Source organism: Streptomyces sp. NPDC048637 (assembly GCF_040650675.1).
Taxonomy (GTDB): Bacteria; Actinomycetota; Actinomycetes; order Streptomycetales; family Streptomycetaceae; genus Streptomyces.
Window position 1 is genome coordinate 1 of record NZ_JBEZHQ010000016.1, and the last position, 114,333, is coordinate 114,333.

97 protein-coding genes and 1 pseudogene are annotated in these 114,333 nt (G+C 70.9%); 47 read left to right on the plus strand and 51 right to left on the minus strand.

Features of this window, described 5'->3' with window-relative positions:
* From AB0C46_RS20560 to AB0C46_RS20585, 6 genes are all read right to left on the minus strand, one after another.
* Positions 1–429, minus strand: a 429-nt coding sequence (locus AB0C46_RS20560; protein WP_362829333.1) for a helix-turn-helix domain-containing protein, incomplete at its 3' end; no start/stop codon positions are given.
* A gap of 221 nt (positions 430–650) precedes the next feature.
* Positions 651–2,009, minus strand: coding sequence for a hypothetical protein (locus AB0C46_RS20565; protein WP_362829334.1), 1,359 nt, complete (start codon positions 2,007–2,009; stop codon positions 651–653).
* Positions 2,006–3,103, minus strand: coding sequence for a WXG100 family type VII secretion target (locus AB0C46_RS20570; RefSeq protein ID WP_362829335.1), 1,098 nt, complete (start codon positions 3,101–3,103; stop codon positions 2,006–2,008). Before AB0C46_RS20570 ends, AB0C46_RS20565 begins: the two co-directional genes overlap by 4 nt.
* On the minus strand, positions 3,100–3,408 hold the full coding sequence (locus AB0C46_RS20575; RefSeq protein WP_362829337.1) for a hypothetical protein: 309 nt from the start codon (positions 3,406–3,408) through the stop codon (positions 3,100–3,102). The genes AB0C46_RS20570 and AB0C46_RS20575 overlap by 4 nt, the downstream gene beginning before the upstream one ends.
* Positions 3,409–4,386: 978 nt before the next feature.
* Positions 4,387–5,625 carry a cytochrome P450 gene (locus AB0C46_RS20580; RefSeq protein WP_362829338.1) on the minus strand — a complete coding sequence of 413 codons (1,239 nt, stop codon included), beginning with the start codon at positions 5,623–5,625 and terminating at the stop codon, positions 4,387–4,389.
* A gap of 819 nt (positions 5,626–6,444) precedes the next feature.
* Complete coding sequence (locus AB0C46_RS20585) at positions 6,445–7,104, minus strand: GntR family transcriptional regulator (protein ID WP_362829339.1); 660 nt, start codon at positions 7,102–7,104, stop codon at positions 6,445–6,447.
* A gap of 241 nt (positions 7,105–7,345) precedes the next feature.
* Here AB0C46_RS20585 and AB0C46_RS20590 point away from each other — a divergent pair, with 241 nt between their 5' ends.
* From AB0C46_RS20590 to AB0C46_RS20605, 4 genes are all read left to right on the plus strand, one after another.
* The gene (locus tag AB0C46_RS20590) at positions 7,346–8,287 is read left to right on the plus strand and encodes an ornithine cyclodeaminase family protein (protein ID WP_362829341.1); all 942 of its coding nucleotides are present in this window, start codon (positions 7,346–7,348) and stop codon (positions 8,285–8,287) included.
* Between the two features lie 284 nt (positions 8,288–8,571).
* Entirely contained in the window at positions 8,572–9,963 is a 1,392-nt protein-coding gene (locus tag AB0C46_RS20595) for an MFS transporter (protein ID WP_362829342.1), read from the plus strand.
* A gap of 75 nt (positions 9,964–10,038) precedes the next feature.
* Complete coding sequence (locus tag AB0C46_RS20600) at positions 10,039–11,325, plus strand: FAD-dependent oxidoreductase (protein ID WP_362829344.1); 1,287 nt, start codon at positions 10,039–10,041, stop codon at positions 11,323–11,325.
* Between the two features lie 896 nt (positions 11,326–12,221).
* On the plus strand, positions 12,222–13,313 hold the full coding sequence (locus AB0C46_RS20605) for a class I SAM-dependent methyltransferase (RefSeq protein ID WP_362829345.1): 1,092 nt from the start codon (positions 12,222–12,224) through the stop codon (positions 13,311–13,313).
* A 271-nt stretch (positions 13,314–13,584) separates the two neighbouring features.
* Here the strand turns inward: AB0C46_RS20605 and AB0C46_RS20610 are convergent, their stop codons facing one another.
* The 3 genes from AB0C46_RS20610 to AB0C46_RS20620 all read right to left on the minus strand — a co-directional run bounded on the left by AB0C46_RS20610 (position 13,585) and on the right by AB0C46_RS20620 (position 17,744).
* The gene (locus AB0C46_RS20610; protein WP_362829346.1) at positions 13,585–14,658 is read right to left on the minus strand and encodes a peptidoglycan recognition family protein; all 1,074 of its coding nucleotides are present in this window, start codon (positions 14,656–14,658) and stop codon (positions 13,585–13,587) included.
* A gap of 260 nt (positions 14,659–14,918) precedes the next feature.
* Entirely contained in the window at positions 14,919–15,206 is a 288-nt protein-coding gene (locus tag AB0C46_RS20615) for a hypothetical protein (protein ID WP_362829348.1), read from the minus strand.
* A 315-nt stretch (positions 15,207–15,521) separates the two neighbouring features.
* Positions 15,522–17,744 (minus strand): LuxR C-terminal-related transcriptional regulator, encoded by a 2,223-nt coding sequence (locus AB0C46_RS20620; RefSeq protein WP_362829349.1) that lies wholly within the window; start codon positions 17,742–17,744, stop codon positions 15,522–15,524.
* 469 nt (positions 17,745–18,213) lie between these two features.
* Between AB0C46_RS20620 and AB0C46_RS20625 the strand changes: the two genes are divergently transcribed.
* The 9 genes from AB0C46_RS20625 (at position 18,214) to AB0C46_RS20665 (ending at position 28,041) form a co-directional block, all read left to right on the plus strand.
* The gene (locus AB0C46_RS20625) at positions 18,214–18,582 is read left to right on the plus strand and encodes an ATP-binding protein (protein ID WP_362829350.1); all 369 of its coding nucleotides are present in this window, start codon (positions 18,214–18,216) and stop codon (positions 18,580–18,582) included.
* Between the two features lie 411 nt (positions 18,583–18,993).
* On the plus strand, positions 18,994–21,846 hold the full coding sequence (locus tag AB0C46_RS20630; protein WP_362829352.1) for an AAA family ATPase: 2,853 nt from the start codon (positions 18,994–18,996) through the stop codon (positions 21,844–21,846).
* A 180-nt stretch (positions 21,847–22,026) separates the two neighbouring features.
* Positions 22,027–22,323, plus strand: coding sequence for a type VII secretion target (locus AB0C46_RS20635; RefSeq protein WP_362829354.1), 297 nt, complete (start codon positions 22,027–22,029; stop codon positions 22,321–22,323).
* A gap of 72 nt (positions 22,324–22,395) precedes the next feature.
* Positions 22,396–23,847: a putative T7SS-secreted protein gene (locus tag AB0C46_RS20640; RefSeq protein WP_362829355.1), complete on the plus strand. Its 1,452-nt coding sequence runs from the start codon at positions 22,396–22,398 to the stop codon at positions 23,845–23,847.
* Positions 23,847–24,494 carry a hypothetical protein gene (locus AB0C46_RS20645; protein WP_362829357.1) on the plus strand — a complete coding sequence of 216 codons (648 nt, stop codon included), beginning with the start codon at positions 23,847–23,849 and terminating at the stop codon, positions 24,492–24,494. Before AB0C46_RS20640 ends, AB0C46_RS20645 begins: the two co-directional genes overlap by 1 nt.
* Before the next feature lie 9 nt (positions 24,495–24,503).
* Positions 24,504–25,139 (plus strand): hypothetical protein, encoded by a 636-nt coding sequence (locus AB0C46_RS20650; RefSeq protein WP_362829358.1) that lies wholly within the window; start codon positions 24,504–24,506, stop codon positions 25,137–25,139.
* Positions 25,140–25,626: 487 nt separating this feature from the next.
* Positions 25,627–26,040: a hypothetical protein gene (locus AB0C46_RS20655; RefSeq protein WP_362829360.1), complete on the plus strand. Its 414-nt coding sequence runs from the start codon at positions 25,627–25,629 to the stop codon at positions 26,038–26,040.
* Positions 26,041–26,299: 259 nt separating this feature from the next.
* A complete protein-coding gene (locus AB0C46_RS20660; RefSeq protein WP_362829361.1) occupies positions 26,300–26,884 on the plus strand; it encodes an AAA family ATPase in 585 nt (194 codons plus the stop codon).
* Positions 26,885–27,087: 203 nt separating this feature from the next.
* Complete coding sequence (locus AB0C46_RS20665) at positions 27,088–28,041, plus strand: DUF5996 family protein (RefSeq protein WP_362829362.1); 954 nt, start codon at positions 27,088–27,090, stop codon at positions 28,039–28,041.
* Here AB0C46_RS20665 and AB0C46_RS20670 read toward each other — a convergent pair.
* Entirely contained in the window at positions 28,038–28,913 is an 876-nt protein-coding gene (locus AB0C46_RS20670; RefSeq protein ID WP_362829363.1) for a glycosyltransferase family 2 protein, read from the minus strand. The genes AB0C46_RS20665 and AB0C46_RS20670 overlap by 4 nt on opposite strands.
* Positions 28,914–29,237: 324 nt before the next feature.
* Here AB0C46_RS20670 and AB0C46_RS20675 point away from each other — a divergent pair, with 324 nt between their 5' ends.
* The 3 genes from AB0C46_RS20675 (at position 29,238) to AB0C46_RS20685 (ending at position 30,840) form a co-directional block, all read left to right on the plus strand.
* Positions 29,238–29,600, plus strand: coding sequence for a cupin domain-containing protein (locus AB0C46_RS20675; protein ID WP_362829364.1), 363 nt, complete (start codon positions 29,238–29,240; stop codon positions 29,598–29,600).
* 236 nt (positions 29,601–29,836) lie between these two features.
* Complete coding sequence (gene trxA / locus AB0C46_RS20680) at positions 29,837–30,247, plus strand: thioredoxin (protein WP_362829365.1); 411 nt, start codon at positions 29,837–29,839, stop codon at positions 30,245–30,247.
* Positions 30,244–30,840, plus strand: a complete 597-nt coding sequence (locus AB0C46_RS20685; RefSeq protein ID WP_362829367.1) for a histidine phosphatase family protein — start codon at positions 30,244–30,246, stop codon at positions 30,838–30,840. Before trxA ends, AB0C46_RS20685 begins: the two co-directional genes overlap by 4 nt.
* A 222-nt stretch (positions 30,841–31,062) precedes the next feature.
* On the opposite strand, the gene AB0C46_RS20690 is transcribed toward AB0C46_RS20685, so the two are convergent.
* From AB0C46_RS20690 to AB0C46_RS20740, 11 genes are all read right to left on the minus strand, one after another.
* Positions 31,063–32,094 (minus strand): rod shape-determining protein, encoded by a 1,032-nt coding sequence (locus tag AB0C46_RS20690; RefSeq protein ID WP_362829368.1) that lies wholly within the window; start codon positions 32,092–32,094, stop codon positions 31,063–31,065.
* Positions 32,095–32,282: 188 nt separating this feature from the next.
* A complete protein-coding gene (locus AB0C46_RS20695; RefSeq protein ID WP_362829369.1) occupies positions 32,283–32,894 on the minus strand; it encodes a hypothetical protein in 612 nt (203 codons plus the stop codon).
* Positions 32,872–33,687: an FkbM family methyltransferase gene (locus AB0C46_RS20700; RefSeq protein ID WP_362829371.1), complete on the minus strand. Its 816-nt coding sequence runs from the start codon at positions 33,685–33,687 to the stop codon at positions 32,872–32,874. Before AB0C46_RS20700 ends, AB0C46_RS20695 begins: the two co-directional genes overlap by 23 nt.
* The gene (locus AB0C46_RS20705) at positions 33,684–33,908 is read right to left on the minus strand and encodes a Trm112 family protein (RefSeq protein ID WP_362829372.1); all 225 of its coding nucleotides are present in this window, start codon (positions 33,906–33,908) and stop codon (positions 33,684–33,686) included. The genes AB0C46_RS20700 and AB0C46_RS20705 overlap by 4 nt, the downstream gene beginning before the upstream one ends.
* Positions 33,895–34,827: a DMT family transporter gene (locus AB0C46_RS20710; protein ID WP_362829373.1), complete on the minus strand. Its 933-nt coding sequence runs from the start codon at positions 34,825–34,827 to the stop codon at positions 33,895–33,897. Before AB0C46_RS20710 ends, AB0C46_RS20705 begins: the two co-directional genes overlap by 14 nt.
* Positions 34,828–34,831: 4 nt before the next feature.
* Positions 34,832–35,569, minus strand: a complete 738-nt coding sequence (locus AB0C46_RS20715) for a class I SAM-dependent methyltransferase (RefSeq protein WP_362829374.1) — start codon at positions 35,567–35,569, stop codon at positions 34,832–34,834.
* Positions 35,566–37,113: a condensation protein gene (locus AB0C46_RS20720; RefSeq protein ID WP_362829376.1), complete on the minus strand. Its 1,548-nt coding sequence runs from the start codon at positions 37,111–37,113 to the stop codon at positions 35,566–35,568. The genes AB0C46_RS20715 and AB0C46_RS20720 overlap by 4 nt, the downstream gene beginning before the upstream one ends.
* Entirely contained in the window at positions 37,110–41,786 is a 4,677-nt protein-coding gene (locus AB0C46_RS20725; protein WP_362829378.1) for an alpha-(1->3)-arabinofuranosyltransferase family protein, read from the minus strand. The genes AB0C46_RS20720 and AB0C46_RS20725 overlap by 4 nt, the downstream gene beginning before the upstream one ends.
* On the minus strand, positions 41,783–42,508 hold the full coding sequence (locus AB0C46_RS20730; protein ID WP_362829379.1) for a class I SAM-dependent methyltransferase: 726 nt from the start codon (positions 42,506–42,508) through the stop codon (positions 41,783–41,785). The genes AB0C46_RS20725 and AB0C46_RS20730 overlap by 4 nt, the downstream gene beginning before the upstream one ends.
* 7 nt (positions 42,509–42,515) lie before the next feature.
* On the minus strand, positions 42,516–43,754 hold the full coding sequence (locus AB0C46_RS20735) for a glycosyltransferase family 4 protein (protein WP_362829381.1): 1,239 nt from the start codon (positions 43,752–43,754) through the stop codon (positions 42,516–42,518).
* Positions 43,755–44,033: 279 nt separating this feature from the next.
* A complete protein-coding gene (locus AB0C46_RS20740; RefSeq protein ID WP_362829382.1) occupies positions 44,034–45,032 on the minus strand; it encodes a DUF3068 domain-containing protein in 999 nt (332 codons plus the stop codon).
* A 257-nt stretch (positions 45,033–45,289) separates the two neighbouring features.
* Between AB0C46_RS20740 and AB0C46_RS20745 the strand changes: the two genes are divergently transcribed.
* Together AB0C46_RS20745 and AB0C46_RS20750 are read left to right on the plus strand one after the other, a co-directional pair.
* Positions 45,290–45,436 carry a hypothetical protein gene (locus AB0C46_RS20745; protein WP_018088079.1) on the plus strand — a complete coding sequence of 49 codons (147 nt, stop codon included), beginning with the start codon at positions 45,290–45,292 and terminating at the stop codon, positions 45,434–45,436.
* A 44-nt stretch (positions 45,437–45,480) separates the two neighbouring features.
* The gene (locus AB0C46_RS20750; protein ID WP_362829383.1) at positions 45,481–46,713 is read left to right on the plus strand and encodes a helix-turn-helix domain-containing protein; all 1,233 of its coding nucleotides are present in this window, start codon (positions 45,481–45,483) and stop codon (positions 46,711–46,713) included.
* Here the strand turns inward: AB0C46_RS20750 and AB0C46_RS20755 are convergent.
* The gene (locus AB0C46_RS20755; RefSeq protein ID WP_362829384.1) at positions 46,706–47,665 is read right to left on the minus strand and encodes a GntR family transcriptional regulator; all 960 of its coding nucleotides are present in this window, start codon (positions 47,663–47,665) and stop codon (positions 46,706–46,708) included. The two genes, AB0C46_RS20750 and AB0C46_RS20755, sit on opposite strands and share 8 nt — an antisense overlap.
* 170 nt (positions 47,666–47,835) lie before the next feature.
* Between AB0C46_RS20755 and AB0C46_RS20760 the strand changes: the two genes are divergently transcribed.
* The gene (locus AB0C46_RS20760; RefSeq protein WP_362829385.1) at positions 47,836–49,473 is read left to right on the plus strand and encodes an MFS transporter; all 1,638 of its coding nucleotides are present in this window, start codon (positions 47,836–47,838) and stop codon (positions 49,471–49,473) included.
* A gap of 107 nt (positions 49,474–49,580) precedes the next feature.
* On the opposite strand, the gene AB0C46_RS20765 is transcribed toward AB0C46_RS20760, so the two are convergent.
* Positions 49,581–51,404, minus strand: a complete 1,824-nt coding sequence (locus AB0C46_RS20765; protein WP_362829386.1) for an ABC transporter ATP-binding protein — start codon at positions 51,402–51,404, stop codon at positions 49,581–49,583.
* A gap of 374 nt (positions 51,405–51,778) precedes the next feature.
* Positions 51,779–52,210, minus strand: coding sequence for a MarR family transcriptional regulator (locus AB0C46_RS20770; protein WP_362829388.1), 432 nt, complete (start codon positions 52,208–52,210; stop codon positions 51,779–51,781).
* An 88-nt stretch (positions 52,211–52,298) separates the two neighbouring features.
* Between AB0C46_RS20770 and AB0C46_RS20775 the strand changes: the two genes are divergently transcribed.
* The 7 genes and pseudogenes from AB0C46_RS20775 to AB0C46_RS20805 all read left to right on the plus strand — a co-directional run bounded on the left by AB0C46_RS20775 (position 52,299) and on the right by AB0C46_RS20805 (position 60,837).
* Positions 52,299–53,318 (plus strand): NADP-dependent oxidoreductase, encoded by a 1,020-nt coding sequence (locus AB0C46_RS20775; RefSeq protein ID WP_362829390.1) that lies wholly within the window; start codon positions 52,299–52,301, stop codon positions 53,316–53,318.
* Between the two features lie 198 nt (positions 53,319–53,516).
* Entirely contained in the window at positions 53,517–53,945 is a 429-nt protein-coding gene (locus tag AB0C46_RS20780; RefSeq protein ID WP_168478972.1) for an organic hydroperoxide resistance protein, read from the plus strand.
* A gap of 447 nt (positions 53,946–54,392) precedes the next feature.
* Complete coding sequence (locus AB0C46_RS20785; RefSeq protein WP_362829391.1) at positions 54,393–54,518, plus strand: hypothetical protein; 126 nt, start codon at positions 54,393–54,395, stop codon at positions 54,516–54,518.
* 580 nt (positions 54,519–55,098) lie between these two features.
* Positions 55,099–56,100 (plus strand): LacI family DNA-binding transcriptional regulator, encoded by a 1,002-nt coding sequence (locus tag AB0C46_RS20790; RefSeq protein ID WP_362829392.1) that lies wholly within the window; start codon positions 55,099–55,101, stop codon positions 56,098–56,100.
* 178 nt (positions 56,101–56,278) lie between these two features.
* Entirely contained in the window at positions 56,279–57,868 is a 1,590-nt protein-coding gene (locus AB0C46_RS20795; RefSeq protein WP_362829393.1) for a sugar ABC transporter ATP-binding protein, read from the plus strand.
* Between the two features lie 28 nt (positions 57,869–57,896).
* Positions 57,897–59,845: pseudogene (locus AB0C46_RS20800) on the plus strand (substrate-binding domain-containing protein).
* A gap of 68 nt (positions 59,846–59,913) precedes the next feature.
* Positions 59,914–60,837 (plus strand): ribokinase, encoded by a 924-nt coding sequence (locus tag AB0C46_RS20805; RefSeq protein WP_362829394.1) that lies wholly within the window; start codon positions 59,914–59,916, stop codon positions 60,835–60,837.
* Between the two features lie 93 nt (positions 60,838–60,930).
* On the opposite strand, the gene AB0C46_RS20810 is transcribed toward AB0C46_RS20805, so the two are convergent.
* A complete protein-coding gene (locus AB0C46_RS20810; RefSeq protein WP_362829395.1) occupies positions 60,931–62,325 on the minus strand; it encodes a nitrilase-related carbon-nitrogen hydrolase in 1,395 nt (464 codons plus the stop codon).
* Positions 62,326–62,474: 149 nt separating this feature from the next.
* A complete protein-coding gene (locus tag AB0C46_RS20815; RefSeq protein WP_362829397.1) occupies positions 62,475–63,794 on the minus strand; it encodes a pyroglutamyl peptidase in 1,320 nt (439 codons plus the stop codon).
* A gap of 205 nt (positions 63,795–63,999) precedes the next feature.
* Here AB0C46_RS20815 and AB0C46_RS20820 point away from each other — a divergent pair, with 205 nt between their 5' ends.
* Complete coding sequence (locus tag AB0C46_RS20820) at positions 64,000–64,863, plus strand: hypothetical protein (protein WP_362829398.1); 864 nt, start codon at positions 64,000–64,002, stop codon at positions 64,861–64,863.
* Positions 64,864–64,905: 42 nt separating this feature from the next.
* Here AB0C46_RS20820 and AB0C46_RS20825 read toward each other — a convergent pair whose 3' ends face one another.
* Positions 64,906–65,649: a TetR/AcrR family transcriptional regulator gene (locus tag AB0C46_RS20825; protein ID WP_362829400.1), complete on the minus strand. Its 744-nt coding sequence runs from the start codon at positions 65,647–65,649 to the stop codon at positions 64,906–64,908.
* A 141-nt stretch (positions 65,650–65,790) separates the two neighbouring features.
* Here AB0C46_RS20825 and AB0C46_RS20830 point away from each other — a divergent pair, with 141 nt between their 5' ends.
* Complete coding sequence (locus tag AB0C46_RS20830) at positions 65,791–68,316, plus strand: glycoside hydrolase family 3 C-terminal domain-containing protein (RefSeq protein ID WP_362829401.1); 2,526 nt, start codon at positions 65,791–65,793, stop codon at positions 68,314–68,316.
* A gap of 59 nt (positions 68,317–68,375) precedes the next feature.
* Here the strand turns inward: AB0C46_RS20830 and AB0C46_RS20835 are convergent, their stop codons facing one another.
* The 3 genes from AB0C46_RS20835 to AB0C46_RS20845 form a co-directional block, all read right to left on the minus strand.
* Positions 68,376–69,074, minus strand: a complete 699-nt coding sequence (locus AB0C46_RS20835) for a DUF4097 family beta strand repeat-containing protein (protein ID WP_362829402.1) — start codon at positions 69,072–69,074, stop codon at positions 68,376–68,378.
* 128 nt (positions 69,075–69,202) lie between these two features.
* The gene (locus tag AB0C46_RS20840) at positions 69,203–70,249 is read right to left on the minus strand and encodes an aldose epimerase family protein (protein WP_362829404.1); all 1,047 of its coding nucleotides are present in this window, start codon (positions 70,247–70,249) and stop codon (positions 69,203–69,205) included.
* 50 nt (positions 70,250–70,299) lie between these two features.
* Complete coding sequence (locus tag AB0C46_RS20845) at positions 70,300–71,214, minus strand: SGNH/GDSL hydrolase family protein (protein WP_362829406.1); 915 nt, start codon at positions 71,212–71,214, stop codon at positions 70,300–70,302.
* Between the two features lie 323 nt (positions 71,215–71,537).
* Here AB0C46_RS20845 and AB0C46_RS20850 point away from each other — a divergent pair, with 323 nt between their 5' ends.
* On the plus strand, positions 71,538–72,032 hold the full coding sequence (locus tag AB0C46_RS20850; protein ID WP_018088059.1) for a DUF3145 domain-containing protein: 495 nt from the start codon (positions 71,538–71,540) through the stop codon (positions 72,030–72,032).
* Between the two features lie 77 nt (positions 72,033–72,109).
* Positions 72,110–73,000, plus strand: coding sequence for an NAD(P)-dependent oxidoreductase (locus AB0C46_RS20855; RefSeq protein WP_362829407.1), 891 nt, complete (start codon positions 72,110–72,112; stop codon positions 72,998–73,000).
* Positions 73,001–73,061: 61 nt separating this feature from the next.
* On the opposite strand, the gene fabF is transcribed toward AB0C46_RS20855, so the two are convergent.
* From fabF to AB0C46_RS20880, 5 genes are all read right to left on the minus strand, one after another.
* Entirely contained in the window at positions 73,062–74,327 is a 1,266-nt protein-coding gene (fabF, locus tag AB0C46_RS20860; protein WP_362829408.1) for a beta-ketoacyl-ACP synthase II, read from the minus strand.
* A gap of 77 nt (positions 74,328–74,404) precedes the next feature.
* A complete protein-coding gene (locus AB0C46_RS20865) occupies positions 74,405–74,653 on the minus strand; it encodes an acyl carrier protein (RefSeq protein WP_030991425.1) in 249 nt (82 codons plus the stop codon).
* Between the two features lie 105 nt (positions 74,654–74,758).
* Positions 74,759–75,805: a ketoacyl-ACP synthase III gene (locus tag AB0C46_RS20870; RefSeq protein ID WP_018088055.1), complete on the minus strand. Its 1,047-nt coding sequence runs from the start codon at positions 75,803–75,805 to the stop codon at positions 74,759–74,761.
* A gap of 13 nt (positions 75,806–75,818) precedes the next feature.
* On the minus strand, positions 75,819–76,760 hold the full coding sequence (locus AB0C46_RS20875) for an ACP S-malonyltransferase (RefSeq protein ID WP_362829410.1): 942 nt from the start codon (positions 76,758–76,760) through the stop codon (positions 75,819–75,821).
* 89 nt (positions 76,761–76,849) lie between these two features.
* Complete coding sequence (locus AB0C46_RS20880) at positions 76,850–78,034, minus strand: helix-turn-helix domain-containing protein (RefSeq protein ID WP_362829412.1); 1,185 nt, start codon at positions 78,032–78,034, stop codon at positions 76,850–76,852.
* Positions 78,035–78,091: 57 nt separating this feature from the next.
* On the opposite strand from AB0C46_RS20880, the gene AB0C46_RS20885 reads away from it, so the two are divergent.
* Positions 78,092–78,763, plus strand: a complete 672-nt coding sequence (locus AB0C46_RS20885; RefSeq protein WP_362829413.1) for a pirin family protein — start codon at positions 78,092–78,094, stop codon at positions 78,761–78,763.
* 52 nt (positions 78,764–78,815) lie between these two features.
* Here the strand turns inward: AB0C46_RS20885 and AB0C46_RS20890 are convergent, their stop codons facing one another.
* Positions 78,816–79,634, minus strand: a complete 819-nt coding sequence (locus tag AB0C46_RS20890; protein WP_362829415.1) for a serine hydrolase domain-containing protein — start codon at positions 79,632–79,634, stop codon at positions 78,816–78,818.
* 162 nt (positions 79,635–79,796) lie between these two features.
* Here AB0C46_RS20890 and AB0C46_RS20895 point away from each other — a divergent pair, with 162 nt between their 5' ends.
* Together AB0C46_RS20895 and AB0C46_RS20900 are read left to right on the plus strand one after the other, a co-directional pair.
* Positions 79,797–80,285, plus strand: coding sequence for a MerR family transcriptional regulator (locus AB0C46_RS20895; protein WP_362829416.1), 489 nt, complete (start codon positions 79,797–79,799; stop codon positions 80,283–80,285).
* A 6-nt stretch (positions 80,286–80,291) separates the two neighbouring features.
* The gene (locus AB0C46_RS20900; protein ID WP_362829417.1) at positions 80,292–81,308 is read left to right on the plus strand and encodes an aldo/keto reductase; all 1,017 of its coding nucleotides are present in this window, start codon (positions 80,292–80,294) and stop codon (positions 81,306–81,308) included.
* Positions 81,309–81,416: 108 nt separating this feature from the next.
* On the opposite strand, the gene AB0C46_RS20905 is transcribed toward AB0C46_RS20900, so the two are convergent.
* The 6 genes from AB0C46_RS20905 to AB0C46_RS20930 form a co-directional block, all read right to left on the minus strand.
* The gene (locus tag AB0C46_RS20905) at positions 81,417–82,667 is read right to left on the minus strand and encodes an acyltransferase (RefSeq protein ID WP_362829418.1); all 1,251 of its coding nucleotides are present in this window, start codon (positions 82,665–82,667) and stop codon (positions 81,417–81,419) included.
* Between the two features lie 160 nt (positions 82,668–82,827).
* A complete protein-coding gene (locus tag AB0C46_RS20910; protein ID WP_362829420.1) occupies positions 82,828–83,508 on the minus strand; it encodes a response regulator transcription factor in 681 nt (226 codons plus the stop codon).
* Positions 83,505–84,896: a sensor histidine kinase gene (locus tag AB0C46_RS20915; RefSeq protein WP_362829421.1), complete on the minus strand. Its 1,392-nt coding sequence runs from the start codon at positions 84,894–84,896 to the stop codon at positions 83,505–83,507. The genes AB0C46_RS20910 and AB0C46_RS20915 overlap by 4 nt, the downstream gene beginning before the upstream one ends.
* 132 nt (positions 84,897–85,028) lie before the next feature.
* On the minus strand, positions 85,029–85,910 hold the full coding sequence (locus tag AB0C46_RS20920; RefSeq protein ID WP_362829422.1) for a DUF4429 domain-containing protein: 882 nt from the start codon (positions 85,908–85,910) through the stop codon (positions 85,029–85,031).
* A gap of 207 nt (positions 85,911–86,117) precedes the next feature.
* Positions 86,118–87,332 (minus strand): alpha/beta hydrolase, encoded by a 1,215-nt coding sequence (locus tag AB0C46_RS20925; protein WP_362829423.1) that lies wholly within the window; start codon positions 87,330–87,332, stop codon positions 86,118–86,120.
* A gap of 262 nt (positions 87,333–87,594) precedes the next feature.
* A complete protein-coding gene (locus AB0C46_RS20930) occupies positions 87,595–88,248 on the minus strand; it encodes a TetR family transcriptional regulator (protein WP_362829425.1) in 654 nt (217 codons plus the stop codon).
* A 115-nt stretch (positions 88,249–88,363) separates the two neighbouring features.
* Between AB0C46_RS20930 and AB0C46_RS20935 the strand changes: the two genes are divergently transcribed.
* Both AB0C46_RS20935 and AB0C46_RS20940 read left to right on the plus strand, forming a co-directional pair.
* Positions 88,364–89,965, plus strand: a complete 1,602-nt coding sequence (locus tag AB0C46_RS20935; protein ID WP_362829426.1) for an MFS transporter — start codon at positions 88,364–88,366, stop codon at positions 89,963–89,965.
* Between the two features lie 666 nt (positions 89,966–90,631).
* On the plus strand, positions 90,632–91,045 hold the full coding sequence (locus AB0C46_RS20940; RefSeq protein ID WP_362829427.1) for a peptidase inhibitor family I36 protein: 414 nt from the start codon (positions 90,632–90,634) through the stop codon (positions 91,043–91,045).
* A 128-nt stretch (positions 91,046–91,173) separates the two neighbouring features.
* Here the strand turns inward: AB0C46_RS20940 and aceE are convergent, their stop codons facing one another.
* The gene (gene aceE / locus AB0C46_RS20945; protein WP_362829428.1) at positions 91,174–93,906 is read right to left on the minus strand and encodes a pyruvate dehydrogenase (acetyl-transferring), homodimeric type; all 2,733 of its coding nucleotides are present in this window, start codon (positions 93,904–93,906) and stop codon (positions 91,174–91,176) included.
* 516 nt (positions 93,907–94,422) lie between these two features.
* Between aceE and AB0C46_RS20950 the strand changes: the two genes are divergently transcribed.
* The 6 genes from AB0C46_RS20950 to AB0C46_RS20975 all read left to right on the plus strand — a co-directional run bounded on the left by AB0C46_RS20950 (position 94,423) and on the right by AB0C46_RS20975 (position 99,018).
* Positions 94,423–94,854: a DUF3052 domain-containing protein gene (locus AB0C46_RS20950; RefSeq protein ID WP_006605843.1), complete on the plus strand. Its 432-nt coding sequence runs from the start codon at positions 94,423–94,425 to the stop codon at positions 94,852–94,854.
* 147 nt (positions 94,855–95,001) lie between these two features.
* The gene (locus AB0C46_RS20955; protein ID WP_159746249.1) at positions 95,002–95,460 is read left to right on the plus strand and encodes a peroxiredoxin; all 459 of its coding nucleotides are present in this window, start codon (positions 95,002–95,004) and stop codon (positions 95,458–95,460) included.
* 164 nt (positions 95,461–95,624) lie between these two features.
* Entirely contained in the window at positions 95,625–96,200 is a 576-nt protein-coding gene (locus AB0C46_RS20960) for a TerD family protein (RefSeq protein WP_362829429.1), read from the plus strand.
* A 192-nt stretch (positions 96,201–96,392) separates the two neighbouring features.
* Positions 96,393–96,968, plus strand: a complete 576-nt coding sequence (locus AB0C46_RS20965) for a TerD family protein (RefSeq protein WP_362829430.1) — start codon at positions 96,393–96,395, stop codon at positions 96,966–96,968.
* A gap of 51 nt (positions 96,969–97,019) precedes the next feature.
* Positions 97,020–98,177, plus strand: a complete 1,158-nt coding sequence (locus tag AB0C46_RS20970; protein WP_362829517.1) for a DUF475 domain-containing protein — start codon at positions 97,020–97,022, stop codon at positions 98,175–98,177.
* A 97-nt stretch (positions 98,178–98,274) separates the two neighbouring features.
* Positions 98,275–99,018: a Tellurium resistance gene (locus AB0C46_RS20975; RefSeq protein WP_362829431.1), complete on the plus strand. Its 744-nt coding sequence runs from the start codon at positions 98,275–98,277 to the stop codon at positions 99,016–99,018.
* An 80-nt stretch (positions 99,019–99,098) separates the two neighbouring features.
* Here AB0C46_RS20975 and AB0C46_RS20980 read toward each other — a convergent pair whose 3' ends face one another.
* The gene (locus AB0C46_RS20980) at positions 99,099–100,307 is read right to left on the minus strand and encodes a TerD family protein (protein ID WP_362829433.1); all 1,209 of its coding nucleotides are present in this window, start codon (positions 100,305–100,307) and stop codon (positions 99,099–99,101) included.
* 217 nt (positions 100,308–100,524) lie between these two features.
* Between AB0C46_RS20980 and AB0C46_RS20985 the strand changes: the two genes are divergently transcribed.
* From AB0C46_RS20985 to AB0C46_RS20995, 3 genes are read left to right on the plus strand one after another with little or no spacing between them, the layout of a single operon-like run.
* Positions 100,525–101,697: an HpcH/HpaI aldolase/citrate lyase family protein gene (locus AB0C46_RS20985; RefSeq protein WP_362829434.1), complete on the plus strand. Its 1,173-nt coding sequence runs from the start codon at positions 100,525–100,527 to the stop codon at positions 101,695–101,697.
* A gap of 15 nt (positions 101,698–101,712) precedes the next feature.
* Positions 101,713–104,325, plus strand: a complete 2,613-nt coding sequence (locus AB0C46_RS20990) for a phosphoribosyltransferase (RefSeq protein WP_362829436.1) — start codon at positions 101,713–101,715, stop codon at positions 104,323–104,325.
* On the plus strand, positions 104,325–105,146 hold the full coding sequence (locus AB0C46_RS20995; RefSeq protein WP_362829437.1) for an HAD family hydrolase: 822 nt from the start codon (positions 104,325–104,327) through the stop codon (positions 105,144–105,146). The genes AB0C46_RS20990 and AB0C46_RS20995 overlap by 1 nt, the downstream gene beginning before the upstream one ends.
* Here the strand turns inward: AB0C46_RS20995 and AB0C46_RS21000 are convergent.
* Positions 105,109–105,747: a DedA family protein gene (locus AB0C46_RS21000; protein ID WP_362829438.1), complete on the minus strand. Its 639-nt coding sequence runs from the start codon at positions 105,745–105,747 to the stop codon at positions 105,109–105,111. The genes AB0C46_RS20995 and AB0C46_RS21000 overlap by 38 nt on opposite strands.
* Positions 105,748–105,856: 109 nt before the next feature.
* On the opposite strand from AB0C46_RS21000, the gene AB0C46_RS21005 reads away from it, so the two are divergent.
* The 3 genes from AB0C46_RS21005 to AB0C46_RS21015 all read left to right on the plus strand — a co-directional run bounded on the left by AB0C46_RS21005 (position 105,857) and on the right by AB0C46_RS21015 (position 108,557).
* Positions 105,857–106,996: a histidine kinase gene (locus tag AB0C46_RS21005; protein ID WP_362829439.1), complete on the plus strand. Its 1,140-nt coding sequence runs from the start codon at positions 105,857–105,859 to the stop codon at positions 106,994–106,996.
* Complete coding sequence (locus AB0C46_RS21010; RefSeq protein ID WP_362829441.1) at positions 106,987–107,646, plus strand: response regulator transcription factor; 660 nt, start codon at positions 106,987–106,989, stop codon at positions 107,644–107,646. The genes AB0C46_RS21005 and AB0C46_RS21010 overlap by 10 nt, the downstream gene beginning before the upstream one ends.
* A gap of 287 nt (positions 107,647–107,933) precedes the next feature.
* On the plus strand, positions 107,934–108,557 hold the full coding sequence (locus AB0C46_RS21015) for a class I SAM-dependent methyltransferase (RefSeq protein WP_362829518.1): 624 nt from the start codon (positions 107,934–107,936) through the stop codon (positions 108,555–108,557).
* A gap of 54 nt (positions 108,558–108,611) precedes the next feature.
* Here the strand turns inward: AB0C46_RS21015 and AB0C46_RS21020 are convergent, their stop codons facing one another.
* The 6 genes from AB0C46_RS21020 to AB0C46_RS21045 all read right to left on the minus strand — a co-directional run bounded on the left by AB0C46_RS21020 (position 108,612) and on the right by AB0C46_RS21045 (position 114,144).
* Entirely contained in the window at positions 108,612–108,827 is a 216-nt protein-coding gene (locus AB0C46_RS21020; protein ID WP_362829442.1) for a zinc ribbon domain-containing protein, read from the minus strand.
* Between the two features lie 25 nt (positions 108,828–108,852).
* Complete coding sequence (locus AB0C46_RS21025) at positions 108,853–110,157, minus strand: sugar kinase (RefSeq protein ID WP_362829443.1); 1,305 nt, start codon at positions 110,155–110,157, stop codon at positions 108,853–108,855.
* Positions 110,154–110,774, minus strand: a complete 621-nt coding sequence (locus AB0C46_RS21030; protein ID WP_362829445.1) for a bifunctional 4-hydroxy-2-oxoglutarate aldolase/2-dehydro-3-deoxy-phosphogluconate aldolase — start codon at positions 110,772–110,774, stop codon at positions 110,154–110,156. Before AB0C46_RS21030 ends, AB0C46_RS21025 begins: the two co-directional genes overlap by 4 nt.
* A 261-nt stretch (positions 110,775–111,035) precedes the next feature.
* The gene (gene dgoD / locus AB0C46_RS21035) at positions 111,036–112,181 is read right to left on the minus strand and encodes a galactonate dehydratase (protein WP_362829446.1); all 1,146 of its coding nucleotides are present in this window, start codon (positions 112,179–112,181) and stop codon (positions 111,036–111,038) included.
* Positions 112,182–112,453: 272 nt separating this feature from the next.
* Positions 112,454–113,155, minus strand: a complete 702-nt coding sequence (locus tag AB0C46_RS21040; protein ID WP_362829447.1) for an FCD domain-containing protein — start codon at positions 113,153–113,155, stop codon at positions 112,454–112,456.
* A 260-nt stretch (positions 113,156–113,415) separates the two neighbouring features.
* On the minus strand, positions 113,416–114,144 hold the full coding sequence (locus tag AB0C46_RS21045; RefSeq protein WP_362829449.1) for a DUF4383 domain-containing protein: 729 nt from the start codon (positions 114,142–114,144) through the stop codon (positions 113,416–113,418).
* Positions 114,145–114,333 lie beyond the last annotated feature (189 nt).

Sequence of the window (114,333 nt, forward strand, 5' to 3'; positions counted from 1 at the left end):
GCGGTGGGGCTGCAGGCCGAAGGCCCGCCAGATCCGGGAGACGGTCGACTGCGACAGACCCATCTCCGTGGCCATCTCCCGCGTCGACCAGTGGGTGGCGTTCTTCGGCGTGCTTTCCAGCGTTCTCGTCACCACCGCGGCGACCTGCTCGTCGGACACCGAACGAGGGCCGCCTGGACGTGGCATGTCACCGAGGCCCGGCAAGCGGTCGCGGACGAAACGCGCACGCCACTTGCCGACCGTGTGTTCCTCGGCTCCGACCTGTCGGGCCACCTCCCGGTTGGTGGCACCCGATGCACAGGCAAGGATGATCCGGCAGCGCAGAGCCAACGCCTGCGGTGTCGACCGCCGGCGAACCAACTCCTCTAACCGGTCCCGTTCCTGAGCAATCAGCACCAACGCAGCCTTCGGCCGCCCCATCCGAGCCATGAACAGACTCTACTCATGAAACGAATTCCTGACTCAGAACACTAGGAGTTGTCCTCAAAAATCACGCCCACATCAGAAGCGATGCGAGGGTGACGGCTGCTTGGTAGGACTCGGCGGTCTTGTCGTAGCAGTGGCGATGCCGCGCCACTGCTTCAAGCGGTTGAAGCAGCCTAGGTTGATGTCCTCCCTCGCCACCCACGGGGGAGTGGCGGCTGTCTCCGTCACCTCTGCTGCGCCAACTGGCGCACATAGCGCGTACGCCGGCGCCCGATCATCAGCACTCCCGCGAGCGGCCCGGACGCGACGACCAGGAGGCATGCGGTGGGCAGCGCCTCGCCGCCGGATCCGACGCCCGACACCAGCAGGACCACAGCGATGAAGGCGGCAGCGAAGCAGAGCACGCCCGGCGTGTGCACGTGGGGCTGCCACAGTGCGTAGGGGCCCATCGGGCGGCCAGGTTCCAGGCCGGGGAGAAAGCCGGTAACCGGTTCGCCCGTCGGGGCTTGGGTGGGTGTGCCGATGGCTGTGGCTCCCCGTAGGTACCGGCCGTCGTCCAGGACGAGCAGAGCGGGGGTGGACCATTCGGGCCGGTCGTTCGCCCTGGGGGTCCAGTAGAGGCGGCCCTGACTGTCCTTGAGGGCGTCCGCGAGCGGGACGGGGTCGAGGCACCGTTCGAGCAGCAGATCACGGGTTCCGCTCGACGATGCGAGGCGCAGTGCGGGACTCAGGACCGGCCCTGCCTGCTTCGAAGTGCCGACGGGGCGCCTGAGACGGTCGCCCGCTCCGACGCCGGCGAGCCGGACCCGGAGCATCCGGGTTCCGCCGTCGCCGAACACACCCTCCGAGGCGAGTGAGGCGGCACGGGCACGGAGGGCTGCTACGGCGAAGACCAAAGGGAAGAGGCTGTACAGGGCCAGCAGCGCCAGGTCCCCCGGCCCGGCGTGCCCGCCGAGAAGCGCGTGCAGCTCCGCGCGGCTGTCCAGGATGATCCCGGCGGCGGGGGCGTCTGTGGCGTAGAGGCCCAGGAACCGGTTTCCCGGGTGCGGCGGGTGGGAGGTCTGCACGGTGCCCTTAGGCCATGGCGACCCCTTCCCGGACCGGCCGGTGGCCGCGACCGTGACCGCGGACTCGTAGTACCTGTAGTTCCTGCCGTCCTTCAGGTACGAGTGGTGGACCTGAGTGATGGTCACCTCCACAATACGCGGATGGTGCGCGAGGATCGCGGTCACCTGGGGTGTGCTCGCCGTCGTCGAAAGGAACAGCATCACGAGTGGCAGCGGCAACGCCGTCAGGGCGAGGATGACGAGCTCGATGCGCCTCTCGGGCCACCAGCGGGTGCGCCGCCGCCCCACCGTGACGGACCGGTCCGGCTCCGTCGCCGCCCGGCCGGCAGGTGCGAGCCGTCCGCTCGCCCGGAGCCACCACATGAGGACTGCTCCCGCCGACACCGCCAGACAAGCCAGCAGATCCCAGCGCGGATACGGCGCGATCTTCCGCACCAGCAGGCAGATCAGGAACGCCGCGGCACCGGCCCATGCCAGCGCCGACGCCGCAGCCGTTCCAAGGTCCCGCTCTCTCACCCGAAAACGTCCTTCACTGACCCCTTCTTCGGGCCTTTTGGCGGGTCGGTGGCTTCAGTCTTCGCCTCGTCCGGCTTCTCATCAGTCGGCCAGATGACGTCGTGCAGTGGCTTGGCGATGGCTCCGGCGCCGCCGTAGATGATGCCCTGCGCCGGGCCCTCGATCGAGAAGTGCGGGCCCTCCCGCCCAGGCGGCACATGCATGTTCGCACCGTGCACGGCGCCGCCCCCGACGCCGCCGCCGACCCCGTTGACCCCTGCGTCCCAGAGCATGTCGCGCCCGCTGACGTCGTTCGACGGGTCGTTGTCGAGGTTCTTCGTCCCATCGACGGCCAGACCGCCGGTCATGCTCCCGATGCCACCGCCCGCTATGTCACCGAGCAGCGGACGGCCCGCCTTGCCCAGTCCGCCGGCGACGGCGAGCCCGGGACCGGTGCCGACGAGAGCGGAGAGTCCGCCTTGCCAGACCGCGTCGCCGAGGTTGGTCTCCTGTCCGGTGAGGGCGTTGGTGATGACGGTGCCGCCGGTGTTGCTGGTCCAGTTGACCAGGACGTTCTTCAGGAAGCGGTGTTCCTTCGCCATCCGGGAGATCCACTGGAACGCTTTGCCGACCTTCTGCAGAATGGTGCCGAGGGTCTTTGCGAGTTTGGCGGCCTTGGTTGCGAGTTGGGCGGCTCGGGCGGCCCCCGCGGCCGCCGAGAAACCCATGGTCAGGAAAGACAGGCCCACCGAGACGCCGATGGAGATACCGATCTCCAGATAAATCTGGTGGATCTCGTCGTTTATCTCCTCGATCGCGTCCGCGGCCTCATCGAGGCTTTCTGCCGCCTTGGGCAATTGCGGAAGCGTTTTGCTCATCGCCGCGTTGAGGTTTTTCCAGTGCCCAGAAAAGGAGTCCGCCGCGGGACCCTTCCAGTCGAACTCCAGAGTCCGCTGCACCTCGCGGTCCATGTCCTTGAACATGGTCTGCAGGTTGTCGTGGAGATCCCGCCAGCCTTTGGCCGCCGAGCGCAGAACGTCCGGTTCACCCCCGGGGTTGATGATTTCCAGGCCGGCCTCGAAGACCTGCTCGGCCACGGATTCGTCACCGCTCATGCACTGCGCCCCTTGCCGAAGCCGGTGGCCAGGGACTCGTCCGTCTCCGTAGCGTTCCGCTGGACCGTGCGCAGCCCGTCACTGACGTGGTCCAGGTGCTGCCGCAGGGCGTTCAGCGACTCCACCATCTCGGTGGACATCTCGATGTACGCGGAGGTGACCTCTTCGGACTCAGTGAGGACACCGAAACCGTCGTGAATCACCTCGGAATCGGTCTTCGACTGGAATTCATTGACGTAGCTTTCCAGGTCAGACCCGTAAGCCTCGAAGCTCTTCGCCAGCCTGGAGAGAGCCGCTTCATTCACTAACGACTCGTTTTTGGACATGATTCACCCACCCCTTATTGTTTCCCTGGGGGCGCCGATTCACGACCATGCCGACGCGGTGCCGACGTGGTAGTGGGAGGCGGCCACGCTGCTGAATGTTAGGGCGGGGTGATCATCGAAAGTATGGCCGGGAGTTTTCTTGTCGCGTTCTTGTCGGATTCTTTGTGCGGGGGAGCTGAGGGGGGCGGTGGCTTTGCCGTCCTCTTGTCGCATTTTGTGCCCCTGGGGCGAGCTGCGGACGACGAGCTGCGCGGCGGCCTGTGTGCCTCGCCCTGCTCCGGCCTCTAAGGCAGCTTCCGTCCATGCCTCAGCACTACCCCTTGGCGGCCGTCCGGCCCATCACATTGAGCACCTGACACGGAAGCTGCACGCACCTGTCTCCCTCTGATTTCCATCAAGCCGGAAGCGCGTTCAGCGCTGGGTGGCCCAGAAGCGGGACGAGCCGAAGCGCAAACACCGCTGGGAGCGCCTGAAGGTGACCACGTGGGGCCTCGTCATGCTCGGTGTTGTCTTGTGCGCCTGGAAGCTGCTCGGGAGGATCGCTCAGGAGCCGGGCCGTGTGAACGAGCACGTCGGATCCCGGCATGGTGCTAACGGCCGTCTGGGCTTTCCTTCCCCTGCTGGCACAATCCGCCGAGCCGAAAGACCCTCCGAAGGAGTCCACTTCCGCCGTAATCCGACGAGTGGCGTCATGGCGCCCTCTTCCTCGGCAAGGACCGTCCCTTTCCGATCCGGGCGACCAGGTTTCCTGGACGCGTCCCTTCCGGCCGCGTTCAGGCCCCACACCATGGGCCGGCCGGACCGGGGGAGACGAGAAGGAGCTGAGGACCGGGGCGCGACGGGCGGGCAGGCGAGGTCGGTCTGCCTACCCGGGGCGGTTGTCGGTCTGCGCACCCGGGTGGGTCGTCGGTCTGCCCACCCGGCTGCGTCGGCTTGTAGGGAGCCGGCGACCGGCTGTCAGACGGCGGGCCGGAGACGTACGGGCAGGCGTTGGTGCCCGTAGGTGATCAGTGAGGGCACCGGCTGAAGTTCCTCGGCGGGCAGGGCCAGTTCGGCGTGGGGGAAGCGGTCGAACAGGGCCTGCAGCGCGGTTGCGGCTTCGAGGCGGGCAAGGGGCGCGCCCAGGCAGTAATGGACACCGTGGCCGAAGGCGAGGTGTTCGGGGCCCGGTGCGGTGCGGGTGGCGTCGAAGACGTCGGCGCTGTCGCCGTGCCAGCTGGGGTGGCGGTTGGCCGCGGCGTACGAGGCGAGGATCGCCTCGCCCGCGGAGATGACCTGTCCGTCGGGCAGAGGAATGTCGCGGAGGGCGAAGCGCAGGGGCAGGTGCTTGATGGCCGGCTTCAGACGCAGGGTCTCCTCCATGACATCCATCCAGCTCACGCGGCCGGCCCGGACGTGGGCGAGTTGGCCGGGGTGGGTCAGCAGTACGGTGACGGCCTGATCGATGAGGTTGACGGTGGTCTCGTACCCTGCCGCGATCATCAGGAGGAGCGTGTCGCGCAGCTCCGCGTCGGACAGCGCCGAGGCGTCGCCTTCCTCGTCCCGCGCGGCGATGAGCAGGGAGGCCATGTCCTCCCCGGGCTCAGCCCGTTTGGCGGCGATGAGCTGGTCGAGGACGGTGTAGAGGCGAGCCGTGTTCGCGGCGGTCTGTTCGGTACTGAGTGTGGTGGCGAAGACCCCGTCGACGACGGCGCGGAAACCCTCGCGCTGATGCTCGGGTACGCCCATGAGATGGCCGATGACCCGGATCGGGAGTGGGTACGCGAAGCGTGCACGCAGGTCGACCGTCTCGCCGGGCTCGGCGGTCTCCAGGTCGTCGAGCAGGTCGGCGGCGATAGCCTCAATGCGCTCGGCGAGTGCGTCCACGCGACGTGTGGTGAAGGCGGGGGCCACCATGCGGCGCAGGCGTCGGTGATCGCTGCCGTAGGCGGTGAACATGTTCTTCACCGCGATCCACAGGGCGAGTGGCCATGTCTCACAAACCTCCTCGAAGCGCGGCCAGTGCTGCCGGGCGTCCTTGGAAACGTCCGGGCTGATCAGCAACTCCCTCAGCAAGGTGGGTTCGCTGACGGCCCATGCGGTGACGCCGAGGATGTCGACGCGGGCCGCAGGGCCCAAGGAGTGCAGGGCGCGGATTTCGGCGTCCGGGTCGGCACCATTGGCGTCGAGGACGAGGAGTTCGGGCTGGTGGGACATGCGGGGCTCCTGTTCGGACGAGGCACGAATGCGGTGGGGAAGGGCCACAGACAGTCCGGTCGGCAGGTCGGCAGGTCGGCAGGTCGGCGCGGTCGAGACAGTTGAACCGGCCGACCCGGTATCGGGCGTGCTCGGGCCGACGGTGAACCCCGGGTCGTACAGCGGCATACGCCGCGACGCCCGCCGCGACGCCCGCCGCGACGCCCGCTGCGTCGCCGGCCGCGTCATTGCAGCGGTGACCGGCGTGGAGGCGTGCGGAACAGGGCACATCATGGGCGGCACTCCAGCTGACGGGACACCTGCTCAACGAGCCTCATCGGGGGAGGACACAGGAGCGGGGTCACGGGCGTCGCACCACGTCGGCGGGACACCCTCCGCGGGGCTTCTTCGCCGCCAGCGGCGCCGCCGACCGCAGCATCGCTGCCCGACCGGACTGCCCACCCCTCTGCGCACCACCGACCCGTCCACCGTCCTGAGCCGGGCCGTGAACGTACTGGGCGCAACGCCCCTGCCCCCGCTCCGGCCGCGAGGTCTCCGAAGCCATCGGCGGCTCCGGCACACGCAGAGAAGCGCCGTCGCTGAAACCGCGGGCAGCCGGCCGCGTGCGGCCGTCAGCCGGCCGTGGACGCCGGCCCGGCGCTGCGTGACTCGAACCCCTGCGCGCACACCACCCGCCCAAGGGCGACGACGCGCGGGCGACGAGGTGTTCCTCGCACCCGCGGAGTGCGCAGGCGGGGCCTGGCACTCCGGGGTGTTCTACGCGCATCACTGGAAGCCCGCCCTGGGCGCAGCCGCCAACCGGCCGTGCAGGAAGCGGTCTTAGTCCCGGTCCGCCCAGTCGGATCGGAGGTGGTGCATGTGTGCCCGGATGATGGTTTCCAGGCGGGGCATGTCGTCGTTTGCGATCGCGGTCAGCATGTCTCGGTGTTCGTGGACGCTGTCGGTGAGTGTGCCGTGCTTGGCCAGATACTCCAGCCCGTAGAGCCGGGTTTGGTCGCGCAGGGTCTCGACCGTGCTGACGAGGCGTTTGTTGCCGCAGTGTGCGAGGAGGCCGAGATGGAACTTCCGGTCGGCTTCGAGGACTTGTACCACGTCACCCTTGGCGGCCGCGGTTTCGATTTCGATCACGGTTGATTCAAGTCGGGCAAGATCATCTTTGTTCATGTTGGCCGCGGCTTGAAGTGTGCCGTGCACCTCGAGGATCAGGCGCATCTCGTAGACCTCGTCGAGGTCGTGCTCGCTCATCGGCACCACGCGGTATCCGCGGTTGCGGACGGGTTCCATCAGGCCCTGGTTGACCAGGGTGAGCATGGCCTCGCGTACGGGGCTCCCGGACACTCCGAGCCGCGTGGCCAGTGCCGCCGCGGAGTAGATCTCGCCGGGCTTGATCTCGCCGGATACGAGCGCCTGCCGGATCACCTCCAGTGCCTGGTCACGCAAATTCGTGTGCCGCAAGGGCTGGGATGCCGACTCGGACACGTCACCTCCTGATTTCAGACCCTTGACTTTGGATTCCGCCGTAGGCATGGTACTCGCCAACCGGTAACAGGTAACCGGTAACCGATTACCCCTGAGTAGTGCGTGAGGAAGAGGCCCGGGACACCTGCCGCGGCGATACCCCACGCCGAAGCCCCACCACGCGACGACTCACACGCGCCCGGCCACCCCGGGCCCTGTCGGTCCGGGACTGCACCTCGACGCCCCTCCCGGAGGGAAGCCAATGCTCACCATCTCAGCCGAAGAAACCGTCCGGGCACTGCCCTTCGATGCCCTCATCGACGCTCTGCGCACCGGATTCCGAAACGGCGCCCACACTCCCCAGCGGCACCACCATGTCGTCGATGCCGCGTCCGATGCGACCGTGCTGCTCATGCCGTCCTGGACCGACGGCGAGTACCTCGGTGTGAAGCTGGTCAATGTCTTCCCCGGCAACGGCTCGCTCGGACGTCCGGCACTGTCCTCCGCCTTCGTCCTGGCCAGTGCCACCACCGGCGAGCATCTCGCTGTGGTGGACGGAAATACGCTCACCCAGCGCAGGACCGTGGCGACCTCGGCGCTCGCGGCGTCCTTTCTGGCCCGCAAGGACAGTGCGGTCCATGTCGTGGTCGGCGCGGGGCATGTCGGCAGCCTGGCTGCCGACGCCTACCGCAGCGCCTTCGACATCCGCAAAGTGATCGTGCACGACCACGTGCCCGCACACGCACAACGCCTGGTGGACAGCCTGCGTGACCAGGGTGTCGACGCCAGTGTCGCCACCGGCCTGCGGGACGCGGTGGCCGCCGCCGACATCGTCACCTGCGCCACCCTCGCCACCGAGCCGCTCATTCGCGGGGACTGGCTGCGCAGGGGAACCCACCTCGACCTCATCGGAAGCTTCCGCCCCACCATGCGGGAAGCCGACGACGAGTGCCTGCGCCGCGGCACGCTCTATGTCGACACATGGGCCGCGCTGGAAGAGTCCGGCGACCTCATCCAGCCGATCGACGCCGGCGTCCTCGACCGGAACGCGATCGCCGGAACCCTGCCCGGACTGTGCCGCGGTGATGTCGCCGCCCGGCGCGACCGCGACCAGATCACCGTCTTCAAGTCCGTCGGCAGCGGTCTCGCCGACCTGGCCGCGGCTGCGCTGGTCTACCGCTCGGCCCTGAATCCCGTTCCGTGAATGCGCCCGCATCAACCAAGGAGAGGCCCGGACCGGCGTGGCTGCACCGCCGGCCGACGGGGCAGCGCAGGCTTTCCCTCCGAAAACCGGCGCGCATGAGTTCCGAGAATCAACAGGCTGCCGGGATTTCCTTGACGCAATCCTCAGCCCTCCCCGAAGTTTTTGGATGACGTCGCAGTGCCACTTCGAATCCGCAGAGGTGGAGGAAGCCCACTCAGCCAGGTCATCCACTGATCCGAGAAGTCAGGATCGTCGCCGCCGACGACCGACACCAAGGAGAACACGTGAGTACCTCGCTCATCGATGACGCTCGTTTCAGTCCATTCCACAAGAAGATGTTCGTGCTCACCGCCGGAGGACAGTTCCTCGACGGCTACCTGCTCAGTATCGTCGGCGTAGTCGTACTCGGAATAACCCACGACCTCGGGATGTCAGCGAGTGCGGCGGGCCTGATCGGTGCGTCGGCGCTCATCGGCCTGTTCCTCGGCGGCCTGATCTTCGGGCGCCTCACGGACCGCATCGGCCGTCAACTGCTCTTCACACTCCACTTCGTCGTGATCGCGGCGGCCTCCGTCGGGTCGATGTTCGTGACCGACCCGGTGCAGCTGATCGTCCTGAGGTTCGTCATCGGAGTCGCGCTGGGCGCGGACTACGCCATCGGCAGCGCCTTGCTGTCCGAGTGGCTGCCGACGGCTCAGCGCGGACGGGTCATGGGAATGCTCATCATGATGTGGTTCGTGGGGGCCACGGCTGCGTACCTGGTCGGCTACGGCCTGATCAACCTTGTGGGCTCAGGGGCGTGGCGCTGGGCGCTGGGCAGCGCCGCGATCCCGGCCGTCGTGTTCATCATCGCGCGCATCGGGACGCCTGAGTCGCCTCGCTGGCTCGTCAGCCGCGGACGCCTGGAGCAGGCCCGTGCAGTACTCACCCGCGTCTACGGTGCGGAGGCCACCCCGGAGGCGGTCGAATCGCTGAGAGCCGACGAGTCCGCGCACGGTCTGGGATTCGCCGAGGTCTTCCGGGGAATTTACTTCAAGCGCACCGCTTTCGTCGGTCTGTTCTGGCTTCTGCAGATCGTTCCGCTGTTCGCGATCTATACCTTCGGCCCGACGATCCTGGGCGCTTTCGGAATGGCCGACAGCAAAACTTCGGTGATCGGTTCGGCGCTCATCAGCGTACTGTTCCTCGTCGGTTGCCTTCCCGCGCTGCGTATCATCGAGACCCGGGGCCGACGTCCGCTGATCGTCTGGTCGTTCGCACTCATGGTCGTCCCGCTAGCGATTCTGGGACTGGCTCCAGGCGCGCCCGCCGCCGTGGTTCTCGCCTGTTTCTGCGCTTACGCATTCTTCTCCGGTGGCCCGAGCATCCTCGAATTCATCTACCCCACAGAGCTTTTCCCGACCGAGATACGCGCGACGGCGGTCGGCGTCGGCACCGCGGTCAGCCGTATCGGGGCGGCCATCGGAACCTACTTGCTGCCCATCGGCCTGCAGAGCATAGGAGTGGGTCCCATCATGCTGATCATGGCCGGGGTCACCGCTCTCGGATTCGTGGTCTGTTTCGCTCTGGCACCGGAGACCCGCGGCCGACGGCTGGCAGACGCCAGCGGCAGTACACCGGCCCCGGCGCCGGCTTCGCACCCGGCACCCTTCACCAGCCACCCCACCCAACCCTGAGACGACAGCGCCGGGCGCCCTGCTCGCCCGAGCGGTCACCACACCGATGAAGATGCCGACCGGAGGAAGTGCAGGATGACAGAGAAAGCAGTGATCGTCGGCGCGGGCATGGTCGGTCTCGCCACCGCCTACCGACTGGCCCGGGACGGACTGGAGGTCACCGTCGTGGACGCGGCTCACAGCGGGGCCGGCGCCTCCACCCGCAACGCCGGGTGGATCGTTCCGGTCATGTCGACCCCCGTCCCCGCACCCGGGATGCTGGGTAAGGCACTGCGATGGATGGCCCGGAAGGACAGTCCCCTCCACATCCGACCGTCCCTGCGCCCTGACCATGTGCGCTTCATGACCAGCATGCTGCGCCACTGCAACAGCAGGGACTACCGGCACGGCATCGAAGCTCTCGTCGCGCTCAATGAGCGAACCGTCTCGCTGTTTGACGGGTACCAGCAGGACGGGGTGCGCTTCGAATACCACCGCACGGGTCATCTCCTGGTCTTCCGCACCCGGGACGCCATGCATGCCCACCAGGCCGATTTCGCGCCGATGGAGCGGATCGGCCACACCGCCGCCCCGCTCTCCGGTGACGAGGTCCGGGACCTGGAGCCCGCGCTCGGCTCCTACGTACAGGCCGGCCTGCAGTGCGCACAGGAACGGCATGTGGACCCCGCAACGCTGGTCGAGGGTCTGGAGCAGCGCTGCCGGGAGCTCGGGGTGCGATTCCTCCACGACAGGCAGGTCACCAGCATCCGGTCCGAGGGCTCCCGGACGACCTCCGTGCTGGCGGGGGATGAGGAGATCAGCGGAGACCTGTTCGTCCTTGCAGCAGGGGTGCACTCCGGCGCACTGTCACGGCTGGCCGGGTTCCCCCTGCCCATCCAGCCGGGCAAGGGCTACGGGTTCGACGACACCAGCGGCTCGGTGAAGCTGCGGCACTCGGTGTACCTGGGCGAAGCGAAGGTGGCCATCACACCGCTGTCAGGCCGGCTCCGGTTCGCCGGAACGATGGAATTCGGCAGCTCCGACTCCACGGTCGCACCACATCGAGTGCGCGGAATCATCCGGTCCGCCAGTGAATACCTGCCGGACTTCCCGCCGGCACCGCAGCCGCACGCCTGGACGGGACTGCGTCCGATGACACCTGACGGACTGCCCGTCATCGGGCCGCTGCCAGGCAAGGACAACGTATTCGTCGCCAGTGGCCACGGGATGCTCGGGGTCACCCTGGCACCGATGACAGCGGAAATCATCGCCGCACAGGTAAAGGGAGAGGAGCGTGAGGCGGACGTTGCAAACACGGCACGGCCCTTCTCTCCCCAGCGCTTCGCGCGACGAGGCCACGGGGAACGGTCTGCTGACCGCTGACATGCCGGACAGTTCCGCCAGGCGCTTGAAGCGGCGGTCCGGCACAGGCACCGGATCACCGCGCCGCCCCGCTGCCGTGCCGCGCTGGCGGCGCCCAGCAGCGGGCTGACCTGCCCCCGGACAGAACAGCCAGGGCCGTCGGGGGCACGCGTGAATGCCGCAGTTCATGTGATCTCTAAGTCAACTGACGGATGTTGCAGCCCTGAATGAGTCCGTACGTTGGAATCCCGTGACGGGCTGCAGGCTCGGGGCGGCAGGTGATCGGCGGACACGTGTCACGACTCATCAGCTCGGCTTGTCCGACCGCCTCCCTGGCCGGCAGACCTTGTCGCGGATCACGCACGTCACCCAACGGGGCCGACCGTGGCGCACGGCCTCCGGAAGGAGCAGGAAAGGCTATTCACCCTGAGCGGGCTGAATGAAGACGGGCTCCTGCCCCCAGTGTGGGGCTGGTGGCGAGCGGAGCCTGCGTCGGCCTCCGGGACCAGGCTGCGTCTCGGAGGCCGACGTTCCCCTACATTCCGGCCGGCTGGTCTGGACCCGCCTGCACCACTGGATTCCGGCCGCTTCCATGGCGTCGGCGCCTGAGGCATGGCAGTTGCGCATGGCAGTTGCTGCCCCATGGCGTCTTCGACGGACGGCGGATGGTGGGCGTGGTTGCCGTGGAAGACCGTCCGCAGGCGAGTGGCCTCGGTGTCGATGCCCTGTGCGGCCGGCGTGCTGGAGCGCGGACCGCAGTCCGGCCGAGGCCGGTTCGGCTGCCCTGGCCGCCGGTAGGAACCCGCAGAAGTCTGCCCGGCGCCTGCCTCGCCGCTACGCACCCCACCCACGTCCACAGTCCAGCAACTCACTCACGAGCTGATCTGGAACCGATACTCACGAATGAGAAACCGACCGTGACCGCTGTGCACCCCCTCGTCGATACCTCCCTGCTGCCCTCGGGCACCCATACGGACAAAGTCGTCCGCACCGCCCACAAGTTCTACGAGCACCTCATCGGGCTGTGGGCCCCCGCCATCATGGAGGCGGCCTACGATGTTGGGGTGTTCGAGGCGCTGGCGGCCGGTCCTCTGACGGCTGACGACCTGGCGACCGCGCTGCGGACCGACCCGCGGACCACCCGTGTGCTGCTCGACGCCCTGTACGCGTACGACGTCATCGACCGTATCCGCGGCGTAGACGGCTTTTTCTACTTGCTGTCCGCCGAAGCCGAGGAATGTCTGCTGCCCGGGGGCATTTTCAGCATCACCGGAAAAATGATCCACGACCGCAGGGTCGCCTGGTCCGCATGGGCGAATCTGAGCGAGGCGGTGCGCCATGGCGCCCGCGACAGCTCTGGTGCGGAAAGCGGGAACGGGCTGACGGATGTGGATTACCAGTCACTGGTCGGCGGGATCAACTTCTGGGCCCCGCCCGTTGTCGACGCGCTCACGAACGAGCTGCGTCGACGCGGCGCTGACGGTCGAGCCCCGGCCGCGGTGCTCGACGTCGGCTGCGGGACCGGACTGTACAGCCAGTTGCTGCTGCAGGAATTCCCTGCTTGGCACGCGGTGGGTCTGGACACCGAGCGGATCGTACCGCTGGCCGTCGACCAGAGCCGGCGACTTGATGTGGCGGACCGGTTCACCACCAGGGCCGGTGACTTCCGGGACGGGAATTGGGGTACCGGGTACGGCACCCTTCTCTTTGCCAATATCTTCCATATGCTCACGCCGCATTCCGCGGAGCGCCTGATGGATCTCGCCGCGCAATCCGTGGCCGCCGACGGGACAGTCGTCGTCATCGACCAGATTCTCCATGCGGAGCGGGAGGTGAAGACACCGCAGGACCGGTTCGCGCTGCTCTTCGCAGCGTGCATAGCCAGTACCGGTGACGGAGACGTGCACACCTTTGAGGATTACGACCGCTGGTTCGCCCGCGTCGGGCTCCAGCGGGTCGCGACCTTGGAGGCGCCGATGCACCGGATCCTGCTGGCCAAGAGAGTCTGACCGGTTGCTGCGGCGGAGGCTGATCGTGCCGGCGGTGCATGCCTCCGCCGAGCCGGCGCCGCTTCCGGCCCCTGGTCCTGCACCGTCGGCATCCTGAACAATCCACCCCGCAGCCCTCGTCCGAGACCGCGCCGGCCAGTACCCGTCACCGGGCCAGGTCCTCCGTCTCCACCCCACACCAGCACCCGAACGACCGCAGAGCCTGTCCCCGTGGGGGCAGGCTCTGCGGTCCGTCGGTGGCCCCGGCTGCCCTCGTGCCGGGGCAGACCGATCAGCGCTTGACCAACGCGGCGACCTCGCGGCGGATGGTCGAGAGTTCGCCTTGCAACGCAGCGCCGGGGCACTCCGTTGCCTGCCAGTCCTTATGGCCACTGATCGCCGGGACGTTCTTCTTGACGCCATCCCTCGGGTTAATGAAGGTGATGTTCGCCTCGGGGTCGAGGCTGTGTGCCTTGGCGAGCCCTGCCAACAAGACGACAAGTTTCTCGCGAGCGGCGTCCGTCGGCTGCTGGTCGGTGAACGTTCCCAGCAGAGCGATCCCGATATTGCCCGAGTTGTAACCCTTGGTATGGAAAGCGGTGACCGCATTTCCCTCCTTGTCATGGGCCGGGATGCCGTCCTCTCCGGAATAACGTCCCTCATAGACCCGGCCTTCCGCGTCTATGAGGAAGTGGTACGCGATATCGCCGTAGTCGGCGCCGTCCTTGGAGGCGTGCTGCTCGTAGATGGCGCGCACCGTGGCCGCTGGATCAGGGTCGTTGTTCGGTGTGACGGTGTGGTGCACGGTCAGGGCTTGAACCGGGAAGTAGATCGGCTTTGAGGATTCAGTGCCGTCCTTGTAGAAGCGCTTGGCCTCGTCCGCTCCCCAGGCCGCGCGGGAGAAGTACCGCTGCCCCAACGCCCTGGTCGGTTCGGCAGGAAGGATGACCTGGCGCACCGGCCCCTTCGTCGCATCGATCGCGATCGAGCAGACGCTCTCCGCACCGTCGGGCAGGGACAGCTCATATCCGAAGGCCCCGGCCGCCGGGACGAGTACGGCGGCCGCTCTTGCGGAGTCGGTCAGCCCGGTGCCGTCCACTCCACCGGCGCAGCCGGCGCGCAGATCCTGCCAGGTGCCCATGGCCCCGTCCGCCTGGTGGAACCGGATGGCTGCCCCGCGCTTGGCCCCGACCCAGGTGAGTCCGAGGTAGTGGATGGGGAACTCCGCAGTCTGCAGGGCCTGCTGTACGCCTTCGCTTGTATCGGCGGCCTGCGCCCGCGTCTCGGGAATGTTCTCGATGCGCTTCGGGGAGTCGGCGGAATCCTCAGCGGACGCAGGCGAGGACGACGTGGTCGCCGAAACCACCGGTGCGAGAACTGCTGCTGCGGCCGTGGCCCCGAGTCCGCCCACCACCGTGCGGCGAGGGACACGGGACTGACGGCGATGGGACGGCGAAGAGGGCGTCGCGGACGGATCGGTCACGGTACTACTCCATGGTTGCGTAAAGGTGAGGGAATGAGCGTCACTTGAGCCGGCCGGGAGCGGATTCAGGTCCGCGGCTGCTCGTTCTGAGATCAACGCGCTGTCATCCAGGCCTTGATGTGGACCGCTGCGGAGGTGATTTCTCAGCGCACGCCGGGAAGGACGTCGGCGGTCTCAGGAGGCACCGGAAAGAACGTGGGACCGGTATCGGCTCCAGGGCTCTGGCGGACGGTGATCACACTCGGTGTGTCAATGAACGGGCCCTGAGGGGTAATCCAGACCCGGATGATGCCGACAGTTCGGTTCTCTGCGGTGGGACTTTCTGTGTGGCCCCGTCCAGCAGTGAGCGCCGCCAACCCGATGGTGAGCGAGAGCACGAGGAATGCCGCGAATGTACGTGTCAGGCGGTACGGGATCGCGTCAACGGTCATGACGTTCTCTTATTTCGGCAGTTTGTGTTCTTCGGAGTCAGCCCAGACGGGTGGCCATGTATCGGCTCACCCCCTTCCGTGGTCTGTCGTGGGCGTCATCAAGCTACGACCGTGCAGGGGCTGATGCATCCGTCAACTGACGGAGTTCTGTCCGCTTGGAGGAACATCTGTGAGCAGGGGGTGAGTCCCGGGAGGACGTGCATGACGGAGAGCACGGGGAAGGAAACGCTTTGTTATCGCCGTTCGTTCACCCGGAGTTCCATGGCGGTTACGGCTGCATGCGGCAGCGCGGTACCGGCCGGGCCCGCAAAGCGATCACTCACCGGCCGTGGGCGCGGAATTCTGCATGGCGAACCAGGTAGCCACCCGTGCCCGGGAGGTGAATCCGAGTTTGGTGAGGATGTGCTCCACATGCGCCTCGGCAGTGCGCGGGGCGATGACCAGCCTTGCCGCGATCGCCTTGTTCGACAGGCCCTCGGCGACCAGCGCGGCGATCTGCCGCTCCCGCGGGGTCAGTGGTGTTTCCCCGTCGGGGCGTCGCGTCGCCGCCGTCACGGGCGCGTGGTTCTCCAGCGCGTATGCGACTGCTTGCTGCCCGCGGAGTTGATATCCGTTTTGGAAGGCGGTTTCGTAGCGGTCGTCGCCGATGGCTGTCCGTGTCATGGTGATGTACTGACGGCGAACCTTCCCCATGGGGAGGTAGGAGTCCGGGGAAGCACCGATCTCGTCCCACAGGGCGGCGGCAGCACCGAAGAGGGTGGCGGCCCGTGTGTGTCGCCCTTGCCGTTCGTTCACCCAGGCGAGGGTGTCGATCCCGAAGGCCGCCCCGTTCTTGCTGTTCATGCGGTTGGCGATGCCCAGGGCCTCTTTTCCTGCCGCCTCCGCTCGATCCGGGTCGTGGTCGACCTCGATGAAGGCGAGGGCCCACAGCGCCCACGAACGCCAGAATGTCTCACCGCGCTGGGACGCCTTGGCGATGCATTCGTTGATATGGGCCACGCTCCGCTCGCGTTCGCCCCGCAGGCCCAGGGTGAGCCCGAACATGTTCAGCGCGAACAGCTCGCCGCGGGCCGAGTGTGCGGCCCGGAACCCGGACAGGGCGTCGCCGAGGAGCGATGCCGCACCCTCCAGTTCTCCGGTGAACAGGGCCACCATGCCCTGGACGAGCGTCACGAAGGCGGCTTGGCCCGCGCCGCCGAGCCGCTTGCCCAGCTCGGACGCCTCGGCAAGCATCGGCGCCACAGCGTCGAAGTCGCCCTGCAGCAGCGCATACCAGGCGTTCAGGCACAGGGCCGAGACACGTTCGTGGGTGGGTTCCGGTGCTGCCGCCAGCGCCTGATCGAGCCAGTGGCGTGCCTCCGAATTGATACCGCGGATGCTCCAGAGCTCGTCGATATTGACGGCCATGCGCAGTGCGACGATGGCCTCACCCGGCTGTGTGACGCAGAAGTCGAGCGCGACCCGCAGATTGGCGTGCTCATGCCGCAGGCGCCTGATCCAGGCCTCCTGATCCGGCCCGATCCCCTCCGCCTCGTAGCGGGCAACCAGGCCCGCGTACCAGTCGCGGTGGCGGCGTCGCACGGCAGCGCTCTCACCGGCCGCCACGAGCCGCTCCTGGCCGTACTCCCGCATCGTCTCCAGCATCCGGTAGCGCACGAACTCGTCCTGCTCTTCCCGGATCAGGATGGACTTGTCGACCAGGGAACGGACGACATGGGGTATCTCCTCGGGGTTCACCCCATCGCCGCCGGCGACATGCTCGACGGCGGTCAGATCGAAGCCGCCCGAGAAGACCGATGCGCGGTTCCAGGTCCGCTCCTCCGCCTCCGAGCACAGCTCGTAGCTCCAGTCGACCAACGCGCGCAGCGTCCGCTGCCGGGTGGGTGCACCCCGTGGGCCTCCGGTGAGCAGGCGGTATCGCTCGGACAGTCGTTCCTCGATCTGGCACAACGACAGGGCACGCAGCCACACCGCGGCCAGCTCGATCGCCAGTGGGATCCCGTCGAGGCCGTGGCACAGGCGGGCGAGCGCCGCGCAGTTCTGGTCGCGCAGGTCGAACTCGGGCAGGACGGCCCTGGCGCGCTCGACGAACAGCTGTACCGAGTCGTACTGCGTCAGTGCCTCGGGTGACAGTGTCTGCTCGGGATCGGGCACCGGCAGCGGAGGGACCAGCAAGGTCGTCTCGCCGTACACATCGAGTGACTGCCGGCTCGTCGCCAGGGTCCGCACCTGGGGGCAGTGCCGCAGAAGGGTGTCTACGAACAGCGCACAGTCTTCGATCAGATGCTCACAGTTATCGAGCACGAGGAGCATCTGGCGCGGCTGGAGGTGGTCGATGACCGTGTCGATCGCTGGGTGCGAGGACTGGTCCTGCAGGCCGAGCTTCTGCGCTGCCGTTTGAGCGAGCAGTGACGCGTCCCGCAGCTCCGCGAGCTCGATGAACCGCACTCCGTCGCGGAACCGCCCGCGCAGGCCGTCGGCCACCCGCAGGGCCAGGCGGGTCTTGCCGACCCCGCCGGGGCCGGTGAGCGTCAGCAAGCGAGATGTCGACAGGAGTCGTTTCGCATCAGCGATCTGGCGTCGCCGTCCGATGAAGCTGGTGATGCCGGTCGGCAGGTCGCGGAAACCCTCCCGAGTGTTTGGTGCAGTCCGAAGAGTCATATCGAAGCAACCAACGTCGTATACCGGACAAAATAATCGTACTGTGCCTTCAGTATGTCGCGTCGCCTCCATGGCGTGTGACTCGGGTGCGTGGCTGACGGCGGCGCGAGCCGGCGAGTGGCCGTGGCGCGTGGGTCCCGGCCGCCGGCCCCGGAGCCCCGGGTGCGCGTAGTCGGCGTTGCTCCGGGCCCGGAGCTCTGCGGCATTCGGCCGCCTCCGCCGTATGTGTACGTAACACGTATATAGGTAGCCGAATAGGTATTTCTCCCGACGTTCCTGGCCTCCTTCCTGGCGCAGGGTGAACCTGTCGCGTTGTCGCAGACCTGTCGAGTGGGAGGAACGGCTCATGGGCCCGCTCTGTCTGATAGTGATGCCGGCTCCTTTGTCGGTGCGGCGGGTGAGGGCCGCTGTCCGCGGTCATCTCGCCGCCCGCGGGCTGACCACCCACAGCACCACTGCCGAGCTCCTCGCAAGCGAACTGGTCACCAACGCGCTGCGCCATGCCCCGGGCTCGATCCGGTTGTCGCTGTCCATTCAGCGCGGCGCGATCCATTGCGAGGTGCAGGACACGAACCCCACGGCACCCACCGTGCGCAGGGCTCAATACGGGGATGAGGGCGGCCGGGGCATGCTGCTGGTCCAGCAGCTCGCCCGTGAATGGGGCAGCCGCGCCTCCGGGAGGGGCAAAGCAGTCTGGTTCGACCTTGAGCTCTGAACGGCTGTGACGACCTCACCGAGGAGAGGGACACCTACGTGAGCGTGCGATACCCGGCCGGCCGGACAGGCGGCTGCCGCACGTGTCCGCCGAAGGCGGGCCCGATCCGGCTCCCGCACCGCTGGAAACCCAGGAATTCGAGCATGCCGACGCCCGGCGCCGACCGCACCCGCGGGCGGTCGCGCGGGTGAACGTACCCCGAGACCGCGTGGAAGGTCTCTTGAGACGGCCTCCGGCGCCGGGCAGACACCCCGGCCGGCCGTACCCATCGCAAGATCCCCAGCTCGCCGCTGCCGACCACGACGTATGCACCGTCCGCGTTCCGCCCGGCGTGGGCCGGAAGGCCGGTGGGTGGCGCACAGGTCGCAGAGGGCCCTGGGTTCATAGAGGTCCGCGCGCAAAGGTGAGGGCATGGAGCATTTCTCGGGTCGCCTTGTCGGCCGTGAGGCCGAGACGGCGGTACTGGCCTGGCTGGCGGCATCGTCGATGGCAGGGGCGGGGCAGTCGGCGTTCGTCGTCGGTGAGGCCGGCCTGGGCAAAACGGCCCTGTTGGAGCTGGCCGCGGCGACCGCGGAGTCGCTGGGGATGCGGACGCTGCACACGGCGGCCCAGGAGCTGGAACGGCAGCTTCCGTTCGCTTTGATCTCGGCCTGTCTGGGAGTGGAAGCGGCGTCCACCGATGCCTCCCGGGACCGGGCGGCCGAGATTCTGCGTGGCGAGGCACGGTATGGGCTGCCGGGTGCGATGGGCGAGACGGCCGAGGTGGACTTCGCAGGCGTCGAGGCGATGCTGGGTCTGGTGGATGACTTGTGTGCGCAGCGGCCCTTGGCGTTGATTCTCGATGACCTTCAGTGGGCCGACTCGGCGAGTCTGCTGGTGGTGCAACGGCTGATGCGGTCGGCGCACCAACTGCCGCTTCTCGTTGTCGGGGCCTTCCGGCCGGTGCCTGAAGGGGAGGTCGAACGCCTCTACCAGAGCCTTGCCTTCGGCAACGGCACGGTGCTGAGGCTGGAGCCGCTGAGCCCGCCCGCCGTGTCGGTCCTGCTGGCTGACGTGTGTGGCGGTGCGCCCGGTCCGCGACTACGGAGCATGGCCGAGGGGGCGGCGGGAAACCCGTTGTACGTAGGGGAGTTGGCTGCTGCCCTGCTGCGTGAGCAGGCGGTCGAGATCCACGACGGGATCGCGGACGTCTCCGTCGGCTGTCCCCCGCCGTCGCTGACCGCACTGATCACGCACCGGCTGCGGTACCTGCGCGATGAGGTGCTGGAGGCGCTGCGCGTCGCCTCGGTGATGCAGGCCGACTGCACGGTCACCCATCTTGCGGCGGTGCTGGACCGGCCGACACACGAACTGCTCGGTATCGTCGCGGAGGCCCAGGCGGCCGGGGTGCTGCGGGACGCCGGCGACCGGCTGGTCTTCCGCCATGACCTCATACGGCACGTCCTGTACGACGCGGTGCCGGGCTCGGCCCGCGCCATGCTGCACCTGCGGACGGCGCAGGCTCTGGCGGACGGAGGAGCGGCACCGGAACGGGTCGCCGAGCATCTGCTCGATGCGGCCCCGGCGGCCGGAGGGTTCCTCATCCCCTGGCTGCTGGCATCCGCAGCGCGGCTCACCGCCCGCGCACCCGCCATGACTCTTCAGCTGATCGACAAGGCACTGGCGCTCGCCGACCCCGGCGATCCCCGTTACGACCGTCTCCAACTGCACCGCGCCCTCGCCCAGTTCTCCTGCGGCCGCCTGGCCGAGGCGGAGGAGACGGCCCGATGCGCGCTGGCCAGGACCCGTGACCCCGGAGCGGAACTCGCCCTGCGCTGGACCATCGTCCATGCCGCCTTCGTGGGCGGCCGGCCCGACCTGGCACTCACCGAGGCCCGCGATGCGGGTGGCAGCGCGGGCCTGCCGGTGGTCGAGGCGACCCGGTTCCGGGCGTTCGGTGCACTGTGCCTGTTCGCCCTGGGCAGGCTGCGCGAGGCAGGAGCGGTCGCGCAAGCGAGCCGCTTCGCGGCCGAGGAGGCCGGCGACGGCCCTGCCCTGGCCAATGCCCTGCACGTCCTGGCCGCCAAGCGTTTCCTTGAGGCGCCGGGCTCGGAGGCGCTGGAGCTGGCCCGGCAGGCAGCGCGGGTCATGCCGGGAACGGCTCATCCGGCGCAACGGATCTGGCTGGAACTCTCCCTGGTCAACCACTACACCAGCCTCGACCGCGGCGACGAGGCGCAGCGCACGCTCGCGGCCGTCCGCACGGCAATCGAACGCACCGGAGGCATCTTCCGGCCCTGGTACCACCTCTCCTGCGCCATCCTCGCGTTCCACACCGGCCGCTGGGACGACGCCCTGACCGACATCGAGGCCGGGCTCGACCCCGGCGAGCATGTCGCGATGAGCCGAGCCCTGCGGGCGCTGGCAACACTGATCGCGGTACACCGCGGCCAACAGAGCACCGCCGCAGCCGACCTGACCGCCGAGGCCGTGGCCTGCGGCAGTGGAACCCTCGCCTGGTACTCCGAGTTCCTGCCGCTGTGCGCCGACGCCCTCATGGACGAGGCCCAGGACAAAGCCGAGCGCGCTTACACCCGGCTCGCGACGGCATTCGACCGAGGCATCGGCGACCTGCCCGGCCAGCTGACCCTCTGCTTTCTCACACCCGACCTCGTCCGGCTCTCCCTGGCCCGCGGCGACTCCGCCGACGCACGACGCTACGCCCACGCCGCTCAGGAGCGAGCCGAGCACAGCGGTGCGCCGTACCACCTCGGTGACGCCTACCGGTGCCAGGGACTGCTGACCCGGGACCCCGACCTGCTCCTGGAAGCGGCTCGCTGCTACCACGAAGCACCCAGACCACTGAGCGAGGCACATGCCCTCGCCGACGCCGCGGAACTCCTCGCCCACCGCGGACTGCCGGCCGAGGCCCGCGCCCGCCTCGATCAGGCGCTGGAAATCTACGCCCGCCTGGACGCTCTCTGGGACGCTGCCCGCGCGACCTCCCGCCTGCGTGTCCTCGCCGTCCACCGAGGCACCCGAAGACCACGCAGCAAGGACCGCCGGGGCTGGGAGGCACTCACGAACACCGAACGCCTCGTCGCCGGCCATGTCGCCGACGGCCACTCCAACCCCGAGATCGCCACCCGCATGAACATCTCACGACGCACCGTCAGCACACATGTGTCCAATATCTTCAGCAAGCTGGAAATGACCTCACGCGTCGAACTCGCCACCGAAGTGATCCGCCGGCAGAAACCCGGCCATGCACACGCACAGGACTGACCGCATTCCGTCAGCCAACGCATGCAGGCGAAGTGATGACAGAGGGTGGCTGCGCTCGGAGTGGCCCGTCCAGGCATGGCCCGCGACGCCCGCCGGGCCAAGGGTCCTGGACCCTGTGACCTTCACCCCCCGTTCGCTGCTTACAATCTGACGAACTGTAACCGGGCTCCGGGGGGACATATGGGCGGGTACTTCAAGGTCGAAGCCGACGATCTCAACCGTCTGCTGAAAGACCTGCACGACAGCCAGGAGAACATGCGCAAGGCGCTCGCGGCGCTGAAGGACGTGGGGCCGAAGAGCACCGGGGCGGAGACCCTCGACAACGCCTGCGACGAGTTCCACGACAGCTGGGACAACGCGATCAAGAAGATCGCCGACGGCACCCAGGCCATCGAGGAGAAGCTGAAGCAGACGAAGAGCAACTACGAGGCGGTCGAACACGCCTTGCGTGACTCCTTCAACAAGGGCCGCAAGTAGCCCCGTCACGCACGCGCTTCTCGCCCTTCCTTCTGCACACAGCTCACCCGCGATCGCTTCGGCAGGTGTCCCATGAGTAATCAGAACTTCCCCGCACTCGGCTTCAACCCCGCTCCCGGCCACCTGGAGAGTGTCGACGACCTCACCGGCAAACTCGATGCCGCGATGCGCTCCCTGAGCTCCGCTCACTCCGTCCTGCACCGCCTCGGCAGGGGCGCCGGAGTGTGGGAGGGCGAGGCCGCCCGCGCCTTTGCGGGACAGGTCGGAGACCTGCCGAAGTACGTGAGCGACAGTCGCGACGCCATGCGCGACGCCGCCACCCAGCTCAAGTCCTGGCACACCGCGCTGGCGTCGTACCAGCACAAGGGCCGCCAGTACGAGGCGGACGCCGCCGCGGCCAAGAATGAGCAGAAGACCCGCACCGCCGAGCACGAACGCGCGGAGGCGGCCTACAACAAGGCCGCCTCCGACCCTGCCCTGAGTCTCGCCGGGCAGTACTACACCAGCAAGACGGAACTGGACTCCGCTCAGGCGAAGATCGACGCTGCGAGCGACCGCCTGGACAAGGCGAACAAGACGGTCGACCTCACCCAGAAGCGACTGGACTCCGCGACGTCCGAGCTGGAGTCCATCATCAAGAAGGCGGAGGATCTCCTCGACAACCACCAGGATGAGGCGCGCAGCATAGCCAGCCGCATCCGCAAGGCCACCGAAGGCGCTCCCACCCCCGGATTCTGGGAGGGCCTCGGCGATGCCTTCACCCGCCTCGGCCACTCCATCCAGAACTGGTGCACCAAGCACGCCGACCTTCTCAAGTCGATCGGCGACGCGCTCAGCATCGCCTCCAGCATCCTCGGCGTCGCCTCCCTCCTCACGCTGTGGTGCCCGCCGCTCGCCGGCGCCCTCGCGCTCGCCGGCGGCGCACTGTCCGTGGGAGCACTGGCCGCGCACGGCGCGGCAAAGCTCGGTGGGGCAGATGTGGGGGTCATGGACCTGGTCGGCGACGGTCTCGGGGTGCTCCCGGTCGGGAAGTTCGCCGGGGCGGCAGCGAGGGGGGTGAAGGTCGGTATGAAGGTGACCCGCATCGAGGGACAGGCGGTCAAGTCCATCGACAAGGTGAAGAAGATCGAAGCACTCAAGAACGCGGGCTTCGAAGGGAAGAAATTGGAGGGAACGACCAAACTGGGTCGCCCCATCGTGGAGGGGACCGAAAGGTTCTCCGCCAAGAACTTGAGCTTGGGCAATCGCGCCAAACTCGCATGGACCAGCCACGTACAGGACACTGTGGGCGCAAGCATTAAGGAAGCGGGCCTCAGCAAGGGCCTGACCAAGGTCATGGAGAGTCGTTTCACTCCGACAGGGGTGAAGGACTCCCTGGGCGCCGCCCTCCGCGCCGACGGCTCCATCGACCCCTTGTCGTGGTGGAGCAAGGGCCCGCAAGTTGCCCAGCAGGTGCCGGGCATCGCGATCGATGCCCACACGGCCCTCACTTCCCCGGGTACGCCCGCCGCCGGGAGGCTGTGATGAGTGCCCTGAACCGCGAGGTGTCGATCGAGTTCGAGACACCCGACATCTTTCACGAACTCCCGCTGCACCTCCCTGCCGAAGTCCTTGATGCCGCCCTGTGGGAACTGGCCGAGAAGATCTGGCCGGCGGGCACCGAGTTCCAGCGCGAGACCACCGCGCTGGTCTATGCCGACCTCACGGACACTCTGATGGCCGACGGGGTCATGTACGCCTCACTGGGCCTCTTCGAAACGGAGGACGGGGAGGTCAGCACCGCCAACCTCATCTCCCGTGTGGAGAGCGTCGACGAGGAGGAACCTGCCGTCGTCGCCGCCTCCGTCCAGGAAGAACTGGCGCTTCAGGAGCACCGGGATGTTCATCAAGTAGACCTTCCGTGCGGCCCCGCTGTGCTCTCCTTCCACTCCACCGAAATCGACGGCGACTCAGCACTCTCCTCACTCGCCTTCGCCCATGTCGAGCTGTATGTGCCGTCCTCCGTGCCCGGGTGGCTGGCTGTCCTCTCCCTCTCCACGCCCAGCTTCGCCGAACTCCCTCGATACGTCGGTTGGTTGCGGCATATCGGCGAAACCCTCACCTTCCGCCTCGCCGCGCAGCCCGAGGAGGAGTTCCCCACACCCACCGACGTCCGCTCGGTGTTCGGCTAGGAGGAAACAATGGACAGCTCCACGAAGGTTTGGTTCCACGCTCGGAACCCCTCGAACAGTGAGCCCGGCGAATGCGCCTTCCCCCTCAAATATGTCGTCGCGCCCTTTCGGGGCGAACCATTCGCCTACGCCACCGAGGGCACACCCCCGAACTGGGCATTGCCTCCCGGCACCGAACCTCGCTACACCTTGTACCGCACCAAGGACACCTCAGAGCCCATTGTCATTCTCGTCGCACAGGGACAGCAATTCACGGTCCTGACCCCCGACCATCACGTCCTGGCTGAACTCCGACTGCCACCACCCGAGCAAAAATGGCGCCCCGTCCGTGAGATCGCGCGGTCGAAGCAGCCCCTCCTGCGGGCCCGCGGAGCCTCCATCAGCTCGATCATCAAGTCGGTGCTCTGCATTCCCCTCATCCTTTTCGAGTTCATCTGCTATTTGCTCACCGAAGGCGACATCGTCATCGACCCCCCGATCCGCACCGTCTGGAAAACCACCCAAGGAATGTGGAAGCGCACGGCACTCAAGCAACGCATGGGAGAGCCCACCTACCGCGTCTACGGCAAGCATCTCGACCACCGCATCGCCTACGCCCAGTCAGTGGCGGGCCTCTGGCGAGCGGACCGTGACGACGACACGTAGGCCCGATGGGCCCGGCGCACCCGGCTCTGTTTCCCCTCCGGGTGATGGTGTACCTCCGGTACCGCTCCGTCCCGGATGCGGTCGTCCTCCGTATCCGGGGAGTCGGCCGTCCCGTTACTCCACACCCAGATCCGCCGAACTCCCTTGACGGGTCGACTTCTTGCGGTAGCTCAGTGAAATCCTCACCTCTCGTCTCTCCGCGCAGGCTGAGGAGGAGTCCCCCACACCCGCCGATGTCCGCTCGGTGTTCGGTTAGGAGAAGACCATGAAAAGCTCCACGAAGGTTTCGTTCCACACTACGTACCCCTCGAAAAGTGAGCCCGGCGAATGCTCCTTCCCCCTTAAATGGGTCGTCAGGCCCTTTCGGGGCGAGCCATTCGCTTACGTCGCCGCGGGTACGCCCCCGAACTGGGCGCTGCCTCCTGGCACCGAACCTCGCAACACCCTGTACCGCACCAAGGACACCTCAGAGCCCATCGTCGTGCTCGTGGCACAGGGACAACTGTTCACGGTCCTGACGCCCGACCACCAGGTCCTGGCTGAACTCCGACTGCCACCACCCGAGCAGAGGTGGCGCCCCGTCCATGAGATCGTGCGGCCGAAGCAGCCCCTTCTGCGGGCCCGTGGAGCCTCCATCAGCTCGATCATCAAGTCGGTGCTCTGCATTCCCCTCATCCTTTTCGAGTTCATCTGCTATTTGCTCACCGAAGGCGACATCGTCATCGATCCCCCGACCCGCGCGGTCTGGAAAACCACCCAAGGAGTGTGGAAACGCAAGGCACTCAAGCAGCACATCGGAAATCCCCGCTACCGCGTCTACGGCAAGCATCTCGACCATCGCATCGCCTATGCCCAGTCAGTGGCGGGCCTCTGGCGAGCGGACCGTGACGACGAGGGGTAGGACCGCGGGCCCGCCCGCCAGGGCACGGTGCCCCCTCCGTGCGACGACGCGCCCCGGCAGTCATCCCTCCGATACGCCTCAAGTTGCTCGGCGGCGTTTCCGTCGTGCAGAGCACACCAGCCGCCGCATCCTCGCCTTGCTGGGGCCCACCCCCTTGTTGGGGCTCACCCCCTTGCTGGGGCCCACCCCCTGACCTGCGAGCGGTGCCCTCTGCCGATCGCGCAGTGGGTGCGTACGGGAAAGAAGGGAAGCGCTCGCCATGAAGACGCCGGGGCGGGCGATTGTGCTGGTCGGAACGTCGGGAGCGGGTAAAAGCTCAACGGCCGAAGAGCTCCAGAAGATCCTTTCTGATCCCTTCCTCGTCCTGGGACTGGACACCTTCTTCGGCATGCTGCCCCACCGGTGGACCAGTGAGGGAACGGAGCACGCCGAAGGGTTCTCGTACCTCAGGGATACCGATCCGCAGGACAGCTGTCCGCGCCTGCGGATCGGCTACGGCGCGGTCGGCGCGCAGCTTCTGGCCGGTATGCGCCAAGCGGTCCAGGCGCTCCTCCGGGAGGGGAACAACGTCATCATCGACGAGATGCCGATCGACGCCGGCATCGTCCCGGCCTGGCGACGCGACCTCCAGAGCTTCGCGGTGATCTGGGCGTACCTCACAGCTCCCCTTCCGGTGCTGGAGGCAAGGGAAACCGAACGGTTCCCCGAGAGATTCCGTGGACTCAGCAGAGGTCACTTCGATGTATGCGCTCCGGAATCCTTCGACCTTCTCATCGACTCCGCCGAACTCAGCCCGGAGGAACGCGCCCGCCGTATCGCGGCGGCGCTTCCGTCGTCTCGTTGACCTGCGTCTCGTTGACCTCAGTCTGGTCCGGTCCTCCTCCGATCCTCCGGTCCTCCGGTGCAGTCGCAGGTGAAGTGCATGCGGGTGCGGCGGGGAGTCGTTCGGGTGCGGCGACGTGCCGTGCGCATCCCGGCGTGGTGATCTGGTCGTCCGGGCCCGTCCGGCCGTCAGGAGTGCCGGGCGGGAAGGGGAAGGTGAGGACGATGGAGCTGTTTCCGGCGATTCCGTACGACGAGTGGCGGGGCACCAAAGAGACGCTCCATCGCTTTGCGCAGGTGGTGGGGAAGGTCCGGCTTGCCGCCAGCGCTCGGCGTAATCACTGGTGGAACGTTCCCTTTCACCTCACCGGACGCGGCATCACCACCCGGCCGATGGGGCAGCTCGACGGCAATCCGATCTTCGCGATCGATTTCGACTTCGTGGGGCATCAGCTGGTCGTGGCGACGCTGGACGGCCGGGCGGTCTCCTTTCCGCTCGTCGGCCAGTCCGTAGCGGCCTTTCACGACGCCCTCATGGACGCGCTGGCCGCGCTGGATGTCCGGGTGCGGCTCACCATCCCCCGGCCGTTCGACCTGCCCGACGCCGGCCGGCCGTTCGCCGAGGACACCGAGCATGCGACGTACGATGCCGGGCATGCCACCCGCTACTGGCAGGTCCTCAGCCAGGTGGCGTCGGTGCTGGAGGAATTCGCCGCGGGCTATGAGGGGAAGGTCAGCCCGGTGCACCACTTCTGGCACACCTTCGACATCGCGCACACCCGGTTCTCCGACCGGCACATCGACCAGCCCGGGCAGGTGGACCCGGTGACCCGGGAGGCGTACTCCCGGGAGGTCATCAGCTTCGGCTTCTGGTTCGGCGACGACTCCTTCACCGCACCCGCGTTCTACTCCTATACCGCTCCGGAGCCCGCGGGGCTGGCCGAGGAGCCGCTGCAGCCCGCGGCGGCACAGTGGTCCAAACGCGGGGGCAGCCACTTGGCGGTGCTGCCGTACGACGAGGTCCGTGCCGCGGCCGATCCCCGTGCCGCCGTGCTCGGTTTCTATGAGAGCGCGTATCAGGCCGGCGCCCGGTGTGCCGGATGGGACCGTGAACGGCACGCCTGCCCTGGCGGGGTGACGGATCCGTGTCTGCGGACGGAGCCAGGAGGGACCCCTTAGACGACCGGCGGGCGGCCCAGTCGCGTCATCCGCCACACCGTGCGCCAGCGCAGCGGACGGCGCCGGCCGCACGGGGTCCGTACTCCTTCGGCGAAACCGGCGGCCCAGGCGCGCAGGCCCGCCACCGAGGGGCTGCGGACGGCCGTCAGTACGGTCCATACGCCGAGGTAGAGCGGTACCAGGACGGCGGGGAGGTGCCGCCTGGCCAGCCAGACGCGGTTTCTGGCGACCATGCGGTGGTAGACCGCGTGCCGGGTCGGTGAGGTGTACGGGTGCTGCAGTACGAGCTCCGGGGCGTAGCGGATGTGCCAGCCGTCGTCCAGGGCCCGCCAGGCCAGGTCGGTTTCCTCGTGGGCGTAGAAGAAGTCGTCGGGCCAGCCGCCGATCCGGTCCAGCATCGCTACGGACAGGGAGTGCCCGCCGCCGAGGAACGTGGTGACCAGACCTCCGCGCGCCGGGTCGCCGGCCCGCAGACGGGGGACATGGCGGCGCTGGGTGCGGCCCCGTTCGTCGGCGATGCGGAAGCTCACGATTCCCAACTTCGGGTCGCGGGTGTGCAGTTCCGCGAGCCGGCTGAAGACGTCCGGGCTGATCAGCAGGCCGTCGTCGTCCAGGTCGACCACCACGTCGACGTCCCCGAGCTTGCGCAGCTCGTCCAGGGCGACATTGCGGCCGCCGGAGACTCCCAGGTTGTCGCTCAGCTCGACACCGAGGGCACCGTGCGGCAGCGGGGGGAGCGGTGAGCCGTTGCCGATGACCACGATGTGAGCCGGCTGGAGGTCCTGCTTGGCGACCGAGTCCAGCAGCGCACGCAGTTCGGCGGGACGGTTGCCCATGGTCAAGATGGCGACGCCTACGCGCAGATGACGCACAGCAGTTTGCTCCATTCTTGGCGGTCTTGTCGGGATGCTAGCCGTCGGGTGCGGCGACTGCGTGCCGCAGCGCTTCCCCGGCGACATCCAGGCGCTGAACGCTGGGGAACGTTCTTGTCATGGATGGTTGTCATGGATGGCGGGTCGGCCCCGGGCGGGTGTGGTGGAGAGGTGGTTTCGCCGGGGCGGCCGGGAACCGGTGGGCGGGACGTCCCGGCGGGCCGGCCCGCCGGGACGCGGTGGCCGGGTGCCCGGTCGCGGCGCACCATGGAAGGACCGGGGGGTCTGCACGGATGACCAGGGGGGTGGATGGAGGAAACCCTCATGATGGAAGTCAAGACGGTCGACAAGCCGGATGAGCGGCGCGACTTTCCCCGGGGTCACCTCGAAGCCCTGCACCTCACCGGACTGGACTTTGCCGTGGCCACCTTCGAGCCCGGCTGGCGCTGGTCGGAGTCGGTGCGCCCGATAGCCATGACCGACAGCTGCGAGGTCCACCACAACTGCTTCGTGGTCCAGGGCCGGATGCGCATCAGGATGAACGACGGCGCGGAGTCCGAAGTGGGACCCGGCGATGTCTTCGTCTGCCCGCCTGGTCACGACGCCTGGGTCGTCGGGGACGAGCAGTGCATCGTGTACGACTTCGCGGGCGGTATGGCGAAGGAGTATGGGAAGGCGAAGAGCTAGGGAGACACCCCTGGGGGAATGACCGCTCAGAGCGTGGCCGGGGCGCGGCCGGCGGTTGCCGCGTCGGCCGGCCGGGTGGCGTGTGGTTTGCCACGTGAATCCGGATGTCTAGGAACGCGATCGGTGGGCAGGGGTGCGGGACGGTCCGGCGTGCGGAATACGTCACGGGTTGATCCCGTTACCGCAGCCGGAGACCGACTGACAATCGCCGACAGACCGGAAGCAGGGAAACACGCATGAGCACCATTGAGCTCACCAAGGAAAACTTCGACGAAATCGTCTCCGGCAACGACTTCGTCCTGATCGACTTCTGGGCCGAGTGGTGCGGGCCGTGCAAGCAGTTCGGTCCCGTCTTCGAGAAGTCTTCCGAGACGCACGACGACCTGGTCTTCGCCAAGGTCGACACGGAGGCGCAGCCCGAGCTGGCGCAGGCCCTCCAGATCCAGTCCATCCCGACCGTGATGATCGTCCGCGAGAACATCGCGGTCTTCGCCCAGCCGGGCGCGCTGCCCGCGGAGGCCCTGGAGGACGTCATCGGCCAGGCCCGTGCGCTGGACATGGACGAGGTCCGTGCGTCGGTCGCCGACGCCCAGCAGGGTGAGCAGGCCCAGGCCGCCGAGCAGGGACAGCAGGCGCAGGGCTCGTGAGCGACCTCCTTCTGGTCCGGCACGGCGAGACCGAGTGGAGCAGGGACGGCCGGCACACCAGCTGGACCGATCTGCCGCTGACCGCCACCGGTGAGGAGCAGGCCCGCGCACTGCGGCCGCTGCTGTCGGACCGGAAGATCGGGCAGGTCTACACCAGCCCGATGGAGCGGGCGCTGCGCACCGCCGAGCTGGCGGGCCTCGCCCGCCCGCAGATCGACGCCGACCTGCGGGAATGGGACTACGGCGGCTATGAGGGCATCGCCACCGCCGAGATCCACCGCAGCCGGCCCGGCTGGTATCTGTTCTCCGACGGTGTTGCCGCGGGGCCGGAGGAGCATCCGGGCGAGTCGCCCGAGCAGGTCGGGGCGCGCGCCGACCGGGTGCTGGCGCGGCTCGCGCCGCAGCTCGCCGACGGCGAGGGCGATGTGGCGCTGGTGGCGCATGCGCACTTCCTGCGGGTGCTGGCCGCCCGCAGGCTCGGGCTGCCGCCCGCCGCCGGGGGGCTCTTCACCTTCGAGACCGGGGCGGTCGGCGTCCTGGGGACCGAACACGACCGGCCCGCGGTGATCGCCTGGAACGCCCGGAGCCTGTGAATCCTGAATCCGGAGATGGTGAAGCTGGAGCCTGTGGATCCGGAGACTGTGCATCTGGAGACTGCGAAGCTGGAGCCCAGCCCGTGAAGCTGGCGCCTGCGAAACCGAGCTGGTGGGCCCGGAGCCGGTGAACCCGGCGCCCGCGAAGCCGAACCGGTGAGCCCGGAGCCTGCGAACCCAAGCCGGTGAGCGCGGAGTCCCGCAGGCGCGTCCGCCGGGGCGCTACGGGTCCATCGGATCGAGGTGCAGGGGCTGCACCTTGCCCTCGATCATGGCGCCGAGCCCCATCACGGCACAGGTGTCGGGGCGGTCCGCGGTGTGCACCGGCATGTTCGTGGCCTGATGGATCATCGGCTCCAGGCCGGGAATCAGTGCGCTGCCGCCCGCGAGCACGATGCCGCGCTCCCCGAGGTCGGCCACCAGATCCGGCGGGCAGCGGCGCAGGACGGTCCCGATGCCGTCGAGGATCGAGGTCAGCGGGGTGGTGATGGCGTCCCGTACCCGCTCGGTGTCGACATGCACGGAGCGCGCCATCCCGCTGACCACATCCCGGCCGTGCACCTCGGTGGAGCCGGGGGTGACCCCGTCGCCGCCGGAGAGAATCATCTGCAGCGGGCGTACCGCCTGCCCCGCCAGCATCAGCTCATGGTGCAGCCGCAGATGCTGGATGACCGCGTGGTCGATGGCGTTGCCGCCCACCGGCACGGTCTCCGCGGACACGATCGAACCGAGGGAGAGCACCGCGACCTGGGTGGTTCCGGCGCCGCACACCACGATCATGGTGGCCTCGGGCTGCTCCACCGGGAGACCGGAACCCACCGCCGCGGCGACCAGGGTGTCGACCAGCTCCACCCGCCGCGCCCCCAGCCCGGTGAGCGTCTCCACCGCCGCCCGCTGGGCCAGCGGCTCACTGCCGTACGGAAGGCAGACCGCGGCCCGCATCGAGGGCCGGCGCCGCCAGGTCCTGCGCAGCTTGTCGCCGACCAGGGTCCGCAGCAGCCGCTGGGCCATGTCGATGTCGACGATGGTGCCGTTGGAGACCGGGCGCACCACACGGATGTAGTCGGGGGTGCGGCCGTCCATCACCTCGGCCTGGGCGCCGACGGCCAGCAGCGCCCCGCTGCGGGTGTTGATGGCGGCGACGGTCGGTTCGTCGACGACCAGCCCCTGGTTCTTGACATACACCCTGGTCCGGGCCGCGCCGATGTCGATGGCGGCCGAACAGCGCCGCAATTGGGCGAGGCTGATGGTCATGGGTGATTCCTCCCCGATGGGCCGGTATGGACGAAGCGCTCGTGCGGCCGGTTCGCAGGGACCGCTCGTGCGCCATCCTCCGGTCGCGTGGGGGCCGCCGCCTGCTGGAAAGGTCCGCTCGGGGGACGGGGGCGGGGCGGTTGCGGCGAAGGGGTGACGCGGTGGGGAGAGGCCGGTGCGGCGGGCCCTCAGCCGGCCAGCCGCTGGTACAGCCCCCAGGTGAATTCGGGGACGATGTTCTGCGGGGTGCCGTCGGGGCCGGGCGCGGTGCAGGCCAGCCGCCAGCGGGTGGGGGCGCTGCCCTCCATGGGGCGGGCCGGGGCGAAGGCGCGGGCGACCTCGTCGACGGTGCAGGACCAGGGCGTCAGATCCGCGGTGGTGTGCAGGTCAGGGGCGGTGGCGCCGGGTGCCCGGACGAGCCAGGCATTCCAGACGGCGCCCCGGGTGCCGGTGAGGACCTCGAACCGCAGCGCGGGCCAGAGCGGAACGGGCCAGGTCAGGGCCTCGCAGTTCAGATCGCCGAGGCGGCGGGCGGTGACGGTCTCGGGGGTGCCGAGCAGCGCACGATACGGCTGGACACCGCCGGGCGCTCGCGGGGCGTGCATCCGTGCCTGCCAGCGGCGGTTGGCCTCGCGCATCTCGGCGCGGGAGACCCCCAGGGTGCGCAGCGCGTCCTCGACCAGACCGGGGTGGTGGTCGGCCATCCGGCGGAGCAGGACGAGCTGGAAGGCGACCGGGCCGGGCGGGCCGGAGGGGGCGCCGGAGCCGCCGCGCGGGTCATTGTCGGTGGTGTGGTCCATGAGGGACATGGTGGTGGACGGTGCGGTCCGCGGGGCGTCCGGGACGCTCACCGTCGGGCAGGAAGAGCACGGAGTTGACGTAGCGGCGGTGCGGGGCGAGGGAGCGGCGCAGCAGCCCGTGCTCGGCGACATGGCAGGTGCGGGACTGATGGGTGGGCAGATCGAAATCGGCCAGCGGCAGCCAGCGGTCGTCCGGCAGCACCCAGCCGCAGTAGCCGTACCCGGCCGTCCAGTCCAGGACGGGGGCCAGGGGCTGGATGCGCGTCTCCAACTCGACGAAAAGCGCCGGGAGTTGATGTTCGACGGTGTGTGCGGCGCCGCGCAGCACCGCCAGCTCCGCACCCTCCGCGTCGATCTTGATGAGGGTGACGGACGCCAGCCCCAGGGCGTCCAGCGGGAGGCAGGGCACCTCAAGGGCGGCGGTGTGCAGCTCACGGCGTACGAGCGAGGACACCCCGCGGTCGCCGCGGCCGCCCGGGGGCAGCCAGAGGGTGGCGCAGCCCGTGTGGTCGGCGGCCGCGGCGGACACCACCTCGACATGCGGGGGAGTGACCGAGGTGAGCAGACGGGCCAGGTGGGGGACCGGTTCGAGGGTGATGACCCGGTCGGCCCGCCGGGCCAGCCGCCGGGTCCACGGGCCGTACCACCCGCCGACGTCGACGGCCGTGCCGCCGGGCGGGCAGAAGTCGGCGAGCCGCCGCAGCTCCGGTTCGAACCGTGGATAGAGCCCGGCCGCCAGCGCCGACACCAGCCGGGCCGGCAGCCGCGGCCCCAGCCGCGCGGCGAGTGTCACGACCCCGGGTCCCGGTCCGCGAGCCGGCGCAGCGCGCGATGGTGCTCGGCGTCGGTGAGCTGTTCGCCGGAGGTGGGCAGGAGCTGGGGGATGCCGTCGAGGACCGGATAGCGGCGGCGCAGCCGGGGGTTGTAGAGGGCGTCACCGGGGACGAGCAGCGACAGCGGGCCCTTGTCGAGGGGACAGACGAGGATCTTCAGCAGCGGGTCATCGGGTTCCATGGATCGGCTCCGGGGCTTCGGCGGGGGACGCGGGGGCGGGCGGGTCATGGCGGGGCAGCGCGAGCAGGACCGCCACGGCGACGGCGGTGCCGCCCAGCCGCAGTGCGCGGCGCAGCGGATCGGCGGGCAGCGGCTCACCGAACGCCACGGTGCCGCAGACGACGGTGAACACACAGGAGACGGTGGTGCAGACGGGGACGATCACGGAGGCCCGGCAGCGCTGCAGCGCGGTCTGCGACAGCACCAGGCCGGTGGCTCCGGTGACCAGCAGGAGGTACGGGTAGGGCGAGCGGAGCAGCCGGCCGGCGGCGGCCGGGATGTCGTGGCCGGTCAGCAGGCCGGAGACGCCCTTGATGGCCAGTGAGCTGACGCCGTAGAGCAGACCGACGGCCACGCCGTAGGGGACACCCGCCGTCGGCAGCCGGTGGCGGCGCCGGGCGCGCCGTTCCGCCGAGCCGTACAGCAGCAGCCCGGCGGCCAGCGACGGCACCGCGATCATCAGCAGCGTGCCGGGTGGCGCGGTGCGGGCGACGGCCCGTGCGTCCTCGCCCTGGAGCGAGGCGATGACCAGCGCCAGCGCGACCAGGACCGCCACGATGGACTGCCGCTCCCGGCCGCTGGTCCGCTCGCCCAGCACCACCGAGGACAGCAGCAGCAAGAGGACCAGGCCCGAGACGAAGAGGCCCTGGGCGGCGGCGAGGGGCAGGGTGCGGTAGACGGCGAGCTGGGCGGCGAAACCGGCGGCCAGGGCGAGCGACCCGGCCAGCCACAGCGGACTGGACAGCAGATGGCCGACGACCCGCCCGGGCTGCCGGGTGCTCAGCGCGGGCAGCCCGGCCAGTGCGCGCTTCTCCAGCACGAAGCCGGTGCTGTACAGGACGTTGGCGAGCAGCGCGGACGCCACGCCCCACCACGGCATCCCGCTACTCCCTTCCCCGGCGGGCATGGGCGAGCAGGATCGAGGCCAGCGACGGGACATGGCACGCGGCGCGGTCCAAGGGGCGCAGCGGCCGCGGCACATCGTGATACGGCGCACCGGCGATCCGTACGACCTCGAAACCGGACGCCGCGAGGAAGCTGCGCAGGGCACGGGCCGTGTAGAGCCGCAGATGGCCGACGACCTGGGTGCCGGGCCGGCCGTGAATACGACGCATGCTCACCTCCGAGAAGACGGGCTGGACCCCGGCGAGCAGCAGCCCGCGGTTGTACCAGGCGGCGAGGTTGGGGGTGGACAGCATCAGATGGCCGCCGGGGCGCAGGACCCGGCGCAGCTCGTCCAGGGCGGCGTCGGGGTCGACGAGATGCTCGATGACCTCGCTGAAGAGGACGGCGTCGGCGGAGCCGGCCGCGAACGGCAGCCCCTCGTCGGTGAGTTCGCCGCGTACCGCCCAGGGGATCCGGGTCCGGGCGCGGCGCAGGGCGTCCTGTGACCAGTCGACGCCGACCAGGCGGTGACCGGCGAGCACCTGCGCCGCGGTGGCCGCCGCCGAGCCGTCGCCGCAGCCGATGTCCAGGATGGTGGCGGCCGGCACCCCCGTGCGGACGGGCCCCAGGGCACGCGCCAGCAGCCGGGCCTGCCGCCGGCTGCGGGCCGCACCGGAGGCGACCGGCACGGCGGGGTTCTCGTAGAAGTCCCGCAGCGCGGCGGGGGGCCGGGTCATCGGGCCGCTCCGCCGGCCGGGGGCGGGGTCCAGGCCGTGGCGGCCAGGGAGGAGCGGAACAGGGCGCCGAGCCGCGCGCCGGCCGTGTCGTCCAGGAGGGCCGGGGACCAGCGCAGCGCCAGCTGGATCCGGCCGGCCACGGAGACGGTGGTGACGGTGAGACCGCGCGGCATCCGGGCCGGGGCGGAGAACCACACCGCGGTCGGACGGCCGGCGTCCCCGAAGTCCAGCGGGTAGGGGATCCGGCCGAGGTTGGAGAGGAGAGTGGTGGAGGTCCAGGGCGCGGCGGCGGTACGCAGCGCGCGGGTGACCGCGCCGCGCAGCCCGACCGGAACGACGGGCGCCGTCAGCACCGTTGCCGGGAGCCCGAGTTGGCGTCCGGGAGGCGCGGCCTTGAGGGCGCGGGTGCGGGCGGCGGTGCGCCGCAGCAGCCGGGCCACCGCGTCCGGGTCGGGCGGATCGGCGGTGAGCGGCCCGGCGTCCCGGCGCTCCTCGGGGCCGAAGCCGACCGGCACCAGCCGGGTGCCGTTGCCGATGGGCATCTCGACACCGCGCGGCCGGTCGTCGACGGGCATGGTGACGACGACGGGGGCGGTGGCCGGGGCGCCGGCCGTGCCGGGCGGGCGGTCGGGGGTGTGCAGCCGGTTCCAGCGGGCGACCATCAGCCAGGTGGCGACCAGGAGTTGGTCATTGACGGTGTACGGCGCCGCCCGGCCGGGGGCGCGCGGCGGGCGGGCCGGGACCGGCAGTTCGGCCAGGAGCATGCCGTTGCCGGGCCGGGCGCCTTGTGGAGCGCGGCCGGGGTCGGCGGCGACACGGGCCGGCCGGGAGAAGCGCTGCCCGGCCCCCGGCTGGTCGTCGGCCTGCGGCCGCTCCGTACCGGGACCGGCGGCGCGTACGGGCGGCGGGACAGGGGGGTTGCTGGCGCCGCCGTACAGCTCGGCGGCGGTGGCCAGCACCCGCAGACACGCCGGCCCGTCCAGTGCGGTGTGGTGGAGGGTGAGGAGCAGTACGGTGCCGCCTTCCGTCCCCTCGATCACCTCCAGCCGTACGGGAGGCGAGGCGTCCAGCGGCGGGCAGCCGTCGAGCGCGCGTCGCCGGGCGCGGGCCAGCGCATCGGGGCCGGGCGGCGGGAAGTCGACCGGGTCCACATCCGGGGCGGCGGTGAGCTGCCAGGTGTAGCGGCGGTGCCACCAGCGGACCGGCGCCTGGCGCATCAGGATGCGCGGATGGCGGGCGAGCGCCCGGTGGAACGCGGTGCGCAGCCGCACCGGATCGACCCGGCCGGGGAGGTGCACCTCGATGTGGACGGTCTCCGGCTCGGCTTCGTCCAGACAGTGCCGGGAGATCTCGTCCACCACGGGGAAGGGGACGCGGGCGACGACGATGCCGCGGGTCTGCTCCCCCCCACCCCCGAACCCACCCCCCGCCCCCTCCCCCGAAGGGGGAGAGGGGGAGGGGGCGGGGGAGAGCTCGTCCGGGCCGCCGGGCGGTTCGCCCCGCCCGTCGGGCGGTTCGTGCCGGGCCGGTTGCAGTGCGGTCATCGGGTGGTGCCCTCCCCGCTGTTGTGGGTCGGCGGTACGGGCCTGTGGTGGGTCGGTTGTGTGGGGCGGGGGTTGGTTGGTGGTGTGGGCTCGTGGTGGGTCGGCCGTATGGGACCGCCGTTGGTCGGCCGTACGGGACCACTCGGCCGAGGACGGCGCCGCTCGGCCCAGTTCGGTCCTGCGCCCGGTGCCCGTCCCCGGGCCACGATCGGAGGCCCGGCAACGGCCGCACCTCCGTCTCCGTCCCGCATCCGGCGCGGAAGCGGCGGTGGCGCGGGTGGGCCTGATGGGCCGGAGGGGCCGGGCGGATCAACCCGGCCGGAGGGTCCGCCCCGGCCGGAGGGTCCGCCCACGCCGGACGGCCCGGACGGCCCGGACGAAGCCCTCCCCGGCCCGTCCGGATCCGCCCCCGGCCCGTCCGGATCCGTCCCCGGCCCGTCCGGCGCCCCCGGCCCCTCCACGGAGACCGGCCGCCGTGACGCTCGGCCCGGCACGGTGACCACCGCCGCCGTAAGCGCCAGCAGCGCCAGGGCCTGTGCGGTGCCGCTGAACGCGCCCTCGCCAGCGGCGTGCGGCTCGCCCGCCCCGAGGGCCGCGACGACTCCGGCACTCACCATCGCCACCAGGGCCAGCGGGACGAGGAGGTACGGCCGGAAGTGCGCCACCAGCGCCAGGGCCGGCACGACCAGGGCATAGGGCCCGGAGGCCAGGGCCAGCACCGCGGTCAGCGTCAGGACGCCCAGGACCCAGGAGGGGGCGGGTGGGGGCAGCGCCTCGGGCGGCGGGGTGCGAGGGGTGCGGCGGACGAGGGCGGAGCCGATCAGGAGCGCGACTCCGAGGGCACCGCCGGCCAGTCCCAGGTCGTAGGCGACGGCCGGGGCGTAGGAGAGCTCGACGGTCCCGCCGGCCCCGGCCGGGACGAGGAAGGCCTGCTGCCAGCCGTCGACCCGGAGCGGGGTCAGCCGGCGGCCGTTGAGTGTGGCCTGCCAGCCGTCGTTGGCGTTCTCGTACATCTGGAGATAGACGGCCCGGCCGGCGCCGACCGCGACGCTGCGACGGTCCCCCGACCAGTCCTCGGCAGTGACCTTCCGCACCGGCGCGGCGGACTCCCGCGCCGGTCCGGCGTCCGTGGCACCCGTGGCGTCCGTGGCACCCGTGGCACCCGTGGCGCCCGTCTGCGCGTCGGTGCCCCGCCGCAGGGTCACCTCCGTCAGTGCCAGCGGCCCCTGGTCGCCCGCCTCCACCCGGTGGCGTCCCGACGGCAGTTCCAGGCGCCCGTCACGGGCCGGTCCGGCGCACAACCGCACCTCGACCGGGCGGCGTTCGGTGAGGTCACGGACGTAACCGGCGGCCTCGGTGGCGTGCAGTACCCCGTCGACGGCGAGCATCGGGCCCTGGCCGCAGCCGACCGAGAAGCGGGCGCCGGCGGCGGGTCGCGGGGTGCGGTAGGAGTCGAGCGCGGGGATGTGGATCTCGCTGAGACCGACCGGGAGTTGGAGTGCCTGGCCGGCGACCGGGTTGTGGAGGGTCAGCGGTGTGACCTTGCTGATGGTGATGTCGAGGCGGTCGGTGGTGATCGGGTCGAAGCGGGCCTGCCCGTTCTCGTCGACGCCCGCGGTGGCCGCCCCGTCCGGCGAGTTGACCAGGATCTGCTCCGGCCGGGTGGAGACACCGCCGGCCGCGGCCAGCACGATCTGGTCGATCTTCTTCCGGCCGGGCCAGCGCAGATGCACGGTCGGCCGGTCACCGGCGATCCAGGCGGTGGTCAGATCGCCGTCGACGAGGTTGCGGGGGCTGAGCGACCGGCCGAGGCCGAAGCCGGTGGAGTCGGCGGTGGCGGTGATCCGGTCCCGCTGGTCCGGTGCGATGCGGTCCAGGAGGCGGTCGAGTTCGGGGCCGGGAACGGCCAGTGCTTTGCCGGAGATCCGGTACGGGGCGGCGGCGCCGGTGCGGAACTGGCGGTGCAGCCCGACCTCCGCGGAGACCGGGGAGAGGCCGCCCGGGTCGCTGCCGCGGTGCAGCGAGAGGATCTCGGCGGGCGCCTCGGAACGCTCGGCGTCGGTGGGGAGTTGCAGCAGCCGGGTGACCTGGACGCCGGGGACGGAGATCTCCCGGAAGCCGGCGCCGGAGAGCCCGGCGCGTGGGGTCTGCGAGCCGAGGATGGTCACCTTCAGCCAGGTCGCCCGGCCGGCCGGGGCCTTTACCCGCTGCGGTGTTCCGTCGGGGCGCAGGGTGTCCTGTGTGCTGCCGCGGTCGGTCTGCACCCGTACGGAGGTCGGGGCGGCACGCAGCCCGTCCCCGGGCAGCGGGGTGAGGGACAGCGAGGACGGAAGGGTGGTGGGCCGGGTGAAGGCGATCCGGACCCACTGGCCGGCCGGCTTCCCGGCGCTGCCTTCCGCCCAGGCGGTGTCCGGGTTGCCGTCGAAGGCGTTGACCGGGTCGTACTGCGGCAGGTGGAAGAGCCAGTTGCCGCTGCTGGAGGCGGTGACCGAGGAAGCGCCACGGAGCACGGCGGTGGTCTGATGGCCGGGCCCCGTGGTCGGCAGGATCTGCCGGGGCGGGCGGCCGGGGTCCTGGACGCTGTCGGGGTGGTTCCGCTCCCCGGCGGTGTAGGTGTACGAGGTGTTGCTGTTGACCAGGCCGAAGCGGGTGTCGGCACGGCGCAGGCCGTCGGCGGTCAGCTGGAGCGGCGGGGTGCCGAGGCCGGGGTGGCGGTCGCCGGTCAGCACGGTGGGGCGGTGGCGCAGGGCGGGGTCGGCGGACAGCTGGAGGAGGGCTTCGGGGCCGCCGCTGAGCTGCGCGGTGTCCGCGACGGCCCGGGTGGTGACCGGGCCGGGCTCGGGGGTGTCCTCCGGCCGGTAGATCTCGACGGCGCGCTGCCGCGGATACAGGCCCTGGACCTGCAGGGGCGCCCCGGCGGGGATCCGGCCCCCGGTGGTCAGCGGACCGAAGGCGGCCGCCTTGCGGTAGCCGGACGCCTGCAGGGTGCGTTTGACGGTCTGCGGCGGGACGTAGCCGATCTGGTCCGGGTCGAGATCGTTGCGGACGACCACGTCGTGCAGGCCGGCCCGGCCCAAGTAGTCGCGCAGCCCGGGGACCTGGGCGCCGGTCAGCAGCGCCTGTTCGACGGCGTCCAGGGCGCGGCGGGCGCCCGGGGTACCGAACGGGACGAAGTCGCGCTGCGCCCAGGGGGAGGTGGCGAGCACATCGAGCGGCTCGTCGATGGGGGAGCCCCAGGTGTAGATGCCGTGCGCGGTCGCGGGGACGACCAGCGCGCGGCTGTGCGGGGAGTGCTGCTGGAGCCAGGCAGCGGCCCGTTCCCAGGAGGCGGGCAGCCGGGTGAAGGCGCCGGGCTGGAGGACGGTGCCGGTGAGGAAGGGCAGGGCGAGGGCGGGCAGTACGAGGAGCGCCGTCACCAGCGGGAGGCGGCGGCGGGCGGGGAGCCGGCGGGTGCCGCGGCGTTCGGTGGCGACCGCGAGCAGATGCGCCAGGCCCAGGGTGAGCGCCAGGGCCAGGCCGGGGGTGAATTTGTAGATGTTGCGGAACGGGCGCAGCCAGCCGTTGAGCCAGTCCTGCCACAGGCCGTGCAGCGGCCCGCCCAGCGCGCCGCCGTACCCCGCCAGCGCGATCAGCGCCACGGCCAGCGCGGTCAGCAGCAGCCAGCGGCGCTCGGGCAGATCACGGCGGGCCAGCCCGGCCAGGCCGAGCCCGGCGGCCAGTGCCGAACCGAGCACCGCGAAGGGCCGGGCCGTCATGGTCCAGCCGGCCGGCAGCCAGGGTTCGCCGAAGTTGAGGTAGCCGACCCAGTTGCCGGCGCCGCGCAGCAGTTCGGTGGCGGACATGGTGCCGGTGGTGGTGTCGGCCTGCTCGATGAACGGCAGGAAGTTCTCGCCGTGCAGGCCGAGCAGCAGCAGCGGCACCACCCACCAGGCGGTGGCCAGCACGACGCCGGGCAGCCACCAGGCGAGCAGCTTCGTCCGGCGCGGCCCCGTACGGGAGAGCAGATACAGGCCGGCGGGCAGCAGCGAAGCCAGTGTCGAGGCGGCGTTGACCCCGCCCATGAAGGGGATCAGCAGCGCCGAGCGGGTGGCCGCGATACGGGCGCCGGCCTGCGTGTTGGTCAGCGGCAGCAGTACCCAGGGGAGCAGTGCGCCGGGCAGTGCGGCGGCGGAGGTGGAGCCGATGACGAGGGTGAAGGTCGGCCACAGGGCGTAACAGGCGGCGGCCAGGAGCCGGGCCGGCGGGGTGCCGACGCGGAGCCGTTCGGCCAGTCGCAGCGCACCCCAGAACGCGGCCGTGACGATCAGCGACATCCACAGCCGTTCGGCCAGCCACACCGGAACATGGGCGAGATCGGCCAGGCCGTAGTAGGGGAGCGTGGGAAAGGCATAGCCGATGTACTGGTCGGCGATGCCGCCGAAGCCCGCCCGGTCGTGCCACAGCTGCCCGAGATCGGCCAGGAACTTCCATGGGTCGGTCGTCACGCCCAGCTTCGTTTCGAACGTCATCTTCCCCGGCGAGGGCGTGAGGAAGCCGGCCAGGGCGAGCGCCCAGAACGCGAACAGCCAGTGTCTGCGCCGGGGGTGGCCGGGCGGCGGGGCGGGGGCGGGCGTCGGCCGTCCCGGTGCGTCGGGCGATCCGGGGGACGGGAACGGCCTCAGGGTCTGGGTCATGGCAACCGCCGGAGGATGAGGAGGAGGTTCCAGGTGGCGACCTCCCGGACGCCCGGGAGGCGGGGGATGGCCTCGGCGAGGAACGGCGCATAGCGGGAGCGGGCGGTGACGAGGGCGATGTCGTCGCGGTCCCGGACCTGGCGCAGGGTGCGGCCGATGTGCACGGCGAAGAGGTTGACGCCCAGGGTGTGTTTGGCCGGGTGTCCGGTGCGCCGCCGGTAGCGGGCACGGGCCCGCTCCGCGCCCAAGTAGTGCCAGGGCGCGGTCTCATGGCCGCCCCAGGGGGAGAACCAGTTGGTGAAGGCGACGTAGATCAGCCCGCCGGGGCGGGTGACCCGGATCATCTCGCTCAGGAAGGTCTGCGGGTCGGCGACATGCTCCAGGACGTTGGAGGAGAAGCAGATGTCGACGGCGCCGTCGGCGAGCGGCAGCAGATAGCCGTCGGCGGCCACCGCGCCCTCGGGGGGCGGGCCGTGCGCGGTCAGCTCTGCCGTATCGGGCTCGAAGAGCCAGCCCAGGGCGCCGCGGCGCCGGAACTCCGCGGTGAAGTAGCCGCTGCCGCCGCCGACATCGGCGACCACCGCGCCCCGCAGGGATACATACCGTTCGACCTGGTCGGCGGCGTCCCGGGCGAGCAGCCGGTAGCAGTGCCCGGGGTCGGTCCGCTCCCGCAGAAAGGCGCGGAACAGGGTGTAGGACCTGCGCAGCGAGGGGTCGCGCACCGGGCCTTCACCGCCTGGCGAGCGGGTCGAGGACGGCCTCCGCGGCGACCGCCCGGAAGCTCTGCACCGTATGGCTCCAACGGAAGCGGGCGGCGCGCCGTTCGGCGGCGCGGCCCAGGGCGTCGCGCCGCCGGGCACTGAGGGCGAGGGTGCACCAGTGCGCGGCGAACGCACTCTCCCCGCGGGCCAGCAGCCCCGTGATGCCGTCCTCGACGGAGTCCCGCAGGCCCGGGATGTCGAAGCCGATGGCGGGGGTGCGGCGGGCGGCGGCCTCCATCACCACCAGCCCCCAGCCCTCGACGAGCGAGGGATGCAGCAACAGCCAGGAGGAACCAAGTAGTTGGTGCTTGCGCTCTTCGGAGACATGGCCGGTGAAGGTGACACCGGGCCCGGCCGCCGCGGCCAGCCGGGCGCGCTCCGGGCCGTCGCCGACGATCACCAGCCGGCCGCCGGTCACCGGCCGGACCCGCTCCCACAGCCGCAGCAGCAGATCGATGCGCTTGTACTCGACGAGCCGCCCCATGGCCAGGAACAGCGGCTCCGGCGCCTTGGGAACCGGAGGGCCGGGATCCGCCACGCCGTTGTACACCAGGCGGATCCGGCCGGGGTCGACACCGAGGCCGCGCAGCGCGGACGCGGTCGAGCCGGAGACCGCCACCATCAGATCGCGGCGGTGCGCACCGGCCAGCGCCCAGTGCTCCAGGCGACGGCCGAGCCGGGCGGCGGGCCCCGGGCAGCGCAGCCGCCACAGGTCCGTATGGACATGGTTGACCAGGCACAGCGTCGGACCGCGGTGCCACAGCGGCGCCAGGTACGGCATACCGTTGCAGACCTCGACCAGCAGATCGCAGTCACCGACCCGGCGCGCCAACTGGCGTGGCACACGCAGGAAATGACCGGCGTCGCCACCCGCGGACACCACCCGGTAGCCGCGGGCGGGGGCACCGCCCTGGTCATGGGGGTCCCCCCGCTCGGGCGAAGCCGGGAGCGGGGGAGGAGCCGGGAGCTCGGGGGACGGCGGCCCGCCGCACAGCAGGGTGACCTGGTGGCCGTGGGCGGTGAGCCCTTCGGCGAGCCGGTCCACCAGCAGCTCGGAGCCGCCGGCGGCGGGGTTGCCCAGATCGCGGCGGGCGAGGAAGACGATCCGGCGGGGGAACGGCGGTGGCCCCGCGCCGGGTGGCCCGGACACCGGGGCAGCGGGGGCGGGTGCCGCGGGGGGCGGGGACGGGCGTACGTGCTGGGGCATGTGCGATCCAACTCGTCTCAGGGTGCGGTACCGGCGGTGGGGGACGTACTGCGTACTGAGTCGTGCGGGCCGTGCTGCATCATGCGGTGCCGCGGTCCCACCGTGCGGCGGGGCGGAGCGGCGCTCGCGGCACTGTGCTGTGGTGAAGCGGACGTGCGCCGAACGGCAGGCCGGCCGGCTGCGTGTGGGGTGGACAGTGTTCGCCCGCCCCGTTCGCCGCGGCTACTCACCGGGATGACAAAAACCGCGCCGATGCGGGCTGATGGTTCATCACTTCGCTCAGGGCCGGCCGGTCGCCCGCCGTCCGCGGACCGCCCACACCACCCCGGCCAGTGCGAGCACCCCGCCCGCCGCCGCGGCCGTGACCGGCAGCGTCCGGCCGACCAGCGCCAGCTTCTCGCTGTCCGCCTTCGCCAGCCGCACCTGCGCCCGCTGTGTCGCGGGCGTGAACGCCAGCCGCTCGCCGCGCAGCAGCGTCACCGCGGTACGCCGGGCGCCGGGTGCCCGCAGCGTCTTGAGCGGCGAGATCGCGGCATGCATGATCCGGCCGGTGCGCGGCTCGACGACCAGCTCGATACCGGAGTTGGCGTACCACTCCTCGGCCTGGATCTGGCCCTGCCGTGGCCGTCCGACGAGCCGGCCGGGGACTTGCCGGCTGCCGGTCCGGGTGGGCGGCACGGTCCCGGTGAAGCGGTAACCGGGGTAGCCCTGGACCCGCTGGGTACCGGCGAAGCGGAGCGGGACGGCGGCGCCCAGAGTGTTGTCCCACCAGCGGTAGCCCGTCTTCTGCACATCGAAGGGGAACTTGAGGTAGGCATCGCCGTCGAAACGGGTCGGGGCCTCCTCGCAGCAGTGCACCGGAGCATTGCTGTGCCGGTCGGTGACCCAGCGCTCGGTGGTCCACTGGAACGCCCGGCGCGGGTCCTGCAGCGCCAGTGTCTGCGGGGTGTCGACCGTCGTGGAGACGTCCCACACGGCCCGCCCGCTCTTCTCGCTCGCCGCGACATCGCCCAGTACGTGCCGGGTGATGGTGATCCGCCGGCGGTCCCTGGTCTTCAGCGCTGCGGTGTCGAAGTAGCTGCCGTTGCCGGTGAAGACGGTGGTGACATCGACGTCGATCGGCGTGACCTTGGCCCGTGGCGCGACGTACCAGGCCAGCAGGGGTGCCAGGACCAGCAGAAAGACGCCGAGACCGAGGACGGCCAGCGACAGGGGCGAGGCGGTGGGGGCGGCGGTGGCCGCGGTGGGGGAGGTGGTGGGCTTGCCGGATACGGGCATACGGGCACTCCTGGAAGCGGTGGGGGAATCACGCTCTGGTGCACGTGCGGCGCCGCGCGGCGCCATGGGCCGGGAACGTAAAGGAACTCTTGACAGGGCGTCAATGCCCTTCCACACTCGGCAGGCACCACGACTCCAGTGGTGCCGCGCTGTGGGACGCGGCACCGGGCCGGCCCCGAGGGACCGTGCCGTGTGCCGCGCCAACCTCGACGGAGACCGCATACGGGCTCCGGCATCGACGAAGGGCTCGCCGCGCCATGCACCGAACGCTCGCCGCCGCGCTGACCGCGCTGACCGCCGCCCTCCTCGCCGTCGGCGTCGCGCTCGGCATCGTCGCCGCCCTGGACGCCACCCCCGAGCAGCCGAACGTGCCGCTGGTGACCTTCGACCGGAGCGGTGAGTAGCGGGCGGGGCCGGGGAGGCGGGGCGTGCTGAGGAGGTCCGGGTCATGGTGACAGCCGTCCGCTCGGCCTGGCGGGAGGTCCCGCCCTACCAGGTGCGGCAGTTCGCCGCCCTGGCGCTGGAGGAGGTGCCCGCCCTGGCCCAGGACATCCTCCGGGAGATCCGCCACGAGTACCCGCAACTTCCGCTCATACTCGATGAGTTCGGGGAGCCCCGGGCGCTGGTGGGCATCCGCCAGTCGCTGGAGCACTTCGTCGCCCATCTGACGGCCGGTCCGGACCGTCCGCATGTGCATCCGCGGGTCTTCCAGGAGTTCGGCCGGGGCGAGGGCATCCAGGGCCGCAGCCTGGACGTCCTGCAGGCCGTCTACCGGCTCGGCGTCCGGCTGGCCTGGCGGCGGCTCGCCGAGATCGGCCAGCAGGTCGCGATCCCGGCGCCCGCGATGTACGAGCTCGCCGAGTCCGGCTACGAGTATCTGGACGGGCTGGTCGCCGAATCCGTACGCGGCTACGCCGAGGCCGCCGCCCGCCAGGCCGGTGAGCGGCTGCGGCTGCAACGGCGCCTGATGGAGCAGCTGTTCACCGTCCCCGGCAGACGGCGGCGCGGAGCGGGAGCGGCGGACGGGGTGCCGCCGGCCCTCGCCGAGCGCGCCGCCAGGATCGGCTGGCCGCTGCCCGGACGGGTCGCGATCGCGGTCCTGTTGCGGCCGGCCCGGGAGGCGGTCGCGCCCGCCGTCGCCCCGGACGTCCTGCTGGACATGGAGAGTGAACGGCCGCGGATGGTGGTGCCCGAGCCGGACGCCCCCGGGCGGCGCGAGCTGCTGGCCCGCGCGGCGGCCGGCTGGTCGGGCGCGATCGGCCCCGTGGTGCCGCTGCTGGACGCCGCGGAATCGCTGCGCTGGGCCGGGGCCGCGGTCGATCTGGCGGAGCGCGGACTGCTGCCCGCGGGCGAGCTGCTGCAGTGCACTGAGCACACCGAGGCGCTGGTCCTGCTGCCGCCGGAGGAGCTGATCGAGGACCTCACCCGCCGCCGTCTCGCCCCTCTGGACAGCTGCGGCCCGGCCCATGGCAGGCGGCTCGCGGAGACCCTGCTCGCCTGGCTGGAGACCCGCGGCGGCGCCCCCGAGGTCGCCGCCCGGCTCGGCGTCCATCCGCAGACCGTGCGCTACCGGCTGCGCCAGATAAGGGAGTTATGGGGCTCGGAGATCGACGACCCGGACCGCCGCTTCGAACTGGAGCTGGTGTTACGGGCCCGGCGGCTGCGCGGGGAGCTCAGTTGACCCCGCCGGGGTCCGCCGCCCGGCCCTCCACCAGCGCCGCCATCCCGTCCAGCAGCCGGGCCAGCCCGAACTCGAACAGCGACGTCAGATTCACCACGTCCTCGTCGTGCCCCGAGATCCCCCCGTACATGGGGTAGGAGCCCGAGGTGAGGATGCCCTCGAACACCGGCTCCATGGACGCCATCCACTGTCCCTGGTCCAGCCCGGTCTCCTGCTCCGCCTCCAGATCGTCCTCGAAGCCGGCGGCGGTGGCGCGCACGTAGTTCAGCAGCGTGATGGCCATATGGATCAGCGTCACCGGGTCCAGGCCCGTCACCCGCGCCATGGTCCACTCGATGAGCGCCATCGCCCGCGGCATCGGCTGCGGCCGGGTGATCGACAGATAGTGCGCCAGCCACGGATGCCGCTGGTAGAGCTCCCATTGCAGCCGTGCGCCCGCCTCCATCCGCGCGCGCCAGCCGTCCGGTGCCGGGTGCGGGAGCTCGACGTCGCGGAAGGCGGCGTCCGCCATCAGCACCACCAGCTCGTCCTTGTTGGCCACATGGCGGTAGAGCGCCATCGAGGACACCCCGAACTCGGCGGCGACCCGGCGCATCGACAGCGCCCGCAGCCCCTCGGCGTCGGCGATCTTAAGGCCGGCCCCTACGACGCTCTCGCGGCTCAGCCCGCTGTCCGTCTCGCGCGGCCGCCGCTCACGCGGGAGTTCGGAGCGCGCGGTCCGCTGCGGCTGCGGCTCCGCCACCACCGTGCCCACGCCCGGTACGGCACGGACCAGCCCCTCCTGGCGCAGTGTGGTGAGCACCTTGGTGGCGGTCGCCATCGCCACCCCCCACTCCTGGGTAATCCGCCGGGTCGAGGGCACCCGGTCGCCCGGCGTGAGCTCACCGGTGTCGATGCGGCGCCGGATCTCGTCGACGATCCGGCGGTAGGGGGGCGGCGCTGACTGCTCCACTGGGTGGCCTCCGTACTAGTGCACCAGGCGGATTTCGCTGGCTGTGAGGGTAACAGCGGCGGTCCCACCAGGGCATTGCACTAGGCAAGTGCACTAGTGTGATGCACCTCCAATTCCCTTATCGGTCCGGCTGTTTGCACCGTAAGCGCGCCCTGCTTACCGTGTCACCCATGTCGTTTACTCCGTACACATCCACTCCGAACACCTCCCCGCCACCGGCCGGCCGCCGGGAGTGGACCGCCCTGGCCGTCCTCCTGCTGCCCTGCCTTCTCGTCTCGATGGACGTCTCGGTGCTCTACTTCGCGGTGCCGTTCCTGACCGCGGAACTGGAGCCCAGCAGCGTCCAGCAACTGTGGATCCTGGACGTCTACGGCTTCGTCCTGGCCGGTCTGCTGATCACCATGGGCGCGCTGGGCGACCGCATCGGCCGCCGCAGGCTGCTGCTGACCGGCGCCCTCCTCTTCGGCCTCGCCTCCGGGGCGGCCGCCTACGCGCAGAGCGCCGAAATGCTCATCGCCGCACGGGCGTTGCTCGGCATCGGCGGCGCGACCCTGATGCCGTCCACGCTCGCGCTGATCCGCAACCTCTTCCATGACGCCAAGCAGCGCGGCAAGGCCGTCGCGATCTGGTCGTCGGCGATGATGGGCGGCATCGCGGTCGGCCCGGTGCTCAGCGGGGCGCTGCTGGAGCACTTCTGGTGGGGTTCGGTGTTCCTGATCAACGCCCCGGCGATGGTGCTGCTGCTGGTCTGCGGCCCGCTGCTGCTGCCGGAGTTCAAGAACCCGGCGGCCGGGCGCTTCGATCTGCCCGGCTCGCTGCTGTCCCTGCTCGCGATGCTGCCGATGGTCTACGGAATCAAGGAGATCGCCCGCGACGGCCTGGCGCTGCGGCCCGTCCTCGTCCTCGTGGCCGGCCTGCTGGCCGCCGCGGCCTTCGTCCACCGCCAGCGCACCGCCCGCCATCCGATGCTCGACCTGGCGCTGTTCCGCCACCGCGGGTTCAGCGTCTCGGTGCTGATGAATCTGCTGGCGATGTTCGCGGTCGTCGGCTGCGCGGTCTTCTTCACCCAGTACCTGCAGACCGTACGGGGGATGAGCCCCATGGAGGCGGCGCTGTGGAATCTGCTGCCGACCCTCGCGGTGGGCGGTATGGCACCGGCGGCCGCCGCGCTCGCTCAGCGGATGGACCGGGCCTGTGTCATCGCCCTGGGATTCGTTATCGCGGCCGGCGGCTTCGTCTGGCTGTCCTGGCTGGAACCGGGCTCGGCCCTGTGGTTCGTCCTGGTGGCCTCGTCGGTCTATGCCTCGGGCCTGGTGATGGTGATGTCACTCGGCAACGAACTGGCCATCGGCCTCGCTCCGCCCGAGCGCGCCGGCTCCGCCTCGGCGCTGCTGGAGTCCGGCACCGAGCTGGGCGGCGCGCTGGGCATGGCCATCCTGGGCAGCATCGGGAGCGCGGTCTACCGCGCGGACATGGACGACGCACTGCCCGCCGGCCTCCCCGCGGACGCGGCCGACGCCGCCCGCGAAACACTGGCCGGCGCCGCCGCCGTGGCCGCCGAACTCCCGGGCCGGGCGGGCGAGGCACTGCTGACCGCGGCCCGCTCCGCGTTCACCGACGGTCTCCAGACGGCCGTACTGGGCGCCGCGGGCGTGATGGTCTGCGCCGCGGTACTGGCCCTGGCGCTGCTGCGGGGGCTGCGGACACCGGGAGCCGAGGGGGAGGCGGACGCCGCCGGGGTGGCGGGTGCGGCGCAGGGCACCGCCGTTCCGGCGCGAGCGGAGGCAACCGGTACCTCTGCGCCTTAGCCGGGGTGTCGCAGGTTCGCATCCGGCCGGGGCATCGCGGCGTTCCGCGGACGGGCCGGCGGCCGCTGCGGAACTGCACGACCTGCGGCTTTGCACCACGGGCATCGTCAGGGGGTCGTACGCCGGGCAGGGGCGGGGACGGCCTCCGGGGCCGGCGCGCGGTCCGTGCTGATGCGCAGGGACTTCACCAGCTCGCGGTACAGGGCGTCTGTCGCCAGCAGTTCCTCGTGGCTGCCCTGGACACGGATGCGGCCCGCCTCCATCACCACGATGGTGTCCGCGTCGATCACGGTCGACAGCCGGTGGGCGATCGTGACCACTGCACCAGTGGCCGCGCGGGCGCGGACGCAGTCGTGGACGGCAGCTTCGGTCAGCCCGTCGAGCTGGGCGGTCGCCTCGTCCAGAAGCAGGACGTCGGGGGTGCGCAACAGGGCCCGTGCCAGGGCGATGCGCTGGCGTTCGCCGCCCGAGAGGGTCGTGTCGGACAGCGGTGTGTCGAGGCCGTCGTCGAGGGCGTCGATCTTCTCGGTCAGCCGGACGTCGTGCAGGACCCGGCGCAGTTCCTCGTCCGTCGTGTCGGGGCGGGAGAGCAGCAGGTTGTCGCGGAGGGTCCCCGGCACGATCGGGGTGTCCTGCTCCACGTACGCCAGTCGCGCCCGGGTCTCCTCGTGGGTGTGGTCGCGGTACGGGTGGCCGTCCAGGAGCAGTTCGCCGCGCGTCGGCTCCAGAAAGCGCAGGAAGAGGGAGAAGAGGGTCGTCTTGCCGGCTCCCGACAAGCCGACGATCGCGGTGTGCCCACGCCGGGCGACCGCCAGGTCGATGTCCCGTACGGCGGGTTCGGCGTCGGGACCGTATGCCGCGGTGACCTGCCTCAGCGCCAGCACGGGCACGTCGTGCCGCTGGTCCCGGCAGGACGCGGGGCTGGCCGAGTGCGCCGGCTTCGCGGTGCTCTCGGTCGCCAGGTCGGCAGTCTCACGGATGCGCTCCGCGGCGGCGATGCCGGCCTGGAGCGCGCTGACGTTGGTACTCAGCTCGGTGATCGGCTCCATGAGCCCGAACGCATACAGCAGGAAGGCAATCAGGCTGGAGACCTCCATCTGCCCCTCGCCGACCCGCCAGGCGCCCACCCCCAGGATCGCGATGGTCGCCAGCTCGATGCCGGACAGCGAGGCCGTCCAGGCAAGCGCCTCGCGGCGGACGGCGTGGATGCCGTATTCGGCGGAGGTGCGTGCCTCGGCCAGGATCCGCTCGGCCGTGCGGTCCTCGGCGCGGCTCACCTTCACCGTTCTGATGGCGCGCAGTGTGCCCGCCAGCACGCCACCGAGCCGGCCGAGGTGCTCCTGGGCCCGCTGCTGCGCTGCGGCGATCCCGGGCATCAGGACCGCGAACAGCACACCGGTCAACGCGACTGCCACCATCGTGGTGCCGAGCAGCACGACGTCGAGCACACCCATCAGGACGAGGGTGCCCAGCAGCATGACCGTCCCGTTGACCAGGCCGATCAGCGCGCCGGTGGCGGCCTCGCGCAGCAGTACCGTGTCGGAGGTGACGCGGGTGACGAGCTCACCGGTCGGCCGCCGGGTGACGGCTGGCACGGTGGCCCGCAGAAAGCGCCGCACCATCGCCTCACGCGCCTCCAGCACCACACGCTCTCCCACGGTGCCGAGCAGGGTCCACTGCCGGAACCGGACGGCACCGCCGACCACGAGCAGTAGCAGCAGCGCCACCACAGGCCCCTTCAGCGACGACGAGGTGCCCAGCGCGTCGAGCACCCACTTGGTGACCATCGGTGTAGCAAGCCCCAGTGCCGACGCCACCAGTCCCAGAAGCAGTGCCCCGACCAACGCACCCTTGTGCGGCAGAGCGAACGACCACAAGGTCCGCAGGCGCGGCGCGGCACCGGTCCGGGGGAAAGGGTGACGAACAGTCATGTCACCGAGTGGAATATGCCCGCTCTGCAAGTGCAAGCGAATTGCGTCCGGTGTGGCCGGTGCCGGACGCGCATGAGCACCGGGTGCTGACGGGCTGTCAGTTCTCTGCCGCTGGCGGACGTTGGCTGTCGGTGACCGCTCCGGCACAGGGTGGCGGGTGCGCCCCCGGACACGTGCATTCCGGACACGTGCATTCCGGACAGGTGCATTCCGGCGCATGGCCGGACGTTCGGCGAACGGTGCGCGTGACGTGGAGGCGGCGCACGCCGACCGTGTGGAGTGGGCGTCGAGGCATTGTCCGTGGCGGCCGGTGGCCCGGGAGCGGCCCAGGTGGCGGTGGGCGCCGTGCGGCGGGTCCGTCGGCGCCCGCCCGCTCACTCGGGGGCGACGCCCAGCATCCGCTGCAGCAGCTCCTTCAGCAGCGTCCGCTCGGCGGCCGTCAGCCGGCCGAGGGGTTCGCGCGCGAAGTCGAGTGACGTCCGCAGCGCCGCGGCCGTGCGCGCGCCCTCCTCGGTCGGGGCGGCGAGCTTGACGCGGCGGTCGGCCGGATCGGGGCGGCGCTCGACCAGGCCGCGGGTCTCCAGCCGGTCCACGATGCCGGTGATGTTCGACGGCTCGCACTTCAGGCGCTGGGCGACCTTCCGCATGGGCAGCGGCTCCAGCGAGAGCAGGCTGAGCACCCTGGCCTGCGCACCGGTGAGGGAGTGCTCGGCCGCGGCCTGCTCGTACTCCTCGTAGTAGCGGGCGACGACGGTGCCGATGAGGTCGACGACCTCGACGGTCAGAGGGTCTGCGCGGGGGGTCATGCACACGAGGATACCCATTTACTTGACAACATGAAATATCGAGGAGCATGGTTGTTTCATCACCTGAAGCATTAGGAGGATCGCGCTTATGTCCGCACTGCCCACGACCAGCCGCGAATGGCACCTCGTCGCCCGCCCCCACGGCTGGCCCACCCCGGAGGACTTCGCGCTGCGCGAGGCCGCGGTGCCCGAGGTCGGCGAGGGTCAGATCCTCGTCCGTACACAGCACTTCTCCGTCGACCCGTACATGCGCGGCCGGATGAACGATGTGAAGTCCTACGTCCCGCCCTTCCAGCTCGACCAGCCGATGGAGGGCGGCGCCGTCGGCGAGGTCATCGCCTCGCGCGCCGACTCCATCGCCGTCGGTGACCATGTCCTGCACGGCCTCGGCTGGCGTGAGTACGCGGTCCTGGACGCCAAGCGCGCCGCCAAGGTGGACCCGTCGCTGGCTCCGCTCACCGCCTACCTCGGTGTGCTGGGCATGCCCGGTCTGACCGCGTACGCGGGCCTGCTGGAGGTGGCGTCCTTCAAGGAGGGCGACGCCGTCTTCGTGTCCGGCGCGGCCGGTGCGGTGGGCAGCGAGGTCGGCCAGATAGCCAAGCTCAAGGGCGCCTCCCGGGTCATCGGCTCCGCCGGCTCCGACGAGAAGGTCAAGCTCCTGGTGGAGGAGTACGGCTTCGACGCCGCCTTCAACTACAAGAACGGCGACGTCCGCAAGCAGCTCAAGGAGGCCGCCCCGGACGGTATCGACGTCTACTTCGACAACGTCGGCGGCGACCACCTCGAAGCGGCCATCAACTCCCTCAACGTCCATGGCCGTGCCGCCATTTGCGGCATGATCTCGATGTACAACGCCACGGAGCCGAGCCCCGCGCCCCGCAACCTCGCGATGGTGATCGGCAAGCGCCTGCGCCTCCAGGGCCTGCTGGTCAGCGACCACTCCGCGCTGCAGCCGAAGTTCGTCGAGGAGGTCTCCGCCTGGATCCGCTCCGGCGAACTGAAGTACAGCGAGACCAAGGTGTCCGGCATCGAGAACGGCGTCGAGGCCTTCCTGGGCCTGCTGCGCGGCGAGAACACCGGAAAGATGATCGTGAGCCTGGAGGGCTGACGGAAGGCCGGGCCACAGCCGGGACGGGGTGGGGTTGGGGAGGGGAGGGGAGGGGAGGGGAGGGGGGAAGCCGGAGGGCCGTGTGTCTCCCCCTCGCCTCCTCACCTCCCTCACCCTCTTGCCCCCGCCCGTTAGGCTCGGCGGCACGCCGTCGCGATCCGTGGGCGCGAGTCGCGGCGAACCACAGGAGGATTCGGTATGTCCATCCAGACCGTCGACGTCGTCTATACCGCCGTCGCCACCGCTGAGAACGGCCGTGACGGCCGCGTCGCCAGCGACGACGGCAAGCTCGACGTGGTCGTCAACCCGCCCAAGGAGCAGGGTGGCAGCGGCGCAGGCACCAACCCCGAGCAGCTCTTCGCGGCCGGTTACAGCGCCTGCTTCCAGGGTGCGCTCAGCGTCGTCGCCCGCCGGGAGAACGCAGATGTCTCCGGCTCCCGGGTGACCGCCAAGGTCGGCATCGGCAAGACCCCGGACGGCGGCTTCGGCCTCACCGTCGAGATCGCCGTCTCGATCCCGCAGGTCGACGCGGCCACCGCCCAGGACCTCGTGGAAAAGGCGCACCAGGTGTGCCCGTACTCCCATGCCACCCGCGGCAACATCGAGGTCAAGCTGACCGTCGCCTGACCCACGGCGCTCCGGCGCTTTTCCACCGGGCCGCATCCCGTGACGGGGTGCGGCCCGGTGCTGTCTGCGACGGGGTGAGGGCGTGCATCGCAGGCAGGGCGCGGGGTGTTGCTCCGGGGCCGTGCTGCGGTCCTGCTCTCGGGTCCTGCTCTCCGGGCTTGCTCGCCGGGCCTGCTCTCCGGTCCGTTCTCCGGGCCTGCTCTCAAGGGGAGTTCGCCGGGGCCGCTCTCAAGGGGTGCTCTCCGGGCCCGCGTTCCAGGCCCGCGTTCCGGGCCCGCGGTCTGCCGGCGTTCCTGGCCGGCGTTCCGGTCCGGTTTCCCTGCATGTGCGGCCTCAACTCGCGCTATTCTTGCGGGGCTTCACCGCGTTCCTCCCTGCAGCTCCGCCGGCGGTCGGCCGGCGGGGGCCCTGGTCTCCGGGGCCTGTCCGGAGGAGCGAGGAGGAGCGATGGACGATCAGGACACGGAGCAGGAGAGCGACCGGTGGGCGCCGTCTGACAGATGGCAGGTCGTCATCGGTGCGCTGGGCCTGCTGGTGGCGATCGTCGCTTGTGTGGGGCAGTTCGTCCGGTAAGTACCGGGCCGGGCCCCACTGGGTCCGGACACGGCCGACGCCCGCTTTCTGGGCGGGACGGTCAACGGGGGAGTGCCCGGGCTCGACGCGTCCCGCACGTCCCGCACGTCTCGCGTTTCCCCGCACTCCTCGCGCTTTGCGCACCTGCCGCGTTCGCACCTTGCGCACCCGCCGCGGTCCGCGCCTCACACGCCTGCCGCCTCGCAGCCCGCCTCCGGCCCCGCGTCCCGTGCCCCTCGCGCCTCCTCCCCCCTCCCGCGCCCCTCCCGTCAGCCGCGCCCCTCCCGCCTCCTCCCGTCACCCCGGCCCCGCACTCCTCCCGCCATCGCGTACGCCCCCGCCCCGCACCCCGATGTGACGCAGGCAACATTCACCCCGTCTTGACGCACCACCCGTGTAATCGATTTCGTATCCCCCACGCCTTCCTCACGAAAACGATTACACGGCGATCAGGGCACACCGCTCCCCGCACGGGAGGCGCTCGCCCAGACAGACAGACAGACAGACCGCCCGACCGACAGACCCACCGACCCACAGACCCACCCACCGACCGGCAGACAGACAGAACGGCAACGGCGCCATGGCGAACATCAAAGATGTGGCAGAGCGGGCAGGAGTCTCCGTCGCCACGGTCTCCCGGGTCCTCAACGGGCACAGTCCGGTCGCCGAGACCCGCGAGCGGGTGCTCGCCGCCGTACGGGAGCTGGGCTACCGCCCCAACAACGTCGCCCGTGCGCTGCGCACCGCACGGACCGGTGCGCTCGGCCTGATCATCAGCGATCTCACCAACCCCTTCTTCACCGAGCTGGCCGACGCCGTCGAGGACGAGGCCCGCAGCCTCGGCTACAGCCTGGTCATCGGCAATGCCGGCGAGCGCCCCGACCAGCAGGACGATTACATCCGCACCCTGCTCGACCGCCGGATCGACGGCCTGCTGGTCAGCTCGGCGGGCACCGGCTCGGCGATGCTCAGCGAGGTGGTGGCCTCCGGCACCCCGCTGGTGCTGCTGGACCGCACCGTGCCCGGCGTCGACGCCCCCTGCGTCCGCGCCGACGGCCGCACCGCGCTCACCGAGCTCGCCGCCCATCTCGCCGCCCTCGGCCGCCGCCGCCCCGCGATCATCGTCGCCCCGGCCGGCACCCCCACCGGCGACGAGCGCCTCGGCCTCTTCCGTACGGCGCTGGGGGGCTACGGCCTCACCCTGCCCGACGAGCGGGTCGGCGCCACCCCCGACCTCCAGCACACCGGCGGCCGTCAGGTGATGAGCGCCTTCCTCGACCTCGCCGAGCCACCGGACGCGGTGCTGGCCACCGACAACCTGATGGCGCTGGGCGCGATGGACGAACTCCGCGCCCGCGGCCTGCGGGTCCCCGACGATGTGGCGCTGGTGGTCTACGACGACGTGCCGTGGTTCGCCCACACCGATCCGCCGCTGACCGCCATCTCCCAGCCCACCCGCGAACTGGGCCGGGCAGCCGTCCACACCCTGCTGGCGCGGATCGAGGACCGGCCCGCCGACTCGGTGCTGCTGCCGGCCCGGCTGGTCATCCGCCGCTCCTGCGGCGAGCTGCCCACCCCCTGAACAGGCCCGCCCGGCGCCCGGAGCGGCACTCCGGCTCCGGCTCCCCCGGCCGGGCGGGCCACCCGAGTCGGCCTTCACCGGCCACCCGAGTCGGCCTTCACCGGCCACCCGAGTCGGCCTTCACCGGCCACCCGAGTCAGTCACCACACAAGCCACCCGAGGAAGAGAGGGGCAGCGCATGACCGGCGTCAACGACGACGAACCGGGCGGCCGCGAACTGCTGCGCGTGGAGGGGGTGACGAAGTCGTTCCCGGGGGTCCGCGCGCTCGACGGCGTGGACCTGACCCTGCGCACCGGTGAGGTGCATGTCCTGCTCGGCGAGAACGGTGCGGGCAAGAGCACCCTGATCAAGATGCTCTCCGGCGCCCACCGCCCCGACGGGGGCCGCCTCCTCGTGGACGGCGAAGAGGCCACCATCCGTTCGGCACAGGACGCCGAACGGCTCGGCATCGCCACCATCTACCAGGAGTTCAACCTCGTCCCCGGTCTGACCGTCGCCGAGAACATCTTCCTGGGCCGGCAGCCGCGCACCAAGCTCGGTCTGGTCGACAAGAAGGAGATGCGGACCCGGGCCGCCGAGCTCCTGCGGCGCGTACGGCTCGATGTGTCCCCGAACACCCCGGTCGCCGAACTGGGCATCGCCCGCCTCCAGATGGTCGAGATCGCCAAGGCGCTCAGTCTTGACGCCCGGGTCCTGATCATGGACGAGCCGACGGCGGTGCTGACCTCCGAGGAGGTCGAGACCCTCTTCGAGATCGTCCGCGAGCTGCGCGACACCGGCGTCGGCATCATCTTCATCACCCACCACCTGGAGGAGATCGGCGCGCTCGGCGACCGGGTCACGGTCCTGCGGGACGGCCGCTCGGTCGCGGAGGTGCCGGCCTCGACGGACGAGGACGAGCTGATCCGCCTCATGGTGGGCCGGGACATCGCCGAGCAGTACCCGCGCCGGCGCCCCGACGCGCCGGGCGCGCCCCTGCTGCGGGTGCGCGGGCTGACCCGTCACGGCACACCGGCCGGGCCGGTCTTCGAGGGCATCGACTTCGAGGTGCGGGCCGGTGAGGTCGTGGGCCTCGCCGGGCTGGTCGGCGCGGGCCGTACCGAGGTGGTCCGGGCGATCTTCGGTGTGGACCGCTATGACGCCGGCACGGTCGAGATCGACGGCAAGGAGCTGGCCCGCGGCGATGTCCGGGCCGCGATGCGCGCCGGGCTCGGCCTCGTACCCGAGGACCGCAAGGGCCAGGGCCTGGTGCTGGACGCGTCCCTCCAGGACAACCTCACCCTCGCCCGGCTCGACCGCGACACCCGCGGCGGGCTGGTGGACCGGGGTGCGCAGCGGCGCGAAGCGGCCACCGTCGCCGCACAGTTGAAGGTCCGGATGAGCGGCCTGGGCCAGAGCGCCCGCACCCTCTCCGGCGGTAACCAGCAGAAGATCGTCATCGGCAAGTGGCTGCTGACGGACACCAGGCTGCTGATCCTCGACGAGCCGACGCGCGGTATCGACGTCGGCGCCAAGGTCGAGATCTACCAGCTGATCAACGAGCTGACGGCGTCCGGCCGCGCGGTCCTGATGATCTCCAGCGATCTGCCCGAGGTCCTCGGGATGAGCGACCGGGTGCTGGTGATGTCGCAGGGCCGGCTGGCCGGTGAGCTGTCGGCGGAAGAGGCCACTCAGGACGCCGTGATGGAGCTGGCACTCCAGTCCCCGCACGACACGAGTACAAAGCACCACGACGAGAGCGCGATGGAGGGCTCCGATGTCCACTGAGGTGAAGACAGGAGCCGCCGCCGAGGCGGTGGGACGGGCACCGGACCGGGACGGCTTCGGGCCGTGGTTCTCCCGGGCGGTCCTCAGGAACGGCCCGCTGGGCGGGCTGATCGCCCTGGTCGTCGTGATGGCGGTGCTGTCCAGGGACTTCCTCAACGGGCAGAACCTCCTCAACGTCGGCGTCCAGGCGTCGGTCACCGCGATCCTCGCCTTCGGAGTCACCTTCGTGATCGTCTCGGCCGGTATCGATCTGTCGGTCGGCTCGGTCGCCGCGCTGTCGGCCACCGTCGTCGCCTGGGCCGCCACCAACGAGGGCCTGCCCGTCTGGATGGCCGTCCTGCTCGGCCTGGCGGTCGGCGCGGGGGCCGGTCTGGTCTCCGGCGCGCTGGTCGCGTACGGCAAACTGCCCGCCTTCATCGCCACGCTGGCGATGCTCTCGGTCGGCCGCGGCCTGGCCCTGGTGATCTCCGGCGGCTCACCGATCCCCTTCCCCGGCTCGGTCAGCGCGCTGGGTGACACCCTCGGCGGCTGGCTGCCGGTGCCCGTGCTCGTCATGATCGCGATGGGGCTGATCGCCGCGCTGGTCCTGGCCCGTACGTACGCCGGCCGGGCGATGTTCGCGATCGGCGGCAACGAGGAGGCGGCCCGGCTCTCCGGCATCAACGTCAAGCGCCGCAAGCTCGCGATCTACGCGCTGTCCGGGGTGTTCGCCGCGGTCGCCGGCATCGTGCTCGCCGCCCGGCTCACCTCCGCCCAGCCGCAGGCCGCCACCGGCTACGAGCTGGACGCCATCGCCGCCGTCGTCATCGGCGGGGCCAGCCTCTCCGGCGGCTCCGGCAAGGCCTCCGGCACCCTCATCGGGGCGCTGATCCTCGCCGTCCTGCGCAACGGCCTCAACCTGCTGAGCGTCTCGGCGTTCTGGCAGCAGGTCGCCACCGGACTGGTCATCGCGCTGGCGGTGCTCCTGGACACGCTGCGCCGCCGGAGCGCGCGATGAACGCCCGGCGGAACACCTGGCGGAACACCCGGCGGAACGCCTGGCGGACCGTCCGGCGGAACACCCGGATCAAGGCGTCGCTGGCGGCCGGGCTGGCCGCGACCGTCACCCTGGGCCTGGCCGGCTGCGACCGCGGCGGCAACACCGACCTGGGGCTCGCGCTGTCCACGATGAACAACCCGTTCTTCGTCGGCATCAAGGAAGGCGCCCAGGCCGAGGCGGACGCCCGCGGACTGCACCTCAACATCACCGACGCGCAGAACGACCCCACCCAGCAGATCAATCAGATGGAGACGTTCACCAGCCAGAACGTCAAGGCGGCCATCATCAACCCGGTCGACTCCGACGCCGCGGTCCCGGCCGTCGGCGTCGCCAACCGGGCGAAGGTGCCGGTCATCTCCATCGACCGGGGCGTCAACGGCGGCAAGGTCGGCTCGACCATCGCCTCCGACAATGTCGCGGGCGGCCGGCTCGCCGCGAAGACCCTGGCCGATTCGCTCGGCGGCAAGGGCAAGGTGGCCTTCCTGGAGGGACAGCCCGGCACCTCCGCCGCCCGCGAGCGTGGCAAGGGCTTCGAGCAGGGCATCAAGAAGTACCCCGGTATCAAGGTCGTCGCCCGGCAGCCCGCGGACTTCGACCGCACCAAGGGCATGGACGTGATGACCAACATGCTGCAGGCGCACCGCGACATCGGCGGGGTGTTCGCCGCCAACGACGAGATGGCGCTGGGCGCGTCCAAGGCGCTGGGCGGCCGCTCCGGCAAGGACGTCAAGGTGGTGGCGTTCGACGGCACCCCGGACGGGGTCAAGGCGGTCCGCGGCGGCACCCTGACCGCCACCGTCGCCCAGCAGCCGCAGCTCCTCGGCAAACAGGCCGTGGACTGGGCGCTGAAGGCCTCCCGCGGTGAGAAGCTGCCGCAGTCGGTCAAGGTGCCGGTGGTGCTGGTCACCGCCGAGAACGCCGCGAAATTCGATGACTGACAGCGCGGCCCGGCACGTCCGGCGGGCCGCCGGGCAAAGACAGGTGAGAAGAAGTGGGAGAGCGGTGCATGTATGACGTCCTGGTGGTCGGCTCGGCCAACGCGGATCTGACGGTACGGGTCGACCGGCGCCCCGGCGCGGGCGAAACCGTGCTCGGCACGGACCTGGTCGAATCGGCCGGCGGCAAGGGCGCCAACCAGGCGGCCGCCGCGGCCCGGATCGGCGGGCGCACCGCACTGCTGGCGCGGGTCGGCGGCGACGCGTACGGGGAGCTGCTGCTCGGCGCCCAGCGCGCGGCGGGCACCGATGTCACACCGGTCATCGTGGACGAGGCGGCCCGCACCGGCACCGCGATGATCATCGTCGACCCGGACGGTGACAACAGCATCGTGGTCTCGCCCGGCGCCAACGCCGCGCTGACCCCGCAGGACGTGGCCGCCGCGAAGGACACCATCGCCGCCTCCGCCGTGGTCTCCCTCCAGCTGGAGATCCCCATGGAGTCCGTACGGGCCGCCGCGGCGGCCGCCGAGCAGGCCGGTACCCGCGTCGTCCTCAACCCCTCGCCGGCCCCCACGGCCGCGCTGGCCCCCGAACTCCTCTCGGTGGCCGATCCGCTGGTGGTCAACGAGCACGAGGCGCGGCAGCTCTCCGGGCTGACCGACGGCACCCCCGCCCAGTGGGCGCAAGCACTGCGCGACCAGGGCGCCCGCTCCGTCGTGGTCACCCTCGGCGGCGACGGCGCGCTGGTCCTGGACGCCTCCGGCGCCTCCGGCGTCCCGGGCGTACGCGTCAAGGCCGTGGACACCACCGGTGCCGGCGACGCCTTCACCGGCGCCCTCGCCACCCGTCTGGCCCGCGGCGACGGGCTGCCCGAGGCGGCGCGCTTCGCCGTACGGGTCGGCGCCGCCGCCGTCACCAAGCCGGGCGCCCAGCCGTCCTACCCGAGCCGGGCCGAGCTGGAGGTGCTGGCGCCGGAACAGCCACAGGGCTGAGGCCGGCCCGGCACCGCCCGGCCGTACCGGCGCCGCCACCGCGGCCTGCGCGGCTGCGCGGCCGGCCGGGCCGCGCAGGGACGGCAGCCGGCGTCACTGCTCGTCCCGCTCCTTCGGCCCGTACAGCGCATGGTCCGCGCCGGTCGCCAGCGCCCAGTAGCGGTCGCCGTAGGACCAGTGCCACCACTCGGTCGGGTAGTTGACCAGACCGGCGGCGGTCAGCGCGGCGTTCAGTACCCGGCGGTGGGAGCGGGCGGCAGGCGTCAGATCCGGCGCACCCGTGTAGCAGGCACCGTCGCTCTCCTCGGGGGAGGCATTGATCGGTGTCCCCATGTCGACCTCTTCCCCGTCGGCGGTGACGAGGGTGAGATCCACCGCACCACCGGCACTGTGCGGCGCGATCTCGGGCGGCGACACATAGCGGCTGGCGGCCCGGTGGAGGCGTGCGGCGTCCCAGTCGGGGTGAGCGGTGCGCAGTTCGTCCGTGTACTCCTCGAAGTAGTGGCGCTGCAGCCCCGGCGGCCGGTAGCCCTCGACGAACTGCAGGCGCAGCCCGTCCGGCAGTGACTTCTGCGCCGCCAGCAGCCGTTGGAGCACGCCGTCCCGCAGAAAGGCGAAAGCGCCCAGCGTGTCGTGCCGGTTCTCGGCCACCAGCAGCGCGGGCGCCGCGGTCCGTACGTCCACCAGCGGCTCACCGCACTCCTTGACGGGGATCGCGGCCACCGCCGGGTCCGCCATCAGCGTGATCCGGTCGCGGACATCGGTGAGCACCAGCTCCGCACCGTCCCCCGGCCCCGTCCCGGTCCACTCGGCGGCCGCCGCCACGCGTTCGCCGGACGGCAGCCAGGCGCCACTGAGGCCACACCCTGCGGGGCCGTTCCCGGTGCCCAGGCCGTTGGCGAGCAGCACGTGCAGCCCGTGGTCCCGCGCCGGCTCCGCATACCGCGCCACGCGCTCCGCCGAGCCGTGGAAGGAGCTGGCGAGATACACCCGGCAGCCGTCCGCCGCGGCCCGTGCCGGCACCTCGGGGAAGCTGTTGTCGAAACAGGTGGCGAGCGCGAACCGGATGCCGCCCAGGGTGAAGCGGCCCTCGGTGGTGCCCGGCGCGAAGACCGTGTTCTCGTCCTCGAACAGATGGATCTTGTCGTAGCGGGTGACCAGGGCGCCGTCCGGGCCGATGACGAAGGACGAGATGGCCGGGCGGGACCCGCCACCGGTGGCGCGGCCCGCCGCGTTCACGACCGCCGCGGCCCCGGTCGCCCGGCAGGCCTCCCGTACGGGTGCCAGCCGAGCATCGTCATCGGTGACGCTCATGCCCAGGGGATCGGCGGCTATCAGGTCCAGGTCGTAGTGCGTCAGCGCGAGTTCGGGGAAGACCACCAGCCCCGCGCCGCGCCCGGCGGCCTCGGTGAGGAGCCCGGCCATCCGGGCGGCATTGGCCTCGATGTCGCCCGGTACGGGGAGGAATTGTGCGGCAGCAATGATCATCCGCCCATGATGCCGGGCGGGCCGGGCAGGCCGGGCGGTCCGGCGGTTTTTCCCGCCGTTGGACCGCCTGCCTGTTGGGCCGCCCGTCCACCGAACTGCCCGCCCGCCGGGCCGCCCGTCCACCGAACTGCCCGTCCGCCGGGTACCGGCTACTTCCGTGCCGTCGTCCGCGCCTCCGCCGCTTCCGCTGCCGTCTCCGCTACCGCCTCCGACGCCGCGACCGTCACGACCGCCCGTACCTGCCCGGTGATCGCGATCCGGTTCCGTACGAACACCGGGTCGGTGACCTTGCCGTGCGCCGGGTCCGTGTTGCCGGGGCCGAACTCCAGCACCGGAGTGTGCAGATGCCCGCCGGGGATCGCCGGCCGTACCGCGTCCCTCAGCAGCGTCGCCCGGTAGGCGATCTCATTGGACAGATAGTCCCCGCCGCCCCCGGCACGGGCCGTGGAGCCCGGGGTCGGGCCGTCCGGCCGGTCGACCGGTGCGCCGCCGCCCGCCGGGATCTCGGTGACGGCGGTGTGGTCGACCACCGGATACGGTCCGGTGCCGGCCGCCACGATCCGCGCGTACGGCAGGCTGGTGGTCGTCCACTGCGGCTGCGGCCGCACGGTCGGCACCCCTGCCGGAATCGGCACGAGCTCCGTCCGCGAGGCCCGCGCGTTGTCCGGATAGCCGCCCCGCCAGGCCCCGTTGGTCCGCTCGACATCGAACTGTCCGGGCCGCCCCTGACTGACCGTCGTGAACAGATCGGCCTGCCGCGGCCCGCGCCGGAAGTGCGGCAGCAGGGTGCGCTCCACCGTGCCCGCCGCGAAGTCGGCCCACCGTACGGGGAAGACCGCGGTCTCGATCCGGGCCGGCTTCCCGGAGGCGGTACGCACCGTCGTCCCGTCCAGTGCGAGCGCCGCCGCGCCCGAAGGATTGCTGCGCCGGGCATCGGCGTCCAGCTGGAACGGGTCGAAGCCGGTCACCACGATCCGCAGGACGCCCTTCCCGGCGGGCAGTTCGATCGAGTCCTGCCCGCGCGAACTCCGCTCCAGCGACCCGAGCAGGGCGTTGCGCCGGGCCTCGGTCAGGTCGAACTCCGGCCGCCACTGCCCCAGTTCCTTCGTCATCCCGAGCCGTGCCCAGTACAGCGGCCGGTCGTCGTCGCGGCTCAGATCGCCCCCGCCCGGCCCGCGGCCCTGCGCCCGGTCCACGGCCCGCCGCCACAGCGCCCGCCCCTCGTCCGCGACATAGCGCCTGGCCTCCGGGTAGCTCGTCACCCGCGCCAGCCCGAGCGCGAACTCCCGCTCCCACACGTCGAATCCACTGCGCCGCAGGATCTCCCGCGGCGCCGCCTGCGCCAGCCGCCCCTCCTCCACCGTGGTGTCCGCCGCGGGGGCCGCGGTGGCCGGAGCGGTCAGGGACAGCGGGACGACGGCCGTCAGCGCGACACCGAGCGCGCCCATCCTGGTACGTATGCGTCTCATGGGGCGAGTAAAGCGGTGTGCGCGCGGGGGCGGAAGAGCCGCCGGCCTCGCCGCCATCCTGTTCCGGCCGCCCTTCGGCCCGGCCCTCGCCCCGGCCCGTGCGCGTCGGATGACCACGGATAGGGTTCCTGATCCGGTCCGGACCAGTCCGGTCCGGTCCGGTCCGCCGCGTCCGGCGCTTTCCACGAGACTCAGGGGGATCTCCGTGGCCACACCGCCACCACCGCACGGCCCGTACCCGTATGCCCAGCCGTACGGGCAACAGCCCATGGGGCCCTACCCGCACCAGCCCGCGGGCGCCTCCCCGCAGCCGCCCGTCGGCCCGTACGACCCACAGCCGGGGCAGCCGTCCCCGCCCCCGTACGACCGGCAGCCGCCCCCGTACGGCCCGCACTCGCACCCCCACCCGCACTCGCATCCCCACCCGCAGCCGTACGCCGCCGCCCCGGGCTGCCAGTTCTGCGGGGCCCGGCCCGCCGTGCAGGCCACCGTGCGCGGGCACCAGGGCATCCTCTTCCTGATGCGGTTCCTCAGCCGCGGCGGAATGTTCTGCCGCTCCTGCGGACTGGCCACCTACCGTGAGATGTCCGCGAAGACGCTGTGGCAGGGCTGGTGGAGCCCGCTGTCGGTGGCCATCACCCCGGTCACCCTGCTGATGAACCTCGGCCCCCGTGGCCGCTTCCGCAAACTGGCCGCCCCCGCAGGCGGTTTCAGGCCCTCGCTCGATCCGGGCAGATCGCTGCTGCGCCGGCCGGTGGCGCTGCTGTTCCTGGTGCCGATGGCCCTGGTGGTCCTGGCGATTCCCACCTTGTTCGTGCTCGGCGCGTTCGTCGAGGGGGCCGGCATCGGGAAGGTGCCCACCCTCGCCGTCGGGGACTGCGTGCGCAACGAAGGCGACTGGCAGGACCAGGATCTGGAAATCGTCGACTGCGGTTCGGCCGAGGCCGAATACAAGGTGACCCGCAGGCTCGACACCTCGGAGGACAAGTGCGTCAGCGGCGAGATGCTCGCCGACATCGAATACAGCCCGGACAAGATGACGATTTCCTGCCTCGCCTCCGCCCGCTAGCGGCACCCGGGCCTACGCGATCTACAGGGCTGACCTCAGGGGTCAGCCCTCGCCCGGCCCCTCGCCGGACTCGTCGCCCGGCCTCCCGCCGGACTCGCCGCCCGCCCCCTCGCCGGACTCCTCGCCCGGCCCTTCACCGGGCCCGCCGGCCCGCCCCTCCCCGCACCCGAGCAGCGCCAGGAAGTCCCGGAAGGCTGCCGGCATCTCCACCTCCTCCGGGTCCAGCAGCCATTGCAGCTGCAGCCCGTCCATCACGGCGACCATCAGGGGCGCCGCCCGCTCCGGGGTCAGACCGCCGGGCAGGGTGTCGCCGCATTCGGCCCGCAGCGCCTCGGCCATCGCGGCGCGTACGGCACGGAAGCGGGATTCGAAGAAGGCGCGGGCGGGGTGGTCCTCGGTGACGCTGTCGGCGGACAGCACCGTGTAGGTCTGGACGAGGCCGGGGCGGGTGGCGTTGTAGTCGACGAGCTGGGCGAGGGTGCCGGTGTGCCGGGTGCCGGCCGCCGCGGCGGCCGAGGCCAGATCCCAGCGGTCGCGCGTCTCCAGCACACCCACCAGCAGCAGCTCCTTGGTGGGGAAGTGGTGCAGCAGCCCCTGCTGGGTCAGTCCGGCGCGCTCGGCGACGGCGGCGAGCGAGGTACGGCGGTAGCCGCGCTCGGCGATCAGCTCCATGGCGGCCTCCAGGATGGCCGCCCGCCGCTCCGCGCGCTGGGTCTCGCGCCCGCCGCCGGCTCGCCGTGCGCCCGGTCCGCCGCCGCGGGATCCGTCCTGGTCTCGTGCAGTCACCAGCCGAGCGTAACCCTCCCGTGGAGATCCCGTACGACTGATGTAACGGAAAGGTAACGGTACCTACCGACTGGCAGGTGGGACGGTAAGAATCCGGACAGGGGGTCCGCACGTCCATAACAGGGAACACCGGAGAGCCGCATGACCGACGACCATCCTCACGGCCCCGCCGCTGACACCGCGCACCATCATGCCCGTGGCCGCGCGCACGAGCACACCGCGGCCGTCGAGCGGGCACTCGCCGCGCTCGACCTCGACACCAAGGTCCGGCTGCTGTCCGGCCAGGACATGTGGACACTGCCGGCCGTGCCCGCGATCGGGCTGCGGTCGCTGGTGATGTCGGACGGTCCGGTCGGAGTGCGGGGCCAGGAGTGGAACGCCGGGGACCCCTCGGTCACGCTGCCCAGTCCCACGGCGCTGTCCGCCACCTGGGACCCCGAGCTGGCCCGCCGGACCGGTCACCTGCTCGCCCAGGAGGCCCGCCGCAAGGGTGTGCACGTCCTGCTGGCGCCGACCGTCAATCTGCACCGCTCACCGCTGGGCGGCCGGCACTTCGAGTGCTACGCGGAAGACCCGCTGCTCACCGGCGTGATCGGCGCCGGGTATGTCCGCGGGGTGCAGGAGGGCGGCGTCGGTACGACCGTCAAGCACTTCGTGGGCAACGACGCCGAGACCGACCGGCTCACCGTCGACAACCGCATCGCTCCCCGCCCGTTGCGCGAGCTCTATCTCGCGCCCTTCGAGCACATCGTCGAAAACGCCCGCCCCTGGGGCGTGATGACCGCCTACAACCAGGTCAACGGCTCGACGATGACCGAGCACCGCGCTCTCGTCCAGGACGTCCTCCGCGGCGAATGGGGCTTCGACGGCTGCAATGTCTCCGACTGGACGGCCGCCCGCGACACCGTGCGCGCCCTGCGCGGCGGCCTGGACGTGGCGATGCCGGGTCCCCGTACGGTCTACGGCGCGCCGCTCGCCGAGGTCGTCCGTAAGGGTGAGGTGGCCGAGGCGGAGGTGGACGAGGCGGTGCGCCGGGTGCTGCTGCTCGCCGCCCGCACGGGATGCCTGGACGGGGTGCCGGCCGCGGTCGGCCCGGCCGAGGTCCCGCGGGGGATCGACGGCCGGGCGGTGGCCCGTGAGGTCGCCCGGCGGGCGTGTGTCCTGCTGCGCAACGAGCCGGTGGGCGGCGCACGGCGGGCGCTGCCGCTCGATGCGGCCACGGTCCGCAGCGTCGCCGTCATCGGGGCGGCCGCGCGTGAGGCGCGGGTGCTCGGCGGCGGGTCCGCGACCGTCTTTCCCGACGCGGTGGTCTCCCCGCTGGAGGGGCTGCGCGCCGCGCTGCCCGAAGACGTCGAGATCACCTTCGCGGCCGGCGCCGATCCGCGCTCCCGGGTCCCGGCCGCCCGCGAGGGCTTCGCCCTGCGCGCCCGCTACCTGGCCGCGGACGGCCGGCCGCTCGCCGAGAGCGCGCAGGGCTACGGCAAGATGCAGGTGATGGGCCGCCTCCCCGAGGGCGTCACCCGGCAGGACCTGAGCGCCGTCGAGCTGGCCGGCAGCTTCACCCCGCGGCACACCGGCCGCCACACCCTCGCCGTCGCCGGCACCGGTGAGCTGCGGCTGACCGTCGGTGGTGCGGTGCTCTTCGACGGCCGTTGCGCGCCGGAGGGCGGCGACCCCTTCGAGGCGTTCCTCAACCCCGCCGAACGGCAGGTGACGGCGCAGCTGACGGCGGGCGAGCGCATCGATGTCACGCTGCGGTTCGTGCCGGACGGTTTGGTCCTCGGGGAGGGGCCGACCGCGCTGCACTTCCGCCTCGGCCACCGGGCGCCGCAGGCCGATGCGGACGCGGAGATCGCCGAGGCGGTCCGCGCCGCGGCCGACGCCGATGTGGCGGTGGTCGTCGTCGGCACCACCGAAGAGGCCGAGTCCGAGGGCTTCGACCGCGGTGATCTGCGGCTGCCCGGCCGCCAGGACGAGCTGGTCCGCCGGGTCGCCGCCGCGAACCCGCACACCGTGGTGGTCGTCAACTCCGGCTCCCCGGTGGAGCTTCCGTGGCGTGAGCAGGTCCCTGCCGTGCTGCTGAGCTGGTTCCCCGGCCAGGAGGCCGGGGCGGCGCTGGCGGACGTCCTGCTCGGCGCCCATGAGCCGGGCGGCCGGCTGCCCACCACCTGGCCGGCCCGTCTCGACGACGCCCCGGTCACCACCGTCACCCCGACCGGCGGCCAACTCGACTACGCCGAGGGCATGTTCATCGGGTACCGCGGCTGGCAGCGTTCCGCCGCCGCGCCCGCCTACCCCTTCGGGCACGGCCTCGGCTACACGGACTGGGACTACGAGTCGCTGGACACCACCCCGGACTCGGTGCGGGTACGGATCCGCAACGCCGGTGACCGGCCCGGCCGCGAGGTCGTCCAGATCTATCTGGCGCCCACCACGGACGCTGCCCCCGATGCCCCGGAGCGCCCGGTGCGCTGGCTGGCCGGCTTCGCCGTCGTCGAGGCCGGTCCCGGTGAGAGCGTCGAGGCCGAGATCCCGCTGCCGGACCGCGCGTTCGCGGTCTGGGAAGCGGAGGAGGGCGGCTGGCACCGGGTCAAGGGCGTCTATCTCGTCGAGGCGGCGCGCAGCGTCGACGACCGCAGGCTGACGGCGGAGGTCACGGTCGGCTGACGGGACCGGAGGCGGGGGCGCTCCTCCCCAGGGACACCCCCGCCGGTCTTTGCGGCCCTTCAGGAGGGCACCACCGACACATCACCGCCGCTCGTGCGTGCCGTGACCTTGTGCGCGGAACTCTCGTCCTTCGGGACGGAGACCTTGCGGGTGCCGCCGCTCGTCTCGGCCTCCACGGCATAGGAGCCCTTCGGCAGACGGATGGTGACATTGCCTCCGCTGGTGCGGCCCGACACTTCGTCGGGCGCCGTGGACAGCGCCAGATCCACATTGCCGCCGCTGGTCCGCGCCTTCGCGGTGCGGGCCGTGGAGTCCTTGACGGTGATGTCGCCGCCGCTGCTCTCCGCGTCGATTCCGCCCGTGGCGCCGCGGACGGTGATGTTCCCGCCGCTGGTCCGCAGATGGACCGAGGCGTTGCGCGGCAGCAGCACCCGGTAGGCCACATCGCACCGGCGCCCCATGCCGCAGTCCTCGGCCTCAAGCGTCAGCCGGCCGTCCTTGACGCCGTGCTCGGTGCTCGGCTTCTGCTTGTTGTAGACGTACTTCTCCGTCACCTTGACCGGGCCGCCGGCGTCGACCGGGACGACCTCGATGTTCCCGCCGTGGGTCGTCGCCGACAGTGCGGTGACCTTGCCGGGCACGGTGTACGTACGCTCCGCCTCCTTCGTCGGGCCGGAGTCCGACAGCGAGCAGCCGGTCATCAGCGCGGCCAGCGCCGCACAGGACAGCACGAGATGAGGGGTACGCAGGCGGGCCATGGTGAGAGGTCTCCAGGGGCAGGCAACGAACGGAAACGGAAAGGACCGGACAACCGATCACCGCCATTGTTCCGTCCGGCCCGCCCCGTGGCGTCGCCGCACAGGATGACCTTCGCCCCGCCGTGCCCTTAAGGGTTTCCCGCACTCCGCGACCGCACCGAGAAGCCGTACACGGTCTCCGAGCGATAGGTCTCGCCGGGCCACAGCACCGTGCTGGGGAAGTCCGGGCGGTTCGGGGAGTCCGGGAAGTGCTGGGTCTCCAGGGCCAGTCCGGCCGCCGGCCCGTAGGGGACGCCCGAGGTGCCGGTCAGGGTGCCGTCGAGATGACCGGCGGTGTAGAGCTGCAGACCGGGCTCGGTGGTGGCCAGTTCCAGCGCGCGGCCGGACCGCGGGTCGTACAACTCCGCGACCGTACGCGGCGCGTGGCACACCCCGCCGTCCAGCGCGAAGTTGTGGTCGAAGGCGCCGCCCACCGCGCGCGCCGTCCGGAAGTCGAAGCGGGTGCCGGTGACATCGGCGGGGGCGCCGGGCACCGGAATGCCGCTGTCGTCGCACGGCGTGTACCGGGACGCCGCCAGCCGCAGCTCGTGCCCGGCGGCGCTGCCGCTGCCGTCACCGCCCAGATTGAGGTACGTGTGGTGGGTGAGGTTGACGACGGTCGGTGCGTCGGTCCGTGCCCAGGAGGCGATGCGCAGCGTGCCGTTGGGGGAGAGGGTGTATGTCACGCGCACGTCCAGCGTGCCGGGGAAGCCCTCCTCGCCGTCCGGGCTGACCCGGTGCAGCTGCACCCCGCCGTCGACCGGCCGGGCGTCCCACACCACCCGGGAGAAGTTCCGCAGCCCGCCGTGCAGGCTGTTGCGCCCGTCGTTCGGCGTCAGCTCCCAGGTCCGGCCGCCGAGCGGGAACGAGGCCCCGGCGATCCGGTTCGCATACCGCCCGACCAGCGCGCCGAAGTACGACCCGCCGTGCGCGACATACGAGGCGAGGCCGGCGAAGCCCAGCGCCAGCTGCCCCCGCGTCCCGTCCCGGTCCGGGGCCTCCACCGTCTGGATGATCCCGCCGTAGGTCAGGACCCGGACCCGCACCCCGCCGGGGCCCGACTCCAGGGTCCAGCGGTCGACCCGCGTACCGTCCTCCAGCGCGCCGAAGTGCTCCCTGCTGACCTGCGTCGTCATGGCTGCGAGCCTATGCCCGCCGGTCACCGGGCGGTGCCCGGGGAACGCACTCAGGTGCGGCGGCCGGGCCGGGTGATCGCGCGGAACGCCAGTGCCGCCAGTTCCTTCTGGCCGCCGGCGCCGGGGTGGAACCAGTCCCAGTTGCTCAACTGCCGCCCCGTGAAGCGGTAGTCGAAGACCGACTTGTCGAACCGGCACAGCGGGTCCGTGCCGCACACCTCCGCCAGCGCGGTGTTGTATGCCATCACCCGGCCCCGGACCTTCGCCCGCCGGTCGTGCGCCGCCGGCGTCAGATCGTCCGGATCGCGCAGCATGGACCCGCAGATGCCCAGCTTCCACACCTGCTTGCCGAGCGGGTTCTTGCGCCCTTCCGACCACAGCCGCAGCAGATCCGGCACCGCCGCGACATACACCTGGGTGTGCGGCAGGGCGCGCCGCAGATGCTTCATGGACCGCGCGAAGTCGGTACGGAAGGCCGCCGTCGGGGTCATCGTCCCCACGTCGCGCCGGCAGGCGTCGTTGGCGCCGATCAGGACCGTGACCAGCTCCGGCTTCCGGTCGACGGCCGCGGTGACCTGGTCCGGCAGCTCGCTCATCAGCGCACCGGTCCTGGCGAGGTTCCAGCTGTGTGTGGCGGGGTGTTTGACCAGCCGTCGGGCGAGGCTGTCGACCTTGGGGTCGGTGCCGGTGGCCCAGGAGACCTGCGGGCAGTCGGAGAGGACCGTACAGGCGTCGAAGCCGACGGTGATGGAGTCGCCGAGGGCCGCGATCGAGCCGGGGTCGGTGCGCCAGACGGGCGCCTTTGCGGCCTTCCGCTTGCCCGCGGCGCCGGACTGCGGAGCGGAGCCGTCACCGCTACAGGCGGTGAGGGCGATCACCAGTGCGGAACCGATGGCGACGGTGCGTGAGGTACGGAGGCCGAAGCGGCGCGGCCGGCGGCGAAACGGCCGATCGATCCGCGTCATCCCCTGTCCCCCTCCGGCGTGCGAGTGATATCTCTTCGGGTACCGACGGTACGTCACCCCCTCGACCGGCACCGCGCGATAGCTTTGCCCCGTGCTTGCCGGGCGGTGACCCAAAGTGGCAAGTGCAGTCGGCACAGACAAATTACATCACGTCATTTCCTGTCCCTTTTGCGGCAAATTCCGCCTAATGGTGTTTACTGTAGGTCACCAGCATGCTGGTGCCGAAGTGACCACTGGGGCAGAATGGCAACTGTCCCGGCCGCAACCGGAACGGGCACGAGGCCGCTGGGGAAGGCGAACCTCGAACCGCACTGGAGGTCCCGGTGACGACACGTGGAGTTCTGTACGTCCACTCCGCTCCGCGCGCGCTGTGCCCGCACGTCGAATGGGCCGTCGCGGGCGTCCTCGGTGTGCGCGTCAACCTCGACTGGATCCGCCAGCCGGCGTCCCCGGGCACCTGGAGAGCCGAGTTCTCCTGGCAGGGCGAAGCCGGCACGGCCTCCAAGCTGGCCTCCGCGCTGCGCGGCTGGCATCTGCTGCGCTTCGAAGTGACGGCGGAACCCTGCTCCACCGCGGAGGGCGAGCGCTACAGCTCCACCCCCGATCTGGGGATCTTTCACGCCGTCACGGGCATCCACGGCGACATCCTCATCCCCGAGGACCGGCTGCGCGCCGCGGTCGCCCGCTCGGCGCGCGGCGAGACCGAGCTGGCCGCCGAGGTCGCCAAGCTCCTCGGCAAGCCCTGGGACGACGAACTGGAGCCCTTCCGCTACGCGGGCGAGGGCGCCCCGGTCCGCTGGCTCCACCAGGTCGTCTAGCCGGCAACCGGCGGGCCCCGCCCCCGACACGCGGCGGCAGTTGCCTTCGAGCCCGCTCGACGTCCTAGCGTGCCGTCATGGCCGACAACACGTCATCCGACACTCTGTCCGTAGCGGTGCTCGGCACCGGAATCATGGGCGCGGCGATGGCCCGCAATCTCGCCCGGGCCGGTCTGGACGTCCGCGCCTGGAACCGGACGCGCGCCAGGGCCGAGCCGCTGGCCGCCGACGGTGTCCGCGTCACCGGCACGCCCGCCGAGGCGGTGGACGGCGCGGCGGTGGTCCTCACGATGCTGCTCGACGGGGAAGCCGTCCTCGACGCGCTGCGACCGGCCGCGACCGCGCTGACGCCCGGTGCCCTGTGGCTCCAGATGAGCACGGTGGGGACCGACGCGCTCGCTGCGCTCGCCCGGTTCGCCGACGAGCACCGCCTGCGGTTCGTGGACGCGCCCGTCCTGGGCACCAAGGCGCCCGCGGAGCAGGGCGCGTTGACGGTCCTGGCGGCCGGGCCGGAGGACGTACGGGAGCGCGCCGGGCGGGTCTTCGACATCATCGGGAGCGCCACCCGGTGGGTCGGCGAGGACGGTGCGAGCGGGGCCGCCAGCCGTCTCAAGCTCGTCATCAACAGCTGGGTGCTGACGGTCATCAACGGCACCGGCGAGGCGCTCGCGCTCGCCGAGGGGATCGGGGTGGACCCGCGCGACTTCCTCGCCGCGGTCGCGGGGGGATCGCTCGATCTGCCCTATCTGCGGCTGAAATCCGAGCTGATCCTGTCCGAAAACTACCCGGCGAGCTTCACGGTCTCCGCCGCCCGCAAGGATGCCCGGCTCATCACGGAGGCCGCCCAGGGGGCCGGGGTGCGGATGGATCTGGTGGCGGCGGACGCGGAACGCTTCCGGCGGGCCGAGGAGCAGGGACACGGCCAAAAGGACGCCGTAGCGGCGTACTTCGCGAGCTTCGACGGCTGAGACACACCGAGGGCCCGCCCGGTGGTCACCGGGCGGGCCCTCAGGGGGTGCTGAGCGTGCCTCAGACCGTACGGAAGGCGAGGACCACGTTGTGGCCGCCGAAGCCGAACGAGTCGTTCAGGGCCGCGATCCGGCCCTCGGCCGGCAGCGCGCGGGGCTCGCCGCGGACGATGTCGGCGTCGGCCTCCGGGTCGAGCTGGCCGATGTTGATCGTCGGCGGGGCGATGCGGTTCTTGAGCGCGAGGACCGTGGCCACCGTCTCGACGCCGCCCGCGCCGCCCAGGAGATGGCCGGTCATCGACTTCGTGCTGGTGATGGCCATGTGGTCGACGTCGTCGCCGAACGCCTTGCGCAGTGCCCTGAGCTCGCCGACGTCACCGGCCGGTGTCGAGGTCGCGTGCGCGTTCACGTGCACGATCTCGGCGGGGTCGAGACCGGTGTTGTCGAGCAGGTTCTGCAGCGCCGCCGCGATGCCGTTGCCGGACGGCTCGGGCTGCGTGATGTGGTGGGCGTCGGCCGAGATGCCCTGGCCGACGGCCTCCGCGTAGATCGCGGCACCGCGGGCCTTGGCGTGCTCCTCGGACTCCAGGACGATCACGCCCGCGCCCTCGCCGAGCACGAAGCCGTTGCGGTCGACGTCCCAGGGGCGGGAGGCGCCCTGCGGGTCGTCGTTGTTCTTGGACATCGCCATCATGTTGCCGAACGCGACGATCGGCAGCGGGTGGATGGCGGCCTCCGTGCCACCCGCGACGACGACGTCGGCGCGGCCCGAGCGGATCATCTCGATCGCGTAGCCGATGGCCTCGGCGCCCGACGCGCACGCCGAGACCGGCGTGTGCACACCGGCGCGGGCGTTGAACTCGATGCCGACGTTGGCGGACGGCGAGTTCGGCATCAGCATCGGCACGGTGTGCGGGGAGACGCGGCGTACGCCCTTCTCCTTGAGCACGTCGTACTGGTCGAGGAGGGTCGTCACACCGCCGATGCCGGAGGCGATGACGGCGCCCAGACGGTCGGGGTTGACCGACGTGTCCTCGCCCGCCTTGGCGGTGAAGCCCGCGTCCTTCCAGGCCTCCTGGGCCGCGACGAGCGCGAACTGCGCCGAGCGGTCCAGCTTGCGGGCCTGCGGACGGGGAATGATCTCGGACGGTTCAACGGCGATCTGGCCGGCAATACGGACCGGCAGATCGGTGGCCCAGTCCTGTTCGAGGGTGCTGACACCGGAGCGTCCGGCGAGCAAGGCCTGCCAGGTCGAAGCGCTGTCGCCACCCAGCGGTGTGGTTGCGCCGATACCGGTGACGACCACGGTGCGATTGGTCGCGTTCACGGGAATTCTTACTCCACGGGTAGAGGGGTCTGAATCGACGGCGCCACCGCGGGGTGGCGACATGCGCGGGAGCTGGATCAGCTCTGGTGCTTGAGGATGTACTCGGTCGCGTCGCCGACCGTCTTGAGGTTCTTGACGTCGTCGTCCGGGATCTTCACGTCGAAGCGCTCTTCGGCGGCGACGACGACCTCGACCATGGACAGCGAGTCAACGTCCAGGTCGTCGGTGAAGGACTTGTCCACCTGGACGTCCTCGGTGGGGATCCCGGCGATCTCGTTCACGATCTCGGCGAGACCGGCGACGATCTCTTCCTGAGTGGCGGCCATGATGGCGCTCCTTCGGTCATTTTAAGGGGAAACTGCGTTACTTGCGGTGATGATCCGTGCGGCGGCCGACACATCCGAAGACGTACGGTGCTGCGCAGATCTTGCCTAGGGGAGGGTAACGACCGTCGCGGCGTAGACGAGACCCGCCCCGAAGCCGATGACCAGCGCGGTGTCGCCGCTCTTGGCCTGTCCGGTCGCCAACAGCCGCTCCATGGCGAGCGGAATGGAGGCGGCCGAGGTGTTGCCGGTGGTCTCCACATCGCGGGCGACCGTCACGCTCTCCGGCAGCTTCAGAGTCTTCACCATCGAGTCGATGATCCGCATGTTGGCCTGGTGCGGGATGAAGACGTCCAGGTCATCCGGGCTGACCCCGGCCGCGTCCAGCGCCTGCTGGGCGACCTTCGCCATCTCGAACACCGCCCACCGGAAGACCGCCTGGCCCTCCTGGGTGATGGCGGGGTAGCGGATCTCCTCCGGAGCCGGGCGCCCCTCGGGGGCGTCCCCTCCGGGGACCGGGGTGGGGCGGTAGACGTCCCAGCCCAGCGTCTGCTTGATGGTCTCGGCCTTGTCGCCCTCCGAACCCCAGACCGTCGGGCCGATCGCGGGCTCGTTGGCCGGGCCGACGATCACCGCGCCGGCCCCGTCACCGAAGAGGAAGGCCGTCGCACGGTCCTCCAGGTCGGTCAGGTCCGAGAGCCGCTCCACGCCGAGGACCAGCACATACTCCGCCGAGCCCTCGGTCACCAGGCCCTTGGCCAGGGTCAGGCCGTAGCCGAAGCCCGCACAGCCCGCCGAGATGTCGAACGCGGCCGGCTTGCCGGCACCGATACGGTGCGCGATCTCGGTCGCGATCGCCGGGGTCTGCTTGAAGTGCGAAACGGTGGAGACGATCACGGCGCCGATCTGCTCGGGCGTGATGCCGGCGTCGGCGATGGCCTTGCCGGACGCCTCGACCGACATGGTCGCGACGGTCTCCTCGGGGCCCGCCCAGTGGCGGGTCGCGATACCGGACCGCGAGCGGATCCACTCGTCGGACGAGTCGATGTGCTTGAGGATCTCCTCGTTCGGCACGACACGGGTCGGGCGGTAGCCGCCGACGCCCATGATCCGCGCGTACGGGGCGCCCTTCGAGGGCTTGATCTTCGAGGTCATGCGCTTCGGACTCCTATTCGGCCGGTGCGGATTGCTCGGCGATCAGCGTGCGGGCCGCGTCGAGGTCGTCGGGCGTCTTGAGGGCGAGGGTCCGCACGCCGGGCAGTGCGCGCTTGGCCAGGCCGGTGAGCGTGCCGCCGGGAGCCGCCTCGATGAGCGTGGTCACCCCGAGCTCCTTGAAGGTCTCCATGCACAGGTCCCAGCGCACGGGGTTGGCCACCTGGCCCACCAGCCGCTGCACCAGCTCCTGGCCGGAGGAGACCAGCGCTCCGTCCTTGTTGGAGACGTAACGGGTGTGCGGATCGGCGACCGACAGCTGAGTGGTCGCGGATTCCAGGGCCGAAACGGCGGGTGCCATGTGGTGAGTATGGAACGCGCCGGCCACCTTCAGCGGTACGACCCGGCGAGTGCCTTCCGGCTTGTTCTCGACCAGCGTGGCGATCTGCTCGGCGGTACCCGCGGCGACGATCTGGCCGGCACCGTTCACATTCGCCGGGGTCAGGCCCAGCTGCTCCAGATGCGGGATGACCACGGCCTCGTCGCCGCCCAGCAGCGCGGCCATACCGGTCTCGGTGATGGCGGCGGCCTCGGCCATCGCCTGGCCGCGCCGGCGCACCAGCGTCATCGCGGCCTCGTCGGTCAGCGTGCCGGCCAGCGCGGCGGCGGCCAGCTCACCGACGCTGTGGCCGGCCACCGCGCCGGCCTGCGTGGCGACGTCGTCGGTCGTGGCGAACAGCTGCCGGGCGGAGAGCAGGGCGGCCGCCACCAGCAGCGGCTGCGCCACCGCGGTGTCGCGGATCTCCTCCTCGTCCGCCTTCGTGCCGTAGTGGACCAGGTCCAGGTCGATGGCGGCCGACCAGGCGCGGAGCTGGTCCTCGACACCGGGAAGGTCGAGCCAGGGAGTCAGGAAGCCGGGCGTCTGAGCGCCTTGGCCGGGAGCGACGAGTACGAGCACCCTCACACTCTCTCTTGTGGGTGGTTCCGCCCGCCCGTGGGGACAAGGACGAAGAACCATCGGGGGAATTGTTGGTGTCCGACAAAAGTCTAGGGTTGTGCCTCACTGTCAGCCAGGCGCCCCAGAATCAGTGCGATACGGAGGGTGAAGGCCGAGCGCACATCGGAGGGTGACCAGCCGGTGACGTCCGTCACACGTCGCAGCCGATAGCGCACGGTGTTGGGGTGCACGAACAGCATCCTGGCGGCCCCCTCCAGACTGCTCGCCTGCTCCAGATAGACGCTCAGCGTCTCCAGCAGCGCCGACCCGGCTTCCTCCAGCGGTCTGTAGATCTCCTCCACCAACTGCTCGCGCGCGACCGGGTCCGAGGCCATCGCGCGCTCCGGCAGCAGATCGTCCGCGAGCACCGGCCGCGGGGCGTCCGGCCAGGCGGCACACGCCCGCAGCCCGGCGGCGGCGGCCTGGGCCGAGCGGGTCGCGGCCAGCAGATCGGAGACGACCGGGCCGGCCACCACGGGGCCGGCGGCGTACGGGCCGATCAGTGCCTTCGCGGTCTTCAGCGGATTGTCTGAACCACCCGCGATCACTACCAGGCGGGAGCCCAGCACGCCGGTCAGGACCTGGAGCTTGGCGTGCCGGGCGGCCCGCCGGATGGCCTCCACGGTCAGCTCGCTGTCCCCGTCCGGCGCGGTGCCCAGCACCACACACACATGCTCGGGGGAGTTCCAGCCCAGCGCCGCCGCGCGGGAGACCGCGCCCTCGTCCGCCTCCCCCGACAGCACCGCGTTGACCACCAGCGACTCCAGGCGGGCGTCCCAGGCGCCACGGGCCTCGGCCGCCTGGGCGTAGACCTGGGCGGTGGCGAAGGCGATCTCCCGGGCGTAGACCAGCAGCGCCTCGCGCAGCACGGACTCGTCGCCCGGGGCCGCGACCTCGTCGATCGCGGACTCCATGACCTCGATGGTGGTGCGGACCATCTCCACGGTCTGCCGCAGCGTGATCGCCCGGGTCAGTTCGCGCGGCGCCGTACCGAAGACATCGGTGCTGATCGCCTGGGGGGTCTCCGGATGCCGGAACCATTCGGTGAACGCGGCGATACCGGCCTGGGCGACCAGGCCGATCCAGGAACGATTCTCCGGGGGCATCGCGCGGTACCACGGCAGCGTGGCGTCCATGCGGGCAATGGCGGCGGCCGCCAGCTTGCCGGACGAGTTCTCCAGGCGCCGGAGGGTCGCGGAGTGCGGGTGCGCGTCGCGCGATGCGGGTTCAGACACGGGACAAGCCTGCACTATCGGGGCGGGGAGGGGAGGGGGCGGGGCTACCGTGGGCCCATGATTCAGGTGCGGAGAGGCCATGAACGGTATCCGGGCGGGGACGCGGAGGCCGGGATCGAGTCGCTGCACGCGTTCTCCTTCGGGCCGCATTTCGACCCGGAGAACCTGCGCTTCGGCGTGCTGATCGCCTGCAACGAGGAGCGGCTGGCGGGGGGCGCCGGATTCGACGAGCACCCCCACCGCGACACGGAGATCGTGACCTGGGTGGTCGAGGGGGAGCTGACCCACCGCGACACGGCCGGGCACGAGACCACCGTACGCCCGGGCGATCTCCAGCGGCTCAGCTCGGCGGGCGGCGTCCGGCATGTGGAGCGCAACGACGGCGACGGGCCGCTGTGCTTCGTCCAGATGTGGCTGGCGCCGCACGAGGCCGGCGGGGAGCCGTCGTACGAGGTGGTGCGCGGGATCGCCGACGGCACCCCGTACGCGGTTCCGCGGGCCGGCGCCCTGCTGCATGTGCGCCGCCTCGCCGACGGCGAGCGCACCGCGGTCCCGGATGCCGCACGGGCCTATGTGCAGGTGGTGCGCGGCGCCGTCCGCCTCGGCGACGAGCGCCTGGAGGCCGGTGACGCGGCGCGGATCACCGACGGGGAGGGGCTGGAGCTGCGGGGGCTGGCGGCGGCGGAGTGCCTGGTGTGGGAGATGGGGCCGGAGCCCGCGTACGGGTGAGCCGGTGCGGGCCCGGACGGCCGGTGCCGCTCGGGCCCGTCCGAACTCCGGGTCAGGCCGCCGCCAGCTCGGCCAGCACCGCGTCCGTCAGCGGCGGCCAGGCCTCGATCGCCCACGGCCCGAAGGCCCGGTCGGCCAGTGCCACACAGGCCACGCGGGCGTCCGGGTCCACCCACAGGAACGTCCCGGACTGTCCGAAGTGTCCGAACGTACGGGACGAGGACGAGGCGCCCGTCCAGTGCGGTGACTTGCCGTCACGGATCTCGAAGCCCAGCCCCCAGTCGTTGGGCTTCTGGTTCCCGTAGCCCGGCAGCACCCCCGACAGACCGGGGAAGACGACCTGGGTCGCCGCCGCGAGTGTCTGCGGTGCGAGCAGCCTGGGTGCCTGCAGTTCGGCCGCGAAATGAATCATGTCGGCGACCGTGGAGACCCCGCCCTTGGCGGGTGAGCCGGGCAGCTCCGTCGCGGTCATCCCGAGCGGGGCGAGCACCGCCTCGTGCAGATACTGCGGGAAGGGGATGTCGGTCGCCTTGGCTATGTGGTCGCCCAGCGCCTCGAAACCGGCGTTGGAGTAGATCCTGCGAGTACCCGGCTCGGCCATGATGCGCGGCTCGTCGAAGGCCAGCCCCGAGGTGTGGGCGAGGAGATGACGCACCGTGGACCCCTCGGGCCCGGCCGGCTCGTCCAGCTCGACGGCGCCCTCCTCGACGGCCAGCAATGCGGCGTACGCGGCCAGCGGCTTGGTCACGGACGCCAGCGGGAAGCGATGCTCCAGGGGGCCGTACGCTCCGGCCACCGATCCATCGGCTCGTACGACGGCGGCCGCAGCGGTGGGCACCGGCCAGTTCTCGATCATCCGCAGGCTCTGCATGCCCACGAGCTTAGGGGCCGGTCCGGCGTCCCCAAATTCCGGTCAAGTCTGCCGGTGATCGGCGCTTGCTTGGAGTGCGCTCGAAGTCTCTAGCGTTGAAGACGTCGAGAGGCATCCGGCGAAAACGCCGGGAGACGTCCGGCGCGACAGGGGAGACGGGGCATGACGGTAATGCAGAGCGGACCGGCGGCGAGCGGCGCGACCGCGATCGGGAGGCCGCCGGCGAAGGTGCGTAACTGTGGCACCGCGCCCCCGCATCCGCGGCCCACGGGCCGCGACCAGTACACGATCAGCGAGGTGGCGGAGCACACCGGGCTCAGCGCCCACACTCTGCGCTGGTACGAGCGCATCGGCCTGATGTCGCACGTGGACCGCACCCACACCGGGCAGCGGCGCTTCACCAACCGCGACCTCGACTGGCTGAGCCTGGTGACCAGGCTGCGGCTGACCGGAATGCCGGTCGCGGACATGGTCCGCTACGCCGAGCTGGTGCGGGCGGGCGAGTGCACCTTCGCCGAGCGGGAGCAGCTGCTGACCGCGCATCGCGAGGACGTACGGCAGCGCATAGCCGAGCTGCAGAGCACGCTGGACGTACTCGACTACAAGATCGACATCTATGCCGACGCCCGGCGGGCGTCCGAGAGGTTCTGAGGTCTCATGGGTAGCGAGAAGATCGAGACGGTCGAGCTGGGCAACGGCGGACCGCGGGTCGGAGTGCAGGGCCTCGGCTGTATGGGCATGAGCTTCGCCTACGGCCCGACGGACACCGACGAGGCACGGGCCACGCTGGAGCGCGCACTGGAACTGGGCGTGACGCTCTTCGACACCGCCGACATGTACGGCATGGGGGAGAACGAGAAGTTCATCGCCCCGTTCATCCGGGCGCACCGCGACGAGGTCGTGCTGGCCACCAAGTTCGCGATATCCCTCGACCCGGACGACCCGTCCAAGCGCCTCATCCGCAACGACCGTGCCTACCTCCGCCAGGCCGTCGAGGGCAGCCTCCAGCGCCTGGGGGTGGACGAGATCGACCTGTATTACATGCACCGGCGCGATGTGAATGTCCCGATCGAGGAATCGGTCGGTGCCATGGCCGAGCTCGTCGCCGAGGGCAAGGTCAAGCACCTGGGCCTGAGCGAGGTGACCGGCAGCGAACTGCGCGCGGCGCAGGCCGTGCACCCGATCACCGCGCTGCAGTCCGAGTGGTCGCTGTTCAGCCGGGACATCGAGGACGGTGTGGTGCAGGCGGCGGCCGAGCTCGGCGTCGGTGTCGTGCCGTACTCACCGCTCGGCCGGGGCTTCCTGACCGGTGCGTTCGTCCAGGCCGAAAGTGAGCTGGGCGCGGACGACTTCCGCCGCCAGCAGCCCCGCTTCACCGGCGACAACGCGGCCGCCAACGCCGCGCTGCTGGAGCCGGTCCGCGCGATCGCCGACGCCCATGGCGCCACGCCCGGCCAGATCGCGCTGGCCTGGGTGCAGCAGCAGGCCACGGCACGCGGCCTGGCCGTCGTCCCGATCCCCGGCACCCGTAAGCGCAGCCGGATCGAGGAGAACACCGGGGCGACCCGGATCCAGCTGACCGAGCAGGACCGGGCGCTGCTGGAGCCGATCGCCGGGAAGGTCGCGGGGGCACGGTACGCCGACATGTCGTTCACCTCGGCGGGACGGGAGTAGGCCCCGCGGGGCGGGGCCGAGGGTGTCCTGCCCCTTCCCGGTCAGGCGCGGGGCGGGGCCGAGGGCGCCCCGCCCCTTCCCGGGCAGCGCGCCCCGCCGCGGACACCCTCAGGCCAGCCCCAGCGCAAAGGCCCCGAACCCGGTGGCCAGCAGCGCCATGGCGGCCCGGCGGACCCGGGTGACACCCGTCCAGGGCGCCTCGAAGCGGCGGGTGGTGCGGCCGATCAGGAGCAGTGCGGCGGCGAAGACCGGCAGCCAGGCGAGCCGGGCCAGGACCCAGCCGAGGGTGTCGGGAGCCACCGTCAGCCCGGGGACCTGCCCCAGGAAGGACGCCGGTACGGCCAGCGAGAGCATCGCCGTCTGGTGCCAGCACAGGATCGTCAGCGCGGAGAGGTTGACGATCGCCACCGGTGCCCACAGGACAGGCCGGCGCAGCAGCCGGGCGAGCCGGTCACGGAGCAGGACCGCGGCGCCGGACTGGGCGGCGGCCAGCGCCAGGACCAGCAGCGACGGCGGGTGGGAGTTGGTACGGTCCTGCCCGGGGACGCCGACCATGCTCGTCGGGTAGTGGAAGAACAGCAGCAGCGCGGCGAACACCGCGGCGCCGCCGAGCAGCAGCGACCAGGCGGCGCGTCCGCCCAGCCGCCGCTCACCCCAGGACACGCCGAGCTGATAGGCGAACATCCAGCCGGGCAGCAGGTTGAGCAGACTCAGCCACGGCGGCATGGCGTCGGCGTACGGCCCGTAGCGCAGGAAGTCCACCGCGGCGACGGCCGCCGCCAGTGGCGCCGCGGCCCAGGCGCCCATCCACCGGGCGGCGCGAAGGCAGCAGGGCGTCAGCGCGGTGAGCACCGCGTACACGCCGACGAACCACAGCGGCTGGATCACCAGCGTCGCCCCGGTCCGCAGGGTCGCCTCCGGCACGCCCACGCCGTACAGGAGGGGCAGCAGCACCGCCCACACGGCCGTCACCCCGAGCACCGGACGGCCCAGCCGGACGAGCCGGCCGCGCAGCCAGACCCAGGTGGACTCGCCCCGTCCGGTGGCGCGCCGGAGGGACAGCACCGACGCATGCCCGCCGACCAGGAAGAAGATGCCGAGCAGCTGCAGGACCCAACTGGCCGGTGCGAGCTGGCCGACGGCGGTCAGCAGGCTGGCGTTGTGCAGCGCGCCCCCGGTGTCGAGGGTGAAGCCGCCGATCAGCCAGTGGCCGGTGGGGACGGCGAGCAGCGCCAGCGCCCGCAGCCCGTCGAGCGCACGGTCGCGGTCCGCGGGCGTGCGGTCCGCCACGGCCCGCGCGGCCGTGGCGCCGATGTGCGGGCGTCTGCCGCGCCGGGCGGTGATGAGCAGCCTGGACATGGTGGTGTCTCCCTCTCCCGTGGGTGTGACGGAGGGAAACGTAGGGAGCAGGTATATGACGCGGCGTCACACCGCGGAGCCGACTCCCGGGTACTACGGGCGTAGGGGGGCCCGGCCGCGCTCGTCCTCAGGAAGGAGAGCCGGGCAGGCAGGGCAGGTGCTACCGCTCACCGGGCGAGACCAGCCCCGACTCATACGCGAAGATCACGGCCTGGGCGCGGTCCCGTAGCCCCAACTTGGCGAGCACCCGGCTGACATGGGTCTTCACGGTCTGCTCGGCGACGATCAGGGCATCGGCGATCTCCTGGTTCGACAGCCCGCGGGCGATCAGCTCCAGGACCTCCGTCTCGCGCGGCGTGAGGCCGTTCAGCCGCAGCGAGGGCCGGCCCTTCCGGGTCACCGGCCCCGAGCGGGCGAAATCGGCGATCAGCCGCCGGGTCACGGACGGCGCCAGCAGCGCCTCACCGGCCGCCACGACCCGGACCGCGGCGATCAGATCGGCCGGCGGCGCGTCCTTGAGGAGAAAGCCGGACGCCCCGGCGCGCAGCGCCTCGTAGACATAGTCGTCGACGTCGAACGTGGTCAGCATCAGCACCTTCGGGCGATGGGTGACGCCGACGGGCGGCTCAAGCAGCTGACGGGCCGCCTCCAGACCGTCCATCTCCGGCATCCGCACATCCATCAGCACCACATCGGGGTGCGTCCGGCGGCTCAGGGCCACGCCCTGCACACCGTCCGGGGCGTCGCCCACCACGTCGATATCGCTCTGCGCGGCGAGCAGCGCGGCAAAGCCCGCACGCACCATGGCCTGGTCGTCGACGATGATCACGCGCGTGGTCATACGGAGTGGGAATCCTTTGTGGAGAGGGGCGACGCCGGGGCGGTCGGCGGCGGGAGAGGAAGCTGGGCGGCGACCCGGAAGCCGCCGTCGGGCAGCGGACCGGTGTCGAGCGAACCGTCCACCAGCCGGACCCGCTCACGCATACCGATGAGGCCATGACCGGTGCCGGTGGTCTCCAGCGGCGCGGACGGTGCGGACGGCGCGGAGTTGACGACCAGCACCGTCAGCCGGGTGCCGTCCGCGGCCGGCGTCACCGACACCCGGGTCCGCGCCCCCGGAGCATGCCGCACCACATTGGCCAGCGCCTCCTGAACGATGCGGTACGCCGACAGATCCACCGCCGGTTCGAGCGCCACCGGCGCCTCCGGCAGCGCCAACTCGACCGGCACACCCGCCCGTACGGTCCCCTCGACCAGCTTCGGCAGCATGCCGATCCCGGGCTGCGGGGTCTTCTCCGGGCCGTCGTGCTGCTCCGCCTCCTCGCTGCGCAGTACCCCGAGCAGCCGGCGCATCTCCGCCAGTGACTCCCGGGCGGTCGCCGCGATCGAGCCGAACTCGTCCTCGGCCTCCCGGGGAATCCCGCTGATGCGGTACGGGGCACTGGCCGCCTGGACCGTGATCACCGACATGTGGTGCGCGACGACATCGTGCAGTTCACGGGCGATCCGGGCGCGCTCCTCCAGCAGCGTCCGATGGGCGCGCTCGGCCTCGCTGATGGTCTCCTGCTCGATCAACTTGCGCTGGGCGTCGCCGCGTTCGCGCAGTGTGGCGCCCATCATCAGCACCACACCGGCGAGTACGAACAGCAGCACCCAGGTGCTGGTGCTGCCGTCGGGGGTGAACACCTCGGAGAGCACGCCCGCCACACCGGTCGTCAGCCAGACGGCGGTCAGGGTGCGACGGCGCTCGCGCAGGGACAGCGCCAGCATCAGGGCGAGATAGCCGACGATCTCCGTGGGCGGCCAGGGCCAGGCGCGGCCCGCGACGCCGTCGGCGCCGATGAGCGCCACGGCACCGATGACATCCGCCGCGAAGATCACCCACCAGGCCTGCAGCGGCCGGGTCACCGCGAGCAGCAGCGGCACGGTCTGCGCGGTGGCGAGTGCGCCGGCCGGCCCGCCGTTCAGGCCGTAGTCGTTGCTGAGGACGTTGATGCTCGTCGGCAGCAGGGACACCGCGAACCCGAACGCGACGACATAGGGCAGGCGGCGCAGCCAGGGACTCCGGACGCTGCCCAGCAGCGGGGTGCCGGGCTCGGTCGGGGTGCCGAGCTCCACGGCCAGGACACGCAGCGCCTGGCGTGCGGCACGCAGCACCCGTTGACGGGCCGGCTCACGCACGGGGCCGGGAGCCGGCCCGCGTTCGGGGGTGGAAGATCGTTCGGTCATCGCGCCCTCCATCTAAGCGGAGCGCGGCGGCCACGGCGTCATACCAGGGGCCGGGCTTTCGCCCCGTACCACGGTATGACGCCCTGCCCGGCCAACGGGCCCCCGATCCCGCCACGTTCCGGAAGACAGGCCCTACAGCTCTGCGAGCAGCTCGGCCTTCTTCGTGCTGAACTCGTCGTCGGTCAGCAGCCCGGCACCGTGCAGCTCGCCGAGGTGCCGTATCCGGTCCGCGATGTCTGCGGGATCGCGGCGTGTCTCGCCGGTCCGGTGGCGTACCGGCGCGCCGTCCGGTGTCTCCTGCGCGGGCTCGGTGGCGCGTACGGCCTGCAGCACCGAGGCCGCGAACGGCAGCGACTCGTGCACGGGGCCGTACCCCAGCCCGAACGTCACGGCGGCCGGATCCTGGTCCGCCTCGCCCGTTCCCGGCTCGCGGGCCCCGCGCTCCAGCAGCCGCAGATAGCCGTTGAGGATCTCCGGCGACCGCCATTCGATCCCGGCCAACTCGCCGACGGGGAAGGTCTGGTCGCCGCACTTCCACTTCGCCGAGGACGCGCCCGTCCAGAACCACCGGAAGGCGACCGCATGCCCGTCGAAGGACGCCTTGCCGTCATACGCCTTGAAGTGCAGCGGGGGCTCCGGCGCGGCCACCAGATGGCGGTCGGCGGGCTCCTTCGCATCGGGCCCGAGCACCGTGCGCAGCTCGTCGGCGTAGTACTCGGCCAGCGTCTCGCGGTCGGCCGGCAGCACCAGCCGATAGGGATCGGCGTCCTCCTTGAGCTGCCCGTTCGCCGCTTCCATCAGGGGGTCGGCGCCGTGCCGGGGCACGGCGTGCAGCACCACCGTGCCACGTCTGCCCCCGGTCACCTCGACGGAGCTCAGCGCCTCGTACGGAATGCGTCGCTCACCGAGCGCCTGGAACAGCTTCGGCCTGCGGATCCCCCGTTCGAAGCGGATGAGTACGGAGTCCGTGTCGAACTCCCAGACGGCGTGAAAACCGGCCAGAACATCACCCATGCGGCTCATCGTATGCGGGCGGTTGCCCACCCGTCCCCCTTCCTGACACCTCGGGGGCGCCTGCAGAAGCGGCGCGTGTCACTCCGGTCACCTGCGCCGGCCCTCGCCTCGTGGACGTCTCCGCCGCCGGACGCGGTTCCCGCAGGCACGGCCCGTCCCCGGGCGCCGGGCCGTGCCTGCGGGAGCCGGCCCGCGGCCCCGCGGTCCTCAGACCAGACCAGTGCTGCACTTCGGATCGTCGGACGCGCAGTCGACGGTCCCGGCCGCGCCGACCCCGACGAGCGCGAAATTGCGCAGACTGCGGGTGCCTGGCGCGAAGTAGCCGGCGTGCCCGATGGCGCCGTCGGCCGACAGGAGCCGGGAGCCGAAGGACGGGTCGACCGGGTCGGCGCCGTGCCCGAGCCCGCCGACCTCCAGGTTCGGGATGTCCTGGATCCAGTCGTCGGAGTCCCGCATCGCCCAGACCCGGGCCCGGGTGCCCAGCCCGGAGCGGCTCTCGGCCCGCATGCCGGGGCTGCCGGCGACCGCGATGTCCTCCACGTTGGACGGCAGGTCCCGGGCCGCGACACCGCACACCACGGATCCGTAGCTGTGGCAGAACAGCGAGACGGCATCGGAGGAGGACAGCGAGTTCACCAGGGAGCGCAGCCGGACCGCACCGGCGGCGGCGAGCTGCCCGGTGGCGGCCTCGACGCCGACACCGGCCGGCGTCGTGTAGTCGGCCCAGGCGATCACGGCCGTACGGGCGCTCGGCCGGGCCTCCCGTTCGGCGCCGTAGAGGGCGCGCGCCATACCGACCGGGGCGGTGGTCGCCCGCGCGGTGCGCTCGAAGGTCGTCAGATTGGTGTCCACCCCGGGCACCACGACGGACACCCGGTGGGCCGCCGGGAGATTGCCGAAGACCTCGGCGGCCCGGCCGCCGCCGGCCGGATCGAAGGCCAGGATCTGCCGGCCGGGGCTCATCATCGATTCGAGGCGGTGCATCAGCCGGCCCGCCTCCTGGCGGCCGACGGGGGTGAGCCGGTGGTCGCTCATCCGGCGTTTCTCGACGCGCCGGGCGTCGTCGATCGCCAGCCGGTTGGCGCGGTAGCGCAGCTTCACGGGGGCGCCGCCCAGATTGCCGACGACCAGCGGATAGCGGGCGGCGAGCTGCTGCTTCTCGGCCCGGTTGAGCGTGGCGAAGAAGGCCCGGAGCGCGGCCGGCGGACCCTGCGGGTCGGGCAGCGGGCGTCCGAGGAAGGTGGCGTGCTGCCAGGAGGTCCTGGCGGTGGCCAGTGGGTTGGCGTCTTCCTTGGTGCCTCTGACTGCCGTCCAGCCGGTTATGGCAAGCATGACGAACACCACCGCCAGAGCGAGGGCGGCACGCCACGCGGTGGACTGCAGGAAACCGGAGGAGGGGCCGAGGCCCGAGAAGGAATTCACCGCGAGCCACCCTAGGAGACCTGAGAGGGCGTCCGCTGTGACCGTGAGTGATATCACGTTTCACGGTGGGTATTTCGACCAAAACGGACACCTATTGGTGATTTCCGGTGCTCAGCCGTGCAGGGGCGATCTCAGGGGGTCGCCGTGATGATCGCTTAGCGGTGGGATTTCGTCACGGAGGGTAGGGGCGTCGCGGCGCGTGAATGCATGCACGGGCGGCCCGCCCCGCACCGCGTGTCCGCCGGGCCCGTAGCCGGTGGGCTCAGCGCGCCCGCCAGTCGTCGTCCATCGCCGGCCCGATCTGGTCCAGATAGGACTGGGCCACCTCGCGGATTGACGCCACGCTGCAGTCCTCGCCCTCGCCCCACACCCGGCCGGCCACCCGCATCACCCCGCTGAACGCGGCGACCAGCACCCGCGGCCGGGGGTCGGCGTCCAGGTCCAGCCCCTCACGCCGGGCGATCAGCAGCGCTATCTGCTCCTCCAGTTCGGAGGAGCGCCGCAGATGTGCGGCGACCAGTGCGGGCGTCGACTCGATCATCCGGAACGAGCGCATGTACAGCTCCACCGGGATCACCGATTCGATGACGCTGCCGATGTCGTCCCACGCCACCATCACGGCGCTGCGCAGGGCGGTCAGCGGCGCCTCCGCCGCGGGTCGCGCGGTCAGCTCGTCGAAGAAGCGGGCCTCGACCATCCCCTGGACGGCGAAGGCGACGTCCTCCTTGTTCGCGAAGTAGCGGAAGTACGTCCGCTGGGAGACATCCACCGCTTCCGCGATCTCGTCGATCGTCGTCGCCTCGTACCCCTGCTCCGTGAACAGTTCGAGCGCCGCCCGGATCAGGGCGTCGCGGGTGCGCTGCTTCTTGCGTTCCCGCAGGCCCGCGGGTGCCGGGTGCGGCGTCGGGGTCGCCATCCTGAGCCGCCTTTCCGTGGTGTTCTCGCTGCTCAGGTTACCTGTGAGCGAGATGACAGTTACCGACTCATGAAATACTTTGTCAACTGTCAGTGGCTGTCATTAGCCTCTCGGTATGAGTTCTCAGACCCCGGTCGCCGAAGCTGCGCCGGAACTTCCCGTACCGGACCCCCCGAAGGGACTGCGCGGCCATCCGTGGCTGACCCTCTTCTCCGTCGCCATCGGCGTCATGATGGTCGCCCTGGACGGCACGATCGTCGCCATCGCCAACCCGGCCATCAAGCAGGACCTCGGCGCCTCGCTCGCCGATGTGCAGTGGATCACCAATGGCTACATGCTCGCCCTGGCCATCGCGCTGATCACGGCGGGCAAGCTCGGTGACCGCTTCGGCCACCGCCAGACCTTCCTCATCGGCATCCTCGGCTTCGCCGCCGCCTCCGCCGCCATCGGGCTCTCCCACGAGGTCGCGCTGGTCATCACCTTCCGGGTGCTCCAGGGCCTGTTCGGCGCGCTGCTGATGCCCGCCGCGCTGGGGCTGCTGCGCGCCACCTTCCCGGCCGAGAAGCTCAATATGGCGATCGGGATCTGGGGCATGGTCATCGGCGCCTCCACCGCCGGCGGCCCGATAGTCGGCGGACTGCTGGTCGAGCGTGTCAACTGGCAGTCCGTGTTCTTCATCAACGTCCCGGTCGGTGTGCTGGCCCTGGTCCTCGGCCTGGTGATCCTCAAGGACCACCGCGCGGAGAACGCCCCCCGCTCGTTCGACATCCCGGGCATCGTGCTGCTCTCCGGCGCGATGTTCTGCCTCATCTGGCCGCTGATCAAGGCGGGCGAGTGGCACTGGGACAGCATGAAGACCTGGGGCTTCCTGATCGCCTCCGTGGTCCTCTTCGCCCTGTTCGCCCTCCTGGAGAGCAAGGTCCGCGAACCGCTCATCCCGCTGCGGATGTTCCGCTCGCTGCCGCTGACCGCCGGCACGGTCCTGATGGTGCTGATGGCCTTCGCCTTCATGGGCGGCCTGTTCTTCGTGACGTTCTACCTCCAGAACGTGCACGGCATGACGCCCGTCGACAGCGGTCTGCACCTGCTGCCCCTCACCGGCATGATGATCGTCGGCTCGCCGCTCGCCGGTGCCCTGATCACCAAGTTCGGCCCGCGTATCCCGCTCGTCGGCGGCATGGTCCTCACCGCCGTCGCCATGTACGGGATGTCCGGCCTCGACACCGACAGCGGCACCGGTCTGATGTCGCTCTGGTTCGCGCTGCTCGGTCTGGGGCTCGCACCCGTCATGGTCGGCGCCACCGAGGTCATCGTCGGCAACGCCCCGCTGGAGCTCTCCGGCGTCGCGGGCGGTCTCCAGCAGGCCGCGATGCAGGTCGGCGGCAGTCTCGGTACGGCCGTGCTCGGCGCGGTGATGGCCTCCCGCGTCGACAGCGACCTCCCGGACAACTGGAAGTCGGCCGGCCTCCCGCCGGTCCCGCCCGCGCAGGCGTCCCAGCTCTCCGACGCCGTCTCGGCCGGTATCGCGCCGGTCCCGAAGGGCACCCCGCCGGAGTTCGCCCAGAAGATCGCCTCCGCCGCCCATGACACCTTCGTGTCCGGTATGGGCCAGGCCTTCACGGTCGCCTGTGGTGTGGCGGTCGTCGCGGCGGTCGTCGCGTTCTTCACCAAGCGCGGCGCGAACGCCGAGGCGGGCGCCGGGGTCGGCCACATCTGACCGGCGCCCCGGCCGTACGGCGCCCGCCCCGCGGAGCGGCGTACGACCGGCAGGCCCCGCCCGCAGCGCCCGGCGCGCGGCACGCACGAGGACCCCTCGTCCGGCCGCGCGCCGTCGCATGGGCGGCGGGTGCACGGCCCGGCGGCGCCGACTGCCTGGCGGCGCGGACTGCCCGGTGGCGCCGACCGCCCGCCGCCGTCCCCGCCTCGCCGTCGCGCACCCACCGCGTCGCACCTCGCCGTCGCGCACCCACCGCGTCGCGCCTCGCCGTCAACCCGCGCTCCGGACCACCCCGGGCCCTCACCCGCCTTTTCCCAGGCGGCAGTTGGTCCCGGTACGCGGGGCGAATCCCTCATCCGGATGAGCCGTCCCGGGAACCGGCCGTCCCCAATACGGGCATGACGACGGGCCCGCAGCCACCGCACCCCGGCGGACACTGGGAGGAACGGTTTCCGCAGCCGGCCCGCGCCGCCCCGTCCGCCGTCAACCTCGCGCACCGGGCGCCCGTCCCCGGCCCGGTTGTCCGTCCACATACCTGATCCGGGTGGCAGTGCCGCCACGGGCTTGGCAGCCGCACACCGCCCTCGCGAAGCTCGATGACGAACCCGCCGCGGGCAACCGGCCCGCCGCGGGACCTCGGCGTCCTACTCCACGGGGGAGATTTCCATGCGCCTGCGTATGTCACGGACCACCGCACTCCTCACCGGCCTCCTGGCCGCACTGGCCGCGGCACTTGCCGTCCCGCCCACCCTCGGCACCCCGGCCGCCCACGCGGCCGGGGGCGGCCGTACCGCCGCTTCCGGCGACTGCGACGCGGGCCAGCTCTGCCTCTGGCCGAAGGCGGACTTCGGCGGCGGCCGGCGGACCTACGAGCTGTCCGGCACCGACATCGAGAGCTGTGTTCCGCTGCCCGAGGGGAGCGGCGCCGCCGCCCTCGCCAACCGCACGGGCCGGCCGGTCACCACCTACCAGAGCGTGGAATGCGCCGAGACCGCCGAGTTCGACACCTATCCGGGCGGCGGCAGCTGGGTGCCCCGATCCCCGTACCGGGTCAGGGCGTTCAAGGTATGGGAGCGCTGAACCGGCCGCCCGCGGGACCGCCCCCGCGCGCCCGCACTCCCCGCCCCACAGCACCGCGCCCCCCGACCGGCGAGGGACGCTGGTCGGGGGGCGCGGCGGAAGCGGTGCGGCGGCAGGCCGCGGAGCGGTCAGGCGTCGCCGCCGGCCTCACCCGCGTCGGCGGCTGCGACGTCCAGGAGCTGGTAACGGTCGATCGCCTGCTTCAGCAGCGACCGGTCGACCTTGCCCTCCTTGGCGAGCTCGGTGAGCACGCCGAGGACGATGGACTGCGCGTCGATGTGGAAGAAGCGACGGGCCGCACCACGGGTGTCCGCGAAGCCGAAGCCATCGGCACCCAGCGACTGGTACGTGCCGGGGACCCAGCGTGCGATCTGGTCGGGCACGGAACGCATCCAGTCCGAAACCGCGACCTTCGGGCCCTCGGCGCCCTGGAGCTTCTGCGTCACGTACGGGACGCGCTGCTCCTCCTCCGGGTGGAGCAGGTTGTGCTCCTCGATCTCCACCGCGTCGCGGCGCAGCTCGTTCCAGGACGTCGCCGACCAGACATCGGCCTTCACGTTCCACTCGTCCGCGAGGATCTGCTGGGCCTCGACCGCCCACGGCACCGCGACACCCGAGGCGAGGATCTGGGCGGTGTGCTCGCCCTTCTCGCCGGGCCTGACGCGGTGCAGACCCTTGAGGATGCCCTCGACGTCCGCATCGGCCGGCTCCGCGGGGTGCAGGATCGGCTCGTTGTAGACGGTCAGGTAGTAGAAGATGTCCTCGGAGTTCTCGCCGTACATCCGGCGCAGACCGTCCTTGACGATGTGCGCGATCTCGTAACCGTAGGCCGGGTCGTAGGCGACACAGGCCGGGTTGGTCGAGGCCAGCAGCTGGGAGTGGCCGTCGGCGTGCTGCAGACCCTCACCGGTCAGCGTCGTACGGCCGGCCGTCGCGCCGAGCACGAAGCCGCGGGCGAGCTGGTCGGCCATCTGCCAGAACTGGTCACCGGTGCGCTGGAACCCGAACATCGAGTAGAAGACATAGACCGGGATCAGCGGCTCGCCGTGCGTCGCATAGGCCGAACCCGCCGCGATCAGCGAGGCCGTGCAGCCCGCCTCGGTGATGCCGTCGTGCAGCATCTGGCCGGTGGGCGACTCCTTGTAGGCCAGGAGAAGTTCGCGGTCGACCGACTCGTACTGCTGGCCCAGCGGGTTGTAGATCTTGGCCGACGGGAAGAACGCGTCCATACCGAAGGTGCGGTACTCGTCGGGCGCGATCGGCACGAAGCGCTTGCCGATCTCCTTGTCCCGCATCAGGTCCTTCAGAACCCGGACGAACGCCATGGTCGTGGCGATCTTCTGCTGACCGGAGCCCTTCTTGGCGCCCGCGTAGGCCTTGTCGTCCGGCAGCTGCAGCGGCTCGGCGCGCACGACCCGGGTGGGCACATAGCCGCCCAGGCCCTTGCGGCGGTCGTGCATGTACTGGATCTCTTCGGAGTCGCGACCCGGGTGGTAGTACGGCGGCGCGCCGTCCTCCAGGTCCTTGTCCGGGATCGGCAGGTGCAGCCGGTCACGGAAGCCCTTGAGGTCCTCGACCGTCAGCTTCTTCATCTGGTGGGTCGCATTGCGGCCCTCGAAGTTCGGGCCGAGCGTCCAGCCCTTGACGGTCTGCGCGAGGATCACCGTCGGCTGGCCCTTGTGGGCCTTGGCCGCCGCGTATGCCGCGTAGATCTTCTTGTGGTCGTGACCGCCACGGCCCAGGTGCAGGATCTGGTCGTCGGTCATGTTCTCGACCATCGCGCGCAGCCGCTGGTCGTCGCCGAAGAAGTGGTCGCGGATGTAACCACCGGTCTCGGTGGCGTACGTCTGGAACTGACCGTCCGGCGTGCTGTTGAGCTTGTTGACCAGGATGCCGTCGCGGTCCTGCGCGAGCAGCGGGTCCCAGCTGCGGTCCCACACCAGCTTGATGACGTTCCAGCCGGCGCCGCGGAACTGCGACTCCAGCTCCTGCATGATCTTGCCGTTGCCGCGGACCGGGCCGTCGAGGCGCTGCAGGTTGCAGTTGACGACGAAGGTCAGGTTGTCCAGGCCCTCACGGGCGGCGATGGACAGCTGGCCGAGCGACTCGGGCTCGTCCATCTCGCCGTCGCCGAGGTAGGCCCAGACGTGCGACTTGGAGGTGTCGGCGATACCGCGCGCCTCCATGTAGCGGTTCATCCGCGCCTGGTAGATCGCGCCGAGCGGGCCAAGGCCCATCGAGACGGTCGGGAACTCCCAGAAGTCCGGCATCAGCCGCGGGTGCGGGTAGCTGGACAGCCCGTTGGGAGCCTTGGACTTCTCCTGGCGGAAGGCGTCGAGCTGGGATTCGCTCAGCCGGTCCAGGAGGTACGCGCGGGCGTAGACACCGGGCGAGGCATGCCCCTGGAAGAAGATCTGGTCGCCGCCGTCACCCTCGTCCTTGCCCCGGAAGAAGTGGTTGAAGCCCACGTCGTAGAGGGAGGCGGAGGAGGCGAAGGTGGCGATGTGGCCGCCGACGCCGATGCCCGGACGCTGGGCGCGCGAGACCATCACGGCGGCGTTCCACCGGGTCGCGTTCAGGACCTTGCGCTCGATCTCCTCGTTGCCCGGGAAGAACGGCTCGTCCTTGGTCGCGATGGTGTTGACGTAGTCCGTGCTGCGCATCTCGGGCACGGCCACACGCTTCTCGCGGGCGCGCTCGATCAGGCGGAGCATGAGGTAGCGGGCACGTTCCCGGCCTCGCTCGTCGACGGCCGCGTCGAGCGAGTCGAGCCATTCCTGGGTCTCTTCGGGATCGAAGTCCGGGACCTGGCTGGGAAGGCCGCCAATGATGATCGGGTTTCGATCGGATCCGGAAGCCACGCTGTTCCTTCGTGTTCGGTTCGTGTCGTGCTCTGCAGGGTTTTCATGCTGCGCACGGGACGAATGCTGTCTCTGCCTTGGTGTCGCGCCGTCTTCCATCGTGTACCGAGCCACAGGGATACGTCACCTCTACTGATGGGTAACCCATCAGTAGAGAGATGGCGCTGAAAAGGCCGATTTCTCGGGTCGGCCAAATCGCAACCATACGCCCATGTCGAAAGTGCTTCGCGTACGGACGTGCGGACCCCGAAAACAGGTCCGCAGGCCGCGGCTGCCCCCCGAAGGGACCAGTCCCGCGCCAGTACCCGATAAACCCTGCAGAAAGCTGTGGCGTGAATCACTTCAGCCTGTCCTGCTGGGGTCGCGGTTGCGGCGAGACGCCTCCAAACGTCACCGTTTCGGCGGTCTGAACCGCCGGGTACTTGCGCGATCCGCCCGGCCCGTGTGGACTACGCCCAATGCTCCGCGCACGCGCGGGGTCCCCGAGCATTTCCGAAACATGACAGGAGGCAATCCGTGAGCGCGACCGCGGACCACGCGGAGGAGCGGACCAACCCTGCCGCCAGGCTGGGGTTCGAGCCCGGACAGGTGGTCCAGGAGATCGGTTACGACGATGACGTCGATCAGGATCTCCGCGAAGGCATTGAGACCGTGATCGGCCAGGATCTCGTCGACGAGGACTACGACGACGTCTGCGACGTCGTTGTGCTGTGGTTCCGCGACGAGGACGGCGACCTCACGGACGCGCTGGTGGACGCCATCGGCCTGATCGACGAGGGCGGGCAGATCTGGCTGCTGACCCCGAAGACCGGCCGTGAGGGCTACGTCGAGCCGAGCGACATCAATGAGGCCGCGCAGACCGCGGGTCTGTCCCAGACCAAGAGCATCAACGCGGCCAAGGACTGGACCGGCAGCCGCCTGGTCACACCCAAGTCCGGCAAGCGCTGAGCCACACCGTCTCGACGTTCGCCACCGAGCCCCCTCCGCCTGTTCCGGAGGGGGCTCGGCCCTGTTCAGGACGGGTTCCCCGGGCGTGCACCCCGGCGCGTAGGGTTGGTCCCGTCCTGTTGACAGTGAGCGGAAGGGAAGCACCCCATGGCGATCGAGGTCGGCACGAAGGCTCCGGATTTCGAGCTGAAGAACCAGCACGGCGAGCTGGTCAAGCTCTCCGACTTCCGCGGCGAGAAGGCCGTCGTCCTCCTCTTCTACCCCTTCGCCTTCACCGGTGTGTGCACCGGCGAGCTCTGCGCACTCCGTGACGAGCTGCCGAAGTTCGTCAACGACGACGTCCAGCTGCTGGCCGTCTCCAACGACTCCCCGTTCTCGCTGCGCGTCTTCGCCGAGCAGGAGGGTCTGGAGTACCCGCTGCTGTCGGACTTCTGGCCGCACGGCGAGGCCTCGCGGGCGTACGGCGTCTTCGACGAGGAGAAGGGCTGCGCGGTGCGCGGCACGTTCATCATCGACAAGGAAGGCGTGGTGCGCTGGACGGTCGTCAACGGCCTGCCCGACGCCCGCGACCTGAACGACTACGTCAAGGCGCTCGGCACCCTCTGAGCCGGCGCACTCTCCCCAGGCGCGGCTGCGCCCACCGGGCCGACATCCGCATGATCCAGGTGCGATATCTGCAATCGGTGGGAACCGGTCACTAGGATCAATTCGTTGATCCGATGCCATGCACGATGGGGGCGCAGGTACCCCTCGAATCTATGGGAGGACTCGTGGGAGTCAGCCTCAGCAAGGGCGGCAACGTCTCGCTGACGAAGGAAGCGCCCAATCTGACCGCCGTCATCGTCGGTCTGGGCTGGGACGCGCGTACCACCACCGGTACGGACTTCGACCTGGACGCCAGCGCCCTGCTGGCGAACGACCAGGGCAAGGTGGGCAACGACCAGAACTTCGTGTTCTTCAACAACCTGAAGAGCCCGGACGGTTCGGTCGAGCACACCGGTGACAACATCACCGGTGAGGGTGAGGGCGACGACGAGCAGATCAAGGTGAATCTGGCCGCCGTGCCGGCCGATGTCGACAAGATCGTCTTCCCGGTGTCGATCTACGACGCCGAGACCCGCCAGCAGAGCTTCGGCCAGGTCCGTAACGCCTTCATCCGCGTGGTCAACCAGGCCGACAACGTCGAGCTGGCGCGCTACGACCTCAGCGAGGACGCCTCGACCGAGACCGCCATGGTCTTCGGCGAGCTGTACCGCAATGGCGCGGAGTGGAAGTTCCGGGCCATCGGCCAGGGCTACGCCTCGGGTCTGCGCGGTATCGCGCAGGACTTCGGCGTCAACGTCTGACCGGCCGGATCCGGGGTCCGGTCGTCGACGTCCGGCCGGGCAGCGCTGCCGTAGCGGCTGCCCGGGCCAAGAACGACCGCGTCCGGCGCCGTACGTCCCCTGTCCGGGGAGTGCGGCGCCGGACGCGCTTGAACGAGGGTTGCGGGCCGTGCACGGGCGGGGCGCGCACCGACACCGGGGAGGAAGCGAACGATGACAGTCACGCTTGCCAAGGGGGGCAATGTCTCCCTGTCCAAGGCCGCTCCGAATCTCACCCAGATCCTGGTCGGCCTGGGCTGGGACGCGCGGTCCACGACCGGAGCGCCGTTCGACCTGGACGCCAGCGCGCTGCTGTGCCGGTCGGGCCGGGTGCTGGGGGACGAGTACTTCGTCTTCTACAACAACCTCAAGAGCCCGGAAGGCTCCGTCGAGCACACCGGGGACAACCTCACCGGCGAAGGTGAGGGCGACGACGAGTCGGTCCTGGTGGATCTTTCACAGGTGCCCGAGCAGGTCGACAAGATCGTCTTTCCGGTCTCGATCCATGAGGCCGATCTGCGCGGCCAGAGCTTTGGCCAGGTCAGCAATGCCTTTATCCGCATTGTCAATCAGGCCGACGGTAGTGAACTCGCCCGCTACGACCTCAGCGAGGACGCCTCCGGCGAAACCGCGATGATCTTCGGCGAGGTGTATCGCTACAAGGGCGAATGGAAGTTCAGGGCGGTGGGGCAGGGGTACGCGTCAGGTCTCCGGGGCATCGCTCTAGACTTCGGGGTCAACGTTTCGTAAAGCGCCGCGCCCTGCGCGCGGGGGACCCACACAGCGAAGGATTGGGTGGCAGTGCTCCTGAAAACCTTTGGCTGGTCGTTCGCCATCACGGCGCTCGGCCTCGCCTTGGCGGGCGTGCTCTGGGGGTGGCAGGGGCTCGCGATTGTCGGGATACTGTCCATCCTGGAGATCTCGGTCTCGTTCGACAACGCCGTCATCAACGCAGGCATCCTGCGCAAGATGAACGCCTTCTGGCAGAAGATCTTCCTCACCATCGGCATCCTCATCGCGGTGTTCGGCATGCGGCTGGTGTTCCCGGTCGTCATTGTCGCGGTCACCGCGAAGCTGGGACCGATCGAGGCGGTCAACCTCGCCATCAATGACAAGGCGCAATACCAGGAACTGGTCACCAGCGCCCATCCGGCCATCGCGGCCTTCGGCGGTATCTTCCTGCTGATGATCTTCCTCGACTTCATTTTCGAGGAGCGCGACTACAAGTGGCTGTCCTGGATCGAGAAGCCGATGGCCAAGATCGGCAAGCTCGACACGCTGTCCATCATCATCGCGCTGGTCGTCCTGCTGGTGAGCGCGATGACGGTGGCCACCAGCGTTGCGCACGGCGGCGGTGACAAGAGCGCCACGGTGCTGCTGTCCGGTGTCGCAGGCCTCATCACGTACCTCGTCGTCGGCGGCATCTCGGGCTACTTCGAAGCCAAGCTGGAGGAGGACGAGGACGAGGACGGGGACGGGGACGAGGACGGCGAGGAGGCCCGCGAGACCGCGGTGGCTCCCGCGAAGAACGGCAACGGCGCAGTCGTGGGCCTGGCCGGCAAGGCCGCGTTCTTCATGTTCCTCTACCTCGAGGTCATCGACGCGTCCTTCTCCTTCGACGGCGTCATCGGTGCCTTCGCCATCACCAACGACATCTTCATGATGGCGCTGGGTCTGGGCATCGGCGCGATGTACATCCGCTCGCTGACGGTCTTCCTGGTCCACAAGGGGACCCTGGACGACTACGTCTACCTGGAGCACGGCGCCCACTACGCGATCGGCGCGCTGGCCGTCATCCTGCTCATCACGATCAAGTACGAGATCCACGAGGTCATCACCGGCCTGGTCGGCGTCGTGCTGATCGCGCTCTCCTTCGCTTCGTCCGTGATCCGGAACCGGCGCGAGGGCAAGCCTGGAGATTCATCGGGAGCGAAGTCGGAAGTCCCGTCCGGAGTGTGACGCGGCGCTGATTGAGGAACGCTCTCTGCGGGGCGGCCCTGGGGTACAGACCTCGGGCCGCCCCGCAGTATTGGGGCCGAGCAATGGGGTGGGCAAAGTGTCGTTCCTGGGGAACCTGTGGCGCGGTGGCAGCCAGAAGTTCGACTTCGACAGCGGTGGGGCGTCGTATGTCGTCGAGCTGACGAAGCGGAATCCGGTCGTCTCGCTGACCAAGCAAGGGGCCGCCACCGGGCATCTGCGGGTCAATCTGCACTGGCAGATGCGGACCTCGGATCTTCATGAACGGGGTGGGCAGGGCAAGGGCGGCCTGCTGCGGCATCCGGGCAAGCTGTTCAAGCCCGAGGTCGTGCAGGCGCAGGGGCCGGCCGTGGTCAATGTCGACCTGGATCTGGCCTGTCTGTACGAGCTCAAGGACGGCACCAGGGGTGTGGTGCAGCCGCTGGGCAACTTTCTGGGCGACCTCAACGGGCCGCCCTTCGTCAAGCTCAGCGGTGACGACCGCTTCGGCTCGGGGTCCGGCGAGACGCTCTACATCAACTTGGACCACCGCGATGAGATCAAGCGCATGCTGATCTTCGTCTACATCTACGACGGCACACCGGCCTTCGACCGTACGCACGCGGTCGTGACGCTCTATCCGAGCAGCGGACCGCGGGTGGAGGTCAAGCTGGACGAACGGGCGTCACAGGCTCGTTCCTGCGCCGTCTTCATGCTCGAGAACGTCAAGGGCGAGCTGATGGTGCGCCGCGAGGTGAAGTACGTCTACGGCTTCCAGGCGGAGCTCGACCGGCTGTACGGCTGGGGGCTCCAGTGGGGGCGGGGCTACAAGACCAAGGTGTGAGCCGCCCCCTGCGGCGCGCGGCCTGTGCGGCGCGCCGCTGGGTGGTGCGGTGGCTGTCAGCGGGATCTGCTGGATATCCGCTAACGGCGCTGGAACTGCGGCCCCTGGGGCGGCAGGACGAAGGACGGGTCCGGCACGAAGGGCTGCTGCATCGGGTAGCCGTACGTCGAGGGGTGCGGCTGCGGCTGCGGAGCGCCGTACGTGGACGGTGGCTGCTGCGGCGGCTGGTACTGGGGCGGCGGTCCCGGGTAGCCGTAGGTGGGCTGGGCCGGGGGCTGCGTTGGCGGTGGCGGAACGTGCTGCGGATAGCCGTAGCCGCCGTTCGTGGGCGGGGGCGCCGCAGATGCCGCGGCGGCGGAGGGCGGTGGTGCGGACGAGGGCAGCGGTGCGGAGGTGGGCGGTGCGGACGAGGGCAGCGGTGCGGAGGTGGGCGGTGCGGACGAGGGCGGCTCCGGCAGTGCATCCGCCACGTGCTGGGTGACGGCATCCGGGTCCGCCGTCGGGTAGGTCTGTGGGTCCGCAGCGGAGGGCGGGCCCGAGGCCTCTTCCGGCCAGGTGCTGGGCGGCGGGGTGGCAGGGGAGTCGGAGGGGCCGCTCGCCGGGCCGACGGGCGGGCTGCCGGACGGGCCGGGCCCGGCTTCCGGGGACGGCTCGTTGGCCGTCGTGGGCTCCGAGCCGGGCGACGCCGACACGGGTGCCTCCCGTGCCTCCGAGGCGGGCGGAGCGGAGCGTCCGGCGGCCGCCTCGTTCTCGTCCACCGAGATCCCGAACTCGGTCGCCAGACCGACCAGTCCGGTCTCGTACCCCTGCCCCAGCGCACGGAACTTCCAGGTCTCGGCGCGCCGGTACAGCTCCCCGCAGATCAGGGCCGTCTCATCGCCCGTCTCGGGCACCACGTCGAAGACCGCGATCGGCTCGCCGTCGCTCGCCGCCGCGTCGTACAGCAGGACCTGCAGATCCGTGACGCCCGCGAACGCCCCGCCGTCCGACGACGCGGCCAGGACGACCCGGTCCACCGCCGGGTCCAGCGTCGCCAGATCCGCCTCGATGGTGTCGGTCAGCTTGTCGGCGAGCTGAGTCTTGGGCAGATGCCGCACCAGGCCGCTGGGGTGGCGCGGTTGGTTGTAGAAGACGAAGTCCTCGTCGGAGCGCACACATCCCTCAGGTCCCACCAACAGGGCCGAGGCATCGACATCGGGGACACCTGCGCCGGGCGTCCAGCGCAGGACGGCCCGGACAGCCGTGGCATCGAGGGGTACGTTCGACCCTTTCAGCATCGCGTGCGTCATGCCGTAATCCTGCCTTCCCTGAGGTCGCAGGGACAACGCGGGGGCCCCGGAGTGGTGCAGGGCTCGCGATTGCGGACACCTGGGCGCCTCGTGGGGGTTACGTGATTTTCATGCACGCGGGAACTAACCAGACCCCCGCGCACGTACGATTACCGGCTGGATCCAGACAGCGAGACGCAGCGGGGGGCCCAGGTCCCGCATGTAGACGGGGAGTTATATGCGGCATTTTGGGCACCTTGCGCCCGACGTTCGGAAGACACTGTTCCACCAGGAGCCGGTGGAGTTCACCGCCGATTCTCCGGCCCGCACGCTCGCGGTCGCCCTGGGGGCCACGCTCTACAGCCCCGCCACCCGCCCGCGCCTCGCCGCCGACGTCCTCAAACAGGCGGGGCGGGGCGTCATGTCCATGGTCCTGTGCCTCGAGGACTCCATAGGGGACGGAGATGTCGAGGCCGGCGAGGAGAATCTCGTGCGGCAGCTCGGCCTTCTCGACGAGGCGGCCGCCGCAGGAACCGACCTCCCGCTGCTGTTCGTCCGCGTCCGCACCCCCGGTCAAATACCGGACCTGGTGCGCCGCATAGGGACCGCCGTCCACAGACTGTCCGGATTTGTACTTCCGAAATTCACCGAGGACCGCGGGGTCCCGTTCCTCGAGGCGCTGACCACGGCCGAGTCCGTCTGCTCCCGCCGGCTCTTCGCGATGCCGGTGCTGGAATCTCCCCAGCTGCTGCATCTGGAGAGCCGCGCCGAGACCCTCCAGGGCATCGCCAGAACCGTCGACAAATACCGGGACCGGGTGCTGGCCCTGCGGCTCGGCGTCACGGACTTCTGCTCCGCCTACGGTCTGCGCAGACCGCCCGATATGACGGCGTACGACGTCCAGATCGTCGCCTCCGTGATCTCCGATGTGGTGAATGTGCTGGGACGGGCGGACGGCACGGGCTTCACCGTCACCGGCCCGGTGTGGGAGTACTTCCGGCTGCATGAGCGGATGTTCAAGCCGCAGCTGCGGCGCAGCCCGTTCCTCGGACGCGCCGAGGAACTGCGGACGGCACTGATCGAGCACGACATGGACGGCCTGCTGCGCGAGATCGAACTCGACCGCGCGAACGGCCTGCAGGGCAAGACCTGCATCCACCCCTCGCATGTCGCACCGGTGCACGCCCTCTCGGTCGTCAGCCATGAGGAGTTCAGCGACGCGGTCGACATCCTGCGCCCCGAACGGGGCGACGGCGGGGTGCTGCGCTCCTCGTACACGAACAAGATGAACGAGGTGAAGCCGCATCGCGCCTGGGCCGAGCGGACCCTGCTGCGCGCCGAGGCGTTCGGGGTCGCCCGGGAGGGCATCGGTTTCGTGGAGCTGCTGACGGCGAGTGTGCCGCAGACCTGACATGCGGTGATCGATATGAACGATATGACGGAGGAGACGGAACGCGTGGTCTGGACAGGAGAATGGGTCGCCGGTCGGCTCGGGGTCTCGCTGAGCGGCGGGGACGAGCTGCCGGAACTGCTCGGGCTCGCGCTGCGGCGCAACCCGAAGCGGGCCCATCTGCTCGTGTCGAACGTGCTCGGCAAGCATGTGCCGCAGCGACCGGACGTGGTCCATGGCGCAGGCTTCGGGCTGGGGCGCCGAGTGCGGAAGCTGCTGGGCGACGAGGCCGCCGCCCGCTCCGTCGTACTGGGTTACGCCGAGACCGCCACCGGCCTGGGACATTCGGTGGCCGACGGCCTGGCCCTCGCGCCGTATCTGCACTCCACCCGCCGCCCGGTGGCCGGTGTGGCGCAGGTGGGTGGGTTCGAGGAGGAGCACAGTCATGCCACCTCCCATCTGCTGCTCCCCGAGGACCGCGGACTCCTCGCCGGAGACGGACCGTTGGTGCTCGTCGACGACGAGTTCTCCACCGGCAGGACCGTCCTGAACACCATCAAGGCGCTGCACGCACGCTTTCCGCGCGAGCGGTACGTGGTCGTCGCCCTGGTCGACATGCGCTCCGACGCGGACCGCAGCCACCTGGAGAAGTTCGCGGCGGAACTGGGCGCCCGCGTCGACCTCGTCGCGCTGGCCGCGGGTGGTGTACGCCTGCCCGAGGACGTTCTGACCCGCGGCCAGGAACTCGTCGCCGCACACGAGGCCGTTACGGCACAGGGGCCGGCGGCTGCCCCGGAGAGCGCATCGGAGCCTGCGGGTGACGAGCAGTGTGCGGCAGGCGCTCCGGCGGTGCCCGAGGGCCGCGGTGCGGAGTGCGTACGGGTCGACCTCGGCTGGCCCGCCGGGCTGCCGGACGGTGGGCGGCACGGCTTCACACCGGCGCACCGCGCACGACTGGAGGCCGGGCTGCCGGGCATGGCGACCCGTATTGCACAGCGGCTGGACGGTGCCCGTCGCATCCTCGTCCTCGGCAACGAGGAATTGATGTACACGCCGCTGCGGATAGCCGAGGCCCTGGACGCCCGGCAAGGGGGCAGCGCCGAGGCGACGGCCGTGGGCAACGGCATCGGGGCGGAGGACGGTGCCCTCCGGCCACGGGACGGTCGGCTGTCCGCGTCGACCGGAGGCGCCGGTGTCTTCTTCTCCACCACCACCCGGTCGCCGGTGCTCGCCGTCGACGACCCCGGTTACGCGATACGGACCCGGCTGTCCTTCCCCGCCCACGACGATCCCGCCGACGGGCCGGGGGAGCGGTACGCCTACAACGTCGCGGCCGGCGCCGACCCGGAACGCCGCTTCGACGCCATCGTGGCCGTCGTGGACTCGCACGGTGACCTCCCCGAACTGCGGGCCACCGACGGTCTGCTGCACCGGCTCTCCGGGCACACCGACCGACTGCTGCTCGCCGTCATCCCCTCGTACGCCCCGCAACCACAGGCCGGACCCATGCCCCTCCCCGAGCCGCTGCGCGGCCCCGCCTTCTCCTCCTACACCGCCGACGAGGTCGGCTGGCTGCTGCAGGATCTCTCCGACGTCACCCTGGAAGCGCCGACCGAGGAACGCGAGGAGGCGATTCAGCGTGGCGGCGCCCACTACGCGGAGTCGCTGCCCGTCGAATACCAGCCGAGCGAGGAGTACCAGGCGCTGTTTCACAGTGCGCTGCAGACCTCCGCGAGCCGGATCGCGCGGGCTGTCGGGACCGTCACCGAGACCGTGCTCGCCGAACGCAGTCCCCGTCCCGTGCTGGTGTCGTTGGCGCGGGCGGGTACACCCGTCGGAGTGCTGATGCGCCGCTGGGCGCGGCACGCGCACGGCCTGGAACTGCCGCACTACGCGGTCTCGATCGTTCGCGGCCGGGGGATCGACACCACGGCGCTCCGGTGGCTGGCCGCCCATCACGATCCGGCGGATGTCGTCTTCGTGGACGGCTGGACCGGCAAGGGTGCCATCACCCGCGAACTTGCCCAGGCCCTGGAGGACTTCCCGGGCTTCGACCCGCGGATCGCCGTGCTCGCCGACCCCGGCGGCTGCGTCGAGACCTATGGCACCCGCGACGACTTCCTCATCCCGTCCGCCTGCCTCAACTCCACTGTTTCCGGCCTCATATCGCGCACGGTCCTGCGCGACGACCTCGTGGGACCGGACGACTTCCACGGCGCGAAGTTCTATCGCGATCTGGCCCCGACCGATGTGTCGCGTGCCTTCCTGGACGCGGTCAGCGGGCGCTTCGACGAGGTCGCCCCGGACGTCGTCGAAGAGGTGAAGGCACTGGCCGCCGCAGACCGGGCCCCCACCTGGGAAGGCTGGGCGGCCGTCGAGCGGATCAGCGAGGAGTACGGCATCCACGACGTGAACCTCGTGAAGCCCGGTGTCGGTGAGACCACACGCGTACTGCTGCGCCGGGTCCCCTGGAAGATCCTGGCCCGGCGGGGTGCCGGGACCGATCTCGATCATGTGCGCCTCCTGGCGGGACAACGGGGCGTGCCCGTCGAAGAGGTCGACGAACTGCCCTACACCTGTGTGGGGCTGATCCATCCCCGCTTCACTCGCGGGGCCACGGGTGCTGACGGCAAGGCGGTGGCCTCCTGATGAGCGCGATCATCGCCAGCGACCTCGACCGCACCCTGATCTATTCGGCCGCCGCGCTGGGCCTGGCCATGCCCGACGCCGAGGCCCCCCGGCTCCTGTGTGTGGAGACATATGAGCGCAAGCCGCTGTCCTATATGACGGAGACGGCCGCCGGGCTGCTCGCCGAACTGGCCGGCAAGTCCACCTTTGTGCCGACCACCACCCGCACCCGCGAGCAGTACGGCCGCATCCATCTCCCGGGTCCGGCACCGGAGTTCGCCATCTGCGCCAATGGCGGCCATCTGCTCGTACGGGGCGAGTCGGACCCGGACTGGCAGCGCACCGTCGCCGAGCGGCTCGCTGCGCACTGCGCGCCCCTGGAGGAGATCCGCCGGCATCTCGTCCACACCGCCGACCCGGCCTGGCTGCTCAAGGAGCGTGCCGCCGAGGACCTCTTCTCCTATCTCGTCGTGGAGCGGCCGCTGCTGCCGGACAGCTGGGTGAAGGACCTCGCCGGCTGGGCGGACGAACGCGGCTGGACCGTCTCCCTGCAGGGCCGCAAGATCTATGCCGTGCCGAAGCCGCTGACCAAGAGCGCAGCCGTGACGGAGGTGGCGCGCCGCACCGGGGCGTCCGAGATCCTCGCGGCCGGCGACTCCCTCCTCGACGCCGATCTGCTGCTGGCCGCGGACCGCGGATGGCGGCCCGGACACGGGGAGCTGGCGGACTCCGGCTGGCACGCCCCCCACGTCACGGCGCTCGATGAGAGGGGTGTCGCCGCGGGCGAGGAAATCGTGCGGGCCTTCATCCACGGCGCCGTACCCCCGGGCCACGCCGGCTGACACGGACCGCGACAAAGACCGCCACCGCCAGCGCAGTTGCCACAAGGACCACCTTCGAATAGACGTCCACATACCCCGTCACCTCCTCCCAGTTGTCGCCGAGCAGATAGCCGGCGAGGACGAAGATTGTGTTCCAGATGAGGCTGCCGATGGTGGTCAGGGCGAGAAAGGCCGGTACCGGCATGCGCTCGATGCCGGCGGGTATCGAGATGAAGCTGCGAAAGAGGGGAATCATCCGGCCGAAGAACACCGCCTTCGTCCCGTGCCGCCGGAACCAGCGCTCCGTCTTCTCGATGTCCGAGACCTTGACCAGCGGCAGTTTCGACGCGATCGCGACCGTACGCTCCCGCCCGAGCAACGCGCCTACGCCGTACAGCGCCAGGGCGCCCGTCACCGAGCCGAGGGTCGTCCATGCGAGCGCGGACGCCAGATGCATGCTGCCGCGGGCGGCCGCGAAGCCCGTCAACGGCAGAATCACCTCGCTCGGCAGCGGCGGGAAGAGGTTTTCTGCGGCGATGGCTACGCCCGCCCCGGGCGCGCCGAGCGTGTCCATGAGGTCGGTGATCCAGCCGGGTGCGGTGCTTCCGATGCTCTCGATCATGTTTTCAACGCTATGAATTCTCGCCTCGCGGCACATTGCGGTATACCGCACGAAAGACTGCGGTTTTCCACAGTGTGCGCGGACGCACGGTGCGGCTAGCGTTTCGATCATGTGGGGGATGACACGGCGCGGATTGCGCCTGGCGACAGGTCTGGTGCTCGGTGCCGTGATCGCGGCGGCCGAGCTCCCCTTCGTTGTGCTCTCCGGGCTCTCCCTGCTGTGCGTTGTCGCCTGGCCGCGCGGCCGCCGCGGGGTCCTCAAGCCCGTGGCCGCCGCCGCGCGAGCCCTGACCGAGACCCATCGACGCCGCCTCCGCATCTATGTCGCGGTCGACACGTCGGACGCGTACGCCGACCGCCGCGCCCTGCAATATCTGTCCCTGCGCTGGGGGTTGGGCCTGCTGGGCGTTCTCGTCCTGGGCGCGGCGCTGATCGGAGCGGCGTACGGCATCTCCTGGATCTTCATCCTGCTGCTCACCGACGTCAGCAATCCCGCCGCCCTCGCGTTCTCAAGCATCGGCGGCCTCTTCCTCCTCTTCCTCAGCCTGCAGGGCACCTTCGGAGTCGCCGGGCTGGAGACCAGGCTCGCGCGGTATTACCTCGGCCCCAGCCACCACGAGGAGCTGGAGCGCCGCATCGAGCAGCTGGCCGCCAGCCGCGCCGGCGTCGTCGCCGCGGTCAACGACGAGCGCCGCCGTATCGAACGCGATCTGCACGACGGTGTGCAGCAGCGGCTGGTCGCCCTGGGAATGTTGCTCGGCCGCGCGCTGCGCAGCCAGGACGAGCGGCGCGCGGAACAACTCCTGCGCCAGGCCCACGAAGAGAGCCGCCAGGCCCTGACCGAGCTGCGCGAAGTGGCCTGGCGGGTCTATCCGACGGTGCTGGACGAAGCAGGACTGCGCGCCGCCTTGGAAACGGTCGCCGAACGCTCGGCCATCCCGGTATGCCTCGACTACGAACTTGTCACCGAACCCGACACCGCGGTGGCCACGGTCGCCTACTTCGTGGTCTCCGAAGCCGTCACCAACGCCGTCAAGCATTCGGGCGCCGGACGGATAACCGTCCGCGTCGCCCCTGGCGAGGACGCCGTGCTCGTGCACATCGAGGACGACGGACCGGGCGGCGCGGATTCCTCCGGCAGTGGCCTGTTCGGGCTGGCCCGCCGGGTCGCCGCCCTCGACGGCCGCTTCCGGGTGGACAGCCCGGCCGGCGGACCGACCACCATCACCGCGGAGTTGCCGTGCGCGTAGTGCTGGCCGACGATTCGACGCTGTTGCGGGAGGGCCTGGTGCGCCTCCTCGCCGAGGAGGGGCACGAGGTGGCGGCCGCGGTCGGCGACGCGGATCAGCTGATCGCCGTGCTGGAGCAGGCGGGGGAGCAAGGCGAGAAGCCGGACGCGGTGGTCGTGGACGTCCGGATGCCCCCCACGCACACCGATGAGGGGCTGCGCGCCGCGGTGCAGATCCGGGAGCGCTGGCCCGACATCGGCGTGCTGGTGCTCTCCCAGTATGTCGAGCGCCGCTATGCGACAGAGCTACTGACCGACGACAGTGAGGGGGTGGGCTATCTGCTCAAGGACCGGGTGGTTCAGGTGGACGAGTTCCTGGACGCGCTGGAACGGGTGAGTGCCGGACAGGCCGCCTTCGACCCCGAAGTCGTACGGCAGTTGCTGATGCGCAGCCGCCGCTCGGATCCGCTGGGCACGCTGACCGCACGCGAGCAGGAAGTGCTCCGGGAGATGGCGCAGGGCCACACCAACGCGGCAATCGCCGTCCGGCTGCACATCTCGCAGAGCGCCGTGGAGAAGCACATCAACGCCATCTTCGACAAGCTCGATCTGACCGGTACATCCGGATATTCACGCCGGGTCCTGGCGGTGTTGCGGTACTTGGGGACATGAGGCCGGGGCGATCCGACGGTGAGGCGAGACGCGAGGGGAGGGGATAAGGGGAGGTCCAACCGGCGCCGGAGCGCCGCTCGGGGTGCCCCTCGCCGCCGAGCAATCCATGGGAAACGCCCGTGTGACGGCTCGTCGAGGGAGGGGGAAAATCAGCGACCGGTCGGCGACGAGCTCGACTAGTCTCGCCGAGGCGGTTGGCTGCACCGTCCGGTGAACGGCCGAGACCGCGATCCTTATCAAGAGGAGAGCCAGTGGTTGAGTCCAAGAGCACGCCGATCACAGCGGAGATGTACGAATACGTCCTCGCCCACAATCCGCCCTTGAACGCCGCGCAGCGGGACATCGTGGAGCTCACACACCAACAGTTCCCCGAGGCGGCAGGGATGCAGTCGGCGGAGGAGCAGGGGCCGCTGCTTGCGTTCCTGGTGCGGCTGACCGGGGCTCGGCAGGTCGTCGAAGTAGGGACGTTCACCGGCTTCTCGACGCTGTCCATGGCGCAGGCGTTGCCCGCCGACGGCACGCTGATCGCCTGCGATGTATCCGAGGAGTGGACCGCCTACGGCCGGGAGGCCTGGGCGAAGGCCGGGGTCGCGGACCGTGTCGACCTGCGGATCGCGCCCGCGCTGGAAACGCTGCGGGCGATGCCGGCCGAGCCGCATATCGACCTCGCCTATCTCGACGCGGACAAGGGCGGCTATATCGCCTACTGGGAGGAGCTGGTGCCCCGACTGCGGCCGGGAGGCCTGATCGTCGCGGACAACGTCCTGTACCACGGGGAGGTCGCCGACCCGGCGGCAACCGGGTCCGCCCTGGCGATCAGGGCGTTCAACGACCATGTGCTGGCGGACCCTCGGATGGAGGCGGTGATGCTCACCGTGGCGGACGGTGTGACGCTGGCGCGCAAGCGGTAGCAGGCAGCGGCCCCCAGGCCCAGGCTTCAGGCCCTGGAGCCGCCCGGCGCTGTCCTAGCCGCAGCAGCCGCCTCCGCAGCAACCGCCGCCCCCACCGCTCGGGGCGCGGGCGGGGGCGGCTGCGGAGCCGCCGACGGCGACCGTGGAGAGGAGCTTCACCGTGTCCTCGTGCCCCTCGGGGCAGACGGCCGGGGCGGAGGACTCGGCCATCGGCCGGTTCAGCTCGAAGGTGGAGCCGCAGGGGCGGCACCGGTATTCGTAACGAGGCATGGGCACAGGTTAGCCGTGGCGCCGCTCAGCGCACGACGGTGCCGGGCGGCGCGCCCAGCATGCCCAGCTCGGAGCGGGTCGGCGCGCCCTCCCAGTCGCCGGGCGACGCGACCGCGAACGCTCCGGTGGTGACGGCCCGCTCCAGGCGTCCGGCCGGCCCTTCGCCGTCCAGCAGCGCCGACAGATAGCCCGCCACGAAGGCATCGCCGGCGCCCACGGCGTCCACGGCCCGTACCGGCTTGGCGGGCTGGTGGAGAGAGCCGCCGTGGGTGAAGGCCGTCGCCCCCTCCGCGCCGTGTTTGACCACGACCTCGCCGACGCCCTGGTCCAACAGGAGGCCGGCCTGCCTCGCCACAGTGGCCGCAGGGCCGCCCGCGACCTCGTGAGGGGGAAGGGGCGCGGGACCACCGCAGGCCTTCGCGTCGGCCGCAGAGGGCTCCCCCTGCTCCGATCCACAACGAGCCAGGTCCCTGTCGGCCCCCTCGACACCCATGCCCGCGCCGACCCCCTCGGCCCTCAGTCCCCCGTCGGCTCCCTGGCCCCCGTCGGCCCCCTGGCTCCCCTCGGCCCCCTGGCTCCCCTCGGCCCCGTCCGGCGAGCCCTCCCCGCCCCCGCCTCCGGGCAGGCACAGCGGCAGCTCGTCGTCGGAGGCGATCAGGACATCCACGAAGGGAATCCAGTCGCGTAGGACCGCGGCGGCCTCTCCGGCGGTCCACAAGCGGGCGCGGAAGTTGACATCGAGACACACCAACGAGCCGGAATCCCGGGCAAGCCGGAGCGCGCGCCGGGCGGCCGCGCGGGCCGTGGGGCTCAGGGACGGAGTGATGCCCGTCAGGTGCAGGACGCGGGGCGGGGCGGCGGAGAAGGCGCGCTGGACGGCTTCAGCGCCGATCCGGGAGCCGGCCGAACCCGCGCGGTAGTAGTGCACCCGGGTGACCTCGGGCAGCCGCGGCTCGAAGAGGAGCAGCCCGGTCGGGGCGCCGGGATCGGTCGAGGCGCCGGACACCCCGACGCCCTCGGCGCGCAGCGTACGCAGCACCAGTTGTCCGGCCTCGTCCTCGCCGACCGCGCCCGCCCAGCGGACGTCGTGCCCCAGCCGGGCCAGGCCGATCGCGACATTGCTTTCCGCCCCCGCAATGGAGACGTTCATCGTGCCGCCGAGCTTCAGCGGACCGCTGCCCCGTAGGGCGACCATGGTTTCGCCGAAGGTGAAGACATCCGGGCGGCCCGGTTGCCAGGGAAGCAGCGGGCGGCCGGGTGCGGTCCCGGGGCGGGGAGCGGCGGCGCCCCGCTGGCCCTCGCTGCCTGGGTCAGCCGGCTGCCCCGTCATCGTGCGCACGCCGCCTTGAACGCCGCCGCGCGCTTGCGCAGCGCGTCCAGGTCGCCGCCGTCCGCCGCGTCCCCGACCAGCGGCGAGCCGACGCCCACCGCCACCGCTCCGGCGGCGAAGTACGCCGGCGCGGCGGCCGCGTCCACCCCGCCGACCGGCACGAACGGCAGCTCGGGGAAGGGGGCGCGGAGCGCCTCCAGATACCCGGGCCCGCCGACGGACGCCGGAAACAGCTTCAGGGCCGAAACGCCCAGCGCGTCGGCCGCGATCACCTCGGACGGCGTCAGCACCCCGGCGAGCGTTGAGAGCCCCTGCCGTACGGACTCCTCCAGACCGGCCCCCAGACCGGGCGTGACGATGAGATTGGCCCCGGCCTCGGCGGCGCGCCGGGCATCGGATGCGGTCAGGACGGTGCCGGCGCCGAGCCAGGCCGCATCGCCGAGCTCGGCACGCGCCCGTCGGATGACGGTGAGGGCATCGCTTCCGCTGAGGGAGACCTCGATCAGCGGAAGGCCTGCCTCCGCAAGCGCCATGACCGTACGGAAGGACGCCTCCGCATCCCTGCCCCGGATGATGGCGACCAGCCGCTCGGTCCGGAGCGCTGTGCTGAAGTCCATGGCGTTCCTGCTTTCTCCTGCTCCCCGCCGCGTGCGTACTGCGCGACCGGGCCGTTCGGGCGCACGGGTGACACCGCTGATTATTCCGGGCCGGCTGGACGGGCGTGTGGGGTGTGGAGCGTGTGGGGTGGGCGTGGCGATGGGGGAGTGGCTACTCGGATGTGGCGAATCGGGTGTGGCGAATCGGATGTGGCCTGCGCGTCGTCGCCGGACGGCGCCACAGCGGAGCCGGAGTGATCGGCGGCCTTCGCTCCCGTCCCGTCACCATTCGGCGAACGCCCCGTCCTCATGGCGCCACACGGGGTTCCGCCAGGTGTGCCCCCGCTGATCCGCCGCCCGTACGGCGGCCTCGTCCACCTCCACGCCGAGCCCGGGGCGCTCGGTCCGCAGCAGCGAGCCGCCGTGGAAGCGGAACGGCTCCGGATCCGCGACATAGTCCAGCAGTTCGGCGCCCTGGTTGTAGTGGATCCCGATGGACTGTTCCTGGATGAGGAAGTTCGGGGTGGTGAAGGCGACTTGGAGACTGGCGGCCAGGGCGACCGGGCCGAGGGGGCAGTGCGGGGCGAGCTGCGCCCCGTACGCCTCCGCGAGCGCGGCGATCCGGCGCAGCTCGGAGATGCCGCCCGCATGCGAGATATCGGGCTGGAGGATCGCCACGCCGGCTTGCAGGGGAGCCAGGAACTCTCGCCGGGTGAAGAGACGTTCACCGAGTGCGAGGGGGATGGAAGAGGCATTCACGAGGTCGGGGAGGGCGTGCAAGTAGTCACAGAGGACGGGCTCCTCGACGAACATCGGCGCGTAGTCGGCCAGGAGGGGGAGGAGCCTGCGGGCGTTGGCGGGCGAGACCCGGCCGTGGAAGTCGAGGCCGAAGTCCCGTTCGTCGCCGAGGACTTCGCGTGCGGTCTCGGCGCGCAGCAGACACTCCCGCACTTCGGCGCGGGTCGCCACCGGCGTCATCTTGCCGCAGCCGTTCATCTTGACGGCGGTGAAGCCCGCTTCGGTCTGCGCGGTGACCGCGTCGCGGATGGCATGCGGTTCATCGCCGCCCACCCATGCGTACGCGCGGATCTTCTCGCGGACCGGCCCGCCGAGCAGCTGGTGGACGGGGACTCCGTGCCGCTTCCCTTTGATGTCCCACAGTGCCTGGTCCAGACCGGCGACGGCGGACGACAGGACGGGCCCACCGCGGTAGAAGCCGCCCTTGGTCATGACCTGCCAGTGGTCCTCGATACGCGCCGGATCCTGCCCCAGGAGGTATTCGGACAGCACCTCCACGGCCGCCCGGACCGGCTCGGCCCGCCCCTCGACCACCGGCTCACCCCAGCCGACGAGGCCCTCGTCGGTCTCCACCCGGACGAACATCCAGCGCGGCGGGGCGAGGAACGTCTCGATGCGGCTGATCTTCATGGACCGGTCCGTCCTTTCGATGTGCGGAGCGCGGCGTACGGAGCGCGGCGCACGGAATGGTGCGCGCTCCGTACGCCCCACTGGGGACAGGGCCCGTGCCGCCCGTTCGACCCCGGCCACGCGCGCGCCGTGCTGGTGCGCGATGTTCTGCCCACCCACATCACCGCGTTAACCGACGCAGCTTCCGGACCGCAGCCCCCTCCCCCCACCACTGCGCCGCGCTACATCAGCCCCTACTGCAGATGCTCCCGCTACTACGGAAGCTCCAGCCACTACGGATGCTCCCGCGCGGACACATCAAGCAGTTCGAGCATCGCCATATAGGCCCGGTCGACGTCGCGGTTCCGTACGGCCTCGACGACCGCGGCATGCATCGCATGGGGATGCTCGAACGCGCCGTCCGCGGCGAGCACCGCCCGGTCGCGCTGGACGAGCACCGGCACGATCACCCGGTGCATCTGCGCGTAGAAGCGATTGTTCGACGCGATCAGCATCGCCGTGTGGAAGGACGCGTCGGCGCGTACGAGCAGCACCGGGTCGTTGTCGGCCGCGGCCATCGCGCTCAACGCGGCGTCCAGGGCCGCCAGATCCTCGTCGGTACGGCGCTCCGCGGCGAGCGCGGCCGCCGCGGGTTCGATGGAACGACGCAGTTCGAGCACATCGGCGAAGAAGTCGGACGAGACCCCGGCCGCCAGTTTCCACCGCAGCACGTCCGTGTCCAGGAGATTCCAGTCCTCCCGGGGGCGGACGAACGTGCCACGCTTCTTGTCGGTCCCGAGGAGGCCCTTGGTGGTCAGCACCTTGACCGCCTCCCGCAGCACGGTCTGGCTCACGTCCAGCTCCGCCCTCACGTCCGGCAGCACGAGGCTGTCGCCCTCACCGTATGTGCCCTTGAAGATCCGTTTGGCGAGCGCTTCGACCGCCCCATGGTGAGCCCCGTGCCCTGAGGAGGCGGCGTGCCCCGAACGGCTCATCGTGCTGCTCCCTGCTCCCCGTGCTCGCTGCCCCCGACGCCCTCCCTTCGCGCTCCCTCAGCTGTTCCCGCCGCCCCAGCCACGTCGGCCACTCCGGCCATGCCAGCCGCTCCTGCCATAGCGGAGATGGCGGATAACCCCCACCCCGCTCTCACCCCGCTCTCACCCCTCCGCTCCGCTCCCCTCCCCACGCCAGCCATCAGGGCGTACCGAGCACCCCAATCCCACCTCGGTACGCCCTGACGTCTCCTCGCCCCGGCTCAGGGCTTCTTGCTGTCGCCACCGGTGCGGGTGCCGCTGTCGAGGGCAGTGGTGTGCCTTCTGCTCCCGCTGGTGCCGGCGCCGAACGAACCGCGCCCGGCATGCGGGGCGCCTTGCATCTTGATGCGCGCCGCCTGCCGTGCGGCCGTCATACCGGAGACGGGACGCAGCTGTCCGCGGTCGAACCGCTCCGCCTCCTCCGGGTGCCGGGCGCGCCAGTACGGATTGTCATGGGGGAGGCCGCCGCTGACCCGCCCGTACATCCCGAAGACCAGCAGCATCAGCCCGACCACGAAGCTGAACAGGACGTTCTGTATCTGGAAGGCGAGGAAGTTCGCGCCGGTGTCCAGCAGCGCCAGGTTCACGAATCCGCTCAGGAGGAAGAGGGCGCCGAGCACGATGTTGAGGGTCGAGGCGAAGTTCCCGCCGATCACCATGCCGACGAAGAGGATCGCTCCGACGACGATCGAGAGCACGCTCAGGGAGCCATTGGTGTTCAGCCCGGCAACGGTGTCGCCGCCGGTGTCGAAGTAGCCGATGTGGTGGGTCAGTCCGAGGATGCCGAAGGCGATCAGTACCAGGCCCATCAGCCCGGCGCCGATGCGGTAGACCCTGCTGAGCCGATGGTCCACGGGCAGATGTTCATCGAGCCGAGTGTGGTGCCTCGTCGCCCGGTGGAGCGGGTTCGCGGGCCCGTGCAGGGTCTGGCCAGTAGCCCCAGTAGCCATGTCTGGCCTCCTTCGCGCAGGTGCCGACTGGGCCGTACTCCTCTCCAGGATCCGCCCAGGTGGCATTTCACGCCATCGCGCCCGGCGGCGAGGAGCACGGCGCCGCCGCCCGACACCGCCCGCAGGGTTTCCGGTCAGGTACCGGGCCGCACACCGGCCTGACACCGGGATCTGCACACCGGCCAGGCA

Excerpts from the sequence above, each read along its gene's own strand:
- AB0C46_RS20745 (WP_018088079.1), top strand. The coding sequence starts at position 45,290 with ATGCACCGAACGCTCGCCGCCGCGCTGACCGCGCTGACCGCCGCCCTC.
- AB0C46_RS20675 (WP_362829364.1), top strand. The coding sequence starts at position 29,238 with ATGATGGAAGTCAAGACGGTCGACAAGCCGGATGAGCGGCGCGACTTT.
- AB0C46_RS20905 (WP_362829418.1), bottom strand. The coding sequence starts at position 82,667 with ATGTCCAGGCTGCTCATCACCGCCCGGCGCGGCAGACGCCCGCACATC.
- AB0C46_RS20590 (WP_362829341.1), top strand. The coding sequence starts at position 7,346 with ATGCTCACCATCTCAGCCGAAGAAACCGTCCGGGCACTGCCCTTCGAT.
- AB0C46_RS20990 (WP_362829436.1), top strand. The coding sequence starts at position 101,713 with ATGAACGATATGACGGAGGAGACGGAACGCGTGGTCTGGACAGGAGAA.
- dgoD (WP_362829446.1), bottom strand. The coding sequence starts at position 112,181 with ATGAAGATCAGCCGCATCGAGACGTTCCTCGCCCCGCCGCGCTGGATG.
- AB0C46_RS20735 (WP_362829381.1), bottom strand. The coding sequence starts at position 43,754 with ATGCCCCAGCACGTACGCCCGTCCCCGCCCCCCGCGGCACCCGCCCCC.
- AB0C46_RS20640 (WP_362829355.1), top strand. The coding sequence starts at position 22,396 with ATGAGTAATCAGAACTTCCCCGCACTCGGCTTCAACCCCGCTCCCGGC.
- AB0C46_RS20645 (WP_362829357.1), top strand. The coding sequence starts at position 23,847 with ATGAGTGCCCTGAACCGCGAGGTGTCGATCGAGTTCGAGACACCCGAC.
- AB0C46_RS20805 (WP_362829394.1), top strand. The coding sequence starts at position 59,914 with ATGTATGACGTCCTGGTGGTCGGCTCGGCCAACGCGGATCTGACGGTA.
- AB0C46_RS20920 (WP_362829422.1), bottom strand. The coding sequence starts at position 85,910 with ATGGGTGATGTTCTGGCCGGTTTTCACGCCGTCTGGGAGTTCGACACG.
- AB0C46_RS20570 (WP_362829335.1), bottom strand. The coding sequence starts at position 3,103 with ATGAGCGGTGACGAATCCGTGGCCGAGCAGGTCTTCGAGGCCGGCCTG.
- AB0C46_RS20750 (WP_362829383.1), top strand. The coding sequence starts at position 45,481 with ATGGTGACAGCCGTCCGCTCGGCCTGGCGGGAGGTCCCGCCCTACCAG.
- AB0C46_RS20910 (WP_362829420.1), bottom strand. The coding sequence starts at position 83,508 with ATGACCACGCGCGTGATCATCGTCGACGACCAGGCCATGGTGCGTGCG.
- AB0C46_RS20885 (WP_362829413.1), top strand. The coding sequence starts at position 78,092 with ATGATTCAGGTGCGGAGAGGCCATGAACGGTATCCGGGCGGGGACGCG.
- AB0C46_RS20740 (WP_362829382.1), bottom strand. The coding sequence starts at position 45,032 with ATGCCCGTATCCGGCAAGCCCACCACCTCCCCCACCGCGGCCACCGCC.
- AB0C46_RS21045 (WP_362829449.1), bottom strand. The coding sequence starts at position 114,144 with ATGGCTACTGGGGCTACTGGCCAGACCCTGCACGGGCCCGCGAACCCG.
- AB0C46_RS20890 (WP_362829415.1), bottom strand. The coding sequence starts at position 79,634 with ATGCAGAGCCTGCGGATGATCGAGAACTGGCCGGTGCCCACCGCTGCG.
- AB0C46_RS20815 (WP_362829397.1), bottom strand. The coding sequence starts at position 63,794 with ATGAGACGCATACGTACCAGGATGGGCGCGCTCGGTGTCGCGCTGACG.
- AB0C46_RS20720 (WP_362829376.1), bottom strand. The coding sequence starts at position 37,113 with ATGACCGCACTGCAACCGGCCCGGCACGAACCGCCCGACGGGCGGGGC.
- AB0C46_RS20855 (WP_362829407.1), top strand. The coding sequence starts at position 72,110 with ATGGCCGACAACACGTCATCCGACACTCTGTCCGTAGCGGTGCTCGGC.
- AB0C46_RS20710 (WP_362829373.1), bottom strand. The coding sequence starts at position 34,827 with ATGCCGTGGTGGGGCGTGGCGTCCGCGCTGCTCGCCAACGTCCTGTAC.
- AB0C46_RS20580 (WP_362829338.1), bottom strand. The coding sequence starts at position 5,625 with ATGTCCCACCAGCCCGAACTCCTCGTCCTCGACGCCAATGGTGCCGAC.
- AB0C46_RS21040 (WP_362829447.1), bottom strand. The coding sequence starts at position 113,155 with ATGAGCCGTTCGGGGCACGCCGCCTCCTCAGGGCACGGGGCTCACCAT.
- AB0C46_RS20790 (WP_362829392.1), top strand. The coding sequence starts at position 55,099 with ATGGCGAACATCAAAGATGTGGCAGAGCGGGCAGGAGTCTCCGTCGCC.
- AB0C46_RS20715 (WP_362829374.1), bottom strand. The coding sequence starts at position 35,569 with ATGACCCGGCCCCCCGCCGCGCTGCGGGACTTCTACGAGAACCCCGCC.
- AB0C46_RS20930 (WP_362829425.1), bottom strand. The coding sequence starts at position 88,248 with ATGGCGACCCCGACGCCGCACCCGGCACCCGCGGGCCTGCGGGAACGC.
- AB0C46_RS20635 (WP_362829354.1), top strand. The coding sequence starts at position 22,027 with ATGGGCGGGTACTTCAAGGTCGAAGCCGACGATCTCAACCGTCTGCTG.
- AB0C46_RS20760 (WP_362829385.1), top strand. The coding sequence starts at position 47,836 with ATGTCGTTTACTCCGTACACATCCACTCCGAACACCTCCCCGCCACCG.
- AB0C46_RS20870 (WP_018088055.1), bottom strand. The coding sequence starts at position 75,805 with ATGACCTCGAAGATCAAGCCCTCGAAGGGCGCCCCGTACGCGCGGATC.
- AB0C46_RS20795 (WP_362829393.1), top strand. The coding sequence starts at position 56,279 with ATGACCGGCGTCAACGACGACGAACCGGGCGGCCGCGAACTGCTGCGC.
- AB0C46_RS20940 (WP_362829427.1), top strand. The coding sequence starts at position 90,632 with ATGCGCCTGCGTATGTCACGGACCACCGCACTCCTCACCGGCCTCCTG.
- AB0C46_RS20690 (WP_362829368.1), bottom strand. The coding sequence starts at position 32,094 with ATGACCATCAGCCTCGCCCAATTGCGGCGCTGTTCGGCCGCCATCGAC.
- AB0C46_RS20665 (WP_362829362.1), top strand. The coding sequence starts at position 27,088 with ATGGAGCTGTTTCCGGCGATTCCGTACGACGAGTGGCGGGGCACCAAA.
- AB0C46_RS20785 (WP_362829391.1), top strand. The coding sequence starts at position 54,393 with ATGGACGATCAGGACACGGAGCAGGAGAGCGACCGGTGGGCGCCGTCT.
- AB0C46_RS20895 (WP_362829416.1), top strand. The coding sequence starts at position 79,797 with ATGACGGTAATGCAGAGCGGACCGGCGGCGAGCGGCGCGACCGCGATC.
- AB0C46_RS20765 (WP_362829386.1), bottom strand. The coding sequence starts at position 51,404 with ATGACTGTTCGTCACCCTTTCCCCCGGACCGGTGCCGCGCCGCGCCTG.
- AB0C46_RS20660 (WP_362829361.1), top strand. The coding sequence starts at position 26,300 with ATGAAGACGCCGGGGCGGGCGATTGTGCTGGTCGGAACGTCGGGAGCG.
- AB0C46_RS20840 (WP_362829404.1), bottom strand. The coding sequence starts at position 70,249 with ATGACGACGCAGGTCAGCAGGGAGCACTTCGGCGCGCTGGAGGACGGT.
- AB0C46_RS20600 (WP_362829344.1), top strand. The coding sequence starts at position 10,039 with ATGACAGAGAAAGCAGTGATCGTCGGCGCGGGCATGGTCGGTCTCGCC.
- AB0C46_RS20650 (WP_362829358.1), top strand. The coding sequence starts at position 24,504 with ATGGACAGCTCCACGAAGGTTTGGTTCCACGCTCGGAACCCCTCGAAC.
- AB0C46_RS21015 (WP_362829518.1), top strand. The coding sequence starts at position 107,934 with ATGTACGAATACGTCCTCGCCCACAATCCGCCCTTGAACGCCGCGCAG.
- AB0C46_RS20780 (WP_168478972.1), top strand. The coding sequence starts at position 53,517 with ATGTCCATCCAGACCGTCGACGTCGTCTATACCGCCGTCGCCACCGCT.
- AB0C46_RS20865 (WP_030991425.1), bottom strand. The coding sequence starts at position 74,653 with ATGGCCGCCACTCAGGAAGAGATCGTCGCCGGTCTCGCCGAGATCGTG.
- AB0C46_RS20775 (WP_362829390.1), top strand. The coding sequence starts at position 52,299 with ATGTCCGCACTGCCCACGACCAGCCGCGAATGGCACCTCGTCGCCCGC.
- AB0C46_RS20705 (WP_362829372.1), bottom strand. The coding sequence starts at position 33,908 with ATGGAACCCGATGACCCGCTGCTGAAGATCCTCGTCTGTCCCCTCGAC.
- AB0C46_RS20625 (WP_362829350.1), top strand. The coding sequence starts at position 18,214 with ATGGGCCCGCTCTGTCTGATAGTGATGCCGGCTCCTTTGTCGGTGCGG.
- AB0C46_RS21000 (WP_362829438.1), bottom strand. The coding sequence starts at position 105,747 with ATGATCGAGAGCATCGGAAGCACCGCACCCGGCTGGATCACCGACCTC.
- AB0C46_RS20810 (WP_362829395.1), bottom strand. The coding sequence starts at position 62,325 with ATGATCATTGCTGCCGCACAATTCCTCCCCGTACCGGGCGACATCGAG.
- AB0C46_RS20725 (WP_362829378.1), bottom strand. The coding sequence starts at position 41,786 with ATGACCCAGACCCTGAGGCCGTTCCCGTCCCCCGGATCGCCCGACGCA.
- AB0C46_RS20615 (WP_362829348.1), bottom strand. The coding sequence starts at position 15,206 with ATGACCGTTGACGCGATCCCGTACCGCCTGACACGTACATTCGCGGCA.
- AB0C46_RS21005 (WP_362829439.1), top strand. The coding sequence starts at position 105,857 with ATGTGGGGGATGACACGGCGCGGATTGCGCCTGGCGACAGGTCTGGTG.
- AB0C46_RS20835 (WP_362829402.1), bottom strand. The coding sequence starts at position 69,074 with ATGGCCCGCCTGCGTACCCCTCATCTCGTGCTGTCCTGTGCGGCGCTG.
- AB0C46_RS20630 (WP_362829352.1), top strand. The coding sequence starts at position 18,994 with ATGGAGCATTTCTCGGGTCGCCTTGTCGGCCGTGAGGCCGAGACGGCG.
- AB0C46_RS20770 (WP_362829388.1), bottom strand. The coding sequence starts at position 52,210 with ATGACCCCCCGCGCAGACCCTCTGACCGTCGAGGTCGTCGACCTCATC.
- AB0C46_RS20845 (WP_362829406.1), bottom strand. The coding sequence starts at position 71,214 with ATGACGCGGATCGATCGGCCGTTTCGCCGCCGGCCGCGCCGCTTCGGC.
- AB0C46_RS20980 (WP_362829433.1), bottom strand. The coding sequence starts at position 100,307 with ATGACGCACGCGATGCTGAAAGGGTCGAACGTACCCCTCGATGCCACG.
- AB0C46_RS21025 (WP_362829443.1), bottom strand. The coding sequence starts at position 110,157 with ATGACGGGGCAGCCGGCTGACCCAGGCAGCGAGGGCCAGCGGGGCGCC.
- AB0C46_RS20830 (WP_362829401.1), top strand. The coding sequence starts at position 65,791 with ATGACCGACGACCATCCTCACGGCCCCGCCGCTGACACCGCGCACCAT.
- AB0C46_RS20900 (WP_362829417.1), top strand. The coding sequence starts at position 80,292 with ATGGGTAGCGAGAAGATCGAGACGGTCGAGCTGGGCAACGGCGGACCG.
- AB0C46_RS20935 (WP_362829426.1), top strand. The coding sequence starts at position 88,364 with ATGAGTTCTCAGACCCCGGTCGCCGAAGCTGCGCCGGAACTTCCCGTA.
- trxA (WP_362829365.1), top strand. The coding sequence starts at position 29,837 with ATGAGCACCATTGAGCTCACCAAGGAAAACTTCGACGAAATCGTCTCC.
- AB0C46_RS20915 (WP_362829421.1), bottom strand. The coding sequence starts at position 84,896 with ATGACCGAACGATCTTCCACCCCCGAACGCGGGCCGGCTCCCGGCCCC.
- AB0C46_RS20955 (WP_159746249.1), top strand. The coding sequence starts at position 95,002 with ATGGCGATCGAGGTCGGCACGAAGGCTCCGGATTTCGAGCTGAAGAAC.
- AB0C46_RS20695 (WP_362829369.1), bottom strand. The coding sequence starts at position 32,894 with ATGGACCACACCACCGACAATGACCCGCGCGGCGGCTCCGGCGCCCCC.
- AB0C46_RS20985 (WP_362829434.1), top strand. The coding sequence starts at position 100,525 with ATGCGGCATTTTGGGCACCTTGCGCCCGACGTTCGGAAGACACTGTTC.
- AB0C46_RS20995 (WP_362829437.1), top strand. The coding sequence starts at position 104,325 with ATGAGCGCGATCATCGCCAGCGACCTCGACCGCACCCTGATCTATTCG.
- AB0C46_RS21020 (WP_362829442.1), bottom strand. The coding sequence starts at position 108,827 with ATGCCTCGTTACGAATACCGGTGCCGCCCCTGCGGCTCCACCTTCGAG.
- AB0C46_RS21030 (WP_362829445.1), bottom strand. The coding sequence starts at position 110,774 with ATGGACTTCAGCACAGCGCTCCGGACCGAGCGGCTGGTCGCCATCATC.
- AB0C46_RS20965 (WP_362829430.1), top strand. The coding sequence starts at position 96,393 with ATGACAGTCACGCTTGCCAAGGGGGGCAATGTCTCCCTGTCCAAGGCC.